This is a genomic window from Peptoniphilus phoceensis (assembly GCF_001517665.2).
GTDB classification, from domain to species: Bacteria; Bacillota; Clostridia; order Tissierellales; family Peptoniphilaceae; genus Peptoniphilus_A; species Peptoniphilus_A timonensis.
In genome coordinates this window covers 230,336-345,678 of record NZ_LN999809.1, presented here as the reverse complement: position 1 = coordinate 345,678, position 115,343 = coordinate 230,336, and the positions used below count along the sequence as shown (strand labels likewise).

Here is a 115,343-nt window from a genome sequence, read left to right as displayed (position 1 = left end):
TTTGCAAATTTTTTTATTATTTCATCTTTAGATAAATCTTCATAGTCATCAATCATTTCATATACAATTTTTTCTACAACATGTACTGATCCACTTGCTATATCGAGGACAATGTATTTATCATTTAAATAAAATTTGTGAATTCTTTCTTCCATCTTTTCTCCTTTACTTAACCCCTAACAAAATAAAAGCAAGGTTTCCCTTGCCTTAGTTTTCAGAATTTTCACATTTTTGATTTCCAACAGTACAGCTAGTTTTGCAAGCTGATTGACAAGATGTTTGACATTCGCCACATCCGCCTTTTTCATAAGTTTTTTTAAGGTTTTTTTGTGTAAGTGTTTTAATGTGTTTCATAATATCTCCTATTCTTCTTCACTGTCTTTTAAATCAGCGTTCTTTTTATAAGTACCATTAACTCCCCACTTCATTACTTCCATTTTTGTATTGTCAGTTGAAGTTTCGATAACTAAGTAGTCTTCCTTAACAAGGACAATTTTACCAATAATACCGCCAATTGTTATTATTTTATCTCCCACTTTTAAGTTTTCACGCATTTCGTTTATTTCATTTGCTTTTTTCTTTTGTGGTCTTATTAGGAAAAAATAAAAAATAACAAACATCAATATCAAAGGTATAAAATTTAACATTGCGTTTTGATTCATTATTAACCCCTTTCTTCTTTATAATTCATAATTATATTATACATTTAATCTCATAACTTAACAAGAATATTATTTAATGCCTTATTTATAACCATATTTTTTATAAAAATCATTTTTATATTCTAGGAAATAGTCGCCCTTTATTGACTCTCTTATATTTTCCATCATATCAATTAAAAAATAAAGATTGTGAATAGTTGCAAGTCTCATTCCAAGAATTTCATCAACATTAAATAAATGTCTCAAGTAAGCTTTAGAAAAGTTTCTACAAGTGTAACAATCACATTCATCATCTAATCTAGAAAAATCTTCCTTATATACTGCATTTTTTATTGGAATCCTGCCCTTGTGAGTGAGGACTGTGCCATTTCTAGCAATTCTTGTGGGAAGAACGCAGTCTGCCATGTCCACTCCTCTTTCCACAGCTTCAAATAAATAATCTGGACTACCAACACCCATTAAATATCTTGGTTTGTTTTCAGGCATAAAATCTGTTGTAAAGTCTAAAATTTCTGTCATTAAATCAACTGGCTCGCCAACAGAAAGCCCGCCAATAGAATAGCCCTTAAAGTCCATATCCACCATTTCTTTTGCAGAAATTTCTCTTAAATCTTTATACATTCCACCTTGAATGATTCCAAAAAGAGTTTGATTATCTACATTTTTGTGATGATCTTTACACCTTTTAGCCCATCTAAGAGTTCTTTTCATAGAATTTTCAATGTATTCATGACTTGCAGGATATGGTGCACATTCATCAAAGGCCATAATTATATCTGAGCCTAAAATATTTTGTATATCAATAGATTTTTCTGGTGATATAAACATTTTACTGCCATCAATATGACTTCTAAAATGAACTCCTTCTTCAGTTATCTTTCTGTTATCTGATAATGAAAAAACTTGAAATCCACCTGAGTCTGTTAAAATTGGCTTGTCCCAATTCATAAATTTGTGGAGTCCTCCAGCTTTTTCTATAATTTCAGTACCTGGTCTTAAAAATAAATGATAGGTGTTTGATAAAATTATTTGAGCACCAATTTTTTTTAACTCGTCTGGAGTCATAGTCTTAACTGTGGCCCTTGTTCCAACTGGCATAAAAATTGGAGTTTCAATTTCTCCATGATTTGTTGTTATCTTTCCAAGTCTTGCTTTTGAATCTTTAGATGTCTTTAATAGTTCAAATTTAAACATAAAACCTACCTTATAAACATGGCATCACCAAAGCTAAAGAATCTGTATCTTTCTTTAACTGCTTCTTCGTATGCCTTTAAAATAATCTCTCTACTTGAAAGTGAAGAAACAAGCATTAAAAGTGTTGACTCTGGCAAATGGAAGTTAGTTATCAAAGCGTCTATACACTTGAATTTGTAAGGTGGATAAATAAAGATATTTGTAAATCCACTCTTTTCACAAACTCTTCCATTTTCATCTGCTATAGATTCCACAGTTCTAACACTTGTTGTTCCAACTGCAATAACTCTACTTCCTCTCTCCTTAGCTGCATTTATTTTATCTGCAACTTCCTTTGTCATAACATAGAATTCTGAGTGCATTTCATGTTCATCAACATTCTCAACCTTAACTGGTCTAAAAGTCCCTAATCCAACATGAAGAGTAATATAACAAATTTCTACTCCCATATCACTTAACTCTTGAAGCAATTCTTTTGTAAAATGAAGACCTGCTGTTGGAGCTGCGGCTGATCCTTCTTCTCTTGCATAAACTGTTTGATATCTATTTTTATCTTCAAGTTTTTCAGTAATATAAGGTGGGAGTGGCATTTCTCCAAGTTCATCTAAGATTTCTTCAAAAATGCCTTCGTATTCAAACTTCAAAAATCTTGATCCATCGTCAGATATGTCTACAACTACTGCTGAAAGTTTGTCACTAAAAATTATTTTTGTTCCAAGTTTTGCTTTTTTACCAGGTTTGGATAAACATTCCCAGATGTCACCCTTGTGATTTAAAAGAAGAAACTCAATTTTTTCTTCTTTTCCTTCCCTATGTCCATAAATTCTTGCAGGCATTACCTTGGTGTCATTTAATACTAGCAAATCACCCTTTTTAAGATAATCTTTTATGTCATAAAAATGTTTGTGTTCCATTTCACCAGTTTTTTTATCTAAAACTAAAAGCCTTGAATGGTCCCTTTTTTTTTCAGGATGTTGTGCTATTAATTCCTTTGGTAAGTCGTAATAAAAATCTTTTGTTTTCATTTTTGCCTTTCTATTATTTTATTTTTTCAATATTTGTTCCTGGAAAATAAAAATCAATAATGTCCTTGTAATTATTTCCCTTTTTAGCCATTTCAACTGCACCATATTGGCTCATGCCAACACCATGTCCATATCCCTTTCCATTTACAGTAACTTTATTAGCTGCCACATTTACATCAAACAAAGTTGACTTTACAATAGTATTTCCTATTTTTTTTCTAAAATCATTGGCATTAACTTTTACATCGCCCTTTGATGTTGAAAAAATCAAGTTATTTACTCTCTTTGAATCTTTTAAATCAAGTTTAACATCTTTTATATCTGTTAAATTTAATTTCTTTAAATCACTAGCTTTTAATTCATATTTCCAAGGATGAGTTGAATATGGATCTTCTTTAGAGATAAGATAAGGAACACTGTTTCCACCCCAAGCTTCACTGGATGCTACAGTATAACCACCTGAAGATGCACAGAAAATAGTTTCTGCTACTTTTCCTTTGTACTTTATAACTTGACCTAAAGTAGATTCTACAGCTTCATTTGTGGATTTCTCCTCAACATCTTTTCCGTAATAAACTTGAGATCTAGTTGTGTCGTCTAAATTGTAGCCATTTTTTATAAATTTATTATAATTATTTATTGCAAATGATCTAGAACAAAGAGCTTGTGCCTTTAATGATTCCATTGGAAATTCTGGACTCATTTCTTTAGGTAGAACACCTTTTAAGTATTCGTCAATATTAATTCTATTTACAATATCTAATTTTTTGTTGTTAACTCTAAAAGATATAGATCCTCCATAAGATCTTTTAATTTTATCAACATATATTGGAGAATCAGAGGTAATTAAAAATGCTCCATCTTGTGGAAAATTTTGTAACTTAAAATTATTTCCTAATATATTAATTTTATTTTCATCAAAATTAATATTTATTTCTTTATTATTAGTATTGTTTATTATTTGATCATCTGAACTTATAATTCTAAAATTACTTTTTGATTTTAATTTTAGACTTTCTTTCGCAGATATAGATTTGCCGATTTTAATATCAATCATGTCATAATCTTCTTTTGCAAAGATATTAAGTGGTAGTAGTATCAAAAAAACAGCTAACAATATAATCTTTTTCATTTTAATCACCCTTATATTCTATACCAAAATGGTCATAAGCTCTCTTAGTGGCCATTCTTCCTCTAGGCGTCCTAATTATAAAGCCTATTTGCATTAAATATGGCTCGTAAACATCTTCTACTGTTCCCTTATCTTCCCCAATGGCTGCAGAAATTGCATCAATACCCACTGGTCTCCCCTCAAATTTTTCTATCATTGTGAGAATTATTCTTCTGTCTATATTATCAAGTCCATACTTATCTATTTCAAGAAGATTAAGTCCTTTTATGGCAACCTTAGTTGTAATTACTCCAGCTTCTTTTACCTCTGCATAGTCCCTAACTCTTTTTAAGAGCCTATTTGCAATTCTTGGAGTTCCTCTAGATCTTTTCGCTATCTCAAGTGCTCCTTCTTTTTCTATAGGCACATTTAAAATTTTCGCCGATCTCATAATAATTTCAACTAAAGACTCAGTATCATAAAGATCAAGCTTTAACATTACGCCAAATCTATCTCTTAATGGAGATGTTAACATTCCTGCTCTAGTGGTAGCTCCTATTAGTGTAAAAGGAGCGAGATCAAGTCTAATTGATCTAGCAGAAGGTCCCTTTCCTATTATTATATCCAGTGCATGGTCTTCCATAGCAGGATATAAAATTTCTTCAACTGATTTATTTAATCTGTGAATTTCATCAATGAAAAGAACATCGTCATTATTTAAATTTGTAAGAATACTAGCAAGGTCACCTTGTTTTTCAATTGCAGGCCCAGAAGTTACTTTTAAACTAACGCCCATTTCATTAGCTATTATTCCCGCAAGTGTCGTCTTCCCAAGTCCTGGTGGACCACTAAGCAAAGTATGATCAAGAGGCTCCGACCTATTTTTGGCAGCTTCAATAAATATTTTTAAATTTTCAACTACCTTATCTTGACCAATATATTCGTCTAACCACTTAGGTCTCAGGCTTATTTCCTTTGTATCACCATCGATAAGTTCTGGCTCTACTAATCTGTTTTTATCCATTTTATCAACCCATCAACTTCAAAGCTTCTCTTATTCTTTCAGATATATCTAGAGAAGGATCAATCTTTTCCAACGATTTTTTTGCATCATATACATTATAACCTAAGGAAATAAGAGCCTCAACTGCTGGATCATCCTTTTCTTCAAATACTGTTTCTTCTTTATTAACATGACTTAAATCAAGGTTTAATTTTTCAATTTTATCTTTCAGTTCAAGGATAATTCTTTGAGCTGTCTTTTTTCCTACTCCAGGCAATTTTGTAAGAGACTTCTCATCTTTTGAAACTATGTATTTAGCAATATTAGTTACATCATCACCATCCAATATTCCCATGGCAAGTTTTGGACCAATTCCAGATACTGTAGTCAAAAGATCAAAAGCATCTCTGGTTTCTGTATCTCTAAATCCATATAAAATTGTAGCATCTTCTCTAAGAACTAGCCTTATATTTATAAATACTTCTTCCTTTTCATAAAAAGTATGAAGCTCTCTCTCCACCATATTTACAATATATCCAATACCATTAGATTCTAGAACTAAATATCCCCTGTCAGTAGAATGTACTTTGCCTTTTAAAAATTCTATCATAATATCATCCTAAAACTTTCTTTAAATTTAATTGAACTTCCGTGAGTTATAGCAACTGCAAGTGCATCAGCCACATCGTCAGGTTTAGGTACTTTTTCTAAATTCAAAATAATTTTTACCATTTCTTGAATCTGACTTTTTGTTGCCCTTCCATAACCTACTATAGCTTGCTTAACTTGTAAAGGTGTATATTCATAAAGACCAGCGTGAGATTTTTTTGCAGCAAGAACTTCTACACCACGAGCCTGGGCAACAGTAATGGCAGTTTTAACATTTTTGTTAAAAAATAATTCTTCAAAAGCTATGTCATTGGGTTTATATTTTTCTATTAGTTCGTTCATTTCTGTGTATATGGAGTTTAACCTATCTGGAAGAGGAACTTTTGCCTCTGTGGTTATAGCTCCATAGTCTAAAACCTTATAAGAATTACCCTTAAGTTCTAAAAATCCATAACCAACTATTGCAATCCCTGGATCAATTCCCAATATTACCAATTTATCACCACTTTAAAAAGGATAGTGTAAAAACTATCCTTACTTGTATCTCTTTAAAACTCTATCATTAACTCCATCCCAAAAAGCATTCCTAAAAATTCTAAAACAATCTATGTAAAGAAATTTAGAAATTTTGTTGTCTAATGTTTCAATTTCAGAATCTGTTAAGTAGGAGTCTACTTCTTTAATTTGTACATCATCATCTTGACTTTTAAAAATAAGTTGAAGATCTAAGTGCTCATTTATGCTCTTAATCTTGTTGTTTAGAAGTTTTTTCCTAACATCAGTAAGAGTGTTTTTTATGAAAATTCTAATTTGCCTATCTTTTCTTATCTCTTTAAAAACTAACTTCTTGAAAGCTAAAACTTCTTCATTTTTAAATTCATATTGAAAAAGCTTTTTCCTATTATAAAGCTCATCAATAGTTAAGTATTTTAAGGTTATAATTTCAAGCATATTAATATGTTTTTTTGAATTAAAACCCAGTCTATATCCTTCTAAGTATAAGTAAAGCTCTAATCTATTTATATCATCATGAATAAGATTTGAAAGGTTCCTAGCTATAAGCTCAATACCCTCTTTTTGTTTATAAATTTTAACTATGTCTTTTCTAAGATTCTCAAGAGTTACATACCTTGGATATATATTTTCTATGGATTCATAAACATTGTAAAGATTAAGTAAAATATTTATACTATCCAAATCACCCTTGTATAAGAAGTTTGCTATTAAATATTTTTTTATATCTTTAAAGGAAAGGCTATTGTATGTTTTCTGATTTAATTTTTGTGCCAAGTCCATAAAAAAATCCTCCGTTAGTTCGTATAAAATAATTATACTACAAGTAACAGAGGATTGAAATCCAATTTGTAAATTTAATGTAATTATAATAATTTAATATTATTATAACAATCTTATTTTTTTGTCTTTACAGAAGCCTAAACTTTCTTCATCCCAAACACCAACTTGTACTTCTCCTATATGTTTTTTTTCTAAGAAGAACATACAAATTCTTGATTGACCAATTCCTCCACCAACTGTATATGGAAGTTCTGCATTTAATACATTTTTGTGGTAAGGAAGCTCAAGCCTATCAGTAGTATTTGCAAGTTCACATTGACTCTTTAAAGATTCTTCATCTACACGAATACCCATACTTGAAACTTCTAGAGAGTTCCCTAGGACTTCATCCCAGAATAAAATATCTCCATTTAAATTCCAATCATCATAGTCTGGACTTCTATGATCATGTGGTTCACCAGAATTTAAATTGTGTCCTATACCAATGATAAAGACAGCACCCTTTTCCTTACATATTAATTTTTCTCTTTCCTTAGAACTTTTACCTGGGTATTTATCTTCTAACTCTTGAGAAGTTATAAAAAAGATTTCTTCAGGAAGCTTATTTGATAGAATATAAGGATAAGTTTGATTAATGTATTCCTCAGTTCTTTTAAAAACTGAAAATATTTCTTTAACAATAAGTTTTAGATATTCAAGATTTCTATCTGATTTATTTATAATTTTTTCCCAGTCCCATTGGTCTACATAGGAAGAGTGAATTTCATCTAATTCTTCTTCAGCTCTTATTGCATTCATGTCTGCATAGATTCCTTCATACATATTAAAATTATATTCTTTAAGAGCATTTCTCTTCCATTTTGCAAGAGATTGAACAATTTCAACATTTATTCCATATTGTCTTAAATCGAAATCTACTGCTTTTTCCCCATTTAAGTTATCATTAAGTCCTGTTTCAGGTCTTACAAAAAGAGGAGCAGAAACCCTTTGTAAATTTAAAGTATTTGCCAAATCTCTTTGAAAGTAATCCTTAACTGACTTAATTGCAATTTGCGTTTCTCTAAGATCTAATTTAGTAGCATTAGAATTATTTCTCATTTTTCCTCCCTAACTATAAAAAACTTTCACCCATAGTGGGTGAAAGAATTTTTCTTTAAATAAATTGTAAATCAAATTCTCCATTGTATTGAAGACTTGATTCAATAACCAACATAGAAATATTTGTAGATAAGTTTAAAGCAAAGTTTAAATCATTATCAAAAGAGTGGTTTGACTTTTTATATTCATCAATAACATCAACTAAATAATTTTTTATTCTAGCTTCTAGCTTAGTATCAGAATCTTCTAAAAAGTTTATATCACCTGTATTAATTACACTTAAAAAATCACTTTCTAGATATTTATTTTCTCTAGCATATACTGCTAGGTCTTGTTCATATCTTACGTGTTTTCTCAAATTTTCTACAAAGGTCATTCTGTAAGCATGAGGATAGCAAACAAAATCACAAAGATAGTGCATTATTATGCCAAGCCTCTTACTCATATAGTTAATTAATAACTTGCTTTCATTTCCTTCAGAAAAAGAAAACCTTGAGAAGAAAATTAATTTTGTAATTTCCTTTGCAATGAAGTCTCCTGATTCGTCGAAATAATGTCTCTTCGTTTTGTAATAAGGAAGAACATCAGGAGCAACTGAGCCCCAAAGCATTTTTTCCGAATTTAGATTAACATTATATTTATCTTTTATTCTGTCGTGAACAATTTTTGCCACGATTTTGTGTGTATCTGGTAAAATTTTTAAACACATCCTATTAAATTAAAATTTTATATAATTAATTTTATACTTTAAAGTCAGAATTGTCAATTTTTAGTTAGTTTTATCCAATTCTTGAGATATTACATCCCAAATATTTGATGTTTCAAATCCTAATCTCCAGCTTCCAACTCCAGCTAAATTATATTTATTTACAAGAGAAACCTTTTTCTCAATAGAATTTGCATCTTCAATCCAGATTTTATATTGAGCTCCATTTTCTTCATATTCCACATAATTTTGTTGAGATTCTTTATCCCATATTGGCTTTAAGCTCTTAGCTGCAATTATCCTTGCAACTTCATCCATGGAAATTGTCTTTGAAGTTACTTTTCCACCAGCTTCTTTCCATAATCTTGTGTATAATGGAACTCCCAAAATCATTTTTCTATTTGGAATATTTCTAAATAAAACATTAACGCTTCCTTCTACCCATTTATATTGGGCCACTGAGCCTGCTTTATCAGATGAGCCCCAGTGTTGATCATATGCCATTACAACCATATAATCTGCTAATTCAGAAAGTGCCTTCCTATCATAAGGTTCTTTTGTAACATCTGATGAAATTTGTGGAGTAACATCAACTGTTAATATGAAATCTTCTCCTGCAGCTTCTCTAAATTCTCTTACAAAATCTGTTATATAATCTCTATCTTCAATTTTAGTATGTTCAAAGTCAATATTTATACCCTTCATTCCATACTTTCTACAAAGTTCAAGAGTTTTTTCAATTATTTTTTTACGACTTGCTTCATTTGACAGAGCTTTATGTGTAATATCAGGATCAAAGGAGTTGTCAAGATAAGCCCAAACTTCTATTCCAAAATCATTATATCTTTTAATATAATTTTGATTTCCTCTGTCAATCATATCTCCATTGCCATTTTTAATTGAAAACCAAGTTGGAATTATTACATCAAGTCCATAAATATCTTTTATTTGGTTTACCTTGTCATCAGAATGTTCTGCATAAGTGTAGTCCCAAGTTAAATTTATTGGACTATCCGAAATGTTTTTTGAAGATGATTTAAGACTTACTTTTTGGAAATTTTCATCTAAGTCATTCTTTAAAACATAACCTGCATAACCTTCAGGCATTCTTACTTTACAATATTTACCCTTTTCTTCGTAAACATAAAGTTCTTCACCAGCTGGAAGTTTTTTAATTATTGGACTTCTCTTAGATCCAGACTCTCTTAAAAGAGTTTCTGAATTTGTTTTAGTTAAATCATATTCTTTATTTCTATAATCTAATAAAAGGAGTCTAATGTCTTTGTTATATCTAAGACTAACATCATAATCATAGATAAAAGCTTCAATTGGCAACATAATTTTACTATTTTTTTCAATTACTGGAGCTCTTAAATCTATAGTTCCACTATTAAATTTAGCTTCATATTCATTTAACTTTAAAATCTTATCTGCATGATCATTATGAATTTCTACTTCTTCTGTTGACTTGTCATAGGAAATATCATCGTCAAGATATTTTTTTATGTAGTCAAGAGAAAGATAAATCATACCATCTTCTATGCAAAAATCTTCTTTGTCTATATCCTTATCTTCTGTCAAAAAATTAAATTCATCGTACTTAGTTGAAATTTTACTAGTTCCTCTATTTTCAACAAATAAAAAAGCACCTGCGGCTAGGACAACTAATAAAAATAAGCTCATAAAAAGTTTTTTCATTCTACATCACACCTTTATCAATTTATTTGCTCAAAATAAAAGATACTAAAAATAGGACATAAAGTCCCACTCTTAGTAATTAGTCTTTTCTTTAACTTTTGCAGCCTTACCTTGTCTATCTCTAAGATAGTTAAGTTTAGCACGTCTAACTCTACCTTTTCTTGTAACTACTAGTTCAGCAATTCTTGGAGAGTTAAGTAGGAAAGTTCTTTCTACTCCAATACCATAAGAAATTCTTCTTACTGTGAAAGTTTTTCTTGAACTTTTACCTTGAATTTTTATAACAGTTCCATCAAAAACTTGGATTCTTTGTCTTTCGCCTTCGATTATTCTGTAGTGAACACTAACATTATCCCCAACATTAATTTCAGGTAAATCATTTTTTAATTGTTCATCTTCAATAGCTTTAATATAATCCATTGTCTTTACCTCCTTCCAGTAAATCATTTAATATATCTTTTTCTTCATCATTTAAAATTTTATCTTTTAATAGATCTGGCCTTTTCTGTAAAGTGTTCTTTATAGATTCTCTTAGTCTATATTTTCTAATTTTTTCATGATCACCACTTAAAAGAATATCTGGAACTTCAAGTCCTCTAAACTCTCTTGGCCTAGTGTATTGTGGATGTTCCAAAAGCCCATTATAATGTGATTCATCTTCAAAAGACTCTTCACTAGCAAGTACACCATCAAGTAATCTTGATACTCCATCTATTATAACCATAGATGCCAATTCTCCACCAGTCAAAACATAATCTCCAATAGAAATTTCTTCATCTACATAATTTTCAATGACCCTATTGTCAATTCCTTCATAATGCCCGTTTAGAAGAATTAAGTGTTTTTCATCTTTAAGCTCTTTTAACTTCTCTTGTGTAAGCACCTTGCCTTGTGGAGACATATAGTAAACCTTAGAATTTTCTGTCTTTACAGATTCTATTGCCTCTACTATTGGTTTAATTTGCATTAGCATTCCAGGTCCGCCGCCATAAGGATAATCATCAACTTGTAGATATTTATTAATTGCAAAATCTCTTATATCTACAGTCTCAAGATCTAATTTTCCTTCACCGATTGCCCTTCCAACAATAGAAAAATCTCTAATATTATTTATGAATTCGGGAAATAATGTTAAAACACTTATTTTCACAAAATCATTCCTTCAATTAATTTTATAGTTATTGTTGAATCTATTTTTTTGATAAATTCTTTTACTCCAGGTATTTGATAAATCTCTTTATCTTTACTTTCAACTATAAAGATATCATTAGCAGGATATTCCAATATATCTTTTACAAGGCCAATAAAAACTCCATCAGTGTCGTAAACCTCTTTTCCAATTAAATCGGAAATATAGTATTGATCTTCTTTTAGTTCTAATCTGTCTTCATCTCTTATATAGATTTCACTGCCCTTTAAATAAAGGACATCATTAATATTTTCATAACCAGTAAAAGTCAAAAATACGAAATCATTAACTCTAACTTTTTTTATAAAAAATTCTTCTAAGTCATCACCGACGAAGACACTCTTTAGTTTAGAAAATCTATTTTTGTCGAAAGTATAGGGCTCAACTTTAACTTCACCCTTAATACCATGAGTATTTATAATTTTACCAATGCAAGTAATTGAATCTTTAATATTCTTCAATTTCCAAATTAACCTTTACATCTTCTTTTAGTGAAACAGCTTTTAAAATTGCCCTTATTGCTTTAGCAATTCTGCCTTGTTTGCCAATAACTTTTCCCATATCATTTGATGCAACTTTAAGAGTAATATCAATTGAATTATCATTCTTAGTCATTGCCACATCAACTGAAGAAGGATCGTCAACTAAAGATTTAGCAATATATTCAATTAATTCAACCATTTTGGTCCTCCAAACATACTGTTATTCAGTAGCTTCTGATTCACTTGCTTCTGCTGTATTATTAGAGTTTCTTTCAGCGCCATACACTGAGTTTTCTCTGAAAAGTCTGTCAACTGTATCAGTAGGTTTTGCACCATTTTTAATCCAATTGTTAGCTTTTTCTGCATCTACAACAACTTTCTTAGGAGTTGTAAGTGGGTTATAATAACCAATCTCCTCGATGAATTTTCCATCTCTAGGACTTCTAGAGTCTGCTACAACTATTCTATAAAAGGGTTTTTTCTTTGCACCCATTCTTCTAAGTCTAATTTTAACTGCCAAATTATTCACCTCCACAATAAAAATCATATATATTAAAATATATAAGCTAGTTTAAAAGGAAAAAGGTAATTTAAATTTTCTTTTTCCCATAGTCTTGGACATGTTTCCAAATTGCTTCATCATTTTTCTCATGTCCTTAAACTGTTTAATGAGTTTATTTACATCTGCTGGACTAGTTCCAGAACCTTTTGCAATTCTCTTCCTTCTGGAAGAATCTATAATCTCTGGCTTTTGTCTTTCTTTTTTTGTCATAGAAAGAATCATTGCCTCAACTTTAGCAAATTCATTTTCTGGTAAATTAATACCTTTTAGAGCTTTGTTGTCTATTCCAGGAATCATTCCTATAATATCTTCAAGTGGCCCCATGTTTTTCATTTGTTGCATTTGATCTAAGAAATCTTCAAATGTAAAAGTTGACTTTCTCAACTTTTCTTCAAGTTCCTTTGCCTTTTTATCATCAACTGCAGACTGTGCTTTTTCAATTAAGGAGAGCACATCCCCCATTCCAAGTATTCTTGAAGCCATTCTGTCTGGGTGAAAAACTTCTATGTTGTCCATTTTTTCGCCACTGGCAATAAATTTAATAGGAACATCAGTAACTGATCTAATTGAAAGGGCAGCACCACCTCTTGCATCACCATCAAGTTTTGTTAAAATTACACCAGTTAGCTTTAACATATCATCAAATGTATCAGCAACATTTACTGCATCTTGTCCTGTCATTGCATCAAGAACAAGAAGTACTTCTGATGGTTCTAAAGCTTCATGTATATCTTGAAGCTCTTTCATAAGTTTTTCATCTATGTGAAGTCTACCTGCAGTATCTATTATTACTACATCATTTCCATTTTTCTTGGCGTGTTCAAGAGCTGCCTTAGAAATATCTACTGGAGAAATTTTATCTCCCATAGTAAATACTGGCGTGTCAACTTGTTCTCCAACAACTTGAAGTTGTTTTATGGCTGCTGGTCTGTAAACGTCACATGCGACTAAAAGAGGTCTCTTCCCATCTTTTTTTAATTTATTGGCAAGTTTACCACTAGTAGTAGTTTTACCTGCACCTTGAAGACCACACATCATTATAACAGTTGGTTTCTTAGAAAAGTCAATTTTAACTTCACTTGTTCCCATTAAATTTGTGAGTTCTTCATTAACAATTTTAATAACTTGCTGGCCGGGAGTTAGAGATTCTAAAACTTCTTTTCCCAAAGCCCTTTCTTTTACTGTCTTAACAAAAGTCTTAACAACTTTAAAATTTACATCAGCTTCAAGAAGTGCAAGTTTTACTTCACGCATTGCTGCATCTATATCTTTTTCAGATAATTTACCTTTGCCTCTTAGGTTTTTCAAAGTATTTTGCAATTTATCGGATAAACTTTCGAATACCAAAAATCCACCTCCTAGTCAAAAAGTATTTCTCTAAGTTCTTTAAACTTCAAATTATTATTTTGATTTAAAGTCTCTTCTTCTATACTTTCTAAAATAGTTTCAATTTTTTCTCTTTTTATTTCTTTATTAGCTTCTTCTTTTTTTGAATTTTTTATTAGCTCAAGTTTTTCCTCAAACTCTTCCAAATTATTTTCTGCTCTTTTTAAATTATCAAATACTGCTTGCTTTGAAATATTAAGTTCAGATGATATCTCGTTTATAGTACAATCATAAACATAATACATATAAGCTGCCTTATTTTGCTTTTCAGTAAGAAGCTTTCCATAAAAATCAAGTAAGCTGTTCATCCTAAAAAATTTTTCATTCATTTTACCACCATTTTTCTAGAGAGGTCAACCTTTTTACTTGACCTATATAATTCTAACTAATAGTCCTTAGAATGTCAACATTTTTCTTTGATTTTTTTATATTTTTATGAATTTTTAATTTAAAAAAAGATAGACAGCAAGGTCTACCTTTATTTAAAGCTTATCCAAAAATTGTTTCTAGGAAACTATCTATATTAAAGTTTTGAAGATCATCAATTCCTTCTCCAACCCCAATAAGTTTAATAGGAATTCCAAGCTCTGATTGAAGTGCTATTACAACTCCACCCTTAGCAGTTCCATCAAGTTTTGTAAGAGCAATTCCTGTTATATCAGTTGCTTCTTTAAAAGTTTTTGCTTGACTTATTGCATTTTGTCCTGTTGTGGAATCTAAAACTAAGAGATTTTCTCTGTTCGCTTCTGGATATTTATTTGAAATAATTCTATTAATTTTTTCAAGTTCCTTCATTAAATTAGACTTATTGTGAAGTCTTCCTGCTGTATCAACTATTAATACATCAGTTTTTCTAGCCTTGGCAGCTTCTATAGCATCAAATACAACAGATGCTGGATCAGATCCTTCTGCGTGGCTAATTATATCTACATTAGCCCTATTTCCCCATTCTTTTAATTGATCAATTGCAGCAGCCCTAAAAGTATCTGCAGCACAAACTAATACAGACTTGCCTTCTCTTTTAAAACGAGAAGAAAGCTTTCCAATTGTGGTTGTCTTTCCAACTCCATTTACTCCAACTACAAGAACAATCGCTGGTGCTTCTGTATTAATTGGAGTATTTAATTCTGGATTCATTAATTTTTTTGCTTCTTCCATTAATATTGGCTTAACTTTTTGAGGATCATTTATTTTTTCTCTGATAATTGTTTCACGCAAATTATCAATTAATTTCATTGTTGTTTCCATACCAACATCTGCTGAAATTAAAATATCCTCCAAATCTTCTAGCATCTCGTCATCAATTTTGACGTAAGCTCCAAGGACAGTATTGATCTTTATGCCAACTTCTTTTCTTGTTTTGTCTAAACCATCTTTTAATCTTTGGAATAAAGAAGCCTTTTTTGGTTCTTCGGAAACTTTTTCTTCTTTCTTTTCTTCTTTATCTTCTAAAGCATCTTTTATGACTTCTTGGTCTTGAAATACTTCATTTGTATCTTCTTTTTCTTCAGAACTTTCAATTTCATCCTTTGAAAGATTTTCTTCTTTTGAAATTTCTTCTAGTTTTTCATGGATTTCTTCCTTGTCACTTTTTTCTTCCGAAGGAATTTCTTCTTTTATTTCTTCCTTATTTTCCATGGCGTCTTTTATGACTTCTTGGTCTTGAAATACTTCATTTGTATTTTCTTTTTCTTCAGAACTTTCAATTTCATCCTTTGAAAGATTTTCTTCTTTTGAAATTTCCTCTAGTTTTTCATGGATTTCTTCCTTGTCGCTAACTTCTTCTGAAGGAATTTCTTCTTTTAATTCCTCTTTATCAACTTCTTCATCTTTTTTCTTAAATTTATCTTTTAACCATTCAAACATTTTCTATCTCCTAATCCTTTAATTTTACAGAAAACAACTTACTAATTCCCTTCTCTTCCATTGTAACACCATACATAGTCTTTGCAATCTCCATTGTAAGTTTTCTGTGAGTAATTATTATAAACTGAATTCCCTCTAAGGTTAAAAGGTAATCAGCATATCTCTTAATGTTGGCATCATCAAGTGCAGCATCAATTTCATCTAAAATACAAAAAGATGCTGGTCTATATTTTAATAAGGCAAATAAAAGTGCCACAGCAGTGAGAGACCTCTCTCCACCTGATAAAAGTGAAAGAGATTGCAGTCTTTTCCCTGGAGGAGAAGCCTTAATCTCTATTCCAGACTCTAAAACATCTCCCTCAATGCTAATTTCAGCACGACCTCCATTAAATAGAATCTTAAAAATCTCAGTAAAGTTCGCAGAAATTTCTTCCATTGCTTCATTAAATAACTTTTTCATTTCATGATCAAGTTTAGTTAAGATAGATTTGATTTCTTCTTTAGAATTAATTAAGTCATCTCTTTGTGATGTATAAAAATCACATCTTTCTTTGACAACTTTATATTCCTCAATAGAAGAAATATTCACCTCTCCATAATCTCTAAGTTTTTTCTTTAAGCGTCTTAGAGTACTTTCCTTTAAATCGTGAAGTTCATCATCTATAAAATCATGATAATCTACAATATCATAATCTTCTTTTAATCTCTCAACTTCACTTGATATTTTATTTTTATTAAGATCAATTTTGATTTTTAACTTTTCCATTTCAGAACTTAGAATTAAGGACTCTTCCTTTAAATTGGATAAGCTATCTTTAGTTTCAAAATATTTTTTATTTTTTTTATCTAACTTTTCTTTAAAATCTCTAAGAGAATTATCTAAATTTGAAATAGAAATTTTTAAATCCTCTAAAGAATTTTTATTTTCTTCATTTGAAGATGTCTTTAAGCCAATGTTAGAGCCAGCTTCTTCTAAAATGTTTTTATTATTCGCAAGCTTTTCTTTAGTAGTATTTATCTCAGATAGAATTCTTTCCTTTTCTTTGGATAGATAAAGAATTTTTTCTCGGTTTTCTCTTTCAAGTAATTGAATTTCAATTTTTTCTGATTTGAAACCTTCTATTTCACTGGAAAGACTTTGAAGCTTGTCAGCACTGTTAAATTCTGTTATTAATTCTTCTAAAAGCTTATTTTTTTTGTCAACTTCTAGTTTGTTTTCTTCCAAACTTTTTTTATCAGATTTAATATTTTCTTCGAGTTCTTCCTTTTCTCTTAAATATTTATCTAAATACTCCTTATTTAAATTGTTGTCATTTTTATTTTTATAAAGATTGCCTTCAATTTCATTTATCTTTAAAGTATTGGAATTTCTCACTTCCAAATATTTCTCAGCAAAATTATTTAGTTTCTTAATTTCTTCTTCAATTTTTGATTTTTCTTCATTGAGTTCTGAAATTTCTTTATTTAACTTATTTAATCTATCGTTAAAATCATTAATTTCATTTTTTCTCAAGATAAAACTGCTGTTGTAGTTATTTAATGAACCACCAGTTATTGCCCCAGAAGGATTGAAAACTTCACCTTTTAAAGTTACAACTTTTAATCTATGCTTTTTTGAAATTCTAGAGGCATTTTTAAAATTATCTGCGATTATTACTCTACCTAGTAAATTGTAAAAAATCCCCCTGAAAACTTCATCAAACTTTATTAAATCACAGGCAAGTCCAATAAATCCATCTTCTTTAGAATTTATATTAACTTTATTTCCAGAAACTCTATCTAAAGGAAGAAAAGTTGCCCTTCCCATCTTATTTTTTTCTAGAATTTTAAGCATTTCTGAAGTATCTTTAGTCGAAGAAACAATGATATTTTGCGACATTGAACCAAGGGCAACAGAAATTGCTTTTTCAAAATCTTTTTCAACATAAAACTTTTCTGCAACAGGTCCATAAAGGGATTCTTTAAAAATATTATTTCTAGAAGAAAAATTCATAAAAGATTTAACTGTTCTATTATATCCTTCATAGTTAGACTCCATATTTTCAAGAATTTTTAACTTAGCTTTTATCTCATTAGCATCATTTTTTCTAGCAAGCAATTTATTTTCTTGATTTTTGTTTTCTTCTTCTAATTTCAAGAGATTTGATTTGGTCTTTTCAAAATCTTCATCTTCTTTTTTTAATTTTTCTTTTAAAAGATCAAGTTCTCTTGTTTCTTTATCAATAATTTCTAAAAATTGAAGCTGATTTTCCTTTAAGCTCTCTATACTTTTATCTAGACTATCTTTTCTATTATTTTTTTCTTTAATTATGTCTTTTAAAGTTTCATTTTTAAAATTTAAATTTTCAATTTCATTTCTTATCTTATTTTTATTTTCAAAATTTAAATTTCCAATTTCTTCAAGATTTCTAAAATCTTCTTCTAATTTTTTTATTAATTCTTCCTTGGATCTTAATTTTTCAAGAATTTCTTCTTTTTTAGAATTTAAAACATCTTCATCTTCTTTAATTTTTCCCAGAGAATTCTCACTATTAATTAGATTTTTATTTAGTTCTTCATTTTCAAAAGTAATTCTCTCAGAATCTTTTTTTAATGAATTTATTTTTTCTTCGTCTAAATTTATAGCTAAGTTTAATTTATCATAAGCCTCTTTTTTAATGTTTAAATTTTCAGCCGATAACTTTTCTTCTTCCTTTAAATTGGATATCTCACTTTCAAGTTCTTGCAATAAATTTGACAAATTATTTCTTTTTTCTAAAATATTTGCAGAATTTTTATTTAATTCTTCTAATTTTTCTTCTTGACTTAAAACTTCCTCTTCACGATTTTTCATATCCTTCAAAGAAAAATTTATGTCATATACTTTTAATTTTTGATAATCTTCTAAGTATGCCTCAGCTTTTTGTGCTTGAATTCTCAAATTCTTTTCTTGCACTTCTATTTCAGATAAAATATCTTCAATTCTTATTAAATTTTCTTCTGTCTTTAAAAGTTTATTGTTGGATTGTATTTTTTTATATTTGTATTTTGAAATCCCCGCAGCTTCCTCAAAAATATTTCTTCTATCTTCAGGTTTTGAACTTAGAACTGATTCGATTTTTCCTTGTCCAATTACAGAATATCCATCTTTTCCTATTCCAGTGTCCATGAATAGTTCTTTTATATCCTTGAGCCTACATTTTTTATTATTTATTAAAAACTCACTTTCAAGAGACCTGTACATTCTTCTAGTAACTGAAACTTCATTGTATGGAAGCTTTAAAGCCTTATCTGAATTGTCAAAGACTATTGTAACTTCAGCCATTCCCAGTGGTTTTTTTGAATCAGTCCCAGAAAATATAACATCTTCCATTTTATTTCCACGAAGATTTTTCACAGATGTTTCTCCCAGTACCCAGGTGATTGCATCAGTTATATTACTCTTACCACTGCCATTTGGACCGACTATAGCCGTTGTGGTTTTATCTAATTCAATTTTTGTTCTATTAGCAAAGGATTTAAAACCTTGCATAGTAACATTTTTTAAAAACATGGACTCACCTATAATACTTCCTAACATCTATAATTTCATCTCTATTAGCTATGATTTCTACTTCAAAATCTGACAAATCTTTTTGTCTAAGGCTTAATTTTTTTATTTTAAGTTCTTTAATCAATTCTTCCTTATTCTTTGAAGCCTGTCCACTAATATTTGAAATATTTTTTCCCTTGGCACGAAGAACAAGTTCATCAGCTAAATTATTTGATTCTTTAAAATAATTTATAAGTGCACTTTTAAAATAATAAGATTCAACTAATTGTCTATAAGCTGGATGAAAAGCACCTGCCACTACATCTTTATTAAAATTAATATTTTCAGTTGGCTGAAGACCAACTCTAATTACATTTATATTGTTTTTATAATAAACATTTAAAATATCTGCAACATATTTAAGGGAATCTTCCAATTCAAGAGCCTTATAACTCCCATTTTTTAAATTCTTATATAAAGCAGTTTCTTTTATTACAAGAGTCGGATAAATTCTCACACAATATGGCTTGAGCTTTACAAATTCTCTGGCTGTATAAAGTGATTTTTCTACATTATCTCCAGGAAGTCCAACCATTTGTTGTAGTCCAAGATTGAATCCATAATCCTTAATTAGTTTAGCAGATTCATAAACACATAAAGCATCGTGACCTCTATTTGATAATCTCAAAACTTCAGGATCAAGACTTTGTACTCCCAATTCAATTATATCAACACCATATTTTTTTAAATTGTCCAAAATGTCTTTATCTATTGCATCTGGTCTTGTTGATAGACGTATATATTGTACAAGCCCTTTTTTCTTAAAACTATAAGCAACTTTTAAAAATTCAGTTTGCTCTTCTATTGGTATAGCAGTAAAACTTCCTCCATAAAAGGCAACTTCAATATTATCTTTCCTCTTAAAATAAGAAAGATATTCCAAAATAGTTTTCTCAACATCACTATTTGAAATATCTGTAGACATTCCCGTTATTTTTCTTTGATTGCAAAAAACACAATCATTAGGACAGCCATAGTGAGGAATGAAAATTGGTATAATATTTCTCTTAGACATTCCCTCTCCTTTCAAAGGCATCCCTTGCAGCTTCTTGTTGGGACTCTTTTTTAGTCCTACCTTTTCCTTTTCCAACTAAGATATCATCTAAATACAATTCTGTGAAAAAAGTCTTGTCATTATCTGGACCTTCTTCTCTCACTAAAATATACTCAGATTTTTTCCCAGACTTTTGTACTTCTTCTTGAAACCTTGTCTTAAAATCTATATTAAAAAGTTTATATGCATCTTCTTTTAAAAAATCATCAAATAAATTTAAAACAATTCTTTTAGCAGTATCAAAATCCGAGTCTAAATAAATAGACCCAATCAAGGCTTCCAGAGCATCAGCAGAAGTAGACTCTCTCTTGCTTCCACCATTTTTCTTTTCACCCTTGCCAAAGCTTATATAATCTCCAAGCCCTAAGGTCTTTGAAATAAAAAACAAAACTTTTTCATTTACAGATTCTGCCCTCATTTTACTAAGAGAACCTTCATTATCCTTTGGAAAGCTCTTATAAAAATATTCTCCTATAACCAGTCCAAGTACAGCATCCCCAAGAAATTCAAGCCTTTCATTGCATTCATACTGTTTCATCTTATTTTCATTTACATAAGAACTGTGAGTCAGTGCCTTTTTTAAAAGATCTTTGTTTTTAAATTTATAATTTAATTTTTTTTCAAGATTTTCTAAATTGGAAAAGGTCATGGGTTTATTGATCCAAGTCTTCTACATAATCTATTACATCACCAATAGTCTTTAATCTTTCCAAATCTTCTTCAGAAACTTCTGTCTCAAATTCTTCTTCTATTGTCATGACAAGTTCTACAAGTTCAATAGAATCAGCATTTAAATCATCTTGAAAATTCATATCTTCTTTAAGTTCGTCTTTATCAATATTAAACTGTTCAGCAATAATTTGTAAAATTCTATCTTTCATTATTTTTCCACCTTATCTTTTATTTTATCTACAATATTAGATTCTACTATATCTATGGCATATTTTGCAGCATTTTTTATAGCCCTTCTATCTGAATTTCCATGAGCTTTAATAATATTTCCATCTATTCCTAGAAGAAGTGTACCTCCAACTTCTTTTGCATCTAAATTTTTAAATTTTTTCATTAAAAATTCTGTAAAAGCAGCTTTTGTTTTATCATCAAGATCAGAATTAGCTATTCCATAAAATACGTTTTTTGTCGCAAAATCAACAACACCTTCAATTGATTTTAATAATATATTTCCATCAAAACCGTCACAAACAAGAAGGTCCATATCATTATCCATTATATCCCTTGCTTCAATATTTCCAACAAAATTTAAGTCTGATTCTTTCAATTTTTGGTAAGCTTCTTTATAAAGAGAATTACCCTTTCCTTCTTCAGAACCAACATTTAAAAGTCCTATTTTAGGATTATCTATTTTATAATATTCCCTCAAAAATACATGACCAAGAGTTGCAAATTCAAGTAAAAGCTCTGGACTAGTATCCATATTTGCACCTGAATCTATAATCAAAGTATTTGATTTCATCCCTGGTATCAAAGTCGGAAGAACTCCTCTTTTTATTCCCTCAATTCTACCAACAATAAAGATTCCTCCACCTAAAAGAGCTCCAGTGCTTCCCGCAGAAATGAGAGCATCTGCTTTTTTTTCTTTTAAAAGAGTCATAGCCTTTACAATAGAAGAATCTTTTTTCCTTCTCAAGGCAAGAACAGGTTCTTCATTATTTTCTATGTTTTCTTTTGCATCTACTATTTCAATCTTATTTTCATTATAATCTAGGTCACTGAGATTTTCTTTTATAAAATCTTCTCTTCCCACTAATATAATTTCTTTGTCAAATTCATTAGAGGCATCAACAGCTCCCTTGATGATTTCTTCTTTATTGTCGCCACCATTTATATCAAATATTAATTTCATCTCGACCTCCATTAATAAATTTAATATTATATTAAAAATTTAAAAAAATCAACGTTTTGACTAGATAAAAAAACAATTCTTAATCTATAAAAAATAACTTATTTAATAAAATATCTTGTTAAAAATTCTAAAATAAAATATATGTAAAAACTCGCTCAAGTTTCCTCAAGCGAGTTTAATTAGAAATTAAAATTTATTTAAAATTATTTTTCGTCTTCTGCAAGAGTTAAATAACTTTCATATCTTTCTTTTGCATTTTCTTCAGCAACTTCGTAAAGTTTTTCCGCTCTTTCAGGGAATAACTTTTTAAGAGATGTATATCTTACTTCTCCGTCAAGGAAGTCTCTGAATGGTTTTGTAGGTTCTTTTGAATCTAAGATGAATGGATTCTTTCCTTCTTCTTTAAGTTCTGGGTTAAATCTGTATAGGTGCCAGTAACCTGTTTCTACAGCTTTCTTTTCTTCTTCGACTGAGAAGCCCATACCTACTCTAATACCATGGTTAATACATGGAGCATAAGCAATAATTAGTGATGGTCCATTATAAGCTTCTGCTTCTTTAATTGCTTTGTAAGCTTGGTTTTTATCAGCACCAAGAGCAATTTGTGCAACATATACATATCCGTAAGTTGTAGCCATTAGACCTAGGTCTTTCTTCTTAGTTAACTTACCTGCTGCTGCGAATTGTGCAATTGCTGCAGTTGGAGTTGCCTTAGAAGATTGTCCACCTGTATTTGAATAAACTTCAGTATCAAGTACTAGTACGTTTATATTTTCACCTGATGCAAGAACATGGTCAAGTCCACCGTATCCGATATCATATGCCCAGCCGTCTCCACCAATTATCCATTGACTCTTCTTGATTAGGAATCTTTCTAATCCTTGAAGGTCATCTATAATTGTATCAGCTTCTTCGTTTCCGAATTTTTTATCAAGAACTTTTAATACATTTGCACTTGCAGCCTTAGATGTTTTGTAATCGTTCATGCCGTCAATCCAAGCTTTAAATGCATCATTTGCTTCAGAATCAACATTAAGTTCTATGAAATCATTCATAAGATTCTTAATTCTATTTCTTGTTTGTTCTTGAGAAACAGCCATACCATAACCATATTCAGCATTATCTTCAAATAGTGAGTTTGCCCATGATGGTCCATTTCCACAATCATCTGTGCAATATGGCATAGATGGAGCTGATCCACCCCAGATTGATGTACAACCTGTAGCGTTAGCAATACTCATTCTATCTCCAAATAATTGTGTAACTAGTTTTACATATGGAGTTTCTCCACAACCAGCACATGCTCCTGAGAATTCAAGATATGGTGTTTGGAATTGAGTGTTCTTGAAGTTGTTAGGTTCAATATTTTCTTCTTTAGACTTAATATGTTGAGATGCATATTCCCAGTTAGCAGCTTGAACTTCAATTTCATTTTCAAATGGTGACATTACAAGAGCTTTTTCTTTAGCTGGACAAACTTGAGCACAGTTTCCACATCCAGTACAATCTAGAGGAGAAATTTGCATTCTGTATTCATAATCTTCAAGTCCTTTACCTCTAGCTTTAATTGTTTCAAAGCCTTCAGGTGCATTAGCCTTTTCTTCTTCATCAGGTAAGAAAGGTCTAATTACTGCGTGAGGACAAACTAAAGAACATTGATTACATTGGATACAGTTTTCACTCTTCCAGTGAGGTACATTTACAGCAATACCTCTCTTTTCGTAACGGCTTGTTCCAGATGGGAATGTACCATCAACCATGTCTACGAAAGTTGATACAGGAAGGTCGTTACCTTCTTGTCTGTTCATAGGAATTAGGATGTTGTTGATAAAATCAGGTGCTCCTTCGATGTTGAAGTCCTTAGTTGTATCAGCGTTTTTCCAAGAATCTTTAACTTCTACTTTGTTAAGTGCATCAATACCTTGATCTACTGCAGCGTAGTTCATGTTAACAATATCGTCGCCCTTAGCGCCGTAATCTTTTACAATTGCTTCTTTAAGAAGTTTTACAGCTTGATCAATTGGAAGTACTTGAGAAAGTTTAAAGAATGCAGCTTGCATTACCATGTTTGTTCTTCCACCAAGTCCAACTTCTGCAGCTATTTTTGTTGCATTAATTGTGTAGAATTCAATTTCATTATCAGCAATATATTTTTTCATATATCCTGGTAGGTGTTCGTCAAGTTCTTCTTCATTCCAAATTGTGTTTAGAAGGAACTTGCCACCCTTTTTAAGTCCTCTCAAAAGGTCATAAGAATATACATAGGATTGTTTAGAACATGAAATAAAATCTGTTTCTGTCAATAGGTAAGTTGATGTAATCTTGTTGTTACCAAATCTTAAGTGAGACATTGTAACCCCACCAGATTTTTTGGAGTCATAGTCAAAGTAACCTTGTGCATACATATCAGTGTTATCACCAATAATCTTTATTGCAGATTTGTTTGCACCAACAGTACCATCTGATCCGAATCCCCAGAACTTACATCTAATAGTTCCTTCAGGTTCTGTTGTGATTTCTTCTTTGATTTCAAGAGATTTATGTGTTACATCATCAAGGATACCAATTGTAAAGTCGTTCTTTGGTTGATCTTCTTTAAGATTATTAAATACAGCAAGGATATCTGTTGGGTTAGTGTCTTTTGAACCTAAACCATAGATTCCACCAACAATAAGTGGCTTCTTGTCTGATTCATAGAATGCATCTCTAACGTCAAGATATAGAGGTTGACCTGCAGCACCTTTTTCTTTAGTTCTATCAAGAACTGCAATTCTTTCAACAGTTTCTGGAATAGCTTCCATTAAGTGTTTAACTGAGAAAGGTCTGTAAAGGTGAACTTTAATAAGTCCAGTTTTTTCTCCCTTGGCATTTAAGTAGTCAACAACTTCTTCGATTGTTTCTGTTGAAGAACCCATTGCTACGATTATGTCAGTTGCATCTTCTGCACCGTAGTAGTTGAATAAGTGATATTCTCTTCCTGTTAATTTAGAAATTTCCTTCATATATTCTTCAGTAATATCAATGATATTAGTGTAGTAGTTATTTGAAGCTTCAATTTCTTGGAAGTATATATCAGGGTTTTGTGCAGTACCTCTAATTTGTGGTCCATTAGGGTTAAGAGCTCTTTGTTTAAAAGCTTTTACTGCTTCTTTGTCTACTAATTTTTCAAGGTCTTCGTAGTTAAGTACTTCAATTTTTTGAATTTCGTGTGATGTTCTGAATCCGTCAAAGAAGTGAACAAAAGGTACTCTTCCTTTAATTGCTGATAAGTGAGCAACACCAGCTAAATCCATGGATTCTTGAACTGAACCTGATGCTAACATAGCAAATCCAGATGCTCTAGATGCCATTACGTCTTGGTGATCTCCAAAAATTGAAAGTGCGTGTGAAGCTAATGCTCTAGCTGCAACGTGGAATACACCAGGAAGTAATTCCCCTGCTATCTTATACATGTTAGGTAACATAAGTAATAAACCTTGAGATGCTGTATATGTTGAAGTTAATGATCCAGCTTGCAGTGAACCGTGAACAGCTCCAGCAGCTCCTCCTTCTGATTGTAATTCCTTAACCAAAACTTCTTGTCCGAAGATATTTTTTCTTCCGTGAGAAGCCCAAGCATCAATGTGCTCAGCCATTGGTGAAGAAGGTGTTATTGGGTAAATACAAGCAACGTCTGAAAAGGCATAAGCCACGTGAGCGGCTGCTTCATTACCGTCCATTGTTTTAAATGTTTTAGACATATTTGCCTCCTAAATTATTATTAATAATATAAATATTAACTAACCATACTGTTTATATTATAGAACTTAATTTAATAAATTTCAATAATATTGTTAATAAAAGTCCTTAGAAGATTTGAATCAAGCGAATTGTGAAAGACCTTCCATAATATGGAATTTGTTTTTTCTCCTTTAATTCTAGAATACTATTTATAAAAATAAATAAACAAAATTTAAATAATAAATTATTTTTTATTATCTTATTTTCTATTCCTCATTAATCTATTGTTTAGTGCTTCTGCAGGATTGTAACCTAATTCTTTTTGTTTGTAATTTTTTGTTGCCACTTCAATAATAAGTGCTGTATGCCTTCCTGGTTTAACTGGAATATCAAACCTAACTACATCAATGCCCAAAATGTTTTGGTAATTGTTGTCTAGACCTAATCTCTCGTATTCCTTAGATTCATCCCAGTCTTCTAAATTAATTACAACTTCAATTTCCTTTTCTTCCATGACAAAGCCAACTCCAAACATTTTTTGGACATCTATTATGCCAACTCCCCTAATTTCCATAAAATATTTTGTAATTTCTGGAGATTTTCCTATTAATCTCTTATCTATATTTTTTATAATTACTGAGTCATCTGATATAAGCCTTGCACCGTTAGAAATAAGATCTAGGGCAGTTTCACTTTTTCCAATTCCACTTCTTCCAGTTATCAAAACTCCTATACCAGAAATATCCAAAAGAACTCCATGCATCCTCATGGTTGGTGCCAATGCTTCTTCTACAAGAGAAATTATTTTGCTAAAAACTTTAGATGTAGTATCTGGACTTCTTAGAATTGTCACATTATACTTTTCTGCAAGATCAATTGCTTGTGGGAAAATTTCACTATTTCTTGAGAAAATCACTGCAGGTATATCATACATAAATAATTTTTCTAATTTTTCATATCTCTCATTTTCGTCTAGTGAGTTTATAAAATGCCATTCCTGAGTTCCAATTAATTGTATTCTATCCTTTACAAATTTTGAATAATATCCATTTAATTGCAAGCCAGGTCTATTTATGTCACTGCTTTCTATTTCAATTTCATTGTAATTTTTTGCTGCATGGACAAGTTCAAAATTAAGCTCGTCCACAATATATTTTATTTTAACGCCCATTTTTTCCTCCCCTAAAGTGCTCATAAAGTGAATTAGCACTTGCTTCATTCATGGATTCAACTTCCATGAGTTCTTCGACACTGGCATTTTTTATCTTCTCTATGGATTTAAAATGTTTTAATAGATTTTCCTTTCTCTTAGGGCCAATTAATTTAATATCATCAAGTTCCGATTTAAACATAGTTTTAGTTCTCAAAGACCTGTGATAATTTATGGCAAATCTATGAGCTTCTTCTTGAATCTTATAAATCATCTTATAGGCTCTTGAATTTAAATCTACTTTATATTCTTCATTGTCATAAATTATTCCACGTGTTCTGTGAAAATCATCCTTTACTAATCCACAAATTTCTATATTTAAATTTAATTTATGAAGAATTTCCTTGGCTGCGTTGACTTGTCCCTTGCCACCATCCATCATGATTAAGTCAGGAAAATTTGAAAAAGAAGTATTCTTATCTGATTCTTTTTCTTCTACTCCTCTTTTAAATCTTCTCTCAATAACTTCTTTTAAACTAGAATAGTCATCAGGTCCAAGAACACTTTTTATCCTAAATTTTCTGTAGTCACTTTTTTTTGAATCACCATCTTCAAAAACCACCATTGATCCTACAGATTCAACTCCAGAAATATTTGAAATATCATAAGCTTCAATTCTTCTTGGAATATCATCAAGTCCAATTAAATCTTTTATGTCTTCAAGAGCTTTCATATTTGACTCGGCACGTTTTTTGAACTTGTCACCATATTTTTCTATCATATCTAGAGCATTTCTTTTTACCATTTTGACAAGTTCTTTTTTATTTCCCTTTATTGGAACAATAATACTTACCTTATTTCCTCTTTTTTCAGAAAGCCAATCTTCCAAAACCTTAAGATCCATTGGTTTTTCTTCCACAATAATTTCCTTAGGAATATAAGATGCCCCTATATAAAATTGTTTTATAAAAGATGAAAAAATTTCTTCGTAACTTTCGTTGTAATAATCTCTAATCATGTAGTGCTCACGACCAATGATTTTTCCATTCCTAAAAAAGAAAATTTGAATAAGAACTTCATCTATTCCCTTGGCAAGAGCAATAATATCTTTATCATCATTAGCTTCTGGATCACTAATTAGTTGTCTTTCCTTTAGGTATTCCAAATTTTTTATCCTGTCCCTAATGTCTGCTGCATTTTCATAATCAAGATTTCTCGAATAATCCATCATCTTTTTATTAAGCTTTTCAAGCAAATCACTATTTGAACTTGATAAAAAATTCAAAATCTCATCAACCATTACATTGTAGTCTTCATCTTTTACATTTCCTATGCAGGGTCCCATACACTTACCTATATAATAATTTAAACAAGGTCTATAGGGTTTTTCTTCTACATTTTCTAAATTTAAATTGCAAGTTCTAAGAGGATAGACCCTCTCAAAGGTCTCTATAGATCCATTGACAGCAAAGACATCAGGATAGGGTCCAAAATATTTTGCCCCATCTTTTGCAATCCTTCTTGTCTTCATAACTCTTGGAAATCTCTCATTTAGCTTAACTTTAATGTAAGGGTACTGCTTGTCATCACGAAGGAGAATATTATATTTTGGATGATTGTCTTTAATTAAATTCGATTCTAAAACTAGGGACTCAACTTCATTTTCTACTATTATATACTCGAAATCATGAATCTTTGACACCATGCTGGCGACTTTTTTGGAAGATTTACCATAAGATCCAAAATATTGTCTTACTCTTTTCCTAAGAGATTTAGCTTTTCCAACATAGATTATCTCGTCTAATTCATTTTTCATTATATAAACTCCTGGTTTATCAGGAAGCTTATCAAGCCTTTCTCTTAAATCTAACAATTTAAACCTCTCTTGTCGCTTCTTTTAAAGAATTTAAAATATCTCCATCTAAATGTGGACTTAATTTTTCAAAAACTTCTTTGTGGTAAGAATTTAAAACTTTTCTTTGTCTATCTGTCAGCAACCTTACATCAATTGCTTCTATTTCAAGGGGACAAAAAGAAATTGTCTTAAATTTATTAAAAATTGAATCTTCTGTTTCGCTGTCAAAGACAACTCTCATAATATTTTCAAGTCTTATGCCGTGCTTGTCTTCCTTATAAACTCCAGGTTCGTTGGAAACAATCATGCCCTCTTCCATCCTAACTGCAGGATCTCTTGGAGAAATTCTTTGCGGACCTTCGTGAACGGATAAGACAAAACCAATTCCATGGCCTGTTCCACATTTATAATCCAGTCTTTCTTGCCACAAGGCATATCTTGCAATGCCATCAAGAGCCAAATCATAAGTTCCCTTTAAAAATACAGCGTCCATTAAATCAATGTGACTCTTTAAAGTGAGAGTATAATCTCGAATTTCTTCCTCTGTTAGTTCTCCCATGGCAATGGTTCTAGTTATATCAGTAGTTCCAGAATAATATTGTCCGCCAGAATCCACTAAGTAAAATCCTTTTGGCTCAATTATGCTTTGATTATCCTCTCTTGCGTGATAATGCATCATGGCTGCGTTTTTACCATAGGCAGAAATCGTATCAAAGGAATTTGAAATATAAAGGGGATCTTCTGCACGCATACTATCAAGTTTCATGGCAGCTTCGTATTCTCCAATTTTATTTTTAGCATTTTCTTTTAACCAGCAGATGAACTTAAATAAAATTGCTCCATCCCTCACATAAGTTTCTTCAAGATTTTTTATCTCAACTTCATTTTTTATAGTCTTTAAATCTTCTGAGATATTTCTGCCAAAAATAATTTTATTATTTTCACAAAGTCCCCTATAAATCCTTTCATTTATTGATGAGGAATCAAGATATATTTTTTCATCTTTATAAGTTTTTAAATAAGAATAAAATTCTCTATAATCTTTTAATTCAACAATCTTTAGAAGTTCTTTTTCAATCTTTTTTGTCTTTTCCCTATCTGTAAATAAAATTACCTTGTCACTTTCAATTATCATAAAAGAAATTAAAACTGGTGTGTCCTTTATGTCCATGCCACGAATATTTAAGGTCCATGCAATATCCACAAGAGATGAAAGAACTGTCATATTAGCATTTTTCTTTTTTAGAATTTCTCTGATTTCAGCAATTTTTTCTTTAGCTGATTTACCTGAATATTTTATATCTAACAAGAAGGCATCATCAGATAGATAGTCATACCTATCTTCCCAAAGGTCTTTTATCAAATCTATATCAATAATTTTAATATTTTTATTTTCTAATTTTTTTGAAATAGATTTAAATTCTTGGTGAGAAAAATATTCTGCATTAAGACCGATGGTCATTCCATCTTCTATATTTTCTGCAATCCATTCATCATAGTTTAAAACTCCTGCTTGTCCTTGTTTTTTGAGTTCAAATCCAAAATCCTTAATTTCTTTTTCAGCTTGGATAAAATACCTGCCGTCTGTCCAGAGATAAGCATCTTGATTTGTTATAACAGCAGTCCCTTGTGAACCAGTAAAGCCAGTTACAAATTCCCTTTCCTTATAATAGTCTGGAAGATATTCTGACCCGTGAGGATCCTTTGATGGCACTAGATAAAAATCTATTTTATTTTCTTTCATTATATTTCTAATTTTATTTAAAATCACAATATCACATCCTAAGTCATATATTATCACAAGAGGAAATTAGGGCAAAGAAAAAAGTCCGGTCTCCCGAACTTTCTCCTTCTCTAATTTTGTTAAATTTTATCGTCAATTAAATTAATAAATTTTTCATTGCCCTTAATTGGCAAATAAATTTCATCTTTTTGAAATTTTAATTGAGCATATTGATTAGTAAAAATAGTTTTATTTTTTAAATCCACAATATCATTTATTTGATAAACTCTATTGTTAAAAATAATTTCATCATCCTTTATTACAATTCTGTTTATCATTAAATCAAGGAAAACAAAAGTAATTATTAATAAAAGACAACTTTTCAAAAAACTTTCATATGACATAAGTAGTTGCAATAATTCATGAGGAATATTTTCATTATTATTTTCTGCAAATTTTAGAACTATAGCTCTAATTTGTGGAAATAAAAATTTAAAAAAACTTATTTTATAGCCATCCCTTAAAACGTCAAATAGACAGCCCATAAATTTCATAGCAAAGTAAATCCATATTAAAAAGAATGACAATGAAAAAACCAAATAAAGCGGATTTAGATTGTTGTAAATTTTTTCTTGATTAAATTTTTTACTTCTCTTCTTTGCTCTGTAATATAAAAGTAAAATCATAAAGCAAATAAAAATAATAAATTCCATTACTTTTCCTCTTCATCAAAACTTCAGAATCACTAAAAATTGTATAATCTTTTCATGATTCCCTTACGCCATTAAATATGTAAAATTAAATTTGCTTAATACCTAATTTTTAATAATAGCTCATAAAAATTTTCAGTTTTAGTATATAAAAATATTTTCTGCTTGTAAAGTGTTAAAAAGTCCGGTGAAATAATTTTCAACCGAACTTTCTCCTCTTTATTAAATTATATTTTAAAATTCTATTTTTACTTTAAATAAGTCTCCGTCAATATCAATGTCAAAGCTTGCACCGTGTGCTCTCACAAAGGATGAAGCTATTGATAGTCCTAGACCTGATCCTGATGTTGTCCTTGATTTTTCTCCGCGAGTAAATCTTTCCATGAGTTCCTCTGCAGAAATGTTAAGTGGATACTTGGAAATATTTTTTATAGTTAGTTTTACCCCATCTTCGTCAATTAAATCAACATAAACTCTCGAATTTTCTAGGGCATACTTAGAAATATTTGAAAATAAGTTGTCTAAAACTCTTGAGAATTTTTGTCCATCAACGTTAAGCAATACTTTTTCTTCAGGAAGATTTGAAATTATTTCTAAATTCTTTTCTGCAATTTTGTCTTCCCACTCCCCTATTGACTGTTGAACAAGAGAATTAAAGTCGAGTTCTTGCTTGTTAAGCTCAATATTATTTGATGTCGCCTTTGAAACTTCAAATAAATCTTCGATTAAGACCCTTAACTTGTTGGATTTTTCATTTATTATTTTTGAATATTCCTTCACTTGTTCTTCAGAATTATCATCTTTTGATAAGAGGTCTGAATAATTAATTATAGATGTCAGTGGAGTCTTTAAGTCGTGGCTTACATTTGTAATGAGTTCTGTCTTTAATCTCTCAGACTTTACTGCATCTTCAATGGCAAGGTCTAAATTCTCTCCAATATTGTTAAAGTTGTCGACTATGCCATCATAAAGTCCACCCTTTTTTTCAATGTTCTTTTTATAATTTCCCTTGACAATTTCACTGGACTCTCTGGAAATCCTTGAAACTTCATTTATATTTTTCATCAATATATAATAAATGAATATGCCAAATAATATCATTGGAATCAACATTTTTTCAGGAGCATAGTAAGACATAGTTGAAAACACCATATTGAGTATTGCTAGCAATATGAAAATTCCAAAATAAACTAGGGTAAATTTAATTTTTGCATCTTTAATATTTTTATTTTCTTCATCTATATTTGAAAATTCTGAAATTGCAGCATTAAAAATTCTATAAATTAGAGAATTTTTGACAAGATAATTTTCTGTATTCTTGTTAAATATGCTCTTTAATAAAATTATAAAATAATTTACTGTAAGTGAAACAATCACAAGACCAAGAAGATACAAGAAATAGAAAATATACAAATTTCTGTAAATTTCATTCATACTTGATATTCCTGCAGCAGAAAATGCAAATATTATAAATAAAATAATCATAAGTTCTATTGGAAACTTGAAAACTTTTCTCAAGCTTTCACTGTAGTCAATTTTTTCCATATTCATAAATAATCCGAGAAGTAGAGATAATATTGCAGCGATTAATACGCTTACTCCAATTTGTACTTGGACTTGGTCTCTAAATACATCTCTTTCAATATCTTTAAAAACTTCATCGTCTAATGATGTGTAATAAGCAAACTTTAGATTTTTAACATTATTATTACTATTTAATTTACTAAAGTTTTCATTTAGAGCCGTCTTAAAAGACTTGTCAATAAAATTATAGCCACTATCCATAAGTCTTTTACTTTTTTGAATTTTGTCAATCACTATACTATCATCAATTACCGAACCAGTAATCAAAAAGTCATTATTTCCCATTTCAATTTCTAATGGATCAAATTCATTTTTTTCATATTCATTAGTTAAGTAAAAAGTTTTATATTCAGATTTTATTTCTGGTTGTTCTATCATCCAATCTTCTAAATAATTTTTTGGATTAAGACCTTTTTTTTTCAATTCATCTTTTTTCTTTTGAGCATCGATCATTCCTAAATCAGTTATAGCATTTCCGTTTTGATCAAAATATTTTAGTTTATAGGACTTTATAGCATAGTTAAATGCTTTATAACTACTATAAAAATCATCATTGTCATTTACTGACTGATTTAGAGTGTTATAAATCCTATTTTCTGTCATAATTCTTTTATAAGATGAATCTGGATTCTTAGAAAAGAAAAATGATCCTGCCAAAAGTGAAATAAGTGATATCCCTAAAATTATTAAAGCATAATAGCTAAGTTTGTAAGAATTTTTTTTCATTATTTTCGCCTCAAATCTTCAAATTTGTATCCAAGACCCCACTGGACTTTTAGGTACATTGGCTTCTTTGGATTTACTTCGATTTTTTCTCTTATTCGTCTAATGTGAACTGTAACAGTCTTTGCCTCCATGGCTGGTTCATTCCAGACACTTTCATAAATTTCTTCAATGGAAAAAACCCTGTTTGGATTCTTCATTAATAGTTCCAAAATTTTGAACTCAATGGAAGTAAGACTAACTGGCTCGTCTTCTACATAGACTATTTTTTCTGATAAATCTAACTTGATGCTGCCTATCTCAATAAAATTCCTGTCACTTTTTAAATCATAGGCGTAAAATCTCCTCAAATTGCTCTTTACACGTGCAATGAGTTCCATTGGATTGAAGGGCTTTTGAACATAATCATCAGCACCAATATTTAGTCCAAAAATTTTGTCTGTGTCCTCTGATTTTGCCGATAAGATAATTATTGGGACAAAGGAAATTTCTCGCAGTTTTATTATTGCTTCTTCTCCAGAAAGTTTTGGCATCATGAGGTCCATTATAATTAAGTCAATTTTTTCATTTTTAAAAATTTCTAGAGCTTCAAGTCCATCTTCAGCATAAAAAATATCAAAATTTTCATTTTTAAGATAAATTCCAATGGATTTTGCGATTTCCTTGTCATCCTCAGCAATTAAAATATTGTATTTATCCATTACATCCCTCCTTCTGTAATTATATTAACAAATAATAATTACAAAAATTCCTCTTAATTCTTACAAATTTCTTAAATTATAATTCTAAAATTTTTCTAGTATTAAAAACCTTGCAAAGTAAATTGCTATAAGCGATAAAATTATGCTAATTAAGGCGTAAAAAATTGAAAGTGTTAAATTCCCATTATTTTCTAAATTAAATATTTCAAAGGCAAAAGTTGAAAAAGTTGTAAAACCTCCGCAGAATCCAACCTTTAAAAATAAGACAAGTCTAGGATCCAATTTATTTTTCTCAGCGTAAAAGGCAATTAAAGCTAAGAAAAAAGCTCCCACTACATTAATTATAAGTGTGGCAAGGGGAAAATCTCCACCACTATTTATCTTGTTACTTAAAAAATATCTGAGACCAGAACCCAAGGCCCCACCTAGGGCTACAAATAAATACATTTTTTGCTCCTTTCTTTTATTGTATGACAAATGCTTATGTGCTAAAATCATTTTGTTATAATTATATTAAAAAAGGAGTTTATTGTGAAGGAATACAAAAGAAAGAAACTTGAATACGAAGTCGACGACAAGCCTGGATTTCTGAAATCATCTCTTCTTGGTTTTCAAAATATTCTAACTGCTTTTAGTGGAATTATTGCAGTGCCACTTAGTATTGCTGCAATTGCGGGCACAAATGTAGCCGAAACTTCTGTACTTATCTCTGCTGCTCTTCTTGCTTCTGGTATATGTTCTTTTATCCAAACAAGAGGAATTTTTAAAGGAAATGCTAAAGTTGGGATTGGTCTACCGACTATAATGGGAACAGATTTTGGATTTGTTCCACCAGCCAATGCAGTTATTAACACTATGGGTGGCGGTCTTGCTGCTTACTTTGGAGCAACAATATTAGGTGCACTTTTAGAATTAATTTTAAGCTTTTTTATTAAGCCACTACTTAAATTTTTCCCAGAAGTTGTTACAGGAACTGTCATAAGCTTAATAGGTATTACTATGATGCCAGTTGCCTTTGACTGGGTTGGCGGTGGATATGGTGCAGAAAATTATGGAGATCCACTCTATATTGGCATTGCCGTCTTTACTTTCCTACTTATAATTTTTATAAATCATTATGCTAGAGGATTTGCAACAACTGCTTCCGTCTTTATTGCCATGATTATATCCTATATAATCTGTATCCCTTTACATCTTGTTGATTTCTCACAAGTTGCTGCTGCTCCTTGGATTAAGATTCCAGAAATTTTTCCTTTTGGAATTAGATTTGATTTTAAATTTGTAATTCCTTTTATAGCAGGCTATTTAGTTACTATTATAGAAACTGTTGGAGTTATGAAAACACTGGGAGAAGTTTGTGAAGTTGATTTAAGTGATAGCGACATTGCTTCTGGTGTAAGAGCTGATGCAATTGGTTCAATGCTTTCTCCAATTTTTGGTTCAGGTGCAGCCCAAACTTTTAGTCAAAATGTTGGACTAATCCCACTTACAAAATGCGCATCAAAAAAAGTTGCAATTTATTCATCTTTTATCTTAATAATAATGAGCCTTTGTCCCAAGTTTGCAACTCTTGTTTCCATTATGCCTACTCCAATACTTGGTGGAGCTGGAATTTTAATGTTCGGAACAATTTTAGGTTCAGGTATGCAAGCTCTTTCTAGGGCAAAGTTTTCATCAAAGAATCTAATGATAATTGCTGGTGGAATTGGTGTTGGTATTGGAATAACTATGCGACCAGATATAGTTTCTAAGCTTCCAAGTGTACTTGCTGCCTTATTTTCTTCAGGTATTTCTGGTGGAACTATTGTAGCTGTTATTTTAAATATTTTGCTTGTAGAAAAAGAATATTAATTTTAAACTGCCTCTGGGCAGTTTTTTTATTTTATCAAATAGTACTCTATATTTATTTCCTGTGATATAATGAAAAAAGCAATTTAAAATAATATTCTTACTTAACTGAAAGGAAGATAAGATGAAAGATTTTTTGACAAGACCTGCTTGGATAGAAATAGATCTTGATAAATTTGAAAACAATATGAAAGAAATAAAAAAAATGATAGGTGAAAATACAGAAATCATGAGTGTTGTTAAAAGCGACTCTTATAGACTTGGTGCCATACCCCTATCTAAAATTTCTGTTGATTTAGGAATAAAATATTTTGCAGTAGCAACTTTAAGTGAAGCCTTAATTCTAAGAAAAGAATTCCCAGATATTAAAATTCTAGTCTTAGGTTACACTCCAGAAAATTTATTTGAAGATGCAATTAAAAATCATATAATTCTTACAATTTATTCTCTAGATGATTCAAAAGTTTTAAACGAAAAAGCTAAAGAATTAAATGAAAAAGCCCTAGTACATATAGCTATTGATTCTGGTATGTCAAGAATTGGATTTACCCCATGTGAAGAATCAAAAGATCAAATAAAGGAGATTTTTGATCTTAAAAATATTTATGTAGAAGGAATTTTTTCTCACTTTGCTGCTTGTGAATCCGATCCAGAATTTACAAAAAGACAGTTTGAAGTCTTTACTTCCTTTATAGATGAATTGAAGGATCTTGATTGCAATTTTAAATATAGACATATTGCAAATTCACTTGCTGTCTTATTCCATCCTGAATATAATCTAGACATGGTAAGACCTGGAATAATTCAGTATGGCTATACAGATAGCGACGACCACTTGCCAGAAGAATTTTCTTTAGAAGAAATTGTTTCAATAAAAGCACAAATTGCATCAATAAGAGAAGTTAAAAAAGGAGAAACAGTAGGTTACGAAAGATATCATAAGTGTGAGAAAGATACAAAAGTAGTGACTCTTCCCCTTGGTTATGCAGATGCCTTTCCAAGAATTCTATCAGAAAAAATAGAAGTTTTAATTAATGGCAAAAGATGTAAACAAATTGGTCTAATTTGCATGGACCAAATGATGGTTGATGCCACTGGTGTCGATTGTGAAGTTGGCGATGAAGTTGTTTTAATTGGAAAACAAGCTGATGAAGAAATAAAAATTCGTGATATTTGTTCCTACTCTTCAGACTGCGAAACATCTTTTATCACTCACTTCCATGGCAGACTTCCAAAATATTATTTTAAAGATAAAAAATTAGTCTACTCTAACGAGATGGACTAAACTGGCTATGATTTTCATAGCCTTTTTTATTATAAAAATTCATAAAAAAAGAGAGCCTAGGGCCCTCTTAGAATTTTAATTTTATAATTCAGTTATTTCTTCTGCTTCAACTTCTATTATTTCTTCATTTTCTTCAGCTTCTTGGTCTAATTTTTCTTTTACTGAATAATATTCTTTAAAAACTACATCTTCAATTTGTTTTCTTGCTTCTGCGCTAATAGGATGAGCAATATCTCTGTATTCACCATTTGGAAGTCTTCTGCTAGGCATTGCTAAAAATAATGATTCCTTTCCTTCTATTATTTTTATATCATGAAGAACAAATTCATTATCAAAAGTTACAGATACTATTGCTTTAAGTTTTCCCTCAGTTGGTAATTTACGAAGTCTTACATCAGTTATGTTCATAGAAGTATCATCCTCTCTTTCTTTACCATATTATAACATAACTAAGCTATATATTAAATATATTAATTAAATATTTTATCTGAATTTACTTAATTATGATCCTAAAAAATTTTCTCAGCTTAGAAAATATGTTATAATTAAAAAGAATTGGAGGAAGTAAATTGTTTGAAATTAATATAGATAAAAGTAATTATAAAAATATATTTTTTATAGGAATTGGTGGTATCAGTATGTCTGCCCTAGCTGAGTTAATGCTTTCAAAGGGCTATAACGTTTTTGGTAGCGACAGGAGTCCTTCTATTAATACAGAAAAACTAGAAAAAAATGGTGCAAAAATCTACTATGAACACAAAAAAGAACACATAGATGGAATGGACCTTGTTATTTTTACTGATGCAATTTCCTTTGACAACGAAGAATATGTAGAAGCAGTAAAGCAAAAAATTGACTTAGTTGATAGAGCTACTTTTCTTGGTGCAGTGATGAAAAATTATAAAAAATCCATTGCTGTTTCAGGTACTCACGGAAAGACATCAACAACATCAATGCTTACAGAAATTATAAAGGACTTAGATATTAACCCAACTATTATGCTTGGTGGACAATTAAAAGATATTGACGGCAACATAAGGATTGGCGATAATAAATTATTCTTGACAGAAGCTTGCGAATATAAGGCAAATATTTTAAAATATTTCCCTACAACTGAAATTATTTTAAATATTGATGAAGATCATTTAGATTATTTTGACAATATTGATCACATAATAAGAACTTTTAAATCATATATAGATAATCTTGACGAAAGCGACTATGTTATCTTAAATGTAGATGATGACAATATAAAAACTCTTTTACCTATTGAAAATTGCAATATCTTTAGTTTTGGAATAAAAAACCATGCAGATATGATGGCAAAAAATATTGAATTTAGTATGGACGGTTTTCCCACTTATGATCTTTATTTAAAGGGAGAAAAAATTGCTCATGTTGAGCTTTCTGTCCTTGGTAAACACAATATTCTAAATTCTCTTGCAGCAATTTCTGCTTCTTATGTAAATGGTATTTCTATTGAGGACTCCATCAAGGGATTAAAATGCTACAAGGGAGTTGAAAGAAGGCTTGAAGAAAAGGGATTTTATAAGGGAACAAAAGTTATGGATGATTATGCTCATCACCCTACTGAAATAAAATCTTCTATTCACGCTATTAAAAAAGCCTGCAAGGGAAAACTTTACACAGTTTTTCAACCTCATACTTTTACAAGAACTAAACTTCTTTTAGACGCTTTTGCAAATTCTTTTGACGAATCAGATGTAATTATAATTACTGATATTTATGCAGCTCGTGAAAAAGACTATGGAGATATTCATTCAAAAACTCTTAGAAATGCCATAGCTGAACACAGAGACAATGCTTTTTATATTTCAGGTTTCGAAGATATAGTAAAATTTGTCAAAGAAAATATTGGAAAAGACGATATCCTTGTTACTATGGGTGCAGGAGATGTTTATAAAATTGGTGAAATGCTTCTAAATGAAGATGTAAAATAATTTTTAATTTAATAATTCAAATACAATTGGAACTCTTGGGAGTTCCTTTTTTAATCATTAAAAAAGACCTCACTTAAGAGGTCTTTTACTTTACAAATCAATTTTTATTGTTAACTTCATTATTTTGTTTTTCTTGATTTTGATTTATTTGATTTGAATTTATTGTTTCTGACATATTATTGTTAGAATTTTTATTCTCTTCAACTTTATTTTTGTTTTCATTGTTATTTTGATTTGTAAGCTTATTAGATTTTGCATTTTCAACATTATTTTCTTGTAAATTATTTTTTGAATTTACATTTAGATTTTTTTCTTCCTTATTTTCTTTATTTTCAAAATAAGAAATTTCTATTTCCCTACTTTCATTTATATAATTTACATTCATATTTAAGTTTTCAGCAATAAATCTAATTGGAACATAAGTCCTATCGCCCTTAATGATAGCAGCTTGATCTATAGCTACATCTTTTCCATCAACATTTATTTTTTTAGAATCAATAGGAAGAACAATAGTCTTTCCAAAGCTATTTACGGTTACAATTCTATTATCCCCGTCCCAAGATACATCTCCACCAATGGCTTCCACAATAAATCTTAATGGCACAAGAGTTCTAGAATTACTAATAAATGGTTTTGCATCCATTTTTTTAGCTTGTCCATTGATTGTGTAATTTATATTATTAATTTTCATCTTTATGAGTTTTGTATTTTCATCATAAAGTGACAAAGTTGAAGTTTTGTCACCAATTTTTGCAATAATTTTAGGACTTTTTCCATAATCATTTACTTTAATATTAAAATTATTTGGATCTACACTAGCTTTTAAGTCTTCAAAGGAATAGTTAATAGCTCTTGGAGAAATTTTGATTTTTCTGCCATTATATTCACCACTTGCTTCAACTTTTAAATCCATTCCTCTTTTTATAAACTTACTTTTTGTAGATATGTTGAAATTTTTGTAGTTAGAAGGATCTGCTACATTTATTTCTTTGTTAAAACTTTCACCCTTATCTGTTTTTAGGTTAATATTAAACTTTCCAGGATTTAGTGAAAGATAAGTTTGTCCATTTAAAATATTAGACCCATTAGAAAGATCTGCTAAAGTATAAGTTCTATTTTTAATATCAATTGGGTTTAAAAATTCGTCCCAAGCTGATTTTAATTTTAAGGTAATTTGTTCACCGACAATTGTGTTTAATTCACTTTCAAATTTGCCGTCAACAATTATACCAGTGTTTTTTGTAGTATTAAAAACTCCCAGACCATTTACTACTCGTCTTTCGCCTGCATTCCTTTCAGGATTTGTTGCTCTAGTTCTTTTTATATCACCAAGATTTCTTATTGCCATGGCAGTTGATCCACCACCATCAAGATTCATAGCCTTATAAGAACCTAAATCAAGCATAAGTTGTGAAAGTTCATTTATTGTAAGACCTGCTGATCTATTAGTTCTTCCTTCAGATGTTACAATGTAGACAGTTTTTCCGTCTTGACTTATTCCAACTGCAGTCCTTGCTCTAACTCCACCAATTGAAGAAATATCTTTAGTGTAATTTTTCTTAGCTCCATTTTCTACTAGAAGAGCATGTCCACCAATCATCATCTTCCAATTTCTATTTGGTTCAATATTAGTAGTTATATCTAGCTTGTCGCCAACTTTTACATTGTCACGCATAAATCTTTCTGAGCCACCGCTGACTTGAAGAATTTTTTTACCCTTTGGAATTGTCTTATTAATGTTTTTTCTGTAGACAATTTCTTCAACAACATTATTTTCAGAAAGTAAGACTTCTCCTGCTGTTTTATCTCCTCTAGACTTAGAAGTCCAAAAAGAATCATACATTTGAATCTTTGACTCGTGAGAATATTCCTTTGATGGTTGATACCAATAGAAGGTTTTATTTAAGCCATCAATTGGGTAAGACTTTCCATTTGGAGCTGTCACTTTGCCAACAAACTTTGTCATATCAATAAAAGCTGTGTTATTATTATCAATTCCAAAAGACCAAATGTCAGTTAAAACTGCTGGGGATGATTTTATATCTCCATCAATAATTGATGCACCTAGTGGAACCCCTTGTAGCTGCATTGTAAAAAAATCACCATTTACTAGTGCAACTGCATTTGTTCTATCTGCCATTTGTGAAACTGTTGCCTTATTTGTATAAGTACCTCCACCAGCAACTGTATTTATTTTTATGTGGGGGTTATTCAAATCAACTTTAACAACATTTGCCTGTGCATTCTTTTTATTTCTTTTAACTTCGTATTTGTACCTCACAACTCCTGGAGCAATGGGTTCTGAAAATAGTAATTTATTTTCTGCAAACACATTGGAAGTTATAAAAATAAAAAATAAAATCAAGGCAAGACTTATTTTTTTCTTTTTCATTTCATCAACCTCACTTATTTAAAAAGTATAAATCATAATAATTTTTTTCTCAAAGCAATTCGCAATTTGTAACAAAAACTTAATTATATAGGGCATAAAAAAATATCCTGTAATCCAGGATATTTCTCATCTTATTTTCTTAAAATTTCTTCAAAAGTTTTTGTAAATTCTTTCATGTCTTCCATACTTGTGTCACCCATATGACCAACTCTAAAAGTTTTGCCAGCAAGTTCTCCATAGCCATTGGAGATTAAAAATCCCTTGTCGACAAAATCTTTACTTAATTCATCAAAATCTAGTCCTCTTGTATTTTTTACACAAGTAATTGTTGGTGACAGATAATTTTTATTTCCAAAAACTTCAAAATTTTCATTAGCCCAATCTTTAAAATAATCTGACATTTCTTTATGTCTTTTAAATCTATTATCAAGACCTTCTTCATTAATAATATAATCAAGTTGGTAGGCAGCTGATACCATATTTGAAATTGCTGGAGTTGATGGGTATTGATAGTCGTGTTCTTTAATAAAATTATATAAAAGTAACAAATCTAAATAGTGACCCCTATTTTCAACTGTCTTTGCCTTTTCAACAGCTTTTTGTGAAAAAGAAGCAAAGCTAAGTCCTGGCACAAGTCCAAGACATTTTTGTGATGATGTAATTGCAATATCAATTCCATACTTGTCTTGATCAATTGGAGTGCCACCAGCAGAACTAACTGTATCAATAGCCCAAACTATATTAGGATATTTTTTTATAACTTCTTCTAATTCAGATAAATTATTTAAAATTCCAGAAGATGTTTCGTTGTGAGTTATTCCCACAAAATCATATTCCTTTTTCTTTAAAGCTTCTTCTAACTTATTTGGGTCAGTAGCTTCTCCAGGATCTGACCTTAAAATATCTGTTTCGATTCCATTTTCAAGTCCTAGCCTTTGCCAAAGATCTCCAAAAGTACCTATTGAACAAATCAAAGCCCTATTCTTTGTGCAAGATCTAATGGCACCCTCCATAAGTCCAGTACCAGATGATGTTGAAAGAAGAATTTCTTCTTTTGTTCCAAATACTTTTTGCATATTTATTGTAATTGATTTTTGAATTTCTGATGCTTCCTTAGTTCTATGTCCTATGACTGGTTTTTCAAATTGTTTTAAAACTTCCTCACGCACGGACACAGGACCGGGTAAAAATAATTTCATTTTCCTTCCCCCTATCTATTAACAAATAATAATACAAATAAAAATGTCCGTCAAATAAATAAATTTGTGGCAACACTTATAATAATTTTGTTTGCTATTATTTAGGTTATATTGATACCACTTTCATATTATATTTAATCAAATAAATATAAAAAACTCTGTCCTAAGACAGAGCTTCTAAAATTTAATTTTTTAATTTTGCAAAAATCATTTTACCTGCAGAAGTTTGAAGAGCCGATGTTACAACTACATTGACCTTTTCTCCGATTAGGTCCTTTCCATTTTCAACAACAATCATTGTGCCGTCATCGAGATAAGCAAGTCCTTGATTGTGTTCCTTTCCTTCTCTTACAATTAATATATCCATTTCTTCACCAGGAAGGTAAAGTGGTTTAACTGCATTGGCAAGTTCGTTGATATTTAATACGTCTAAATTTTGGACTCTTGCCACCTTATTTAAATTAAAATCATTTGTCACAATTTTTCCATTTAAATCAATAGCAAGTTTTAGAAGTTTTGAATCTACTTCAGGAATTTCTTCTATTTTACCCTTGTAAATAATGACTTCTACATTTTTTAGTTCTTGAATTTCTGCAACTGTATCAAGTCCTCTTCTGCCACGATTTCTTTTTAAAGCATCTGCAGAATCAGCTATGTGTTGTAATTCTTCAAGAACAAAAACAGGAACAACAAGAGGGCCTTCAATAAACCCTGCCTTAACTATATCAAGTATTCTTCCATCAATAATGACAGAAGTATCCAATACTTTAGGAATGCCAGCATAATCAACTTTTACTTCTTTTGACTTTATACTTTTCTTTGTAGCCACAGAAGTAAGATCTCTAAATTTTTCTGAAATTGTATCCTTATTTGACATTCCAATACTAAGACCTAAGTAACCAAGCATTCCATATAGTAATATTGAAATTACAGAACCAACATAGGGGATTGGAATCTTGTAAATAGGTTGAGAAATTAAGAATGCTATTATAAGACCAAGTATAAGTCCCACAGCACCAAGTATTATTTCTGTAAAAGATTTTGTTTGGATTTGTTTTTCCCAAAAAGCCAATAAATCTTCTAAAGCTTTAAAAGCCTTGGGTGAAAATATAAAAAATATAAGTGCAAATAATAAAATAACTATAACAGAAATAACTGTTATAAATTTTTGACTTCCAATAGCTTTTACATATTCGATATCTGATAATACAGATACAAGAAAAATACCGACTAGTGCACCTATTAAGGTAAATAGCAACTTAAAAATTATGGATACAATTTTTCGGCTTTTGCTAATAAAAATCCCTCCTTATCCAAAAATGGCATCATCAATTAATTTTGTCACTTCTTCTACTTTTTTGTCAAAAACAAGAACCATCTCTGAAACTATAATTTGCTTTGCTTCAGTTAAAATTTTCCTTTCACCTGTCGACAAAGATTTTTCTCTATCTAGGTTTTCAAGACATCTAACAACATCCGCAATTTCTTTTAAGTCTCCAGATTTAATCTTGTCAAGATTGTATCTATACCTCCTATTCCAATTTTTAGGCATAGAAATTTCCACTTCAGAAGATAGGGCTTCCAAAACTTTTTTCATAGTTTCACCATCAGAAATGTTTCTAACACCTATCTCTTCTGCATTTTTAACAGGAACCATTACCTTCAAATCATTAATAGGTAATCTCATTATGTAGTATTTATGAACATTTCCAAGAATTTCTCTTTCTTCAATTGCCACAATTTCGCCTGCTCCATGCATAGGATATACAATCTTATCGCCAATATTAAACATATTTTACCTCCTATTGTCCCTATTATTAGTATAGCAGAGCTTTTTAGAAAAGTAAATATTTTAATATATCATAATTTTTTGCAATATGCAAAGACTTTTTTAAATTTTTATTAAATTTGTTATAATTATAAATTTCCTATGTGAAAATTAAAAATACTGTATGTGAAATTTTATTGAAGTAAATTATAAAATTATTAAATTATTTTAATTATTCTAACCAAAAAAATTAACTTTAAAAAATTTTACTTCAAAAATAAAAAAATGCCTCCTGAAAAAATCAGAAGACATTTTATATTATAATTATCTTTTGTTAGTTCTTCTCCAAATATTCATCTTTTCTGCTTCTTTAATTAAATCATCCCTAAATTCTGGTGCAGCAAGATTTATAATACCTTCTGCTCTTTGCCAAGTTGATTGACCCTTGCAGTTGTATTTACCATATTCTGTTACAATCCAGTGAGTGTTTGGTCTTGCAGCTGTTATTGCAGAGAAAGTTTCAAAGTTTGGAACAATTCTTGATTCTTCTTTACCTGTTTTCTTGTTCATAAACTTAGAAGATAAGCAGATAAATGATTTACCACCCTTAGATAAATAAGCTCCAAGAACGAAGTCAAGTTGTCCACCTGCTCCAGAGATATGTTTTGCTCCAGAAGATTCTGAACTTACTTGTCCAAATAAGTCTACGTTAACTGCATTGTTAATAGATACGAAGTTGTCTATTTGAGCAATTACTCTGGCATCATTAGTGTATGAAACTGGTGCAGCCATTGCATCAGCATTAAAGTTTAAATATTCATACATTTCTTTTGAACCTGCAGCAAATCCATAAGCTTGTCTAAATCTATCAATATTCTTTTTAGCTCCTGTAATTTTTCCTTTTTTAGCCATGTCAACAAAGGCATCAACATACATTTCTGTATGAACACCAAGGTCCTTTAAATCAGAATCTGCAATTAAAGATCCAACTGCATTTGGCATTCCACCAATTCCAAGTTGAAGTGTTGCGCCGTTAGGAATTTCTTCAACAATTAATTCTGCAACCTTTTTATCAACATCGCCAAAACTTCCCTTTGGAAGTGTTGCAATTTCAGGATTATCTCCTTCAATTATATAATCAACATCTTTGATATTTATTTCATGTTCAAATCCACCAAGACAAGTTGGCATATTTTCATTTATTTCTATAATAACTTTGTCAGCAACTTCAGTAACTGCTCTTAAATGAGATGCATTAAGTCCAAAGTTGAAGTTACCATGCTTATCCATTGGAGGAGTAACAATAACTGCTATATCAACTTTACAGTTTTCTCTGTACCATCTTGGAAGTTCAGAATATCTTAGTGGAGCGTAAAATCCTCCTGGTGTTTTGTTAATTCTTGATCTATCAGGTCCACCAGCGTGCCAAGAATTCCATACAACTTTTTCACCTTCAGGATCTTTTTTAAATACTTCTGGTTCCCAAAGAAGTACGCCGCCTCTCAAATAAATTTCATTTAATTCATCAAGTCTTTCAGCAAGTGCTTTGTCAAAAGCAACAGGTGTACTAGCAGCCCAAGCGTAGTCAATCCACATATTGTCTTTTACCATTTGTGCAGCTTCTTTTACTGAAATAAGTTTTTCCTTATATTCCTTAGAATAATCCATATTTCCTCCTTTAAAATTATAAATAATCCTTTAATAGTCTGTGAGACCTTAAAAATTTAATGTAATTTAAAAATTCTTCCATTATTTTTTTATATTTTTCATTATTTGTCTCTAAAACTATTTTATTTTTACCCCTTAAATCAAAAATATATGCAGCTTTTACTTTAACTTTGTATAAATTTTCATAAATTGCTGAATAAAGTATTAATTGATTTTCATAAGTTTCCTTTAGTTCTTCTATATTCATATCACTTGTCTTTATATCAACAATATAATATTCGCCATTTTTTTCAAGAACTTGATCAATGTAACCCTTTACAAGAAAACCATCTAAATCATAGTAAAATAAAAGCTCTTTATCTATTATAACCTTTTCTTCCATTTCTAGGTAGTTTAAAGCTAGTTTTCTTGCTATATTTAATTTTTCTAAATTAATTTCTTCTTCATAATATGAAAAAATATCCTTTAAAAGCTCATCAATATTTCTTTCACTTACATCATCTTTACTATATTTATAGGCAAATAAATGAATTATATTTCCAAGAGTTTTTGGATCAATAACTTGATTTTTCCCCTTGCCTTTTGTGTAATTATCAACTCCTAGAAAATATTTATAATAGAAATCTTTTGGACTTCTCTTGTAATTTATAAAATCTGTTACTGTATAGTATTCTCTAATCCTATTATCAAATTTAAAGTCTAAGTCAAGTGTCTTAAAGTTTTTATTTTTTGTAGATAATTTTTTTCTACTATTAGATAATTCATATTCTTTTAACTTTATTTCATCATTTAATAGTGAAAAATATGAAGAAGAATTTGCTTTTTCATAATTTCCAAATAAAATTAATTCTTTTTTTGCCCTAGTCATGGCAACATAAAGGACTCTTTTTTCCTCTTCTTCATCAATTTCTCTTGTTTTTTTTGAAATTTCCTTGTAGGAATAATTTGATAAATCTGAATTAATTCCAAGTCCAAGATCCTTATCTACAATAATTCTCTTGTTTGAAGTTAATTTTTTTGCCTTATCCATATGAGAAATTATAAGAGCATCAAATTCTAATCCCTTAGATTTGTGAATAGTAAGTAAATTCACTCCATCGCCAAGATCTTCAAAGGTCAAAGACTCAAGAAATTTTTCATAGCTTCTATAATCATTTGAAAATTTTTCTATAAATTCCTTTGATTTTTCTTTAAAAATATAGAGGTATTCCCAATCTTTTTCTTCCAAAGTTCCAAGATTATAAAAGTAATTCATTATCTCTTCTATAACTTCATCAAGCATAAGATATTTGGACTTATCTCTTAAATCAGATAAAAATCTTAAAAATTTATTTATATTTTTATTTGAGGACTCATAATTAAATAAGTCATTAGAGTTGTCAATTCCTGAGTTCAAAATTCCAATTATATCCTCAAATTTAAATTTTAATAACTTCGAATTAAATAGAGATAAAGTTTCCACAAACTCCTTGGGACTGTAAAGAACTACTAAAATATTTTTTGTTACTCTTAAAACTTCAATCTCCTCTAACTTTCTATCTCCTTTGTTAAAATTAATATTTCTAGCAGATAAAATTTCTCCAATTTCCTCTATTTGTGCATTGGATCTAGATAAGATTGCAATATCTTTTGAATCATATTTATTTAGAAGGTCCTTTACCAAGTCTGCAATTTCAAAATTTTCAGCTGAATTATATAAATAAACTCCTCCACCATTTTCTAAATTAAATTCCATTTCGTCATAGGGCTTAATTAAATTTTCAAAAGTTTTATTTATAAATTTAACAATTTCTCCATCGCTTCTATAATTTTTATTCATTACAAGAGATAGACCTCTATCTTCAACTCCACTAGCAAAGGAAAAATAAGAAGCCAAGTCTGTTCCTCTAAAGGCATAAATCGATTGTTTTGGATCTCCAACAATAAAAAGATTTGATGAGGAAAAAGCACTTATAATTTCATTTTGAATCTCATTTGTATCTTGATATTCATCAACTAAAATATAAGAGTATCTCTCTTGAAGTTCCTTTTGCACAAAAGGATTTTTTAATATTTTTTCTGAATAAGAAATTATGTCATTATAGTCCAGACTTTTGTTTATGCTTTTAAAATTTCTATAATTTTTATCAATTTCTTTTAATATTGTAATAATTACATTATAATAGTCCTTGTTTTCACATTCTAAATCTTTTTTTAGGTCTTGAATAATTTCCTTTATTCCATTGATTTTGTCAGTGTATTTTTTAGAAGTCCCAAGATTTTTTTCTATTTCATCTAGAGTTTCTAAATTATAAACTTCAATTTTTTTAAGATTTTCAATATTTTCATCATAAAAAGCAGAAAATTTCTTTCCATTAGCAGATCTATAATCTTCCAAAAGCAATAATAAATCCTTAAAAGTCACATTAGACTTAGAAAAATTTAAACTTTTTGAAAGAATATCTTGAAAATCCAAATTGTTATTTTTAAACTCACAATAAAGATTGAAAAAATTATTCTCTTCTTCAAAGGGACTGGACTTAAAATTTAGTAAATAAGACTTATATTTTTCGTCTTCTATTGTATTTAAAGCATCGTGAACAGCCCTTTTCAAAAAAATTTTAGAATCTTCTTCTTCCAAAATTTTAAAACCTGGATTAATCCCCAGTAAAAAAGAATAATTTTCAACAATTTCAAGAGCAAAGGAGTGGATAGTCATAATATTTAAAACTTTATCATCAAAATCAATATTGTTATCCACTAATTCTTTTGAAATTCTAGCAAGCATTTCTTGAGCAGCTTTTTTTGTAAAAGTAATCGCTAAAATTTCCCTTGGATTTATATTATTTTTTACAATATTAATAAATCTACTAGTAAGAACTCTGGTCTTTCCAGTTCCTGCTCCTGCCATTAGAGTCACATCTTTATCAATGGAATAAACTGCTCTTTTTTGAACCTCATTTAATTCCATAAATTCTCCAAAATTTACTTATTAAAAAGTGTTTTTGCTAAGTTCAAAATAAATTCGTTTTCAACTTTATAAAAGATTTCAGTTCCATTTCTATCACTATTTAATATTCCTGCACGTCTAAGTTTTCCCAAATGAGACGAAACTGTTGGCTGAGGAATGTGAAATTTTTCTTGAAGTGACCCAACATTTGAAGGACCATTTTCAATTAAATTTTTAATAATACTAAGTCTTACTGGATGAGCCATCACTTTCAAAATTTCGGCTGTGTTTTCTAAATTATTGATTTTCTTTTTCAATTTAAGCCTCCAAATATTTATAAATTTAAATTGATTATTAATATATATTATATACTTAGAATATTTAATATTTACACTTTTGTCAATACTTTTTGTATAATATTATTCATTAATATATTGTCATCATCATAGAGACCTACAATTTAAATTGTATTTATATTTAAATCCATTTTAAAAAAGAAAAAAATAAGGTCCAAGACCTTATTTGAAAATTTCTATATATTTTTTATAAATTTAATGACTTTTTTAAATTTTTAATTTGTATTTTCACAGCTTCTTCTGCAGGTCCACCGTAAACTTTTCTATTTTTTAAAGAATTTTCAATTTCAATAAAATCAAAAAGATCTTCTCCAAAAATCTCACTAAAATCTTTGTATTTTTCTAATGAAATATCTTCTAATTTTAAATTATTTTTCAAAGCATAATTTACAATTTGACCCACAAGGTCATAGGCTTCCCTGAAGGCAAGACCCTTTACAACTAGATAGTCTGCAAGATCTGTCGCATTTAAATAACCTAGTTCTGCCGACTCTCTCATCTTCTTTTTATTAAGTTCTAGACTTTCTATTATTGCACTCATAATTTTTAGACAAGATGAAGTTGTTTTTACTGAGTCAAAAAGCGCCTCCTTATCTTCTTGAAAGTCCTTGTTGTATGCAAGAGTTGTCCCTTTTAAAATTGTAAAAACTGTAAAGAGATCTCCAAAAGCTCTGCCACTTTTTCCCCTAACTAACTCTGCCATGTCTGGATTTTTCTTTTGAGGCATTATACTTGATCCTGTAGAAAATTTTCCTGAAAATTTAATAAAATTATACTCGCTGCTGGAAAAGTAAATTAACTCTTCACAGAGTCTTGACAAGTGAGTCATAATTAAGGAATTGTTAAATAAAATTTCAAGTACATAATCTCTATCAGAAACTGAATCCATAGAATTTTCTGTTGGCTTTTTAAATCCAAGTTTTTCACTAGTCATAAACCTATCTATATTAAAACTTGTCGTTGCAAGAGCACAAGAACCCAAAGGATTTTCATCAAGCCTTTCATTTGTATCATAAAGTCTTTCTAAATCTCTTTTTAACATCTGAGCATAGGATAAGATATAATGAGCAAAACTTGTAACTTGTGCATGTTGCATGTGAGTAAAAGCTGGCATAATTGTTTTTTTATTTTCTTCAGCAATTTCAATAATTACTTTAATGAGATTTAAGATATCTTCTTTAATTTCACCTAAAACTTTTTTGGAATAAAGTCTTAAATCCACAGCACACTGATCATTTCTAGATCTTGCAGTGTGGAGTTTTTTCCCCACATTTCCAACTCTTTTTGTAAGTTCATTTTCAACAAAAGAGTGAATATCTTCTTCATTTAAATTTATTTCTAACTCTTTATTTTTAATTTCTTGTAAAATATTTTTTAACTCATTAGAAATTATTTTACAATCCTCTTTACTTATAATTTCTTGTTTAGAGAGCATCTCAACATGTGCAAGAGAGCCTCTAATATCTTCTTCAAATAAAATTTTGTCAAAATCTATGGACTTGTTAAATTGATGAGTAAAATCCTCTAGCCCTTCTAAGTGAGATCCCCATAAATACATATTAAACTCCTTTATTTATCTTAGCATCAACTAGCGTTTGAAGAGAATAAAGATTGATAAAACCATCGGCGTCACTGTGAGAATATAAATCTTCTGCTCCATCTCCAAAGGAAGCTAAATCTTCATTGTATAGAGAATACTTTGACTCTACCCCTGCTGGAATAATATTTCCCTTATAAAGTTTTAACTTAACCTTTCCACTTACATTTTTTGTAATTTCATCTGCAAAAGCTAAAAGTCCCTTGATAGAATTTGAATACCACTTTCCATCGTAGACAAGATCTGCAAATTTTATAGAAAGATAATTCTTTAAGTGTGATGAATCCTTATCAAGAGTAATTGATTCTAAAATTTCTAATGCTTTATAAAGTATCGCTCCTGCTGGATTTTCATAAACTCCACGACTTTTCATTCCAACAAGACGATTTTCAACAATATCATCAATACCAATTCCATTTTCACCGCCAACTTTATTTAAATAGCTTAAAATTTCTGCAGGACTCATTGTTTTTCCATTAACAGCAATAGCTTCTGCTGCTTTAAATTCTATTTCAATGTCACAAACTTCATCTTTTGCCTTCATTGGAGAAACTGAAAGTTCCAAAATTTTATCAAAGTCAGGATAATTTTTTGGATCTTCTAAATCTAATCCTTCATGAGATAAGTGCATAATATTTAAATCTTTTGAATAATTTGTTTCTCTTGAAATCTTTAGCGGAATATTGTGTTCTTCTGCATAATCTATTTCTTCTTCACGAGATTTAATGTCCCAAATCCTCCAAGGTGCAATAATAGGCATATCAGGAGCAAAATGCTTTATTCCCATTTCAAAACGAATTTGATCATTTCCCTTTCCAGTACATCCATGACAAATTGCATCACAATTTTCTTTCTTTGCAATTTCCACTAAGGATTTTGCTATAAGAGGTCTTGCAGTGGCTGTTCCCAAGAGATAATTTTTTTCATATTTTGCTCCCATTTTAAGTGTTGGGAATACAAAATCTTTTACATATTCTTCTACAAGATCAACTATATAAATTTTCGAAGCTCCTGTTTTAATAGCTTTTTCTTCTAGACCTTCAAGTTCCTTTTCTTGGCCGACATTTCCAACTACTGCGATAACTTCACAATTGTAGTTTTCTTTTAACCATGGGATGATAATAGAAGTATCAAGACCACCTGAATATGCTAGAGCAATTTTTTTATAATTTGTATTTTTCATTTTTTTCCTCCAAATAAAATCTTATGTTAGGACAGCTTACTTTGAGACTCAAAAAAAAGTATAAAAAAATCGCCCCTATCAAGGGACGAAGAACGTGGTACCACCCAAATTTGTATATTTCTATACCTCAAAAACTATAACGCATAACCGGGCAAATCTAAATATCGAGATGCCAGTTCCAAGCTCCTATTTCAAATTATCCTCCCTATTTTCTCCCAGCAAACGAAAACTCTCTTCAAGTCTTGGATAATTTTACTTCGCTTTTCAAAACTTTTATTGTTTGATATCCTAACAAGTTAAATTTATTTTGTCAAGTAAAATTTTTAAAAATTCTTTATAAAATCTTTTTTACGAAATTCTATCTATATTATGTCAAAAATAAAAATTTTTTAAAAAATTGAATTTAATCTTTATCTAAAATAATTTTTAAAATATTTATAAAAAGACTTGACAAAAATAATTTATCATAGTAATGTATTGTGAAATCAATGAAGTGGACAAAAAGTATTCTCATAAACTTTTTAGAGAGCAGGGTTAGCTGAAAGCCTGTAAGTGGAAAGAATATAATAGAACCACAGAGATTCTGTAAGGAAATTAGTATTTACAGAGGTTAACTGCCTTAAAGTTTTGAGATATCTAAAAGATAATTAGAGTGGTACCGCGGACTTCGCCTCTTTCATAGAGGCGATTTTTTTTATTTTATGGAGGAAAAATTATGAAAAAAATAATAAGTATATCAAGTATAATTTTGGCTGTTCTTATAATTGGTCTTATAATATTTTTTAATAAGTCCAAGGAAAATTCTAATTCAAGAATTGATGAAATTAAAGAGTCTGGAAAAATTGTCATGGGTTGCAATGCAAATTATCCACCTTTTGAATTTCACAAAAATATAAATGGAAAAGATGAAATTCTTGGCTTTGATGTCTTTATAGGCAAAGAAATAGCAAAAGATCTTGGTGTTGAACTTGAAATTTCTGATATGGAATTTTCTTCAGTCCTCGCAAGTTTAGATACTGGTGTAATTGATCTTGCAATATCTGGAGTTTCTAAAACTTCTGAAAGAGAAAAATCCATGGCATTTTCTAAAGTTTATTATGAACCTAAAAATTATTTATTAGTTAATAAAAAAGACTTTGGAAAGTACACTCAAAAAGATTCATTAAAGGATCTTACAATTGGTGTTCAAACTGCAACTAGTCAGGAAGATATTGGAAAAAACTTGCAAATTAAAAAGCTTGTTTCACTTCCAAAAACTCCTGATTTAGTAGCTCAATTAGATGGTGGTCTTATTGATGGAATCATTGTAGAAAAATGTGTTGGAGACAATTATGAACTTTCTAACGAAAATTTAAAAATCGAAGATTCATTCTTCTTTGATGCTGACTTAGATGGCACAGCAATTGGGCTAAATAAAAATGATACAGAATTATTAGAAGCAGTTAACAAAACTTTAGATAGACTAGAAAAGGAAGGTAAGTTAGATAAATATTATGATGAAGCCCTAGAACTTTCTACTAAGTAGGTGACTTTATGGAAAATATTTATAAAATTGAAAATAAAAAATTTTCTAAAAATAATCTTATAAATGGCTTAGTCATTCTAGCCTTTTTAATATTTTTATTAATTTCTGGAAAATTGTTGTTTGGCTTTTTTGGAACAAGTGTAGAAATTTTTGCAAAGTATAGTTCATATTATTTTAAGGGGCTTTTGGTCACTTTATCACTTTCACTAATTTCTGTGGTCTTAGGTTCTATTTTTGGTTTATTTTTGTACCTTATGAAATCTTCTGAAATAAAAAGTCTAAAAGTTTTTTCAAGTGCATATCTAGAAATTGTGAGAGGAACTCCAATGCTTACTCAAGTATTTTTTATTTTCTTTGGTCTCGCAAGTATAATAGATTTTAAAAGTTTTGGACTCTCAATTTCATCTTTTGCCTATATAACAGGCGTCATAGCTGTTAGTTTAAATTCCGCTGCCTATGTTGCAGAAATTATAAGATCTGGTATAAATGCCATTGACAAGGGACAAATGGAAGCTGCAAGATCTCTTGGAATGAAAAAATCTTTGGCAATGGAAGAAGTGATTCTTCCCCAAGCCACAAAAAATATTTTGCCAGCTCTTGCCAACGAATTTATAGCAGTTATAAAAGAAACTTCAATTATTTCAACTATTGGAGTAACTGACATAATGTATAATGTAAATTTAGTGAGGGGTTCATCTTATAAAGCTCTAGAACCTCTTATAATAGGTTCTCTACTTTATTTTGCTATAACTTTTACTTTATCTAGGCTCTTAAAATTTGTGGAGGGAAAATATGATAAAAATTAAAAATTTACAAAAGTCCTTTGGCGATAAAGAAGTTTTAAAAGGAATAAATTTAGATATAGATGATTTAACTGTAACATCAATAATTGGTGCAAGTGGATCTGGAAAGTCAACCTTATTGAGGTCAATAAATTTACTAGAAAAAATAAATGGAGGAAATATTTATTTAGATGGTTATGAAATAAGCGGTGACAACCCAAATTTGGAAAAAATAAGATTGGAAATTGGAATGGTCTTTCAAAATTTTAATTTATTTCCAAATAAAACTGTTTTAGAAAATATAACTCTTGCACCTATTAAAGTAAAAGGTGAAGACGAAAAATCTGCAAAAGATTATGCTATATATCTTTTAAAGAGTATGGGACTTGAAGATAAAAAAGATTTTTATCCTTCTTCATTATCTGGTGGACAAAAACAAAGAGTCGCAATTGCCAGAGCTCTTGCAAATAAACCAAAAGTTCTCCTTTTTGATGAACCAACTTCAGCACTTGATCCTGAAATGGTAAAAGAAGTTTTAAATGTAATTAAATCTTTAAAGGACAAATTAACTATGATTATAGTTACTCACGAAATGGGTTTTGCTCGTGAAATTTCTGATACGATTGTCTTTATGAAAGACGGAATTGTAGAAGACTTGGGAAGTCCCGATTACATTTTCAATAAGACAAATAATTTAAATACAAAGAAATTTTTAGAAGCAGTTCTTTAATAAAATAATTTATTATATTTTTGTTAGAGAAAATATTATAAAAGTTTGCATAAAAATAAGGCTCTAGTTTCCTAGAACCTTATTTTTTATTTTCACATTTTTTCTATATTTATTTTTATATCGTGACCATTTAGATTTTCAATATCTGCATCATTTTCTATATTTTCAATTTCAAGAGCAAGAGTTTCTGATTTAATAAATTCTTTATCTGATTCAATAGCTTTTTCCACTTCTTCATCAGACTTGTAGCTTATCTTAATATTATCTAAAATATCTAAATCTTTTTTCTTTCTCAATTGTTGAATTTTTGATACAAATTCTCTAACATAACCTTCATTTAAAAGTTCTTCATTAAGTTCTGTGTCAAGAATTACAAATAAGTTGTTTTCCATTATTACATCAAAACCTTCTTTTGCAGAAATTTTAACTTCTACAAAATCTCTTTCAATTTCTGTTTCTTCACCAGATATTTCAAGATTAACTTTGCCTTCATCAAGTTTTGCTAGTAATTCTTTTGCATCAACTTCTCTTAACAATTTTCCAAAATCCTTAACTTTTGAGCCTAAAATACTTCCGCAAACTCTAAAGTTTGGTTTTAGTTCAAATTCCATATATTCTGAAAGGTCATTTTCAAATTGAACTTCTTTAACATTAAGTTCTTCTTTTATTAAGTCTGTTAGTTCTCCAATTATATCCTTATATTTTCCGTCAATGATAACTTTTGAAAGAGGTTGTCTTACTTTAATCTTAGCTTCTTCTCTTGAAGCTCTTCCTAAAGTTACAAGATCTCTTACAAGATCCATTTTTTCTTCAACTTTATCATTAATCATATTTTCATCATAAGTTGGATAATCGACTAAGTGAACTGATTCTTCATCAGTTAATGACTTAAATAATTCTTCTGCAGTAAATGGAACTATTGGAGCAATTAATTTTGTAACTCCAAGTAAAACTTCGTAAGTTGTCTTGTATACTGCAATTTTTGTGTTGTCTTTGTCTGTTTTCCAGAATCTTCTTCTGTTTCTTCTTATATACCAGTTAGAAATATCTTCTATGACAAAGTCTTGGATTTCCCTTACAACTTTTGTAAGTTCAAAAGCATCCATATCTTCTCTTACATTTTTTACAAGTCTATTGTATTTAGATAGTAACCATTTATCTATTTCTTCTAAATCGTCATAAGAAACTTTTCCTTCTCTTGGATCAATTTCGTCAGTATTGGCATAAAGACTGAAGAAATTATAAGTGTTTCTAAGTGATCTAAAGAATTTTGATTCAATTTCACGAAGACCATCTTCATCAAATTTTGTTGGTGTCCATGGTGGTGAAACATATAGTAAATACCATCTAACAACATCTGAGCCATATCTATCAAATAATTCAAATGGAGCAACAGTGTTTCCACGTGATTTTGACATCTTCTTACCTTCCTTATCAAGGATAAGATCATTGACAAGTACATTCTTATATGGACTCTTGCCAGTCATATAAGTTGAAATTGCAAGAAGTGAATAAAACCAACCTCTAGTTTGATCTATACCTTCAGAAATAAAATCTGCTGGGAACAGTTCATCAAAGTTATCTTTATTTTCAAATGGATAGTGCCATTGAGCAAAAGGCATAGCTCCTGAATCAAACCAAACATCAATTACATCTGATTCTCTAGTCATTTCCTTACCACATTTTGGACATTTTAGATGAATATCATCAACATAAGGTCTGTGAAGTTCAACATCTTCACTTACATCTTCTACTGCTTTATTTCTAAGATCTTCAATTGAACCAACAGATTCTGTATGACCACATTCACATCTCCAAATTGGTAGAGGTGTGCCCCAATATCTTGATCTTGAAATTGCCCAGTCATTTAAATTTTCTAGCCAATTTCCAAATCTTTTTTCTCCTACGAAATCTGGGAACCAGTTTACACCTTCGTTATTTTTAATTAATTTATCTTTAAACTTAGTCACTTCAATATACCATGATGGATGAGCATAATAAATTAGTGGAGTGTGACATCTCCAGCAGTGTGGATAATTGTGAAGCATCTTTTGTTTAGAGAATAAAAGATTATTATCAATTAGATAATGAAGAACATCGTGGTCAGCATCAATTACAAATTGACCCTTCCAAGGTGTATCTGTAAATTTTCCTTCTTCATCAACTGGTTTTAACATTGGAAGGTCATATCCCCTTGCTGTTTGATAGTCATCTTCACCAAAAGCTGGAGCAATGTGAACAATACCAGTACCGTCTTCTGTTGTTACATAGTCTGCACAAATTACAAAGAAAGCTTTTTTATCTGGTGTAAGGAATTTAAGAAGTTGTTCATATTCAGTGTATTCAAGATCTTTTCCAAGCATTTCTTCTAGAACTTCGTATTCATCATCTTTAAATACTTGTTTTGCAAGAGATTTTGCTACATAATAAATATTTCCGTCTGAGTGCTTAACTTTTATATATTCAACTTTAGGATTAACAGCTAGGGCAACATTTGATGGAAGTGTCCATGGAGTTGTTGTCCATGCCAAGAAATATTCGTCTTCCTTGTCCTTTAACTTAAATTTACAAGTTGCAGTTGTAGTCTTAATTTCTTCGTAACCTTGAGCTACTTCGTGAGATGCAAGTCCAGTTCCACATCTTGGACAATAAGGTACAATCTTGTGTCCTTCATAAATAAGACCTTCTTTAAACATCTTGTCAAGAATATGCCAAACAGATTCAATATAATTATTTTCAAGAGTAATATAAGGATGATCCAAGTCAATTAGATAACCCATTCTTCTTGTAAGGCTTCTCCATTCTCTTTCATATTCAAAAACAGATTCTCTACATTTTTTGTTAAAGGCCTCAACACCATAAGATTCAATGTCTTGTTTGTTGTGAAGGTCTAATTTCTTTTCTACTTCTATTTCTACTGGAAGACCATGTGTATCCCAACCTGCTTTTCTCTTTACCTTATATCCCAACATTGTATGGTATCTACAAGTTAAATCCTTTAAAGTTCTTGCCATAACATGGTGTATTCCTGGCTTTCCATTTGCAGTTGGAGGTCCTTCATAGAATATATAATTTTCTCCATCTTCTCTTGTTTCAACAGATTTGTGAAGAAGATCTATTTCATCCCAAAATTTTGAGATTCTCTCTTCTCTTTCACTTACACTGTCTTTAGATAATTCTTTAAACATTTTCATCTAAAACTCCTTATTCTTCCAATTTTTATATAAAAAAAGTCCCCTCTCAAAAGAGAAGGGACGAACTAACCGCGGTACCACCCTAATTATAGGAAACTATCACTTAAATATTTTAACGCAAAATACGCAAAGGCTTTTGACCTTTGAGCTCCAAGGTGATCTGTAAAATCTAAAAATACAGTTTCGCACCAAACAACTGCTCTCTTACTTTTTTAAAAATTACCGTCCTCTTCACAGCTTATATGAAGTTGTCGATTGTTTGACTCTTAAACATTTTAATAATATTTGATTGCATACCAGCAAGGGCAACGTGGAATTTACAATTTCTCGTATCCCCATCAGAATGCTTACTGCAAAATGAGTCTTCTTCTTGTAGACACCTATTAATTACAATAGGACCATCTACAGCTATAAGTATATCATACAAAGTGATTTCTTCCTTGGGTTTCTTTAAATAATAACCGCCCTTCGATCCTCTTTTCGCATCTGTAATACCAGCTAAATTTAATTTTCTCAAAATTCTAAGAGTAAATCTTTTAGTAACACCTTCGCTTTCAGCAATTTGCGGTGCTCCAACGACTTTGCCCTCATTTTTGGCTAGATAACTAACAATGCGAAATGCATAGTCTGTTTCTTGTGTTATTCTCATTTTATCACCTATTTCACATATTATATCATTTTTGTTTATTTTTTAAAATAGTCATCTTGTTTTTTTCTTAATTTAACAATTTCTGAATCTTCATTTAAAGATATGTCATCATAAGTAAGTAAAGATCCCTTCTTGATATCTCTTTTTGCAAAAGAACCCTCAGTTACAATTCCAATTGGCAGATGGTTTCCCTTTAATTGATCTTCTTTCTTTTCAAGACTTCCAAAAATCATTTCTCCACCAATAGAATCAAACTTTTCTCCCTTTTTTATGTCTCTTTTTGCAATAGATACTGTTTCTGCAAAGGGTTCTCCCATAGGAGCAATTGATTCATCTCTTAGGACAACTGCCTTAATAATAGAAATGACAGTTTCAATACTTGTCAAATGATAGGGTCTATAAATAGCGTAATTTGGACCTTCTCCCATTGAAAGATATTTCATTTCCTTATCTATTATTTCTGATTTTGGTCTAACTACTGCAAAAACACCTGGAGCAATTCCTGTTGCAAAATCAACAACGCCATAAGAAGTTAAAATTCCGCCATCTTCTTTTAATTTATAATCCTCTGCTATCTTTTTTGCTTCAGTATCAATAAAATGACATCCTCTTATATCAGGTACAAATCCAAGAGCATTGCAAACAGCATTTAGTTCAATCATAGTATTAGTTCCATCAACAAAAGAAGTTAACATTCTAGGATTAATGCCTTTTTTTTCAGCACTTTCTTTTAAGCTTTCTGGATTTGCATAATTATTTAATTCATTATTTTTTCCCTTGCCTAATACTAAGACTTCAAAACCACAATTTTTTGCAAATTCATAAATTTCTACAATAGCACCTGGCTCGTCTCCCTTAGTTCCAGAGTAAATAACTCCCTTTTCATCAGCCAAATGTTTTAGATAAGGTCCTACTGTTGCATCCATTTCTACATTTAGACTTACAATATCAACCTTATTATCAATGGCACAAAGAGAAAGTGCAGTTCCAGTTTCTGTATCTCCAGTACAATCAACTAGGCAGTCTACAAGTGATGCAGCAATTAAATTATTAGTAGTAGCTATATACTTTTTTTCTTTTAATAAATTTTTAGCCTCTTCAATATCATCAGTAAAGGCAAGATCATTTTTATTAATCTTAGCAGAATCAATAGCAGCCTCTAGTGTTTTTCTATTTCTTGAAGAAAATACTAGGGGATAAAAATTTTCATTTTGACTTAGTAAGGTGAAAAGTGAACTTCCCATAATTCCTGAGCCCACAATTCCAACAGAAATATTTCCATATTCCTTTAATTTTTTCTCTAAATAAAACATTCTTCCTCCAAATCTATTGCAATAAGTAATTATTAAATTTATTCGCAAAGATTATTTTAATCTGAAATTCTTTCTATTGCAAATTACTTTTTTCCCTAAGTATTTTTCCAAGCCTATAGGCACATGCAAAGGCAAAGTGAAGATTATATCCTCCGCAGTCTCCGTCAATATTTAAAGCTTCTCCAATAATGTAGAGATTTTTATATTTTTTGGACTGATAATCAGAACTATTTACTTCACTTAAATCAACTCCACCTCTAGTGACCTGTGCATTTTTAAAACCAGTATTACCTGTCACTCTAAAATGCGACTTTAACAATAAGCCTATAATTTTTTCAAAATCACTCATAGAAATCATATTCATAGCTGTGTTTTTATCTAAATTTAAAAAGTCGACTATATAATGAATGAATTTTTTGTCCACAATCCCCAATAAATATTCTTCGAGAGAAAAATCTGCAAACATATAGTATCTTCTGTAAAGCATTTCTATACTTTCATCATTTAAATTATTTATAAGAGGAACTTCTATTACGTTGTCATTGCTAATATTTACTGACAAATCTAAAATCGGCGGACCACTTATTCCATAATTTGTAAATAAAATTTCACCTTCTCTCTCATCAATAACTTTGTTATTTTTTAAAAGTCTTGCCTTTCCAATGACTTTTGTACCACTTAAATGTTTTAAATATTTTGAATCAAGCTTTAGCTGAGTGAGTGCAGCTTTTAAATCTGTGACTTTTATTCCCATTTTCTTTAAAATTTCAAAACTTACTCCATCAGATCCACTTGCTGGCATTGCTTTTCCTCCAAAAGCAATTATTACTACATCAGCTTCGTAATTTCCACTGTTTGTAAATAAAGTATAGGAGTTTTTATTCTTTTTGATCTCCTTAACTTCAGTATTTGTTCTAATGTCGATTCCCTTTTTTTCTAACCAATACATTAAAATATTTAATACTGAATTGGCTTTTAAGGTAATTGGATAAATTCTATTTCCATCACTTGTGGATTCAAGACCCAAAAGTTTAAAGTAATTAATTAAATCTTCATTATTAAAATCTTTTATAGTTTCTTTTACAAATTCAGGAGAAGAATAATTACTTTCTGACAAATTTAAATTAGTGTAGTTACACCTACCGTTGCCAGTTGCCAACAATTTTTTCCCAATCCTATCATTTTTTTCAAGAAGTATAATCTCGTTGTTTTCATTTTTTGCATTTATAGCAGTGCTTATTCCACTAGCACCTGCTCCAATTATTATTATTTTCATATTATCACACATAAATTATATCCTAAGTTCATATATTTTTACAAGATTTTGGCGAATTTGTGTGTTATAATATCAAGGAAATTTGGAGGGTATATGAAAAATAAAATTTATATAACTGGTCACAAAAATCCAGATACAGATAGTATATGTTCTGCCATTGCCCTTGCGGAGCTAAAAAATAAAATGGGCGAAGACGCTGAAGCAATTAGGCTTGGAAATTTAAACAAAGAAACAGAATTTGTCTTAGATTATTTTAAAGTTCCAAAGCCAAGAATTAAAAATTCTATAAAACCTCAAGTTCGTGATATTGAAATTGATGCAGCTTATTGTGTAAATCCTAGCCTTTCTATGGCATCAGCAATGGATTTAATCCAAAAAAATAATATCAATTCACTCCCCGTAGTTGACGATGACGACAACTTAATTGGAATAGTTAGTCTTTCAAATATTGCATCTACTTATATGGAAATTTGGGACGACTCAATTATTGGAAGAAGTAAAACAAGTTTTGAAAATATTTTAGATGTACTTAAAGGAAAAGTTCTACACCTACCAGAAAATCTAAGACCTCTTTCAGGAAAAATGGCTGTAAAAGCTATAAAAAATCAAGACTTGATAAATGAAGGCGACATAGTTATTGTTGGTGATGATATTAAAGACCAAGAGTCTGTCATTAAAAAAGGAATTTCTCTTTTAATTCTTACTATATCAAGTAAACTTGATGATGATTTAATGGAACTTGCAAGAGAAAATAATGTTGCTGTAATATCTACTGGTCTTTCAACTTTTATGGTCGCAAGAATTTTGCCACAAGCTGTTCCTGTAGAATATGTCATGACAAGAGATGACCTTGTAGTATTTCACAAGGACGATTTAATTGACGATGTCAGAGAAAAAATGGCACAATCAAGATTTAGATCCTATCCAGTGTTGGACAATAAAAATAAAGTAATTGGAAATATTTCAAGATATCATTTAATTTCAAATTTAAAGAAAAAAATAATATTAGTGGATCACAATGAAAGAAACCAATCCATTGACGACATAGAATGTGCAGAAATAATTCAAATTGTAGATCATCACAGAGTTGCAAATATATCAACATCTTCGCCAATATATTTTAGAAACGAACCTGTTGGATCTACTGCTACAATTATCTCAAAAATGTTTTTTGAAAATGGGATAAAACCATCAAGAGAAATAGCAGGACTCCTTTGTGCGGCAATTATTTCTGATACTCTTTTATTCAGATCTCCTACATCAACTGAAACTGATAAATATGTTTTAAATAAAATGAAAAAAATTGCAGCAATTGATGTTGATGATTTTGCAATGAAGATGTTTAGAGCAGGAACAAGTCTTGAAGGCAGAAAACCTGACGAGTTATTAAAATCTGATGTCAAAAACTTTTCCATTGAAGGTGTAAATGTAAGAGTTTGTCAAATTTTTACAATGGATCTTGAAAGCACAGTTTCTGTGGAAAAAGATTTAAAAGAAGCTATGGAAAATTTTGTGGCAACATCAGATGCAGAAACTTTTGTACTAATGATTACAGATATATTTAAGGAAGTTTCAGAAGTCATCTTGGCAGGATCCTTTAAAGAATCAATTGCAAGAAAATTTGGAAAAGATCTTGTTTCTGATAAATTCCTATCAGAAGGCTTACTTTCTAGAAAAAAACAACTTCTTCCAAAAATTTCTGCCGCAATATCTGAAGAACTTTCATAAAAAAATAAGAGCCTATCCAATTAACTGGGATAGACTCTTTTTTTATTATCTAATGGCAATGGTCCTTACCGCATCCACATGAATCATCTTTATCATGTGAATGACAGTCGCAATTATTTTCGTGATTGTGCTTATGATTATCTTCATTTTTATTTTCTTCACTATCTTTTTCTATATATACATTTACTTCTTTGATTCCATAAACTTTTTCAAGTTCTTCTGAAAATTTTACAACAGTTTTTTCGTCAAAACCGTAAATATAAACTTCACTTCCATAGTTTAAAATTTCTAGTTTTAAAATGCCATCATCATAAAGACTTATGCCCATAAAGTTAAGTGCCATTTCTCCAATAAGATTTTCTAAAATTGTTTTCTTAAAGTCTTCATCAATAATTCCTTGAAAAATATATTCATAACCATTTTCATCAGAATAGACAGCAAATTCATCGACTACCTTTTTTGACTTCTCATCATCTTTTAATAAAGTGATTTGATAAGAATCACACCTATTTAGATAAATCCTCAAAATATCTTTTATGTGACTTAGGTCTATGTTTTCATCTATAAAAACATCATTTTCAAAATTTATATAATACAAATTATCACTCCTATTTTGTTAAGAGATAAAATTCTACATAAGCATTTTCTATATTTTCATAATTTCCAAAATAAAGATTTGTGAAATAAATTTTCATGTTAGAATCTTCCATTGCAAGGTCTTCTAAATTGATTTCATTTTTTGTTTTCTTTAAAGTTTTTAATTTATCTCTTAGACCAATTAAATCAATAGTTTTTTGCAATCTATATTCTTCATTAATTTTCTTATAAATATTTATTTCTTTTTTATCTCTTTCAAACTTGTAATTACCAGAAATAGAAACATTATCTAGAGAATAGACAAAAATTATATTTTTATAACCTTCTATGTCCATATTAAATCCTAGTTCCCCTTCTTTATTGATATTATCTGTATAAGAATAACCAAGATAAGTCTTATCTTCAATTTTATTTGAGAAACCAAATACTCTAGTGAAATTTTCTTCACTTAGCTTAAAATCTTTTGGAAGATATTTTAGTTCTTCTATTCTATTTCTTTTGTCCATATAAGAAACAATATCTATTATTTGGTTTTTTACAGAACTCTCAACATTGACATCTGAATTAATAAATTGTCCTGCAATCATATTGTTTTCTTTTAAAAGTCTTTCAAACCTAGCATTTTGTGATCTAGTGCTAAGTTTTATTGCAGATGCAGGCCCAATTCCCGTAATTAGAATTATTATTGCCAAGAAAATTGGAATAGTAATGTTTGAATTATTTCTATAAAAAATATAATAAATTAAAGATAAAAATACCCAAAGTCCTGCAGCAATTACGATGTACCTATTTTCAGTTAGTCCATATTCACTTATTCTCAAGTAAATTGCAAAAAACATCATTGCAAGTAGAGGAAATAAACTTATTGGAAAAATAACTTTAAATTTATTAATAAAAGCTATTGAATCCACTCTAGACAAGAAAAATAAGTAAATTACAGCAAAACTTGAAAACCAAATCACTAAATTTACAATGAGATTATTAGGAATTTGCCAAAGAACTAATATCTTTATGAAATAAACCAAAAGTATTAGTGTATAAATAATCACAAGTGGTGTAATTATATAAACTAATAGAATTTTAAAAGCTTTTGGATACTTGTAGTCTGTAAAAGAATCTCTAACTTTTGGAAAATCTTGGAAAAAAGTTATCACGTTAAATAGGATAAAAGAAATAATTCCTATTCTAAGATAAACTATAGATCCAAAATTAAAGTTAAATAGAGAATTTATAGCAAAAACTATACTAGACATTCCCACAAAAACTATAAAACTATATATGTTTGAAATTATAAAAGCTTTCAAAATTTTTGCCACATAGACAACATAATCTTCATGATAATTAAACTTTGCAATAAAAGATGATGCTACAACTAAAGCTGCAATCAATGTAAAATAAATAAATCTATCATTGTAATTATTTAGTGGAGCTTTTTCGTCAAAAACAAGTTCATAAATGCCATATAGCATTGGCAAAGTAATTACATAAGAAATTATTTTTAATAAATTATTGTTCTTTAAATTTTTTAAATCATAAAAATTTCTGAGTCCTTCATTAAAAAGTTTTATAAAAGCGTATAGAAATATTGCGAATACAAAAACCAAACCATAAGAAATTAATCTATTGTTAAGAGCTTCGGAATAGCTATCGTGTGTCGCAAGAACCAAAAATATGCTTCCTAGTATTGCAGAAATTATTGTAAAGGGAAATCTTTTAAAAGTATCTTTTACACTTTTAAAATTAAGTATTTTTAAATTAACTTTTTTCATAACTACCTCCCTTTTTTAATAATATACTAATAACAAAGATTTTTAAAGATTTTGGTCAAAACCTTTGTCATTGTTTCCACTTTGACATATTTATTTTTTGTATACTATCTTTCCATCAGAAATTGTATATATGACTTCTCCCTTTAAATTTTTATCTTTAAAAGGTGTATTAGATGATTTTGATTTAAATTTATCTATTTTATAAATGCTATCAAGATCAATTATAGCAAGATCTGCCACTTCTCCTTCTTCTATTTTTCCTCCATCAAGACCATAAATTCTTGCAGGATTATAAGACATAAGCTCAATTAATTTCATAAGACTTATTTCTCCTGTCAATACTAAATTTTCATAACAAACTGAGAATGAGGTTTCGAGACCAATTATTCCTGAAGGCGCCTTAGTTATTTCTTTTTCTTTTTCTTCTTTTGTGTGGGGAGCGTGATCTGTTGCAATTATTTCTATTGTTCCTTCTTTTAAACCCTTTATAATTCTGAGTCTATCTTTTTCACTTCTAAGAGGCGGATTCATCTTTGCAAGACTACCATATTTTAAGACTGCAGAATCATTTAGTGCAATGTGATGAGGAGTAACTTCTGCATAAATATTTGCACCCATGGATTTCCCAAACTTAACTAAATCAACTCCAAGTCCTGTGGAAATATGTTGAATAGAAACTTTTGCTCCAGTATAAATTGCCATTGCAACATCTCTTGCTATGAAGGATGTTTCTGCAATATTAGGTGATCCAAAAATCCCTAAACTTTCTGAAACTTCTGAATGATTTATTCCATTTTGAGATATTAATTCTGGATCTTCTTCGTGAAAAGAAATTAGGGCACCTAGCTTTTTTGCCCTTTCCATAGCTTCAAGGATTAATTTTGAATTTCTGTTGGGAATACCGTCATCTGTAAAAGCCACAGCACCTCTTTTGAAATTTTCTTCCATATCTACAAGTTCTAAATCTCCAAAATTTTTTGTTAGAGCTGAAACTGTAAATACTTTTAGTGGTAAATTTCTTGCTTTTTTATAATGTTCTAAGATTTTTTCCTTTGAATCTATTTTGGGACTAGTGTTAGCCATTTGAATTACACTTGTAAAACCACCTGCTACTGCAGCTTGACTACCTGTCTCTAAATCTTCTTTTTGAGTTTGTCCTGGATCTCTAAAGTGTACGTGAACATCAATAAGTCCAGGGACTACAATTTTTCCCTTGGCATCGATTATTTCTTCTTGTGAGTCTGAGCTTTCTAAGTTTTTTCCTATTGCAAGAATTTTTCCATCTTTAATTTTTATATCTAAAACTTCATCTCTATTTGATTTTGGATCAATTAATCTTCCAGATTTTATTATCATAGCAACTCCTAATAATATAAATAAATTTTTATATCTTAAAAAAGACGAGGATTACCCTCGCCTTTAAAAATATTTTATTCTTCTTCTGCCTCTTCTTCGTCTTCATCATAGATGTCTAAATCGTCAAAGTCGAAGTCGTCATCATATAAGTCGAAGTCAATGTCGTCATTTTCGTAAACATAATCTTCAAGATCAGCAAGATCTTCTTCGATAATGTCTACATAATCTTCAATTTCTTCGCGAGATTCTCTCATTTCATCGATAACATCACTTAGAATATCTACAAGTTCTGAAATAATTTTTCCTTCGTTTGTAGTAGTGTCTAAGTCATAACCGTCACAAAGGCCTTGTAGGTAAGATATTCTTTTTAATAAATATTCCATATTTCCTCCAAATTAAACTCTAGACATATATTCGCCATCTCTAGTGTCAATTCTTATCATATCTCCTGTGTTAATGAAAAGTGGCACATTAAGAGTAAAGCCTGTTTCAACAGTAGCTGGTTTTGATCCACCACTAGATGTATCTCCCTTAACTCCTGGTTCAGTTTGTGTTACTTCTAATTCAACAAAGTTAGGAGGAGTTACCCTAAATGCCTTTCCTTTGTAAAAATTAATAGTTGCCATATCATTTTCTTTGATAAAGTTAAGAGCTTCTTCAACCATATCTTTTTCTAATGGAATTTGTTCATAAGATTCTTGGTCCATAAAATAATAAAGTTCACCATCAGAATATAGGTATTGCATTTCTTTATTTTCAATTACAACTTTTTCAAATTTTTCAGATGGGTTAAAAGTTGTATCCTTGATTCCACCTGTAAGTACTGATTTAATTTTACTTCTTACAAATGCTGCTCCCTTTCCAGGTTTAACGTGTTGGAAATCAATAACTTCCCAAACATCTCCGTCCCATTCAAATGTAAGTCCTTTTCTTAGTTCTCCTGCGTTGATCATATTTTCCTCCATTTTAAGTATTATCTTCTATTTCATTATAGTTAATTGCCATTGGCTGAAATTTTATGTATTCAGGCAACAAATAACCGTAGATCTCGAAGACTCGCTTAGAATATTCTACACTTATATTTGCTTTTTTATCATATAAGTTTATTAAATATCCATCTACTCCTAAATTATTTGAAATTTGTGCATTCTCTTTTAAAATAATTATACCAGATATTACATTATCATTAAACAAAACTTTATCATTTAATATGAAAATTTGATAATTACTTCCAGACTCAAAGCTAAGTGAGCCAGAATTTTGAACAATTATTTCTGTGGATTTTATTTTATAAACTTTATTTCGCTTTTTAATAAATGAATCTGTTTCTTCATCATATTCTTCAACTTCTTCAAGAATATAGGGATAAGCATATATAAAATCACCATCAAGTACAATAACTTTTGAACTTTTATTTATCCATGACTCATCTTCATAAGCTTTTCTTATTTTTTCAAGATAATTTGTAGAAACTTTTCCAGAATTTAAAATCCCATCCTTTTCTTCATAAATTTTATTAATGTATTTTGCTCTCATATTTGAGCTTGCAAGTGTGTTTTTATATTTAACATTTGCCTTTAAATCAACATAGTTAATCTCTTTTTTATCCTTATCCAAGTAATCTGATTTAGATAAACTCATACTCAAAACTTCTGTGTCCTTTGGAGAAGAATTTACGCTTAAATTTCTCTTTCTTGTATCGCTAAAAATAAAATTAGATAGTTCTTCTTCAAAGTCTTCTTCAGAGATTTTCATATTTAAAACTGATTCAGCTGCATAATTCGCTTGAATTCCATCTAATCTATTTCTACTTATATTTGTTGAATTAGAAATATAAGAATAGATAAAGTAAAAAAAGATTGCCAGAAGACTAATAAGAATAATTGTAAAAATGTATATATAACCCTTTTCTCTCTTATTCATAAAGCTTAATCCTCTTTGCAATCTTTGTAGAAATTTCATCTTCGTCCTTGTACTTTATTTTGATTCTAAAAAAATTTCCTTCGTCACTTATAGAAAAATCATCTATCTTGTCTATAATGGCATTTGCTCCCTTGTTCTTTATTTCTCCACTTGTAACAATAGAATCTTCTAATCTTGAAAATCTATATATTTCTTTATCTTTTAAAGCAAAACTTATGTAATTATAATTTTCCCCCAATCTCTCTACAAAGTATAAATTTCCATTTAAATTTACATAAAACTCACTAGAAGCAATTTCATCTTTTATGTATTCAAGAGCATAGGATACATCAGAATTTACATTTTCATTTAAGTAAGTTTTACTAAGAGTTTTTTGTGAAACTCCAAGAATTGATGTCAAAACCATTCCAATTATTAAAATCATGCCCATGGAAACCACTAATTCAATAAGTGAATAGCCCTTTTTTCGGCAAGTAAATTTCCATTTTAACTTCTTCATCTGAATTTCGCCTCTTTCCACTTACAATTAAATGATTTAAATTCCCTTGCTCCTCATTTTGAATATTAATTTTAAATTTATCATTTATATTATCATTTGAACTAAAATCAATTGACAGGTCCTCATTGTTATAAGACTCTCCAATAATTTCTTCCATTCTCGAGTTTACAGCATTTATAAGTTCTTCTCTTTCTCTAATATAGTTTTGGTTTTCCAAAAGACTTATAATATTTGGCAAAATAGTTGAAGCTACTAGGGCAAGAAGAGCTATTGAAAATAGTGCTTCCAACATGAGATGCCCCTTATTTTTATCTTTCATACTCACTTATATTCACCTTACCTGTAACTGGTTGGATGCTTATTCTAAATTTCTTTTTTCCCACAGAATATATAAGAGTTCCAGCTGAAGATTTGTCCCTTATATATGATGGCTTTCCCTTGCTTGTAAAGGTTATATTATTTAGATTTGATTCTTCTAATTTTACAAGTTGGTTAAATTTTACTTCCTTACTTTTTTCTCCAAATTTCATTGTATAAGAATTATCACTTATATCCATAGAAGTTCTAGTATTATTTATTTGAGCATAGTTTTTTAAAAATTTTATATCAAGGGCCATTGTCTTGATTTGTTCTCTTGCTTCAATTTTATCCTTGATATTAAAATTAATAGTTACAGTACTAAGAAGAATTAAAATTATAGCAATACTTAAAATCATCTCAATTAAGCTAAATCCCTTAAATCTCTTCATGAAAATCAACTTCCTTTATGAATAAAAATAAATCTTTATCATTTTCAGGAATAAAATAAATATAACTTGTATCGTATTGAAATAAATTAACTCTAAACCATTGACCTTCAAAAATATCTCCAGTGAAGGGCACTTTTTCTCCATAGCTATTTATTGTTCCAAATTCTTTGCATGCTTTGTAAGGAAAATAAAGGGACAAAGAAATTCCATCACAAGACCTATCAAGACCAAGTTTTATCATATCAGTGAGATTTTTTTCATGGACAAAAACTGAAGTCAAAGCTGAGTCCTTGTGATATTTTATATCTACTCCATCTTCTGTTATAAAACTATAATCTTCAAGATAATAATTCAAATTTTCATTTTCTTCGTCTAAATTTTTATAATCAAAATTATCTTTATCTTCTCTTTCTTTTAACAATAAATTCTTATTAGGCTTTGAAAGAAATTCTTCGTGTCCTTTAATTAGGTCTGAATCTTTATTTTTAGACAAGGACTTAGTTTTACTTTTATTAGAACTAATTTTTTTAATTTCTGTATTATTTATAGTTCCCTTGCTATTTTTTGTGACTTTTGTATTTTCAATCTTTACTATATTTTTCTTTTCTTCTTCCTTCTTTTTATTTATATCTTTCTTATTTTGATTTTCTACTTCAGCTTCTTCAAAATATGCCTTTTTTAAGTCGCTATAAAAAATAGCCCTTGATGGTTTTTCTGCCTTAAAATTATAAGTGTAAGTAGATTCATCCTTTCTTGTGAGATTAATATTTGAGTAGCCGTAATATTCTGTAAAGTTTTTTATATTATTTAAGTCCTTAGAATTTACTTTTCCTCTTATGTATAGACTTTCAAGATCAGATTGGGATTCTTTTGAAAAATTATTATCATCTAAATTATTTTCTTTAGATATCTTTTCTAGTTTTTCTGGAGAAAAATCTTCAAAACCTTTAAAATTATAATCCTCAACTTCCTCTTTAAAAGTATTATTTGAATCTAATTCTGAAATCTTTTGTAAGTCCTTTTTTATCAAGAAATTGTAAAATAAAAATTCTGTTAAAAGCAAAATTAAAAGACAGGATAAGATTTTTTCTCTCTTTGAAAATTTTCTATATCCAATTTTTTTGCAAAAAATATCAAATATATCCATTTAATTCTTCCTCAAGATAGACTGCAAGTTTTTTGTGAAGATTTGAATTTGGATGAATTCCATCAATTAAATCTTCTTCAATTGAATTTTCTTTGGCAAAATCAAAAAATGAAATTAGCTTATAATCGCCTTCATTTTCTTTTAAAATCTTGTCAAATTCCTCAATCTTATTATTAACTGAGGAAAAATTTATAAAAGTTTTATAAGCTTCATCTAAATTATAAATTGAAGTTTGGTAAGGTGAAATCACAAAAATTTCCCCCTTATTTTCTTTTAATTTTCTTACAATTTTATAAATATTATTTAAGACATAATCAAGAGATTTGCCATTAAAAAAATCATTTAAGCCAATACAAATAATATTTATATCATAGGCCATTAAATTATCTAATGAATACAATAATTCATCACTTGTAAGTCCATTAACTCCATAGTTGTCAATATCATAACCTTTTCCCGATAAATAATAAATTAAAGATTTTCCATCAACTAAATAACCTTCAAATATAGAATCCCCTAATGCACAAATCCTCATAAATCCTCCTACAAAATTCCTTCTTCTAGAAAGCTAAAGTACCTGTTATCTCCAATAATAATGTGATCTAAAATATCTATGCCAATAATTTTTGAGGCTTCTAAAAGATCTTTAGTAAGTTTTATATCCTCTCTCGATGGACTAGGGTCTCCAGTTGGATGATTATGTAATAAAATTATGCTGTGAGCATTATCTGAAATAGCTGTCCTAAAAACTTCCCTAGTGTGAACCAAAGTCATATCAAGGGTTCCTTTGGAAATCTCTCTTATAAAATTTATTTCTTTTTTCGTGTTTAAAGTCATTATTCTAAAATGTTCTTCTTCCAAAATACTCATTTGACTTAAAACATAATTTGCAGCTATAGATGGCGATGTGACTCTTATCTTTGATCCCGTACTTGAAACTGAAAGGCGAATCCCAAGTTGTACAGCTGCAATAATCATGGCAGCTTTCGCTTCTCCGATTCCCTCGACTTTCATCAAATCAGAAAAATTTGCATTTTTTAGAGAACTTAATCCATCAAGATCATTTTCTGACCTAAGACTTCTGAGAACTTTGGTAGCTGTGTCAATAGATGAATCACCCTTTTTATTCCCTGTTCTAATTATTAATGCCAAAAGTTCTGCATTCGATAAATAATTCGGACCAAATTTTATCAATTTTTCTTGAGGTCTCTCATCTTCTGGCATTTCCTTAATAGTGTATCTTTCAAAATCTCTTTCTTTCATAGCAAATCACCATTAAAAATAATAAAATTACCACAAATTAAAATTAAATAATCTAATTAAATCCCTATTTATTTTTCCAATTGGAAGTCCAACAATATTAAAGTAATCTCCCCTAATTTCTTCGACTAATAAAGATCCCTTGCCTTGAATCCCGTAAGCACCAGCCTTATCTTTATATTCTAAAGTATCTAAATATTTTTCAATTTCTAAATCACTTAATTTATAAAATTTTACTGAAGACTTTTCATAATTCACATATTTTATTTTTTCAGATAGTTTGAAAATAGCATATCCTGTGTATACATTGTGACTTCTACCACTTAGAGACTCTATCATTATTTTTGCATCTTCACGATTTTTAGGTTTCCCCAAAAGTTTTCCGTCAAATTCAACTAAGGTATCAGCAGACAAAACAATGGAATCCTCATTGTCTTTAGCAACTTCAATTCCCTTTTCAAAGGCAAGACCCATAACAGTTGTCCATGGTGAAAAGGAATCGTCCTTTATCTCATTTATTTCTTTAGTTATTATATCTAAGTCGATAAATTCTTCCAGAATTTCTCTCCTCCTAGGAGAATTTGATGCCAAAATTATTTTTTCCATTTAACCCCTCACTTTAGAAATATTTGTATTGTCAACTACATATATGGAAGTAAGCCCTACGAAAAAACCTGTAAAAATTCCTAAAATAACTAAGATTGGTAAATAGGCTAAAATTGCAGTGGTCTTCATTATAAAAGATGCGACTAAAACTTGTCCCAAATTGTGAAAAAAAGATCCAATTTCACTAATTCCTATTAACGACAAATACTTTTTCAAAAATTTGTGAGCAAGTATCATAGAAATAGAACTTAAAATTGCTCCTCCCATAGAAAAAAATAAACTTGAAATGGATCCCGTCACAAGTCCCAGTAAAATAGTTTTAAAAATTGCTACAAAAAATCCTTCTTTGTAACCAATTGAAACTATGCTAACTAGAACAACTATATTTGAGAGTCCTAGCCTTGCTCCAGGAATTGCTACTGGTAAAGGAATCATAGACTCAAATAATCCTAAAACTATGCCCATGGCACTCAAGAGGGATAAATAAATTAATTTTCTATTATTTCTCATTTTATAATCATATCCAAACTCTCATCATCAGGTGCATCGTCGATAATTTTTACCATTAATCTATTTGGTAGACAGATAATTGAGTCACCATTTAGGCTAATCTTTCCCATCTTCATGCAAATTTTATCTTTGCAGTCAGATTCAAACATCTGAACTTCACCATTTTCTATATGAACTACATTATTTCCATATTGACTATTAATTCTTATATCAGTATCTTTATTTAAACTTACTTCCTTAAAAATTTTTCCATCAACAGTTATGACAACTTTTTTAGAAGAATTTTTATGATCTTTTGGCAATTTATTGGTGAAAAAATAAATAAAAAAAGAAGTAAGAACAATTATAAAAATTACTAAAATATCAGCTTTTTTTATCTTATTCATAAATTCATTATAGCATACTTTTATTTACTAATTACTTAATTAAATAAATATTAAGTCTAAATTCTCAATTTAAAAATTTCTAAAATTTGAAAATCTCTTTTGAAAAATAAATTTTTTTTAAATAAGTGGTGTAAAATTGGTGTAAAAATTTTAGGAAAACATTGAATTTTTAATTTTTTTTTACAAAAACTCATTAATTTTTTATATTTTTAAAAATAAAAAAACTCTTGAAAAGCTCTAAATTATCACAAATTTGTGAAAATAAAACTTTACAAGAGTATTTAAAAAATCTTGGTGCTAAAGATGGGACTTGAACCCATACGACCTCGCGGCCGCCAGATTTTGAGTCTGGTGCGTCTGCCAATTCCGCCACTCTAGCATTTTAAATTAAAAAAGAAGTGCCAGGCACTTCTAAAATATTGTGGGGTGGATAGTGGGAATCGAACCCACGATCTTCAGGACCACAATCTGACGCCTTAACCAGCTAGGCCATACCCACCACGAACAATACATATATAATAGCAAATTAAAAATGTATTGTCAATATAATTTTACAATTTAGAAATTTTTTCCCTTAAATTTTTTAAGGCTCTGGCTCTGTGACTAATTTCATTTTTTTCTTCATGGGTCATTTCTGCAAAAGTTTTGTCAAATCCATCTGCAATAAAAATGCTGTCATAGCCAAAACCATTGTCGCCCTTTTCAACTTCAGAAATTTTTCCTGGGCAGACACCTTCTATAGGGATTATATTTTTATCTTCATCAATTAAAATAATTTGAGTTTTAAAATAAGCCGATCTGTCTTTTTCTCCACTTAAATTTTTTAATAATTTTTCTCTATTTTTTTTATCATCATGCTCTTTTGCATATCTAGCAGAATGAACTCCTGGTTCACCATTAAGGGCATTTACAAATAAGCCTGTATCATCTGCTAAAACAGCAAAATCTACTCTTTGTGCCATAGCATCTGCTTTTTTTAGAGCATTATCATATAGAGTTTCCCCATCTTCTACAACTTCAAAATCAAGTCCATCTATGTCGGACTTACCGTAAATTTCTACATCTAAATCTTCTAAAATTTCTCTGATTTCCCTAAGCTTATTTTTATTATCTGTAGATAAAACTATTTTTCTCATAAATTTTGCTCCAAAATTTCAAAATAATCAAATATTTCTCCAATTCCAGTTTTTGCACCTGCTAAAAATCCATTTAGTTCATCAATTGAAAAAGTTCCCTTTTCTCCAGTACCTTGGATTTCTATTAATTCAAATTTGTCGTTCATGACAACATTTAAATCTACATCTGCATTGGAATCTTCTTTAAAATCTAAGTCAACAAGACTTATTCCATTAACTTTACCAACACTAATTGCTGCTACCTTAGAAATAATTGGATCTTCCTCGAATTTTCCATTTTCCAAAGCTTTTTTTACTGCCAGTTTAAGTGCAATGTAAGCTCCCGTTATAGATGCTGTCCTCGTTCCACCATCTGCTGAAATAACGTCGCAATCAATCCAAATTGTTCTTTCTCCGATTTTGTCTAAATCAATACAGGATCTAAGTGCTCTTCCTATTAATCTAGAAATTTCGCTGCTTCTTCCGTCAAGCTTTCCCTTAGAAATATCTCTAATTTTTCTTGTTGGTGTTGAACCAGGAAGCATTGAATATTCACTTGAAAGCCATCCTTTATTTTTACCTCTAAGAAATCCTGGAACTTTATTTTCAATCATGGCAGAGCATATAACTCTTGTCTTTCCACATTCAATTAAAACTGATCCATCAGGATGATCAAGATAATTTGTACTTATTTTAATCGGTCTTGCTTCGTCATTTTGTCTATCTTCTCTCATAATTTCCCTTCTATTTTTCAACATAGCTTCCCATATAGTCTTCTATACCATTATAGAGTCCTTGGGCTAATTTATCAATGTAATCAGGGTCTTTAATCTTTTCCAAATCATCTTCATTTGATAAAAATCCTAGTTCAGCTAAAGCTGCAACATTTTTTGTTTTATTTAAAACTATTATAGCTGGTCTATTTTTTATGCCACGATTAACTGCTCCAGTTTCTTTTATAAGAGCTTTTTGTAGACAAGATGCAAAATCTTTTTGAACTGTGTCTTTTATTTTTACATTTTTTTCTGAAGCATATAAAACTTCTATTCCCTTTGCTTCGGAATTGTCTGAAGAATTAAAGTGTATAGATAAAAATAAGTGAGCATTGCCATCGTTTGAAACTGATGCCCTATCTAAAAGTTTTATATATTCATCTCTTGATCTAGTGATTACTGGATTAATTTCTGGGTTGTTATAAAGTTTATCCATTAATCTTTCAGCTACCATTAAATTTAAAGTTTTTTCATAAGTTTCACCATCAAGTGCTACTGCACCTGAATCTTTTCCACCGTGACCTGGGTCAATAATAATGTTCAATTTTCCATTCACTTCAATTTTATCTTTAATAACTCTTTTTTTCTTTTCATCTGACTTGTCAAGATCTGCTTCTTCAAAAATTTTATCCTTATTTCCATCTTTTATTTCATTTTTTATATTAGATGTTTCCTTTTTTTCTGCATTTGATTGGAAATAATTGCTATCAAAAATTGAATTTGAGCTTAGGCTTGTCTTTTTATTATTAGTTTTACTATTATTTTTAGTCTTCTTATTCTTTGAGTTTTTACTATCTTTTTCCTTATCTTCAATTATAGATTTACTCTTATTTGTGCTTATTTCTGCCCTAACTTTGTCATTATTCCAATCTACATTGTAACCAAAAGTTTCAGATATAAATCTCAAAGGAACCATAGTTTTTACTTCTTTTTTTGGACTTTTGTAAAGTGCAAGTTGTGGGGCTTGAGCATTGTCCAAATTAATTTTTTTGCCATTTACACTTACAACAGGACTGTTTATCTTCATATTTATAACGTCGCCGTTTAAAGTAATTTTTATAGACTTATCCTTAGCTTTCCACTTTACATCTGCTCCAAGCTTTTCTGTAATTTCACGAATTGGCACAAAAGTCCTACCCTGTTTTATGTAGGGAGAAAATTCTGTTTTTAGAGTTTTGTTATTTACAAGGACACCAGCTTCCTTTACCTTAAACTGAGTATTACCTATGCTTACATTGAATTCTTTAGCTGCAAATACTGGTGTAATCAGCAAAGACATAATTAATATCGAAATTTTAAAAAATTTTTTCATTTAATTCACCTAGATAAAGTTTATATATCTTTGTAACTATTGTCAATAATGTAACCGAATTGTAATAAATTCTACAATATCTTATAAAGCTCATCAGCTCCTGGATCAGACAAGATTAGTTCAGTGTCAGAGGATAAAATTGCAGCTTCATTTTTAGAATTAACTTCACCTATTTTTGTGACTTTTATTGATTTTTCTTTTGCTTCTTTTTGAAATTTCAAAAAATCTTCTTCATCAAAAATCATGAGCATACTTCCACTGGAAATTAATCTTCTTGGATCAATTTCATAAAAATTTGTAATTTTCTTTGTCACATCTAAAATTGGAATTAAATCTTCATAAATCCTGATTCCATAATTAATTGCACGAGAGGTTTCCCAAACTGCCCCCATAAGTCCTCCTTCTGTTATGTCGTGCATGTGTTTTACAGAATATTTTGAAGCTAATCTTGATTCTTTTAAAACAGAAATCTCCTTTGACAAGGACTTTGCAAAGTCAAGTTCTTCTTTAGTTAAAATTTCTGCAACTTCATCTTTTTCATTGGCTATTATGCTAGTTCCTTCAATTCCAATATATTTTGATATAGCTACAATATCTCCATTTTTTATGCTATCTATATTAGGTCTTTTATCTTTTTTAACTCTTCCTAAAACTGTTGTTGAAAGTAAAATTTTATTAACTGCATCAGTGACTTCAGTGTGTCCTCCAACAATATCTACATTTAATTCCCTTGCAGTCCTACTTGCATCTTCTACAATTGTTTTTAAATCCTCAATATTAGCTGTAGGTGGAATTAAAAGCGTCATTAGAACTCCAACAGGATCAGCACATTGACAGCTCACATCATTTACAGAAATATTTATAGCAAGAGATCCTAAATTTTTAGATGCACCTGTGATGGGATCAGTTGATGCTACTATTAAATCTGAACCAAAATCCATGACAGCATTGTCAAGACCAGTTCCTCCACTAACAAGAACTTCCTTTCTATTAAATTTTAAATTGTCAAAAATATATTTTTCAAGCACTTCTGTCTTTAATTTACCAATTTCCAAAATTAACACCTCTTGAGAATTTTACACTTATTTTATTTGCATTTCAAACTTGTTAAATCCATTTTCTTTGTAGAAATTTTTGTTAACTATATTAAAATCTTTAAAAACCTTGTTAAAATAAGCTTCATCTTTTACTATTCCTCTAACTGTCATTCTTCCCTTGTCAAAGTTATAAGAAGTAAATACTAAATTTTCATCCTCAAGTTTTTGAATTTCTGAAATTTTATCGATAAACTTTTTATTTTTTTCTTGAAACTTGTCACTGGCAAGGTCCTTGTTATCACTTTCCTCAAGATCAATCATCTTTACATTTTCACTTTTTTCTTCATACTCTCTTTTTAAATTATTGGAATAAATGAGATTAAAGGCAATTATTGCTAAAAGAGCAAAGGGCAAAAATATATTTATATAACTTTTTTTCTTAGCCTTTTTTGCAGCTTTATCTTCCTTTTTTAGTCCATCTATACTAAGGATATTCTCATCTAAAATCTCAAAATCTAAATCGCTATAGGCCTTTAAAGTATCCTTTATTGTCTTTGAATCACAGATATTCCCGAAAAGTTTTACACTTTCTCCTTTTGAAAATTTTTCCATTTGGCTAATATGTTTTATAAAATAATTTTTGTACTTAAATAAAAAATCTTCTTCGACCTTTTGCTCTTCTGGATCATATCTCAAATTTATGATATTTGAAGCATTTTGTTCTTCTAAATTATTATCTTCAATTAATTTTTCTATATTTTCATCATAAATTTTTTCATAAGAATTGACTAAGTTATCTTTTACAAAAATTTCTTTTATGTAGGAAGGTGCTATCTCAATAAATTTTCCATTTAAACTAAAACTCTGAGTTTCCGGATAAATTTCAAAATTATTTATATTTAATTTTTCAAATAAGTCCTTCAATTTTAAAATCATATCTTTGGGAACTAAATCTATAGATAGGTTAATGGAATCATTAGATTTTTTGTCTTTATAAAAGATTTCGTAATTATTTATATCAAAATCCCCATAATCCTCAAGTTCAAGTTCTAGAAAATTTTTTATATCAGATTCTTCAATTTCTGGAATTTTATAGTTAATGTGGATAAATTCACTAGAATCAAAAAAGATATACACCTTGTCCCTTTTATTTATTTCAGCTTTCTCAACAATTTTGCTGCATTTATAGAAAAAATGGTGGTAATCTAAAATCTTCCCATCCTTATAAATCCTATAAGCTATGGGAACAGTCTTAATTTCTTTTTCATTTCTTGTTTTTTCAATTAAATTTATAAAACCGTCATTAATTTTAATTATTATAATTTTTTCAAACATAAGTCAAGTCACCTGCAAATTAAAAAAATAATTATAGCTAAACTCATAAAAGGTCCAAAAGCAATAGAATCTTTAAAACTTTTTTTCTTGGATAAAATTAAAAATATGGAAATCACTGCTGCACTTATAAAAGAATCTCTAAATAAAATAAATGCTTCATACAAGTTTTCTGCAAAAAAACCCATTATAAAAGAATAATAGACATCTCCAAGTCCCATCATAGATGTGAAATAATAAATTGCGAAAAATATTAGACCCATGCCAAGGGAATATTTTAGAGAATTTAAAAATCCATAATGTAAAAAATATTTATAAACCAAACTTAAAAGAAAAATTATAAGAAGATCAACATTATAAATATAAGAAGTTTTGTAGTCAATAATTCCTATAAATACAGCAACAACAATTATCCCTATTATTATAAAAGTTTCAAAGGATACTTTATATTTCATAAAAATTATAAGGGATAATGTTGAAATAAAAAGCTCTATTAAAAATTTATCTTTTCCAATTTTTTCACCACAACTAGCACACTTTCCTCCCAAAAAAATATAGGAAAAAACTGGTATTAGTTCATAAAAAGATAAAGTCCTCTTGCAAGAATCACAATGACTTCTAGAAAATATAAAATCCTCTTTCTTCTCTCGCCTAGTGACAAAAACTTGGTAAAATGATCCAAGTGATCCAGCAAAAATAAATATGAGAAGAGAGAGGAATATTTTATAAAAATTAATCTTCATTTTCTAAAACTAACTTTTTATCAGAAACTTTTACTGGACCTGGTGTAACTGTTACATCTCCATTATCACTTGCTTCTACAGTAAATGAATCATAACCTTCTAGGTGCTTAGCAGGTTTTGGAATCTTTCCACCTTCTATGTAATCTTTTAGATTTTCAACATTAATTCCACTTTCTGGATTTGGATTATCTATTAGATACAAAATTCCCGCACTTTTTAAAACTTTTACATTGGCATTGTGAGCAGCAGCTTCTGCAGCTAGATTAGTTGAACTGTACTTCATAGCGGCAATCGAAATTAAAATTGCTATAATGGCTATGACTATTACTAATTCAATTAGGGTGAAGCCCTTTTTCTTCTTTTCTTTCATAATTACCTCCTAAAATTGATTTACCATATCAAAAATTGGAAGTGCAATAGATAGCACTATAAATCCAATTATCAATGCCATAATGATTATTAAAACTGGTCCAAGTATTCCAAGTAACTTTTTGTTTCTGCTATTTAATTCTTCTTCATAAAAATTGGACATTATTGAAAAAATTTCTTTTAAATTTGAAGATTCTTCTCCAACCCTAATCATAGAAATTAACACTTTTGAAAATACTTTTGTTTCATTAGCACTTTTATAAAAATATTCTCCAGCCTTTATTTCCTTTAAAATGTTTCTATATTTTTCTCTTAAAACTGTATTATTTTCCATTCTAGAAATTATCTCAAGACTTCTATCCACAGTTAAGCCAGATCCAAGAAGTAAATCCATATTAAAGGAAAAGTTTAAATCCTTTGTCATTCTGTAATACTTTGATTTAAGAAGCATGGAATGAAATCTCTTTGGATGCTTTTTGTTATAAAAATATGCAATCGCTATCACAAATATTATTCCCATAATTATGTACAAATAATTATTATAAATAAAATTCGAAAAAGCTATTAGCATTCTCGTTGGAGCTGGGAGTAAATTGTCATTGTAACTAAAAATTTGGCTAAAATTTGGAATTACATTTATAATCAAAAAATTTATTATAAAAATTGAACTTATAAGTAAAATCAAAGGATATGCCAATGCTTCATTTATTTTTGAATTAGTTTCTCTCTTTTTTATGTAGTAATCTGACAATTTGTGAAAAATTTTCCCAAGGCTAGAAGTATTTTCTCCGACATAAACCATATTTGTCACAAGACTTGGAAAAGCTCTTGAAGATTTCATAGAAGCAGACAAGGAATTCCCCATCCTTAGACTTTCTCTTATATCACTTAATATTTTGCCCTTTTCTTTTGAAAATTGTGATGCTAAAATTTCAAAGGCATTTTCTATGCTTATGCCAGAACTTATAAAAAGAGAAAGCTGTCTAAATAAAATGTAGAGATCTTCATTTTTAAACTTTTTCTTAATTTCAAAAGAATTAGACGACTCAATATTTTCTTCAATTTTTATTGGTCTAAGTCCTTTTCTTTTTAATTTGTCCTTAGCTTCATTGAAATTTTCAGCTTCAATGTTTCCAACTAATTTTTCACTGCCCTTAAAGGCCTTGTACTTGTAAATCATAATTCACCAACAGTATGGATGTTTTTGTAGTACTCTTCAAAAGTTGTTTCGCCTTTTTCTATTAAAGATAAGATCTCTGTTGATAAAGTTCTCATTCCCTTTTCAACAGCATATTCTTTAATTTTTTTAATGGATTCTCTTCTAGTAATCATATCTCTGATTTCGCTGTCGACTATCATAATTTCAAAAACTGCAATTCTACCAGAATATCCGGAGTTACATTTCTCACAAGATCTAGCCTTATAAACATATTCACTTTTTATAAGTGGATTTGTATTTTTTACTTTTTCTTTGCAGTGTGGACACAATTTTCTTATTAATCTTTGTGAAATTACTCCAATAAGTCCAGCTGAAATTAAGTATGGTTCTATTCCCATATCAACTAGCCTTCCAACTGATGCCGGAGAACTTTCGGTGTGAAGTGTGGATAAAACTAAATGACCTGTTATGGAAGATGAGATAGCAATATGCGCAGTGTCTTCATTTCTAATTTCACCAATCATAATTTTATCTGGATCCATTCTCAAAATTGCCTTTAAACCTTTTTCGAAAGTAAGTCCTGTATTTTGATTTACTTCAATTTGATTTATACCATCAATTTTATATTCTATTGGATCTTCAATAGTCATAATATTTATGTCTTCATCTTGAATTTTCCTAAGAAGTGTGTAAAGTGTAGATGTCTTTCCCGAAGAAGTTGGACCACAGCTTAAAATAAGTCCTGATGGTTGGGATATTAACTTCATGACCTTATCATAATTTTCTCCAAGGAGTCCAATTCCCTCTGGTGTATAAGAAATTCTCTGAATATCTAAAATTCTTAATACAATCTTTTCACCATTGCCTGTTGGTGTCGTTGCAACTCTTATGTCGATTTTTTCACCCATAAAATCAAAAGAAAATCGTCCATCTTGAGGCAATCTTTTTTCAGAAATATCAAGTTCAGATAAAATTTTTATCCTAGTTACAAGATGAGGATAAATTTTTTTAGGTAGATCTATAAGTTTATTTAAAGCTCCATCAACTCTTATCCTAACTATTATATTTTCAAATCTTGGTTCTATGTGAATGTCGCTGGCATTTTTCTCGATGCTTTCTTTTAAAATAAAATCTAGGACTCTCACAGCAGGAGAGTCTTCCTTTACATCATCTTCTAAAACAAGTATGTCCTCATATCTGTTATTTATAGAATCTAATAAAAAATCAGTATCATTATTTTTATAAATTTCATCTAAGAGAGTTTTTATTTTATCTTCACTTGCTTTTTCAAATAAAACTTCTCTTCCTAGCTTTTCTTTTAGGTTATATTTCAAAATCTCATCATCAATATGTAAAGAGTAGAAGACCACTAGGTCGCCTTCTTCTCTATAAGGAGCTATAAAATTCTTTCGGCAATAATTTTCTGCCAATATATTTTTAATTTCAAAAGAAAAATTATTCACTTTCCTCTCTCCTGTAGTCACAAGTAGAATTACTACATTTTATTGTCTTTTTATTTCTTGACTTCATCTCTGTCAAAATGCTTCCACATTTTGGACATTTTTCTTCAATTGGCTTATTCCATGATACAAATTCACATTTAGGATATTGATCGCATCCGTAAAAAATCCTTCCTTTTTTACTTCTCTTTACGACAATTTCACCTTTGCCACATTCTGGACACTTAACTCCAATTTTTTCCACAAGAGCTTTTGTGTTTCTACATTCAGGAAAACCTGGACATGCCAAGAATTTTCCATATCTACCCATTTTTATAACCATGTTTCTGCCACATTTTTCACAAATTTCATCAGTTACTGGATCTTCTATTTGAACTTTTTCTATGTTTTCATAAGCCTTATCTAGATCTTCTTTTAAGTCGCTATAAAATGCTCTAACAAGTTCCTTCCAGGCTTTTTTACCATCGGCAATTTCATCTAATTCAAATTCCATTTGAGCAGTGAATTTTTTATCTACTAGATTGTCAAAATTGTCAACTAATATTTCATTGACAGTTTGTCCCAATTCTGTTGGCACGAATTTTTTCTCTTCAAGTACGACATAATACCTGCTTTGAAGAGTAGAAATAGTTGGTGCATAAGTTGATGGTCTACCAACTCCCAAAGCTTCAAGCTCTTTTATTAGAGAAGCTTCATTGTATCTTGGAGGTGGATTTGTAAAGTGTTGTTCTTTTTTTATATCCTTTAATTTTAAAACTTGTCCCTCTTCAAGAGGAGGAAGTTCCTTTGCTTTTTCAAGACTATAATCATAAACTCTTAAAAAACCATCAAAATCTAAAGTTGATCCACTTACTCTAAAAATTTCTGCATTTGAAACAATATCAGCAGAAATTGTGTTGAAAATTGCATCTGCCATTAGTGAAGCGACAAATCTATTCCAAATCAAAGAATATAATTTAAATTGATCCTTTGAAAGTGAATCTTTAATAGAATAAGGTGTCTTATTTACATCAGTTGGTCTAATACATTCGTGAGCATCTTGTATGTTTTCAGTCTTTTTCTTTACAGCTGCTTTTTTCTTGCCAAGATAATTTTTTCCATAAGATTTTTCTATAAAATTAAGACAGGCATTTTGTGCCTCTTGAGAAATTCTAGTTGAGTCAGTTCTCATATAAGTTATAAGACCAACAGAACCTTCCTTTGGAAGTTTTACACCTTCATATAAACTTTGTGCTACCATCATAGTCTTTTTAGTAGAAAAATTAATTCTCCTAGAACTTTCTTGTTGCATTGTAGATGTTGTAAAAGGATTTGGTGATTTTCTAGCCCTCTTTCCTTTTTTTACTGAATCTACAGTAAAATTATCCTTATCTACTTTATTTATTACCTTATCAGCATCTTTTTCAGTTTTCAGTTCAACTTTTTTTGTCTTATTTTTTTCCTTTACACCATAATAATCTGCCAAGAGCTTTCTTCTTCCAGCTCTCAAATCAGCTTCTATAGTCCAATATTCTTCAGCAATAAAATTATTAATTTCATCTTCTCTATCACAAATTAATTTTAAGACAGCTGATTGAACACGACCTGCTGAAAGACCAGACTTTACTTTTTTCCATAAAAGAGGAGAAATTTTATAACCTGCAAGTCTATCTAGTTCACGCCTTGCTTGTTGTGCATCCACAAGATTCATATCAATAGTCCTTGGATTTTTAATTTCTCTTTTAACTGTATCCTTAGTTATCTCATTAAAAGTAACCCTATTTTTTTCATCTTCCTTCATTCCCAGAATATATGAAAGGTGCCAAGAAATAGCTTCTCCCTCCCTATCGGGGTCAGTTGCGAGAAAAATCTTATCTGCTTTTTTCGCTTCAGACTTAATTTCTTTTATTAGCGGTCCCTTGCCATATATATTCATATATTGTGGTTCAAAATCTTTTTCTATATCAATGCCAAGCTTAGACTTAGGTAGATCTCTGACATGACCTACAGAAGCAATTACATTGTAATTTTTCCCAAGCATTTTTTTTATTGTCTTTGCCTTAGTGGGCGACTCCACTATTACAAGATTTTTTACCAAAATATCATCTCCTTCTTCCCATAATTTATTTTAAAATTTGAAATTCATTCATAGAAATTTTTTCGATAATTCCTTTAAGTTCCAACTTAGTCAATATCTTATTTATATAAAATACCTCATTATTTAAATTTATGCAAATATCATTAGTGTTATTTATTCCCTTTTCTATGAGATTATAGACTGCCATTTCTTCAAGGTCCAGCTCAACTTTTTCTTCTTTATCATTTTTGGATAAAATCCCTGGATAACAATCTAAAATATCTTTTATTTCAACTAAAGGTATTGCTCCGTCACGAATTAATTTATTTGTACCAACAGAATAAATTGAAGTAATATTTCCTGGAACTGCAAAAACTTCTCGACCTTGTTCTGCAGCAAGCCTTGCAGTTATTAGACTTCCACTCTTGTCCTTTGCCTCTACAACTACAACAGTATCAGAAATCCCAGAAATAATTCTATTTCTCATGGGAAAAGTAAATTTGTTGGCACCTGTTCCAAGGGGAAACTCGCTTATAATAGCACCTTTTTGTGAAATTTCTTCATAAAGGGCCTTGTTTGACTTAGGATAAATAACATCAATTCCTGTACCTAAAACTGCTATGGTATTTAAATTATTTAAAAGTGCTCTTCTGTGAGATAAAGTGTCTATGCCATAAGCCATGCCACTTACAATACTAAAATCATAAAATCCCAAATCATCAATTATTTTATTTACTGCCATATTTCCATAAGATGAATGACTTCTAGCTCCAACAAAAGCAATTGGGTTGTAAGTTTTCAAATTTCCCTTTATATATAAAACTGAAGGTGGATCTTCAATATATCTAAGTCGTTCTGGATAAGTACCATCTAAAATTGTAACTATACTTACATCAAGGATTTCTATTCTCTCATTTATTTTCTCAACTATAGTTTCAAAATCTCTTGCCTTTTCTTGCAATCTAGAATTGCTTCTATTAGAAAGAACTTTTTCTTCAAGATAATCAACTTTATAAAAATCTTCAATAGGGATGTCTTTGTCCAATAAATAGTTTAAAACCTTTAAAGAGTTTTCACTAGAAAAATTTATTCCATTGAGAAAAATAAGTAATTCTTTTTCTGTCATCTAATCACCCCTAGTTGCCCCAAAACTTTTTATCCATTGTCCTGTATTGAATACTTTCTAAAATGTGATCTTCTTTTATATTTTCACTCTTATCCATATCAGCAACTGTTCTAGCAATTTTTAAAATTTTATTATAAGTTCTGGCACTCATTCCATATTTTTTAAAGGCAAGTTCCAATATTTTTTCAGAATTTTTATCAAGACAACAATATTTTTTTAATTTATTTTCTGGAATTTCAGAATTATATTTGAAACTCTCATCTTTAAATCTATCTTTTTGTATTTCTCTTACATATTTAACCCTATTTCTTATAATTTCAGATGATTCTCCTGACCTTTTTGAAGAAATATCTTTATAATTTACTTCAGGAACTTCAAGATGAATGTCTATTCTATCTAATAGAGGGTGTGAAATTTTTGAAAGATATCTTTGGATTTCATAAGGCGAGCAATTGCACTCGTGAGTTTTTGAATTGTGAAAACCGCATGGGCAGGGGTTCAATGCCACAAGGAGTTGGAAATCTGCTGGATACTTGACACTAGCATTGGCACGTGAAATTATTATGTCCTTTGATTCCATAGGTTGACGCAAGACTTCTAAAACAGACTTTGAAAATTCAGGAAGTTCATCTAAAAAAAGTACTCCCTTGTGTGCAAGAGAAATTTCACCAGGTTTTGGAATTTTTCCTCCTCCTATTAAAGAAACTGCTGAAGCTGTGTGATGCGGTGATCTAAAGGGTGGCTTTGTAATTAATGAATTGTCTTCTAACAATCCAGAAATGGAATAAATTTTTGTAACTTCTATAGCTTCTTCAAAATCAAGTTCTGGCAAAATAGTTGGAAATCTTTTTGCCGCCATTGTTTTTCCAGATCCAGGTGATCCTAAGATTAAAATATTTGACTTTGCTGATGCCGAAATTTCTAAAGCTCTTTTTAAATTTTCTTGTCCCTTTATATCTGAAAAATCCACTTCATAAGAAACCTTTTCCCTGATTAGACTTCCCATACATCTTTCAATTTGAATTTCTCCTTTTATAAAAGAAATAACTTCTTCTAAAGTCTTTACAGGATAAATTTCCACATCAGAAACTATGGCACATTCTTTCCTATTTTCATAAGGGACAATAAATTTTCTGTAGCCCTTTTCTCTCATGGAAATGACCATGGGAAGGGCGCCTTGAATTTTATTTATCTTTCCATCTAGAGCGAGTTCTCCCATGTAGACATAGGGTGAATAGTCCATCTCAAGGCTTTCATCACAACTAAGAAGACTAACTGCTATGGCAAGATCTAATTGAGTCCCATCTTTTCTCAAATTTGCAGGAGCTAAATTTATCGTAATTCTCTTTTTTGGGAAGTCGAATCCAGAATTTTTTATGGCAGATTTTACTCTTTCAGTTGATTCTTTTACAGCTGTATCTGCTAGTCCAACTAAAATAATTTTGGGCATTCCATTTGATAAGTCTACTTCAACATCTACTGGATATCCATTTAAACCAGTTAAGGTGCAGGTCTTGGTGCAAGAGTACATAATTCCTCCTTATCTATCTAAAGTTTATAATTTTATTCTTATTTATATTCCTATTTATATTCTATCAGAAAACCTTTACAAATTCTAAAGTAATTAAAAAAAGTCAGGCCTTCATACCTGACTTCATTTCATTTTAAAAATTATTTTTCAACTGTAACTATTACTTCCTTATCAACTCTTTTTGAAAGTTCTTGATAATGCTTAGTCATTTCCTTGTTGTTAAAGTCCACTTGAGCATCTCTTGGAACTCCTTCAGCAGTTTTAATTGTGCCCTTGGAATTTATAAGTTTGTAAAGACCGTCATACATAACATAATCGCCCTTTTTTTGCTCAAATTGTTCGTAATACTTAATACATCCTCCAAAAGTTTTATTACCTGATTGGACAATTTTTTTGTCTGATATAAAGTAACCCGGTCTCCAAGTTGACTTTTCAACTACAAGTTCCTTCATAAGATCATTTGGAATCTTAATTGTTACCTTTGGATTTCCAAAAGTGAAAGTAGTGTAGGCTTCCTTAATAGGAGCAGCTTTTGGTGTGCTTTCTTTTGTTTTTTCAACTGGCTTAGTTTTTTCTGTGCTATCTTCTACTTTGTTAATATTTTTCACATCAAATTTTGGGAAAATATTATTTGTTGGAAGGGCAAGTGATTCTTGGAAATTCTTTAGAGTCTCGTCGCTTCCCTTTAGGCTTGGATCAAGCTTCTTTAGACTTTTATCTGAGAATTCGTATCTAACTAGGACTTTACCATTTTCTTGGTAAAGGTTAAGGGCTGGAAAGATGGCTTTTTCTTTTTCTGTACCAATTGAACCAACAAGTCCACTCATTGTTCCCTTTTTATAAAGTCCCTTGTCATAAAAGTTTACAAGACCTTCTGCTGCTGACTCTTCAATAAAAATATTATTTTCAAAATTATCTTTTACATAAAGAGTAAAACCATACTTGGAAAAATCTAACTTTTTAAGATTTGAGTAGTCTATATTTCTTGTGTTAAGTCCATTTCCAATATAAACAGCACCATCATTAGGATTCCAGCTAATAGGTTTGTTGAGAGATTCTCCAACATAACGAATTGGAACATAGGTGCTGTCCTTGTAAAGAATTGGAGCCACGTCCATTGTCTTCTTAAGTCCATTGACTTCAAGATTTTTGCTTTTAACATTCATGCCAACTTCTTGACCATTTCCCTTGATTGTAATATTACGAGTAGTATGATCGTAAGTTACGTCAAAGCCCAAAGTTTCACTGACAAATCTTAAGGGCACATAGGTACGACTGTTTGATATAAATCCATAAAATTTTGAGTCACCCTTATAGGCAGTCTCACAATCTGCACCATCAATTACAAGTGGTGTGTCAAAGTCGTAGGCATAGACATTGGCACTTAAAGTTAGGACCAAGGCAAGCCCAAATAATAATTTTTTAAATCCTTTCATAAGTATCCTCCTTAACTTAAAATAAAATATCTATAATTAAAATTTTATCATATTAAAGAGAAATATATAAAAGATTTGGCAAAATAGATCTTTTAATTTCTTATTACAATTCTAAAAAAAATAAAAAACCTCTTCACTAGTTTACTAGCAAAGAGGCTTAAATTTCATCTTACTTTTATAAATTGATTAAATTACAAAATTTCCTTCTTTAAAGATTTGAACTTCTTCTCCATTTTCTTTTACTCCAACTATTTCAGTTGTAGCATCTCCTATCATAAAGTCCACATGAGTAAGAGAATCATTCATTCCACGATCTTTTAATTCTTCAAGTGAAAGTTTTTCCCCACCTTCAATACAAGTTGGATAGGATTTTCCTAATGCTAAGTGACAAGATGCATTTTCATCATAAAGTGTGTTATAGAAAAGAACTTTTCTCATAGAAATTGGAGTATTATAAGATACTAAGGCAACTTCACCTAATCTCTTTGAACCTTCATCTGTTTCTAAAATATTTTTTAAATATTCTTTTCCTGATTTTGCATCATAATCGACAACAAGACCATCTTTAAAAACTAAATAAAAATCTTCAATTAAATTTCCATTGTAATTTAGTGGCATTGTAGAATAAACTTTTCCATTTACTCCATCAAGTCTTGGAGCAGAAAAAACTTCTTCACTTGGCATATTTGCAATGAATTCTTCTCCATCACTATTTAAATCCCCTGCTCCTGCAAAGATATATCCCTTTGGAAGTCCAACTTCCAAGTCAGTTCCCTTTTCTGATTTATAAACTAACTTTTCAAATTTATTTTCATTTAAAAATTTGCTGTATCTGTTTAAATTATTTACATGATTTTCAAGAGCTTTTTCTGGATCTTCTTCAAAAAGTCTAACGGAGTTAAAAATTTCAAACCATAATTTTCTCACTGCCTCATCTTCTTCCAAGGAAGGAAAAACTTTTTTTGCCCATGAAGGGATGCTTGCTCCCACAACTATCCATGAAACATAATTTGCCATCATTTTAGCAGAAAAATCTCTCAAAGCTTTTGAAGATGCAAGATTTGATTTAAATAATTTTTCTGAATCAAGTCCCTTAAACACATCTGGATCTGATCCTGTAACTGAAAGGTATTTTGCCTTTTTTTCCATATAATAATTTTCTTTATCTACTTTATGCTTAGGAATATCAGTTAGTACTTCTACACTTTCATTTTCGTATTTAAGTTTTTGAATTAGTGGGTCCCTATAATCTACAACAACTTCACTTGCCCCTAATTCATAAGCTTTTTTTGTACAAGTTATGGCAAAATCTCTCGCTTCAATTGGACATCTCACAACTAACTTATCGTCTTTTTTTATTTTTAGACCAATTTTTAAAATCAGTTCAGCATATTTTTCTATATAATCTTCAACTTTAAAATCTTTAAAATCCATCTAATCATCCCTTCTATTTTAAAAAATATTTTTTACTTTAATAAAATTAATATACAACAAAAAGTTGGCAAATGCAAAAAGATACTACCCTATCTAGTAGTATCTTTTAATAAAATTTATAATTTATTTTTCATATTTTTTTGTCAAAAATTCTTTTGTAACTTGTGGGAATAAGGCGTAAGTCAATACATCTTCTTCTGTCTTTGCAAGATTTCCTATTTCTGTCTTGTAATTTTCAAGAGCTGGTGCTAAGTGATTTGCTGGTCTATCAGTTATAACTTCTGCATCCCCAATAATAGATTTTCTAAATGCATCATCTATTTCCACTGGACTCTTGCCGTATAAACCCTTTAAATAATCCTTGATTTCATTTGGAACCATCTTGTATCTCTTTCCAGTCATCACGTTAAAGGAAGCTTGAGTACCAACCATTTGGCTCATAGGAGTTACTAGTGGTGGATAACCCATGTCTTTTCTAACATTTGGAACTTCAGCAAGAACCTTGTCAAATAAATGATCTTGTTTAGCAGCAGAAAGTTGCGAACTAAGATTTGAAAGCATGCCACCAGGCACTTGGTATATTAATCCTTTTGGATCTACTGTTAGCATTTTAACTCTCATTGTTTTATCATTAAGATATTTATTTTTTACTTCTTGGAAGTATGGTGCAAGTTCACTTAAAATATCAAAATCTAAGTCTACATCATAACCTGCTTCTTTTAAAATTATTGCAAGAGTTTCAGTTGGTGGCTGACTAGTTCCTCCTGAAAATGGAGAAAGTGCTGTATCAATAATATCTGCTCCCTCTTCTATTCCCTTTAAATAAGTCATAGATCCACAACCTGTAGTTTCATGAGTGTGAAGTTCTATTGGAATATCAATTGCCTTTCTAAGAGATCTTACTAAATCTCTTGAAACTGGTGGAGTCAAAATTCCTGCCATGTCCTTTATAGCAATAGAGTCTGCACCCATTTCTTGAACTTTTTTTGCAAGGTCTGTGAAATAATCAATTGTATGAACTTCAGAAGTAGTATAACAAATTGCAACTTGTGCTTCTGCTCCAGCTTTTTTTGTTGCCTTTAGTGAAATTTCAATATTTCTAATGTCATTTAAAGCATCAAATATTCTAATAATATCAATTCCATTTTTAACAGAAAGCTCCACAAATTTTTCCACAACATCATCAGGATAGTTTTTATATCCCAAAAGATTTTGTCCTCTCAAAAGCATTTGTGTTTTTGTGTTTTTAAAATGAGATTTTATATTTCTAAGTCTTTCCCATGGATCTTCATCAAGATATCTTATGCAGGAGTCAAAAGTGGCTCCACCCCAGCATTCTATAGCTTTATATCCAACCTTATCTAGTTTATCCAAGGCAGGTTCCATATCCTTATATGTCATTCGTGTTGCCATAAGTGATTGATGAGCATCACGAAGAATTGTATCAACGAATTCTATTTTTTTCATAAATCCTCCTAGGTAAATTTTACTTTCAGATTAATTCTATTTAAATTAAGTATAACATATATACCCATAATATTTTCATAGATAAAGTGGTTTTTCGACAAATTATATTTGTTAGTATATAAAATTTTTCTTGCCAATATTTTGCTATCTCCTTTACAAATCAATCTTAATTTAGTATAATGCAATCGGCTTATAAATTATCGCGGCGAAAATTTATAGGAGTTTGATAAAAATGGCAAAAATGATGGATCCAAAGTTCAAGCAATCAAGAAGACTTGGACTAAATGTATGCGGTCACCCAAAGGCAATGAAAAAAGCTACAAGAGGTACTGCAAGAAGTGATAAAAAACTTACTGAATATGGTAAGCAACTTTTAGAAAAACAAAGATTAAGAGCATATTATGGTGTTCTTGAAAAACAATTTGTTAATCTATTCAAAGAAGCTCAAAGAGCTCAAGGACAAACAGGTCCTAACCTTGTAATATTCCTTGAAACAAGACTTGATTCTTTATGTTACAGAATGGGCTTCGCTTCTTCAATTAGACAAGCAAGACAAATGGTTACTCACGGTCACTTAACTGTAAATGGAAATAAAGTAAATATTCCTTCTTACAGATGTGAAGCTGGTGATGTAATTGCATTATCTGCTAAAGGAAAAAAAGTTGATTTATTCAAAGAAAACTACAACACTAATATCGTAGCTAACTTCCCTTACATTTCTAAGGATGAAGACTTTAAAGCAACTTTAGTAACTCTTCCAAATAGAGAAGATGTTCCAATAGAAATTGAAGACCAATTAATCGTTGAATTCTATTCAAAGAATATGTAATGAAAATGAAAAAGACCCTGCTTGGGTCTTTTTTTGGTGCATTTTTTTTATTAAATTTCATTTGAAATAGTATTTAAAATATTTAATTCTTCTTCCTCATAGCCTAACAAGAGAAGATTTTTATAGATTCTATCCATAAGTTCTAAAAATTTATCCTTATTTTTCTTGGCAAAAAATACAATAGTCACATTTAAATTATTCCCTTTCTTAGAATATGATTTGAATTTGTTTATTTTTAACTCTTCATTTAATTTTTTTAAAACATATTCATCTTTTGTATCTAAAAAAACATAGGACACTTTAAAAGGATTTATAACTTTTAATTCTAATACAAAATCATTCACAATAAATTGCCTCCCAAAATAAAAATTTATATTTAAATACTAAAAAAAGTCGTATGTTTTTCCCATGCGACTTTTCCTTTTTAATGACTGTTTTATTTTATAAATTGACTAAAGAATATTATCACAATTACAATAGGTGATATATATTTTATACTTACATTCATCCAAGTTCTAATAAAAGGACTTTTTATATTAGCTGCTTCTAAGACATTTTCCATTTTCCAAGCTCTTGCAGAGAATAGTGCTATTAATAGACATCCTATTACTAAGATATAATTACTTTCAATATTATCTAAAAATGCAAAGGCTGGATCATAGAAAATAGAAACTGCAGCAATGGCAATTATTATTACACTTGCAAGAATAAGAGCCTTAATTCTTTCTAGTTTAAATCTTTCCATAAATTGTCCAACAATTGCTTCTAATACTCCTACTGATGAAGTGAAAGCAGCAATGTAAAATCCAAAGTAAAATAATACTGAAAGCACTCTTCCAAAAGGAACAACATTAAAGGCAAGTGGAAGTGTTAAAAATGTAAGTCCCACTCCTTCTCCTGGTGTTAGTCCTGTTGCAAATACAATAGGAAGAATCATAAGTCCTGATAAAATACCTGCAAAAACAAGTGCAAGACAAATTACAGAAGAGTCTTTAAAAATATTTTCATCCTTTTCTTTGATATAAGAACCAAAAACCATGGAACCTAGCATTGCAAGACCCAAGGCAAAGAATGCCTGACCAAGACAAGTTATAACTGAATTTAGAGAAAATTTTGAAAGATCTGGTTTAAATAAGAAAGTAATACCTTCTTTTGCACCAGGTAATCTAAGTCCAAATATAATTATTACAATCATAATAACAAATAAAATTGGTATTAGAACTTTTGAAACTCTCTCAATTCCCTTTTGTACTCCAAGAATTATAACTGCATTGTTAAGTAAAAAGTTAACAAGGAAAAATAAAAATACAGTTCCTTTATTTGCATTAAAGGCATCAAAATAATTTTGAATTCCTTGACTATCTAGACCAACGAAATCGCCCATAAATGCACCTGCAATATATTTAATTATCCATGCATAAATAACTGAAGTATAACCAACAATAATAAGGGCTGCAATTGTGTGTAGGTAACCTGCTAGATACCATTTTGTATTTGGTTTTAAATTTTTATAGGCATCTATTGCTGCGTTACCCGTTGCATAACCTATGGTAACTTCACAAGTCATAAGAGGTATTCCTATAACTAAAATAATTAAAATGTATAAGAATATAAATATTGCTCCACCGTTTTCGCCAACTACGTAAGGAAATCTCCAAAGAGTTCCTATTCCAAGGGCAAGGCCAATGGCAACCATAATGAATCCTAGGATTGATGAAAATCCTTCATTTTGTTTTGACATACGCTCTCTCCTTTTTTATATACTAGAAATACTACCATAAAAATAAATTTTTTTAAATAGATAAAGGAAATTTTCCCCTTTAAAGCGAAAAATTTTTTTTGTTTTTCTACAATTTTATAAAATTTATTCTTTTTTGCTTTCGTGGTATAATCATTTTAGGTGATAATATGAAAAAAGATATCGAATATGTAAAACTAGTGACTTCAACAAATAAACTTATCTTTGATGAAATTTGTGCCTTCTTAGAAGACAATTCAATACCCTATTTTGTAAAAGATGAAGGTGACTACATGCGTCTTATATCAGGTTTTTCTCTATATGAAAAGGGAATTTATGTGTCTGAAAGTGACTTTGAAGAAGCAAATGAACTTCTAATTTATTTTATGAATGACAATGACACAAGTGGCGACTTATCCTTTGATTAATTTTTAAAAATAAATAATTTAAAAAGCTGAGAATTTTTTCCTCAGCTTATTTTTTTGTAATACTTCTATTAAATTTTCAATCAATAAATAAGATTTGATTTATTTATCTAAAAAGTTCACCAAGTCCTTAAAGACCTCTTCTCTATTATCTTCTCTAAAAATCTCGTGTTTCATATTTTTGTAAAGTTTTGAAGAAATATTTTTATATCCAACTTTTTTCAAGATATCAATGGAACTTTCAAAACCTTTTTCTCCACCAATAACTACATCGTCTTCTCCAGCAATTAATAAAATCTCAAGTTCCGGATTTCTAAACTTGTAATTATTTATTTTATTTAGTTCATTAACTCCTTCAAATACAGATAGATATCCTCTATTCTTAAAAACAGCTGGCATTGAAGGATCTTTTTCTGCATCTAAAATATTTTCTTTGCTGTAACTTATCCAGTCAAAATGTTTTTTCTCACCATTGTAAAGATTTTTTAATATGGCTAGGGTTCTTCTCTCTCCAAAGTAAAAATTTACGAAGTTTCCTACAAATATCGCAAGAGGAACTTCTGAAATATAATTAGGTGGACCTGATAGGGCAAGTTTTTTTATTAAATTATCTCCTTTTTCAAGATAAATTCTTCCAAACACAGTTCCAAGAGAATGACCAATTAAATAAACATCTTTTTCTTTGAATTTCTTTTTAAGTTCTCTCGTAATTGCTAGATTGTCATCGACAACTTTTTCTACACCATCAATATATCCAAGTGGGTACTTTTCACTTAGAGACCTTCCATGACCCCTATTATCAGAAATAAAACAAGAATATCCATTTTTATTTAGATAATCAATTAAATAAAAATACCTTTCCTTATGTTCAAGAGCTCCATGAATAATTTGAACTATTGCTTTAGAATTTTCTACAGGAAAATATCCTCCATCAAGAATAAAATCATCATAAGATTTTATTTTCACCTTTTGAAAATTTGGCAAAGTATGAAAATCTTTTTCATTTCCAAATTTACAATAATTTTCTTTAGTTTCACTAGTTTTAGTTAAAAATTCTAAATCACAATTTATTTCAACATTTTCATTTTGAAGAAGTTTATTAGATTTCCTATAATGAATTTGTGGAATTAATAAAATAATTATAATAAGTAAAATAATAAAATATAACATGATTCACCTCAAACTCATTATAACAAAGTCTTATCTTATTTTGTTGATATAATATTTTAAAAGCAATATATTTTCATAAAAAAGGAAGGACTTGCCCTTACAATTTATTTTACTTCAATTTCATAATTATAAATAATAAAAAAAGACCTGAGTGAAAAACCCAGGTCCAAAACTTAATTTATCCTCTTAATTCTTGTCTATTTTCGTTAAGCATCTTAATAATTTCTGAAAGATTAACTTGAGTATTTTCAAGTAATTCGTCTGCATAATCTCTTGCGCCTTCTCTAATTTGAGTTGACTCTTCTTTTGCAGATTTCAAAATTTCAGATGCTCTTTCATTTGCTTGTCTTACAAGTTCATTTTCATCAATAATTTTTTCAGAATGAGCTCTTGCTGCAGAAATAATTTTATCTGCTTCATCATGTGCTCCATTGATGATATCGTCCTTATCTTGTGCAATTCTTTGAGCTTCAGAAATCTCTCCAGGAATTTGTGCTTTTACTTCATTTACAATTTCCAAAAATTCATCTCTATCTACCATTACCTTGTTTGTAAGTGGTATTTGTGATGATGTTTCTACAAGATCTTCTAATTCTTCAACTAAATCAATTAAATTCATATCTTCCTCCTAAGTAATTTTTTCTTCATAGCTTCTCCTACAATAGGAGGCACGAATAAATCTGTATCTCCGTCAAAGGTTGCTACCTCTTTTGCAAGTGTTGAACTTACAAATAAATTTTCATTGGATGACAACAAAAATACAGTCTCAACACCGTACTTGTAATTTTTGTTTGCCATGGCAAGTGTATATTCACTGAAATAATCAGAAGCTGATCTAAGGCCCCTAACTATAACCTTGCAGTTTTTCTTTTTTGCATAGTCTACTAGAAGTCCATCAAAGGAATCAATTTCAATTCCTTCCATGCCATCTAAAACTTCATGGAGCAGTCTTTTCCTTTCTTCCACTGTGAAAAGTCCCTTTTTGGAAGTGTTGTCTAAAACAGCAACAACTATTTCTCCAAAAATATCTCTTGCTCTTTTTATAATGTCTAAATGACCATTGGTCACAGGGTCGAAGCTACCCGCATATATTGCTTTCATTTTCATCCCATCCACATATAGAAATTGAAGTATTTCCATATTTTTTATTTTTTAATTCTACAAAGCCTTCTCCAATTAAAAGTGGTTTATCAGTATTATACTCCACAATTAATTTTCCATCTTCTTTTAGAATTTTATATTCTTTTACTAGCTTAAAGGCTTTCTTATATAAATCACGTCTATCAAAGGGTGGATCCATATAAATGTAATCAAATTTTACATCTAAATTTTTCAAAGCTTGATTTAAGTGATCTTCTATAACAAAAGCCTGATCAGAGAATTTTGCTTTATCAAGATTTTTTTTGACACAAACTATAGCTTCCTTGGACTTATCAACAAAGTATGCTTTTTCAGCACCTCTAGATATAAATTCAATTCCATTGGCACCACTGCCACAAAATAAATCCAAAACTATATCTCCAAAAAAATTTTGACCAAGGATATTAAAAACCGATTCCTTAACCCGATCTTCTGTGGGTCTTGTGTCTAGTCCTTTAGGAGCTATTAATTTGAGCCCTCTTCTGTTTCCTGCAATTATTCTCATAAAGCCTCCAAATTAGTTTTATTTTACCATAAGAAAGGATATATTGAAAGATGTTAGTTCAAATCAGAGTAAAATTCAGCGATTTCTTTATTTAGATAAGAATATTTCTCCCCTTCTAAGTTTGGATCTTCTTCTAAAATATTTCTAACATCATCTGCTGCATATTTTAAAATAGTTTCATCTCTAAAAGGATCTGCAAGTCTTAAATTCGGCATTCCTGATTGTCTTGTTCCAAGAATATCTCCAAAACCTCTAAGTTCTAAATCCTTATTTGCAATATAAAAACCATCATTTGAATCTGTCATTATTTTCATTCTTTCCCATGAAATTTCACTTTTAGAAAGATTATACAAGATACAGTAGGACTGTTGATCTCCTCTTCCTACTCTTCCACGAAGTTGATGTAGAGTTGATAAACCAAATCTCTCTGCATTATAAATCATAATTACACTGGCATTTGGAACATTTACCCCAACTTCAACAACAGTTGTAGAAACCAAAAGATTTATTTTGTTCTCTGCAAAATCTTCCATGATCTTATTTTTTTCATCAGCCTTCATTTTTCCATGAAGAAGTCCAATATTAAATCCGCTAAAATACTCACTTAATTCTTCAAATACTTTTTCAACTGCCTGCAAGTTTTCATAATCTTGATTTTCTTCAATTAGTGAGCAGATTACATAGGCTTGTCTTCCTTTTTTTAGCTCCTTTTTTATAAAATCAAGGGCCTTATTAAGCATATTTTCATTTATGGCAACTGTCTTAATTGCTTTTCTTCCCTTAGGCATTGTCTTTATTACAGAAATATCTAAATCTGCATAAAGGACTAAACTCAAACTCCTTGGGATAGGTGTAGCTGACATAACAATTGTAGCTGCATCTTTATTTTTATTTTGAAGCATATTTCTTTGGACAACTCCAAAACGATGCTGCTCGTCAATAACATTTACTGCTAATTTTTTAAAAACCACATTTTCTTCTATTAGAGCATGAGTTCCAATTAAAATATCAATAGAACCCATTTCCAAATTATCTAAAATATCTCTCTTTGCAGCCTTTGTAGTTGAGCCAATTAAAAGTCCTATCTTTACTCCAAGAGGTTCTAAAAGTTCCACAAAGGATTCAAAATGTTGTTTGGCGAGGATTTCTGTTGGTGCCATTATAGATGATTGATATCCATTTAAATAGGAAAGATACATAAGAACAATTGCAATAATTGTCTTTCCACTTCCAACATCACCTTGAATGAGTCTATTTATAGCCTTTCCCTTTTTCATATCTTCAAAAATTTCATCTAAAACAGAACTTTGTCCTTCAGTGAGTTTAAAGGGAAGATTTTCTATAAATTCATAAATTTCATCTTTTATTTCAAATTTTATGGCATCTCGCCTTTCATTTTGTATTTTATTTTTTAAAATGGAAAGCTCAAACAAAAATAATTCTTCATAAATTAATCTTTGCCTTGCTTGTATGTAATTTTTTCTACTGCTTGGATAATGAATGCTTTTTATAGCTTCATTTTTACCAATGAAAGAGTATTTTTCTAAAATCTCTTTTGGCAAATTTTCTCTAAACAAGTTTTTGTCAATAACTTGATTAATAACTTTTTCAAAAACAAAATTATTCAAGCCTTCTGTTAATCCATAAATAGGAGAAATTTTGCCCAGTTTTTTTAATTTATCTATTCTTTCAATTTCAGGACTTGACAAGCTCACCCTGCCCCTAAAGTAATCAACTTTTCCATAAACTAGATAGCTATTTCCAATAATAATTTGAGAATTTAAATAATAGGCATTAAAAAAGGATAACTCTACCTGACCAGTTTCATCTTCAGCAAGAAAACTAGTTAAGCTAAGTCCCTTTCTTATCCTCCTATTTTGAAGTTTAGAAATAATTCTAACTTTAAAAGTACTTTTTTCTCCAATTTTTGCTTCTGAAAGTTTTATTATCTTTGAGGAATCTTCATATCTTCTTGGATAAAAATGTAAAAGATCATAGACAGTATAAATTCCAAGTTTGTGAAATAATTCTGCCCTCTTAGGTCCAATTTGTTTTAAAGTTTTTATAGAATCACTTAACTTCATATTTATCTCCTATTAGAAAAGCCCAAAGCAAAACTTCGGGCTCCTTTAATGATTTAAAATTTATTCTAGGGAAATGATGTAATAATAAATAGGTTGATCTCCTTCTATTACATCAATATCAATGTCTGGATATTTTTCTTCTAATGTTTCACGAACTTTTTCTGCATCTTCTTCTTTTACATCTTCTCCATAGAAAAGTGTTACAAGAGAAATATCATCATTCATTAATTTTTCAACAGTTTCAGTTACTACATCAAAAATAGTTTTACCGCTCGAAATAATATCTTTAGAAGCAATACCTATTATATCGTCCTTGTGAATTTCCTTTCCACCAATTGTTGTATCTCTAACTGCATATGTTACAGACGCATCAGTGACACTTTCTAAAGCTTCTATCATGTTTTCTTTGTTTTCTTCTTTTGTAGCTTCTTCGTTAAAGGCAAGCATAGCAGCTATACCTTGTGGAACAGATTTTGATGGAATTACAATTATTTCTCTATCAGAAATATCTCTTGCTTGTTCTGCAGATAAAATTATATTGCTGTTATTAGGGATAAGATAAATTACCTTTCCGCCAACTTTTTCTACACCCTTTAGAAGATCTTCTGTAGATGGATTCATAGTTTGTCCACCTGCAACAACATAATCAACACCTAGAGATTTAAAAGTTTCTGTCATTCCATCTCCCATGGAAACAGTAATAAAGGAATAATCTTTTTCTTCAATAGTTTCTTCCTCTTCTTCTCTTTTTTTAGCTTCAGCGACTTCACTGTCATCGAAAAGAACTTCTCTGTGTTGGTATCTCATATTGTCAATTTTAATATCTTGAAGAAGACCAAGTTCACAAGCGTGTTGAAGAACAATTCCTGGATCATTAGTATGAACGTGAACCTTTATTAAATGACTTCCGCCACCACCAACAACTAAAAGGCAATCGCCTAGTGGTGCAATTTTTTCTCTAAAAGAGTCAATATCTTCATAGTCAGTATTTATAATAAATTCAGTACAATAACCAAATTTTAATGAAGTATCTGCTTCAGTAAATTGCACTTCTTTTTGAGCTTTTTTCTTTAAAGTTTCGTCTTCACTTTGATCAGCTATATCTTCGCCCTTTAATACTTTAAGAGAACCTTCAAGTAAAACCACAAGACCCTTACCACCAGCATCAACTACACCAGCTTCTTTTAAAACTTTAAGTTGATTTGGAGTGTTATCAAGAGATTTATTTGCCTCAAGAATTACATCTTCCAAGAATTCAATAGGTTTTTCACTTTTTTTATAATGTCTAATGGCAAAATCAGCTGTTTCTCTACCAACTGTAAGAATAGTACCTTCAATTGGTTTCATGACAGCTTTATAAGTTGTTTCACTTGCTTTTTTAAAAGCATGAGCAATAGCAGCTGTGTCTGCTTCGTCAATTCCTTCAAGCCCCTCAGAAAATCCTCTTAAAAGTTGTGAAAGAATAACTCCACTGTTTCCCCTTGCTCCCATTAGAGCACCACGAGCAGCAGCTGCAGATACATCAGCTACAGTAAAATCCCCTTCTAAACTATCTATTTGTTTTAAGGCAGATTTTGATGTAAGGCTCATGTTAGTTCCTGTATCTCCATCTGGAACAGGAAACACATTAAGGGCGTTGACCTCCTCCTTCATGGATATTAGATAATTTACAGCCCCCTTAAAAATATCTTTTAATAAGGGACCATTAATTTTATTTATTTCCAAAATCTTACCTCCACTATTTAAGTCTAATACCTTCTACCAAGACTTCAATATTATCTACTTCAAGTCCTGTCAAATTCTCAACATTAAACTTAACTCTTTCTATAATATTTTCACCAACAGTAGAAATTTTTACTCCATATTCTAAAATAACATGAAGTTCAATATTAATTTCATTTTCGTTAGTGTTTACAACAATTCCCTTTGATAGATTTTCAAATCTTAAAAGTTCAAAAATTCCATCTGCGGCATTTTTTGATGCCATTCCAACAATTCCGTAGCTTTCCATGGCTGAAATACCAGCTATGTTTGCAAGTACGCTATCTTCTATTACAATATTTCCAAGTTCTCTATTTATAATTGCCGGCATGAGGGCACCTCCTTATCTAGTCCATTATAACAGAATTTACAATATATTAACAGAATTTCAAAATATCCTTTGTAAAAAATTAGAATTTAGTGTAAAATAAGTACATATTGAAAAAATTATTTGCACTTAGCAGCATTTTTTGATAAAATATTGTCTGCTTAATAACTAAAGGAGGTGCGTTATGGCTAAAAGATGTGATATATGTGGAAAAGAAAAATCATTCGGAAATAAAATTTCTTTCTCTCACTCTCGTTCTAACAGAAGCTGGTCTCCTAACATTAGAAGAGTTAAGGCTGTAGTTAATGGATCAACAAAAAGAATCAACGTATGTACTAGATGTTTAAGATCTGGTAAAGTCGAAAGAGCTATATAATTAAGGGTCTTAGATAAGATCCTTTTTTTATGTAGATTTTTACATAATAAAACAAATTGTGTCTAAAAAAGAAAACCCCTGAAAATTGTGCTGACTTCCAAAAGTTACTTTCTAAGTTCAACTTTATGGAATCACATCAAATTTTTAGGGGTAATTTTTTAGCTTAATTTTTCTAATAAAATTTTTCTTATATCCTTTATAAGATATAAGGATCCACACCAAAGAATCATATCGCCATCTTCTGCAAGAGCTAAAGTTTTTTCCACTGCTTCTTGTCGGTTTCTTATAGCATAAATTTCCTTATTTGAAAAACTTTTAAATTCCCTTTCAAGAGAATCTAAATCTGTAAATCTTTCATTATCTATTTCTGTCAAAACAATTTTATCAGCAATTTTTTCTATTTTTTTCAAAATATTTGAGTGATCCTTATCTTTTAAAAGACTAAATCCCAAAATTAAATTCTTATATTTAAATTTCTTTACACTTTTTTTTATTTTTTCTATTGAATCTAAATTGTGAGAACCATCTACAAGAACAAGTGGATTTCTTGATAAACATTCAGTCCTTCCAATATTTACTGCCTTTTTAAATCCAAGTTTTATCTTTTCTTCATCTAATTTATATTCTTCTTTTAAAGAGTCTAAGACCATAAGAACTAGAGAAGCATTTAGGGCTTGATGTTCTCCAATAAGAGAAATTTCTACATTTTTATGATTTCTAAAATCAAACTTATTGCCAAATTCATCTGAACTTATTAATCTAACTTCATCTAGGAAAAATTCATTAAAGCTTGAAGATTTTTCTTTAGATATTTTTTTAAGTTCTTGTCTTGCTTCTTCATTTTGAGGATAAGAAAATACAGTAGAATTTTCTTTTATAATTCCTCCCTTTTCACGAGCAATTTTTTCTAAAGTATCTCCCAAAATATTTGCATGATCTAGGGCAATATGGCAGAATACTGGAATAGATTTTTCCATTACATTTGTAGCATCAACTCTTCCACCCATTCCAACTTCCATTACTGCAAAATCTAATTTTTTTCTAGAAAAATAAATATAGGATATAGCTGTCAAAATCTCAAAACCACTGACAAAAATCTTCTTCTCGTCAAGTTCTTCTACTTTAGATCTAACCTCACTCGCTATATTGGCAAAATCTTCTTCAGAAATTTCTTTTCTATTTACTTCTATTTCTTCACGAATATTTGTTATATAGGGAGATGTAAATTTGCCAACAGAATAATTATTTTCAATAAGGGCATTTGCAATAAAACTTGCAACTGAACCCTTCCCATTAGTTCCTGTAATGTGAATTATTTTTAATTTATCTTGAGGTCTATCAAAAATATCTAATAGAGCCTTAATATTATCTGTAGTAAATTCTCCCAGAGGTATGTTTCTATTTTCAAGCCAAGAGACTGCATTTTTGTAATTCATATAAAACTTCCTTTCAATATAAGTGATATTATCAAAATTTTTATCCTTAATCAATATTTTATGTACCAAATTCTCTTCCAATGTGATAGAATAAGAAAAATATATTTATGGAGGTAGAAAAGATGAACAAAGAAATTCGGATGAAAGATTTATTTATTATCGGCTTCGCACTATTTGCAATGTTTTTTGGAGCTGGAAACCTAATCTTTCCCCCTTACTTAGGTTTATTGTCGGGGCACCAATGGTGGATTGGATTTTTAGGCTTTACAATTACAGACGCAGGTTTAGGCCTACTGGCAATTATTGCCCTATCCAAATACGATGGTAACTTAAATGTTTTAGCAACTAGGATCAATAAGACTTTTGCAATTATAATTTCAACAGCAATTATTTTATGTATTGGACCTTTCTTAGCTACACCAAGAACTGCAGCTACTACTTATGAAATAGCTATATTGCCAATTTTTGGTGAATCATTTAATAGATACTTATTTTCAGTAATTTTCTTCGTAATTGCTTGTTTATTGAGTATTAGACCAAGTAAGGTAGTCGATATTGTCGGCAAGTTCCTTACTCCATCACTTTTAATCTGTATGACAGTTTTAATTATCAAGGGTATTGTCAGTCCTATTGGAGAAATAGCAGACACAACAATGATTGACAATGTTCTAAAAAAAGGTATTACAGATGGATACCAAACAATGGATGCTATTGCAGGATGTATGTTCGCACTTGTTGTTATTAATGCAGTTAAAACTAGAAATTATTCTTCAAAGGCTCTTGAAATAAAGGCTACTATTATGTCAAGTGTCATAGCAGTAATTTTCTTAGCTTTAATTTATGGTGGTTTATTATATCTAGGAGCCCAAACTTCTGGACTAGGAGTTTATAATCAAGATACTGATTCCACTCTTCTTCTTGTTGACATAACAAATAGAGTTTTAGGTGGAGTAGGTGTTTATATCTTAGGTATTATAACTGCTCTTGCTTGTCTTACAACAGCAATTGGATTAATTTCTGCTACAGGTAACTTCTTTAACGACTTAACTTTTAACAAAATTTCCTACGAAAGAGTTGTTGTTATATGTTCAATAGTTTCATGTTTAATATCAATGCTTGGTGTTACACAAATCATAAAAATTTCTGCACCAATCCTTGAAATTATCTATCCATGTGCAATGACAATTGTCATTTTAGGACTATTTAACGAAAAAATTAAGGACGACTTAGTTTTTAAAGTTCCTCCAATTGTTTCACTTATATTTGGATTTTTATTTGTATTGCAAGGCAAAAATCTACTTGGTGGATTTGGAGATATTTTGACAAAACTTCCACTTACTGAATTTGGACTTGGATGGGTTGTTCCAATGCTTCTTAGTCTTGTTATTGCTATGATAATTTCAAGCGCACAAAATAAAAAAGTAGCTTAAAATAATTATTTTTAAATCACAAAAAACTCTTCTTACTGCAATTAGTAAAAAGAGTTTTTTTTATTGTCTCTTTTATTAAATTTTAAATATCAAATAATTTATTAAGCACTTCAGAAATATTTGACATTTTTATAACTTGAAGTTCCTTATAATTTTCTTCTTTTACACTAGAATATTTCGACACATAGGCCTTTTTAAAACCCATTCTTTCAGCTTCTCTTAGTCTTGTATCTAAACTTGGAACATTTTTTAATTCTCCTGTTAGACCAACATCAGCAATAAAAACGGAATTTGCTTCAACGGCTTGATTTAAGGTTGAAGAAACAATTGAAACCATAACTGATAAGTTTGATGCTTGTTCCTTAACTTTAATACCTCCAGTAGATTTTACAACAATATTTTTATCTAAAAAAGTTATTCCTGCTCGCTCTTCCAAAATGGAAACTAAGGTATTTAAATGTTCTCTTCTCACGGATTCAGAAATCCTTGAAGGATATGGCAAAAATGATTTTGATGCAAGGGCTTCTGTTTCAAGAATTATTGGTCTTGTTCCTTCTCTTATAACTGAAAGAGAAGATCCTGCAACTTGTTCTGAAATAGATCTTTTTGTCATAAAATATTCAGAAGGATTATCTATTGAAATCATTCCTCTTTCTGTCATTGAGAAAAAACCAATTTCTCCTGTTGAACCATACCTATTTTTTGTTGTCATAAGAGATCTCAAATCCTCTGAAGAATCTCCTTCAATTAGTAAAACTGTATCAACTAAATGTTCAAGACTTCTCACACCAGCAAGTTCATCTTGCTTAGTCATTTGACCTACTAAGAAAACCATACGAGGTTTTTCCAAATCCTTTGCAACTTCAGTCATCTTGTAAGCACACTCCATGGTTTGAGTTGGCGTTCCAGGTCTTTGAGAAAATTCATCAAGAGTAAAAGTTTGGATGGAATCAATAATTATAAGTTGAGGATCGATTTTTTCTATCTGATCCAAAACCGAATTAAGGGAAGTGACTGAGTAGACCCAAATATTATCTGATAATTTATTGAGAATTCTCTCAGCTCTCATCTTAATTTGAGTTTCAGATTCTTCTCCAGATGCGTAAAGTACTCTCATGCCTTTGTTTGCAATATCATTGGCAACTTGCATAAGAAGAGTTGACTTACCTGACCCAGGTTTTGCAGTTAAAATGCTAACAGAATCGCGAACGATTCCTCCGCCCATGACCCTGTTAAATTCTTCTATGCTTGTCTTAATTCTTTCATCGGAAGAAACTGCAACAGCTTTTAATTTTTGAGCATCTTTTTTTATTTTTTTACTTTTTGAAGGAGAACTACTAGAAGTATCCTCTTCTTTTTCTTCTAAAGTATTCCAAGAATTACAGTTTGGACATTTCCCAAAATATCCATGGGAAATGTATCCGCACTTATTACATTGATAGACTATTTTCTTTTTCATCTTTCGCCTTTTTTGTTTTCTTTACTTTTTTTATCTGAATCTTCTTGTACTTAACATCTACAGATATTTCGTCGCCCTCTTTTATTTTACCATCTAAAAATTCGTCAGCAATCTTGTCTTCAATTAATTTTGTAATGGTTCTTTGAAGAGGTCTAGCACCAAATACCTTGTCATATCCTTCATCAACTAGGAAATTAATAAGTTTATCGGTATAAGTTGCCTTTATTCCCATATCTAAAAGTCTAAGGCTTAAAATATCAAGCATATTTTTAACAATATCTTTAATTTCAGTTTTTTCAAGAGCCTTAAATATTACAACATCATCAACTCTATTCAAAAATTCTGGTCTAAATTTTTCTTTTAAAGAATCATTAATAATGCCCTTCATTTTTTCAAATTCACTTTTCTTTTCAGAATCCTCTGATGTTGAAAATCCAAGAACTGAATTTTTTGCAAGAAGATTTGCCCCTGCATTTGAAGTCATAATTATAACTGTGTCCTTGAAATTTACAGTCCTTCCCTTAGAATCAGTGAGTCTTCCTTCATCAAGAATTTGCAATAAAATATTAAAAATATCAGGATGAGATTTTTCTATTTCATCTAATAGAATTACTGAATAAGGATGAGTCCTAACTGCTTCAGTTAGTTCGCCACCTTCATCATATCCAACATATCCTGGAGGAGAACCCACAAGTCTTGAGACAGTGAACTTTTCCATATATTCAGACATGTCAAACCTAATCATATTTTCTTCTTTACCAAATAAGTTTTTAGCAAGACTCTTTGCAAGATAAGTCTTACCAACACCAGTTGGACCTACAAAAATAAAGGAACCTATTGGTTTATTTGGATCCTTTAGTCCAATTCTAGACCTCTTTATTGCCTTAGAAAGTGATTTAACGGCTTCATCTTGTCCCTTGACATCTTCTTTTAATTTTTCATCTAAATCTCTTAACTTTTCAGTTTCTTCTTCTGTCATTTCAGTCACAGGAACTTTTGACCATTCAGAAACTATATGAGCAATAAGTTCTGGACTTACTTCTTTTTTTGATTCCTTTTTCTTAAAGTCATCCCAGCTTTTTTTATATTCATCTTCAAGTTTCTTTTGTTCATCCCTAAGATTTGCTGCAAGTTCATAATCTTGATCCTTAACGGCTTGATTTTTCTTTTCTTCAATTTCTTCAAGCTCTAATTTATACTTTTCTTCAAAATCAGGAATCTTGTAAGATTCAATCTTTAACTTTGAACTTGCTTCATCAATTAAATCTATTGCCTTATCTGGCAAGAACCTGTCATTTAAATACCTGTCAGAATATTTGACTGCAGCTTCAATACTCTCATCTGGAATAAGGACATTGTGATGGTCTTCATAAATATTTTTAAGACCCTTTAAAATTTCTATTGAATCTTCAGTACTTGGTTCATCTACCATAATTGGCATTAGTCTTCTTTCAAAAGCAGAATCTTTTTCAATTTTTTGTCTATATTCAGAAATTGTTGTAGCTCCAATAATTTGAAGAACTGACTTTGTTAACATTGGCTTTAAAATATTTGAAGCATCAAGAGAACCTTCAGCTGAACCTGCACCAATTATAACGTGCATTTCATCTATAAATAAAATAATATTTTTATTTTTGCTTGCTTCATTAGTTACATTTTTAAGCCTTTCTTCAAAGTCTCCTCTATACTTTGCTCCAGCAATAAGCTGTGAAATGTCCAGAGTTAAAATGATTTTATCCTTCATAAGTTCTGGCACATTTCCTGCTACAATCTCTGCTGCAAGTCCTTCAGCAATGGCAGTCTTACCAACTCCAGGTTCTCCAATTAGGACAGGATTATTTTTTGTCCTACGAGATAGAACTTGAATTACTCTTTTTATTTCTTTTTCTCTTCCTATAACTGGATCAATTTTTCCTTCTTCTGCTTTTTTATTTAAATTAGTTGTATATTTGTCCAAGGCTTCAGAAGGAACTTCTCTTCCATCTTCATAATCTTCATAATCTTCCATATTATTTAAAATATCATTTTCAAGACTCATAATATCTATTCCAAGTCTTTTTAAAACTAAGATTGCAACACCTTGACCTTCTCTTAAAATTCCAAGTAAAAGATGTTCTGTAGAAACTGTGTTTTCTCCCATTTCTCTTGAAATCTCAAAGGCAAGTTCAAAAATTCTTTTTGTCCTTGGAGTGTAAGCAATGCTTGAAACGACAGGACCTTGTCCTTGACTTACAATATCAAGTGTAGTTTCCTTTGCTTTTTTATAATCTATACCGAGTTTTGAAAGGATATGAGCACCTGTATCTGTACCTTCTCTTAAAATCCCAAGAAGTATGTGTTCTGATCCTATATATGAATGTTTTTGTTCCCTTGCTTCTTGTTGAGCAAAGAGAATAGCTTTTTGTGATTTTTCACTAAATCTTCCAAACATACTCATTTGAAAACCTCCTTCATGAGAGCTCTCGATTTATTTGCCCTTAAAATATCTCTAGATTTAAGGTCAAGAATTGATCCTCTCTCAATTTGTAAATGTCCATTTCTAAGTTTCATAATCTCTTTATAAAAGTCAAATTCCCTATTTGCTTTTAAAATTGAAAGTTCAATTCCAAGATTAATCATGCTCATGGACTGCATCATCTCTTCTTCCGACAACAATCTTGCATTTGCAAGAAGTCCATAGGACCTATTAACCATATCTTCTAGGCTAATAATATTATCTAAATAAAGTTTTTTTCTATTTTCCAATTCAACATCAGCAATTTCATCAGTGATTAGTTTTAATTTTTCCACATAAGATTTTTCATCTTCAGTTAAAGTTGATTCAAAGGATAGGGTGTAAATACTTGCAAGAGCTTTTTTTGACTTGTCCCTATAAGAACCAAGAGTGTAACCAAGTCGAGATAGACCTCTTGCTATTTCATTTATGCCAAAATAATTTAAAGCTGGAAGATACATAAATGTTATTGGCTTAAATCCAGTTCCCGCATTAAAAACTCTTGAAGTTAAATAACCATAGTCTGGATTAAAGGCAAAATCTATTTTGTCTTCCAATTTTCCCTCTAAATCATAAATTTCTTCATAAAGTTCATCAAGCGACTTTGTTCTAGAAAATTTCGAAAGTTCTATGTGCTCACTTGAATTTAACAAAATATCTGGTTCATCTACTTTTTGATAGTAGCCAATGTTTTCCCTTTCAACAAATCTTTTGCCAAGTCTTCCTTCTTCTACAAATTTTAACTTTCTGAGGGAAGACATATTTTCAATATCAATCTTCTCATATCCAAGTTCTCTTATTATTGGATGAAGAAATTCCAAATTATCCTTTAACTCTTCATCTGTCATTGATTGGACAAATTTTTTGCTGTCAATGTTTCTATATAATTTAATCTTATTTCCCAAAATTATATTAGACATGGGCATCTTCCTTTAAAATTTTTATCTCATCTCTAATTTCTGCTGCCTTTTCATACTCTTCTAAGCTGACTGCAAGGTCTAGCTTTTCTTGTAAATCTTCAAGTTTTCTATTATAAACTATATAAGTTTCTGCATTTTTTGGAATTTTTCCCCTATATTTTAAATTTATATTTAAAGCTTTTAAATAAGACTTAATTTCACTGCCAAAAGAATCATAACATTTTGGACATCCTAAAATACCAGTGTTTTTTAGTTCTCTAAAACTTCTACCACAATATTCACATTTAATATCATCTTCGTCATCTTTATAAGAATTTGCAGTAAATTTAAAAATATTTTTTAGAGCATTTTCAAGTTGAGGAATTATATTTTGATAACCCTGAAACTCCTTTTTAAATTTTTCTTCTGCACAAACTTGGCATAAGTGAACTTCCTCTACCTCATCATTTTTTATCCTTGTATATGAAATTATAGATTCTCTTTCCTTACAATTGTCACACAACATATTCTTCCCTCCTAGCTGAAAATAACGAGAAGCATATTTTTTAATAAATCTGCCCTTATTTTATTTCTATTTTCGCATTGGCTAAGTGACCTGTCAGACAAACTCACTTTAATGAGTTCCATTTCCCTCTTAGTAACTTTTTTACGTCTTACAAGTTCTTTCAAAACATCGTCACAATTATTTTTTGTAATAGAATCACCTATAAAATTTAAAAAAGTATTGAGTGTATCTTCATCATCCTCCAACTTAACTTTGACTATTCTTATATAGCCTCCTCCGCCACGTCTTGACTCAACATAATAACCCTTAAAGGGTGTAAATCTAGTTGTCAAGACGTAATTAATTTGTGAAGGAGCACAATTAAATTGGTCTGAAATTTTTGATCTTTGTATCTCAAGAGCTCCACCAGATTCATAAATAAGTTCATTTAAAAATTCTTCGATGGAATTGGATAATTTTGCCATAGTATCATTCCTTTGACTATCTTTGTCTTTTAAATCAGAGTAAGTCTGACTATCTTTTACTATCTCTAGTTTAATATAAACTAGGTTTTTTGTAAAGTATTTAGTTTCGTATCCTTTTAAGCTTCTATATTTTTTTGTTATTTTTAAAGCATAATTACTTTTATTATTTTATTAAAAATTTAAGGAATTGTTTAATATAATTAATAAATTTTTCAAATGAAAATATCTGTTGGGATTTAACTCACCAACAGATATCTTAGAGATATTTAATTCTTTTTTTTACTTATTTATGACTTTTTCTCGTTCTAGTTCTAAAATAGAAAATGTTCCTTTTGGAATACCACTTTTAGAAGAGAAATCTAAATCTTTTTTTGAATTTTTTGTATCAGTAATAAGTATATAACTACTACGTTTTTTCGAACTAGAAATTCTCAAACTCATATCAGTAACTCTTACTGCTATACGTGCATCCTCATTATCTTCATTAGAAAATATTAATAAATAATCCGAATCTTTATTTGTTGTAAATTTAAAACCCTGTTCTTCCATAATCTTGTTACTTACTATAACTTCTTTTAGCTTATACTTATACACACTATCATAAGTTAAGTCCTTAATAATTTTTTCATAATTTGGTTTTTCATCACAAACATCAATATGAAAATCATAGTTTTCTTTTTTAGAATTAAAAAAAGAAAACCCACACATAATTGACACTAGAGTCAAAGATATTAAAATTAATACAATTTTTTTTGTCTTCATTTTTATCCCCTTTCTATAGGATATAATGTTACCTAACTAAATTATAAAACTATTCATGTTGCTTTTCAATATCTTTAATTGTTTTATAATAAAAAAGGTTGAACACTCTTACATGCCAACCCTTTTTTAATTTATTTTATTTATCAGTTTTTCTTTCTTCTATAATTTTTTCAGCAATATTTTGTGGAACTTCTTCGTATCTAACAAATTCCATGTTAAATGTTCCCCTACCTTGAGTAAGTGATCTAAGATCAATTAGGTAAGTGAAAAGTTCTGCTTGAGGTGCTTCTGCAATTAGAACTTGAGTACCATCATTTTGTTGGTCCATACCAAGGATTCTTCCACGTCTTTTGTTCATATCGCCCATTACATCTCCAAGATAAGATTCTGGAATTGTAACTTCAACCTTCATGATAGGTTCTAGAAGAACTGGACTTGCTTCTTGCATGCCCTTCTTGAAAGCAAGGTTAGCAGCAAGTTTAAAACTCATTTCATTAGAGTCAACATCATGGTAAGATCCATCATATAAAACTGCCTTAAAGTTTGTAACAGGATATCCTGCCAAAACTCCCTTTTCCTTAGATTCAATAATTCCCTTTTCAACTGCTGGGAAATAATTCTTAGGAACAGCTCCACCAAATACTTCTTCGTCGAATTCAAAGTCTTCTTCAGATGGTTCGAATCTAATCCAAACATCACCATATTGACCTGCTCCACCAGATTGTTTCTTGTGTTTACCTTGAACGCTTGAAGTCTTTCTAATTGTTTCTCTATAAGGAATTATGAAAGGAACTATTTCAACTTCAACACCGTAAGTATTCTTTAATTTTTCAAGGATTACATCTAGTTGAACCTTTCCTTGACCTCCAATAGTAAGTTGTTTAGTTTCAGCATTTCTTTCAATAGTAAATGTAGGATCTTCATCCCTAATTTTCTTTAGAGATTGAGAAAGTTTTTCTTCGTCTCCCTTAGTCTTTGGTTCTATTGCATAATATAGGACTGGAGTTGGGTGTTTTAATTTTTTGTATTCAACTACATGATCTTTGTCACAAAGAGTATCACCAGTAAGTGTATCCATTAATTTTGTAGTTGCGCCAATATCTCCTGCATAAATTTCTTCAACTTCTATTTGTTCTTTACCTCTCATCACGTAAAGACCGCCAAGTTTTTCACTTTTTTCTTTATTTACATTATATATAGGAGTGTTTTTATTTAATACGCCAGATATAACTTTAAAAATTGAAATTTTTCCTAAGAATGGGTCAGAAATTGTCTTAAATACAACAGCAGCAAAAGGATCTTTTGCAGAAACTTTTCTGTCTTCTCCATCTTTATATCTAAAACCTAAGTGTGCACGTTCGTCATCTGGTGCTGGCATATAATTTACAATTGTGTTAAGTAAAATATCTATACCAATTCCCTTTTCACCAGATCCAACAAGTAGTGGAACAGCGTCACCTTCAAGAAGAGCTGTTGTAACTCCTCTTAATAAATCTTCTCTTGTAAATTTTTCTCCAGAAAAATATTTTTCCATTAAAACTTCATCAGAACCTGCAACAACTTCTGCAATTTCTTCATACATTCTTTCAGTTGCCTTAACTTGGTCGTGATTAAGTTCAGTTTCTTGTGGTGCAGAATTTACATACTTATATCCTTTTTGGAAGATAACATCTGTTACACCAACAAAACTTTCTCCTTCACCAATAGGAACTGAGAAAGGTATAACTTTTTTACCAAAAGCAGCTTCAAGTTCATCCATTAATTTTCTGAAGTTTACATTTTCGCCATCTATTTTATTTATAAAGATAATTCTTGGAAGACCAATTTTTTCAGCGTATTTCCAAGTTCTTTCTGTTCCAACTTCTATACCCTTTGTAGCATCTATAACCATTATTGCAGCTTCACTTGCTCTTAAAGCACTGTGAGCTTCTCCAACAAAATCAAGAAATCCAGGAGTATCTATTATGTTTACTTTATAATTTCTCCATTCAACAGGAATGATTGATGTTGCAATTGATGTTCCTCTTTCTCTTTCTTCTTTTGAAAAGTCAGAGATAGTATTCTTGCTAGAAACATTTCCAAGTTTTTTTGTAGCTCCACTTTGGAATAACATAGCCTCTGTTAGGTTAGTTTTTCCGGAGCCAGAATGTCCCACGAGAGCAAGATTTCTTACCTTATCTGTTGTATAAACTTTCATTGTTTTCCTCCTAAATATATAAATTTTTTTGAAATCGTTTCGATGAATAAATTATAACACAAATTTTAGCATTTGAAAACTGTGTAAAATTATCTATTTAGGGTACTAAAATATTGAAAATATAATTTTATTAATAAATGAGTGATTTATATGAACTTTAATTTTTTAAAAAAAGAAAATATTCCTTACATAATAATTTTTTGTTTGCTCCTAATTATTGGTTACCAATATTATGATTCCAAC

Annotated in this window: 107 protein-coding genes, 2 tRNA genes and 3 other annotated features (2 of these 112 running past the window's edge); of the genes, 12 read left to right on the top strand and 97 right to left on the bottom strand. The window is 29.9% G+C overall.

The features are described 5' to 3' along the window. The 34 genes from scfB to crcB form a co-directional block, all read right to left on the bottom strand. Positions 1-155: the 5' end (the start) of a thioether cross-link-forming SCIFF peptide maturase gene (gene scfB, locus BN3657_RS05870; protein ID WP_062552151.1), read on the bottom strand. 1,198 nt of this gene lie to the left of the window's left edge; only the first 155 of its 1,353 coding nucleotides appear in the window; the start codon lies at positions 153-155; its stop codon lies beyond the left edge, outside the window. A gap of 52 nt (positions 156-207) precedes the next feature. After that, complete coding sequence (gene scfA / locus BN3657_RS05865) at positions 208-354, bottom strand: six-cysteine ranthipeptide SCIFF (RefSeq protein WP_005956826.1); 147 nt, start codon at positions 352-354, stop codon at positions 208-210. Between the two features lie 8 nt (positions 355-362). Continuing rightward, a complete protein-coding gene (gene yajC, locus BN3657_RS05860) occupies positions 363-662 on the bottom strand; it encodes a preprotein translocase subunit YajC (protein WP_019138159.1) in 300 nt (99 codons plus the stop codon). A gap of 81 nt (positions 663-743) precedes the next feature. Then, complete coding sequence (gene tgt, locus BN3657_RS05855) at positions 744-1,856, bottom strand: tRNA guanosine(34) transglycosylase Tgt (protein ID WP_062552150.1); 1,113 nt, start codon at positions 1,854-1,856, stop codon at positions 744-746. 5 nt (positions 1,857-1,861) lie between these two features. After that, complete coding sequence (queA, locus tag BN3657_RS05850) at positions 1,862-2,881, bottom strand: tRNA preQ1(34) S-adenosylmethionine ribosyltransferase-isomerase QueA (protein WP_062552149.1); 1,020 nt, start codon at positions 2,879-2,881, stop codon at positions 1,862-1,864. A gap of 13 nt (positions 2,882-2,894) precedes the next feature. After that, on the bottom strand, positions 2,895-4,013 hold the full coding sequence (locus BN3657_RS05845; protein ID WP_062552148.1) for a SpoIID/LytB domain-containing protein: 1,119 nt from the start codon (positions 4,011-4,013) through the stop codon (positions 2,895-2,897). Between the two features lies 1 nt (position 4,014). Continuing rightward, positions 4,015-5,016, bottom strand: coding sequence for a Holliday junction branch migration DNA helicase RuvB (gene ruvB / locus BN3657_RS05840; RefSeq protein ID WP_062552147.1), 1,002 nt, complete (start codon positions 5,014-5,016; stop codon positions 4,015-4,017). A 4-nt stretch (positions 5,017-5,020) separates the two neighbouring features. After that, entirely contained in the window at positions 5,021-5,605 is a 585-nt protein-coding gene (gene ruvA, locus BN3657_RS05835) for a Holliday junction branch migration protein RuvA (RefSeq protein ID WP_062552146.1), read from the bottom strand. Further along, positions 5,602-6,099 carry a crossover junction endodeoxyribonuclease RuvC gene (gene ruvC, locus BN3657_RS05830; RefSeq protein ID WP_062552145.1) on the bottom strand — a complete coding sequence of 166 codons (498 nt, stop codon included), beginning with the start codon at positions 6,097-6,099 and terminating at the stop codon, positions 5,602-5,604. The genes ruvA and ruvC overlap by 4 nt, the downstream gene beginning before the upstream one ends. 39 nt (positions 6,100-6,138) lie before the next feature. Continuing rightward, on the bottom strand, positions 6,139-6,900 hold the full coding sequence (locus tag BN3657_RS05825; RefSeq protein WP_062552144.1) for a hypothetical protein: 762 nt from the start codon (positions 6,898-6,900) through the stop codon (positions 6,139-6,141). 102 nt (positions 6,901-7,002) lie between these two features. Beyond that, the gene (gene asnA / locus BN3657_RS05820; RefSeq protein WP_062552143.1) at positions 7,003-7,998 is read right to left on the bottom strand and encodes an aspartate--ammonia ligase; all 996 of its coding nucleotides are present in this window, start codon (positions 7,996-7,998) and stop codon (positions 7,003-7,005) included. 55 nt (positions 7,999-8,053) lie between these two features. Further along, positions 8,054-8,671 (bottom strand): zinc dependent phospholipase C family protein, encoded by a 618-nt coding sequence (locus BN3657_RS05815; RefSeq protein ID WP_187363630.1) that lies wholly within the window; start codon positions 8,669-8,671, stop codon positions 8,054-8,056. A 96-nt stretch (positions 8,672-8,767) separates the two neighbouring features. Beyond that, the gene (locus tag BN3657_RS05810; RefSeq protein ID WP_062552141.1) at positions 8,768-10,402 is read right to left on the bottom strand and encodes a glycosyl hydrolase family 18 protein; all 1,635 of its coding nucleotides are present in this window, start codon (positions 10,400-10,402) and stop codon (positions 8,768-8,770) included. Positions 10,403-10,474: 72 nt separating this feature from the next. Beyond that, positions 10,475-10,822, bottom strand: coding sequence for a 50S ribosomal protein L19 (gene rplS, locus BN3657_RS05805; protein ID WP_062552140.1), 348 nt, complete (start codon positions 10,820-10,822; stop codon positions 10,475-10,477). Beyond that, a complete protein-coding gene (trmD, locus tag BN3657_RS05800; protein ID WP_019138148.1) occupies positions 10,809-11,552 on the bottom strand; it encodes a tRNA (guanosine(37)-N1)-methyltransferase TrmD in 744 nt (247 codons plus the stop codon). Before trmD ends, rplS begins: the two co-directional genes overlap by 14 nt. Beyond that, on the bottom strand, positions 11,549-12,052 hold the full coding sequence (gene rimM, locus BN3657_RS05795) for a ribosome maturation factor RimM (RefSeq protein WP_062552139.1): 504 nt from the start codon (positions 12,050-12,052) through the stop codon (positions 11,549-11,551). Before rimM ends, trmD begins: the two co-directional genes overlap by 4 nt. Further along, positions 12,039-12,272, bottom strand: coding sequence for a KH domain-containing protein (locus BN3657_RS05790; protein WP_005956767.1), 234 nt, complete (start codon positions 12,270-12,272; stop codon positions 12,039-12,041). Before BN3657_RS05790 ends, rimM begins: the two co-directional genes overlap by 14 nt. A gap of 21 nt (positions 12,273-12,293) precedes the next feature. Then, the gene (gene rpsP, locus BN3657_RS05785; RefSeq protein ID WP_019138146.1) at positions 12,294-12,593 is read right to left on the bottom strand and encodes a 30S ribosomal protein S16; all 300 of its coding nucleotides are present in this window, start codon (positions 12,591-12,593) and stop codon (positions 12,294-12,296) included. A gap of 51 nt (positions 12,594-12,644) precedes the next feature. After that, positions 12,645-13,982, bottom strand: coding sequence for a signal recognition particle protein (gene ffh / locus BN3657_RS05780; RefSeq protein ID WP_062552138.1), 1,338 nt, complete (start codon positions 13,980-13,982; stop codon positions 12,645-12,647). Positions 13,983-13,993: 11 nt separating this feature from the next. Then, a complete protein-coding gene (ylxM, locus tag BN3657_RS05775; protein WP_019138145.1) occupies positions 13,994-14,350 on the bottom strand; it encodes a YlxM family DNA-binding protein in 357 nt (118 codons plus the stop codon). Between the two features lie 160 nt (positions 14,351-14,510). Continuing rightward, positions 14,511-15,887 (bottom strand): signal recognition particle-docking protein FtsY, encoded by a 1,377-nt coding sequence (ftsY, locus tag BN3657_RS05770; protein WP_062552137.1) that lies wholly within the window; start codon positions 15,885-15,887, stop codon positions 14,511-14,513. Between the two features lie 10 nt (positions 15,888-15,897). Beyond that, positions 15,898-19,419: a chromosome segregation protein SMC gene (gene smc, locus BN3657_RS05765; protein ID WP_062552136.1), complete on the bottom strand. Its 3,522-nt coding sequence runs from the start codon at positions 19,417-19,419 to the stop codon at positions 15,898-15,900. 4 nt (positions 19,420-19,423) lie between these two features. Further along, entirely contained in the window at positions 19,424-20,473 is a 1,050-nt protein-coding gene (locus tag BN3657_RS05760) for an elongator complex protein 3 (protein ID WP_062552135.1), read from the bottom strand. Next, on the bottom strand, positions 20,466-21,161 hold the full coding sequence (gene rnc, locus BN3657_RS05755; RefSeq protein ID WP_062552134.1) for a ribonuclease III: 696 nt from the start codon (positions 21,159-21,161) through the stop codon (positions 20,466-20,468). Before rnc ends, BN3657_RS05760 begins: the two co-directional genes overlap by 8 nt. Positions 21,162-21,165: 4 nt before the next feature. Further along, positions 21,166-21,393, bottom strand: coding sequence for an acyl carrier protein (gene acpP, locus BN3657_RS05750; protein ID WP_019138136.1), 228 nt, complete (start codon positions 21,391-21,393; stop codon positions 21,166-21,168). After that, positions 21,393-22,376, bottom strand: a complete 984-nt coding sequence (plsX, locus tag BN3657_RS05745) for a phosphate acyltransferase PlsX (protein WP_062552133.1) — start codon at positions 22,374-22,376, stop codon at positions 21,393-21,395. Before plsX ends, acpP begins: the two co-directional genes overlap by 1 nt. 203 nt (positions 22,377-22,579) lie before the next feature. Beyond that, the gene (gene nifJ / locus BN3657_RS05740; RefSeq protein ID WP_062552132.1) at positions 22,580-26,116 is read right to left on the bottom strand and encodes a pyruvate:ferredoxin (flavodoxin) oxidoreductase; all 3,537 of its coding nucleotides are present in this window, start codon (positions 26,114-26,116) and stop codon (positions 22,580-22,582) included. 239 nt (positions 26,117-26,355) lie between these two features. Next, on the bottom strand, positions 26,356-27,267 hold the full coding sequence (hprK, locus tag BN3657_RS05735) for an HPr(Ser) kinase/phosphatase (protein ID WP_062552131.1): 912 nt from the start codon (positions 27,265-27,267) through the stop codon (positions 26,356-26,358). Further along, a complete protein-coding gene (gene uvrC, locus BN3657_RS05730; RefSeq protein ID WP_062552130.1) occupies positions 27,257-29,119 on the bottom strand; it encodes an excinuclease ABC subunit UvrC in 1,863 nt (620 codons plus the stop codon). Before uvrC ends, hprK begins: the two co-directional genes overlap by 11 nt. Before the next feature lies 1 nt (position 29,120). Then, on the bottom strand, positions 29,121-30,872 hold the full coding sequence (locus BN3657_RS05725; RefSeq protein ID WP_062552129.1) for an aminopeptidase P family protein: 1,752 nt from the start codon (positions 30,870-30,872) through the stop codon (positions 29,121-29,123). Positions 30,873-30,964: 92 nt separating this feature from the next. After that, entirely contained in the window at positions 30,965-31,537 is a 573-nt protein-coding gene (locus BN3657_RS05720) for a hypothetical protein (protein WP_062552128.1), read from the bottom strand. Between the two features lie 231 nt (positions 31,538-31,768). Next, a complete protein-coding gene (locus BN3657_RS05715) occupies positions 31,769-33,844 on the bottom strand; it encodes a sensor histidine kinase (RefSeq protein ID WP_062552127.1) in 2,076 nt (691 codons plus the stop codon). Further along, the gene (locus BN3657_RS05710; protein WP_062552126.1) at positions 33,844-34,542 is read right to left on the bottom strand and encodes a response regulator transcription factor; all 699 of its coding nucleotides are present in this window, start codon (positions 34,540-34,542) and stop codon (positions 33,844-33,846) included. Before BN3657_RS05710 ends, BN3657_RS05715 begins: the two co-directional genes overlap by 1 nt. Before the next feature lie 84 nt (positions 34,543-34,626). Further along, a complete protein-coding gene (gene crcB / locus BN3657_RS05705) occupies positions 34,627-34,989 on the bottom strand; it encodes a fluoride efflux transporter CrcB (RefSeq protein WP_062552125.1) in 363 nt (120 codons plus the stop codon). Between the two features lie 84 nt (positions 34,990-35,073). On the opposite strand from crcB, the gene BN3657_RS05700 reads away from it, so the two are divergent. Beyond that, positions 35,074-36,393 carry a uracil-xanthine permease family protein gene (locus BN3657_RS05700; RefSeq protein ID WP_062552124.1) on the top strand — a complete coding sequence of 440 codons (1,320 nt, stop codon included), beginning with the start codon at positions 35,074-35,076 and terminating at the stop codon, positions 36,391-36,393. Between the two features lie 121 nt (positions 36,394-36,514). Then, the gene (alr, locus tag BN3657_RS05695; protein WP_062552123.1) at positions 36,515-37,675 is read left to right on the top strand and encodes an alanine racemase; all 1,161 of its coding nucleotides are present in this window, start codon (positions 36,515-36,517) and stop codon (positions 37,673-37,675) included. A gap of 81 nt (positions 37,676-37,756) precedes the next feature. Here alr and spoVG read toward each other — a convergent pair whose 3' ends face one another. Continuing rightward, positions 37,757-38,083: a septation regulator SpoVG gene (gene spoVG / locus BN3657_RS05690; RefSeq protein WP_019138120.1), complete on the bottom strand. Its 327-nt coding sequence runs from the start codon at positions 38,081-38,083 to the stop codon at positions 37,757-37,759. A 161-nt stretch (positions 38,084-38,244) separates the two neighbouring features. On the opposite strand from spoVG, the gene murC reads away from it, so the two are divergent. Beyond that, positions 38,245-39,636, top strand: a complete 1,392-nt coding sequence (gene murC / locus BN3657_RS05685; protein WP_062552122.1) for a UDP-N-acetylmuramate--L-alanine ligase — start codon at positions 38,245-38,247, stop codon at positions 39,634-39,636. A gap of 97 nt (positions 39,637-39,733) precedes the next feature. Here murC and BN3657_RS05680 read toward each other — a convergent pair whose 3' ends face one another. From BN3657_RS05680 to BN3657_RS05640, 9 genes are all read right to left on the bottom strand, one after another. Continuing rightward, positions 39,734-42,028: a stalk domain-containing protein gene (locus tag BN3657_RS05680; protein WP_062552121.1), complete on the bottom strand. Its 2,295-nt coding sequence runs from the start codon at positions 42,026-42,028 to the stop codon at positions 39,734-39,736. A gap of 131 nt (positions 42,029-42,159) precedes the next feature. Beyond that, positions 42,160-43,227: a pyridoxal-phosphate-dependent aminotransferase family protein gene (locus BN3657_RS05675; RefSeq protein WP_062552120.1), complete on the bottom strand. Its 1,068-nt coding sequence runs from the start codon at positions 43,225-43,227 to the stop codon at positions 42,160-42,162. Between the two features lie 184 nt (positions 43,228-43,411). Next, positions 43,412-44,494, bottom strand: a complete 1,083-nt coding sequence (locus BN3657_RS05670) for a PIN/TRAM domain-containing protein (protein WP_407675504.1) — start codon at positions 44,492-44,494, stop codon at positions 43,412-43,414. Positions 44,495-44,536: 42 nt separating this feature from the next. After that, a complete protein-coding gene (locus BN3657_RS05665; RefSeq protein ID WP_062552118.1) occupies positions 44,537-45,019 on the bottom strand; it encodes a CarD family transcriptional regulator in 483 nt (160 codons plus the stop codon). A gap of 300 nt (positions 45,020-45,319) precedes the next feature. Then, positions 45,320-46,663 (bottom strand): butyryl-CoA:acetate CoA-transferase, encoded by a 1,344-nt coding sequence (locus tag BN3657_RS05660; protein WP_062552117.1) that lies wholly within the window; start codon positions 46,661-46,663, stop codon positions 45,320-45,322. A 16-nt stretch (positions 46,664-46,679) separates the two neighbouring features. Further along, positions 46,680-49,613, bottom strand: a complete 2,934-nt coding sequence (locus BN3657_RS05655) for a UvrD-helicase domain-containing protein (RefSeq protein ID WP_062552116.1) — start codon at positions 49,611-49,613, stop codon at positions 46,680-46,682. Between the two features lie 14 nt (positions 49,614-49,627). Continuing rightward, a complete protein-coding gene (locus tag BN3657_RS05650) occupies positions 49,628-49,909 on the bottom strand; it encodes an ArsR/SmtB family transcription factor (protein WP_019138113.1) in 282 nt (93 codons plus the stop codon). A gap of 226 nt (positions 49,910-50,135) precedes the next feature. Next, positions 50,136-51,506, bottom strand: a complete 1,371-nt coding sequence (argH, locus tag BN3657_RS05645) for an argininosuccinate lyase (RefSeq protein ID WP_062552115.1) — start codon at positions 51,504-51,506, stop codon at positions 50,136-50,138. A gap of 1 nt (position 51,507) precedes the next feature. Continuing rightward, the gene (locus tag BN3657_RS05640) at positions 51,508-52,728 is read right to left on the bottom strand and encodes an argininosuccinate synthase (RefSeq protein ID WP_062552114.1); all 1,221 of its coding nucleotides are present in this window, start codon (positions 52,726-52,728) and stop codon (positions 51,508-51,510) included. A gap of 78 nt (positions 52,729-52,806) precedes the next feature. After that, positions 52,807-53,005, bottom strand: a binding site (T-box leader). 202 nt (positions 53,006-53,207) lie between these two features. Then, positions 53,208-53,406 (top strand) — a binding site (T-box leader). A gap of 37 nt (positions 53,407-53,443) precedes the next feature. On the opposite strand from BN3657_RS05640, the gene BN3657_RS05635 reads away from it, so the two are divergent. Genes BN3657_RS05635 through BN3657_RS05625 form a run of 3 tightly spaced genes read left to right on the top strand, consistent with a single transcriptional unit; the run spans position 53,444 to position 55,765 of the window. Then, positions 53,444-54,253 carry a transporter substrate-binding domain-containing protein gene (locus BN3657_RS05635; protein ID WP_062552113.1) on the top strand — a complete coding sequence of 270 codons (810 nt, stop codon included), beginning with the start codon at positions 53,444-53,446 and terminating at the stop codon, positions 54,251-54,253. A gap of 8 nt (positions 54,254-54,261) precedes the next feature. Beyond that, positions 54,262-55,059, top strand: a complete 798-nt coding sequence (locus BN3657_RS05630; protein WP_062552112.1) for an amino acid ABC transporter permease — start codon at positions 54,262-54,264, stop codon at positions 55,057-55,059. Continuing rightward, positions 55,046-55,765, top strand: a complete 720-nt coding sequence (locus BN3657_RS05625; RefSeq protein WP_062552111.1) for an amino acid ABC transporter ATP-binding protein — start codon at positions 55,046-55,048, stop codon at positions 55,763-55,765. Before BN3657_RS05630 ends, BN3657_RS05625 begins: the two co-directional genes overlap by 14 nt. Before the next feature lie 92 nt (positions 55,766-55,857). On the opposite strand, the gene ileS is transcribed toward BN3657_RS05625, so the two are convergent. The 4 genes from ileS to BN3657_RS05605 all read right to left on the bottom strand — a co-directional run bounded on the left by ileS (position 55,858) and on the right by BN3657_RS05605 (position 62,197). After that, positions 55,858-58,959 carry an isoleucine--tRNA ligase gene (gene ileS, locus BN3657_RS05620; protein ID WP_062552110.1) on the bottom strand — a complete coding sequence of 1,034 codons (3,102 nt, stop codon included), beginning with the start codon at positions 58,957-58,959 and terminating at the stop codon, positions 55,858-55,860. Positions 58,960-59,012: 53 nt separating this feature from the next. Next, positions 59,013-59,203: a binding site (T-box leader), on the bottom strand. Further along, the gene (locus BN3657_RS05615; RefSeq protein ID WP_019138104.1) at positions 59,198-59,608 is read right to left on the bottom strand and encodes an RrF2 family transcriptional regulator; all 411 of its coding nucleotides are present in this window, start codon (positions 59,606-59,608) and stop codon (positions 59,198-59,200) included. It overlaps the preceding feature by 6 nt. A 35-nt stretch (positions 59,609-59,643) precedes the next feature. Further along, positions 59,644-60,921, bottom strand: a complete 1,278-nt coding sequence (locus BN3657_RS05610) for an NAD(P)H-dependent oxidoreductase (RefSeq protein WP_062552109.1) — start codon at positions 60,919-60,921, stop codon at positions 59,644-59,646. A 73-nt stretch (positions 60,922-60,994) separates the two neighbouring features. Continuing rightward, the gene (locus BN3657_RS05605) at positions 60,995-62,197 is read right to left on the bottom strand and encodes an aminoacetone oxidase family FAD-binding enzyme (RefSeq protein WP_062552558.1); all 1,203 of its coding nucleotides are present in this window, start codon (positions 62,195-62,197) and stop codon (positions 60,995-60,997) included. A gap of 93 nt (positions 62,198-62,290) precedes the next feature. Between BN3657_RS05605 and BN3657_RS05600 the strand changes: the two genes are divergently transcribed. Continuing rightward, positions 62,291-63,925: a putative manganese-dependent inorganic diphosphatase gene (locus BN3657_RS05600; protein WP_062552108.1), complete on the top strand. Its 1,635-nt coding sequence runs from the start codon at positions 62,291-62,293 to the stop codon at positions 63,923-63,925. A gap of 49 nt (positions 63,926-63,974) precedes the next feature. On the opposite strand, the gene BN3657_RS05595 is transcribed toward BN3657_RS05600, so the two are convergent. The 32 genes from BN3657_RS05595 to BN3657_RS05440 form a co-directional block, all read right to left on the bottom strand. After that, positions 63,975-64,523 carry a hypothetical protein gene (locus BN3657_RS05595; protein WP_062552107.1) on the bottom strand — a complete coding sequence of 183 codons (549 nt, stop codon included), beginning with the start codon at positions 64,521-64,523 and terminating at the stop codon, positions 63,975-63,977. Positions 64,524-64,533: 10 nt separating this feature from the next. Then, complete coding sequence (locus BN3657_RS05590) at positions 64,534-66,291, bottom strand: DUF4153 domain-containing protein (RefSeq protein WP_062552106.1); 1,758 nt, start codon at positions 66,289-66,291, stop codon at positions 64,534-64,536. A 90-nt stretch (positions 66,292-66,381) separates the two neighbouring features. Then, positions 66,382-67,647 carry a dihydroorotase gene (locus BN3657_RS05585; RefSeq protein WP_062552105.1) on the bottom strand — a complete coding sequence of 422 codons (1,266 nt, stop codon included), beginning with the start codon at positions 67,645-67,647 and terminating at the stop codon, positions 66,382-66,384. A 74-nt stretch (positions 67,648-67,721) separates the two neighbouring features. Next, the gene (locus BN3657_RS05580; RefSeq protein WP_019138096.1) at positions 67,722-68,030 is read right to left on the bottom strand and encodes a CD1247 N-terminal domain-containing protein; all 309 of its coding nucleotides are present in this window, start codon (positions 68,028-68,030) and stop codon (positions 67,722-67,724) included. Between the two features lie 12 nt (positions 68,031-68,042). Next, the gene (efp, locus tag BN3657_RS05575; RefSeq protein ID WP_062552104.1) at positions 68,043-68,600 is read right to left on the bottom strand and encodes an elongation factor P; all 558 of its coding nucleotides are present in this window, start codon (positions 68,598-68,600) and stop codon (positions 68,043-68,045) included. Between the two features lie 13 nt (positions 68,601-68,613). After that, positions 68,614-69,570, bottom strand: a complete 957-nt coding sequence (locus tag BN3657_RS05570; protein WP_062552103.1) for a hypothetical protein — start codon at positions 69,568-69,570, stop codon at positions 68,614-68,616. Continuing rightward, the gene (locus BN3657_RS05565; RefSeq protein ID WP_062552102.1) at positions 69,563-70,069 is read right to left on the bottom strand and encodes a type II secretion system protein; all 507 of its coding nucleotides are present in this window, start codon (positions 70,067-70,069) and stop codon (positions 69,563-69,565) included. The genes BN3657_RS05570 and BN3657_RS05565 overlap by 8 nt, the downstream gene beginning before the upstream one ends. Further along, entirely contained in the window at positions 70,014-70,388 is a 375-nt protein-coding gene (locus BN3657_RS05560; RefSeq protein WP_230204188.1) for a type II secretion system protein, read from the bottom strand. The genes BN3657_RS05565 and BN3657_RS05560 overlap by 56 nt, the downstream gene beginning before the upstream one ends. Next, complete coding sequence (locus BN3657_RS05555) at positions 70,378-70,818, bottom strand: prepilin-type N-terminal cleavage/methylation domain-containing protein (RefSeq protein WP_062552101.1); 441 nt, start codon at positions 70,816-70,818, stop codon at positions 70,378-70,380. The genes BN3657_RS05560 and BN3657_RS05555 overlap by 11 nt, the downstream gene beginning before the upstream one ends. Continuing rightward, positions 70,805-71,965 (bottom strand): hypothetical protein, encoded by a 1,161-nt coding sequence (locus BN3657_RS05550; RefSeq protein WP_062552100.1) that lies wholly within the window; start codon positions 71,963-71,965, stop codon positions 70,805-70,807. Before BN3657_RS05550 ends, BN3657_RS05555 begins: the two co-directional genes overlap by 14 nt. Further along, positions 71,952-72,500: an SGNH/GDSL hydrolase family protein gene (locus tag BN3657_RS05545; protein WP_062552099.1), complete on the bottom strand. Its 549-nt coding sequence runs from the start codon at positions 72,498-72,500 to the stop codon at positions 71,952-71,954. The genes BN3657_RS05550 and BN3657_RS05545 overlap by 14 nt, the downstream gene beginning before the upstream one ends. An 8-nt stretch (positions 72,501-72,508) precedes the next feature. Beyond that, on the bottom strand, positions 72,509-73,228 hold the full coding sequence (radC, locus tag BN3657_RS05540) for a RadC family protein (protein WP_062552098.1): 720 nt from the start codon (positions 73,226-73,228) through the stop codon (positions 72,509-72,511). Between the two features lie 27 nt (positions 73,229-73,255). Next, positions 73,256-73,831 (bottom strand): Maf family protein, encoded by a 576-nt coding sequence (locus BN3657_RS05535; RefSeq protein WP_062552097.1) that lies wholly within the window; start codon positions 73,829-73,831, stop codon positions 73,256-73,258. Further along, positions 73,832-74,341 (bottom strand): Gx transporter family protein, encoded by a 510-nt coding sequence (locus tag BN3657_RS05530; RefSeq protein WP_062552096.1) that lies wholly within the window; start codon positions 74,339-74,341, stop codon positions 73,832-73,834. It lies immediately after the preceding gene. Beyond that, positions 74,338-74,727 carry a NusG domain II-containing protein gene (locus tag BN3657_RS05525; protein ID WP_187363623.1) on the bottom strand — a complete coding sequence of 130 codons (390 nt, stop codon included), beginning with the start codon at positions 74,725-74,727 and terminating at the stop codon, positions 74,338-74,340. The genes BN3657_RS05530 and BN3657_RS05525 overlap by 4 nt, the downstream gene beginning before the upstream one ends. Before the next feature lie 292 nt (positions 74,728-75,019). Then, positions 75,020-75,106 (bottom strand) — tRNA-Leu (locus BN3657_RS05520). A gap of 43 nt (positions 75,107-75,149) precedes the next feature. Next, positions 75,150-75,226, bottom strand: a tRNA-His gene (locus BN3657_RS05515). A 52-nt stretch (positions 75,227-75,278) separates the two neighbouring features. Further along, positions 75,279-75,863, bottom strand: a complete 585-nt coding sequence (gene rdgB, locus BN3657_RS05510) for an RdgB/HAM1 family non-canonical purine NTP pyrophosphatase (RefSeq protein WP_062552095.1) — start codon at positions 75,861-75,863, stop codon at positions 75,279-75,281. Beyond that, positions 75,860-76,576 carry a ribonuclease PH gene (gene rph / locus BN3657_RS05505; RefSeq protein WP_062552555.1) on the bottom strand — a complete coding sequence of 239 codons (717 nt, stop codon included), beginning with the start codon at positions 76,574-76,576 and terminating at the stop codon, positions 75,860-75,862. Before rph ends, rdgB begins: the two co-directional genes overlap by 4 nt. A 10-nt stretch (positions 76,577-76,586) precedes the next feature. Further along, positions 76,587-77,927 carry an N-acetylmuramoyl-L-alanine amidase gene (locus BN3657_RS05500; protein WP_062552094.1) on the bottom strand — a complete coding sequence of 447 codons (1,341 nt, stop codon included), beginning with the start codon at positions 77,925-77,927 and terminating at the stop codon, positions 76,587-76,589. Between the two features lie 71 nt (positions 77,928-77,998). Further along, positions 77,999-78,991 (bottom strand): AIR synthase family protein, encoded by a 993-nt coding sequence (locus tag BN3657_RS05495; protein ID WP_230204187.1) that lies wholly within the window; start codon positions 78,989-78,991, stop codon positions 77,999-78,001. Positions 78,992-79,009: 18 nt separating this feature from the next. Continuing rightward, the gene (locus BN3657_RS05490) at positions 79,010-80,299 is read right to left on the bottom strand and encodes a type IV pilus biogenesis protein PilM (RefSeq protein ID WP_062552092.1); all 1,290 of its coding nucleotides are present in this window, start codon (positions 80,297-80,299) and stop codon (positions 79,010-79,012) included. An 8-nt stretch (positions 80,300-80,307) separates the two neighbouring features. After that, positions 80,308-81,039: a prepilin peptidase gene (locus tag BN3657_RS05485; protein WP_062552091.1), complete on the bottom strand. Its 732-nt coding sequence runs from the start codon at positions 81,037-81,039 to the stop codon at positions 80,308-80,310. Continuing rightward, positions 81,029-81,409 carry a prepilin-type N-terminal cleavage/methylation domain-containing protein gene (locus BN3657_RS05480; protein ID WP_062552090.1) on the bottom strand — a complete coding sequence of 127 codons (381 nt, stop codon included), beginning with the start codon at positions 81,407-81,409 and terminating at the stop codon, positions 81,029-81,031. Before BN3657_RS05480 ends, BN3657_RS05485 begins: the two co-directional genes overlap by 11 nt. A 9-nt stretch (positions 81,410-81,418) precedes the next feature. Next, positions 81,419-82,588 (bottom strand): type II secretion system F family protein, encoded by a 1,170-nt coding sequence (locus BN3657_RS05475; RefSeq protein WP_062552089.1) that lies wholly within the window; start codon positions 82,586-82,588, stop codon positions 81,419-81,421. Next, positions 82,585-84,030, bottom strand: coding sequence for a GspE/PulE family protein (locus BN3657_RS05470; RefSeq protein WP_062552088.1), 1,446 nt, complete (start codon positions 84,028-84,030; stop codon positions 82,585-82,587). Before BN3657_RS05470 ends, BN3657_RS05475 begins: the two co-directional genes overlap by 4 nt. Beyond that, positions 84,023-86,104, bottom strand: coding sequence for a type I DNA topoisomerase (gene topA / locus BN3657_RS05465; RefSeq protein ID WP_062552087.1), 2,082 nt, complete (start codon positions 86,102-86,104; stop codon positions 84,023-84,025). Before topA ends, BN3657_RS05470 begins: the two co-directional genes overlap by 8 nt. Positions 86,105-86,129: 25 nt before the next feature. Further along, entirely contained in the window at positions 86,130-87,209 is a 1,080-nt protein-coding gene (dprA, locus tag BN3657_RS05460) for a DNA-processing protein DprA (RefSeq protein WP_062552086.1), read from the bottom strand. 10 nt (positions 87,210-87,219) lie between these two features. Continuing rightward, entirely contained in the window at positions 87,220-88,740 is a 1,521-nt protein-coding gene (locus tag BN3657_RS05455) for a YifB family Mg chelatase-like AAA ATPase (RefSeq protein WP_062552085.1), read from the bottom strand. Positions 88,741-88,880: 140 nt separating this feature from the next. After that, the gene (locus BN3657_RS05450) at positions 88,881-90,176 is read right to left on the bottom strand and encodes a copper amine oxidase N-terminal domain-containing protein (protein ID WP_062552084.1); all 1,296 of its coding nucleotides are present in this window, start codon (positions 90,174-90,176) and stop codon (positions 88,881-88,883) included. Positions 90,177-90,362: 186 nt separating this feature from the next. Then, complete coding sequence (locus tag BN3657_RS05445) at positions 90,363-91,610, bottom strand: aminopeptidase (RefSeq protein ID WP_062552083.1); 1,248 nt, start codon at positions 91,608-91,610, stop codon at positions 90,363-90,365. Between the two features lie 123 nt (positions 91,611-91,733). Beyond that, a complete protein-coding gene (locus BN3657_RS05440; protein ID WP_062552082.1) occupies positions 91,734-93,077 on the bottom strand; it encodes an oxaloacetate decarboxylase subunit alpha in 1,344 nt (447 codons plus the stop codon). 232 nt (positions 93,078-93,309) lie between these two features. On the opposite strand from BN3657_RS05440, the gene rpsD reads away from it, so the two are divergent. Further along, entirely contained in the window at positions 93,310-93,906 is a 597-nt protein-coding gene (gene rpsD / locus BN3657_RS05435; RefSeq protein WP_019138062.1) for a 30S ribosomal protein S4, read from the top strand. Positions 93,907-93,956: 50 nt separating this feature from the next. Here rpsD and BN3657_RS05430 read toward each other — a convergent pair whose 3' ends face one another. Both BN3657_RS05430 and BN3657_RS05425 read right to left on the bottom strand, forming a co-directional pair. Further along, positions 93,957-94,250 (bottom strand): hypothetical protein, encoded by a 294-nt coding sequence (locus BN3657_RS05430; RefSeq protein WP_062552081.1) that lies wholly within the window; start codon positions 94,248-94,250, stop codon positions 93,957-93,959. A gap of 92 nt (positions 94,251-94,342) precedes the next feature. Then, complete coding sequence (locus BN3657_RS05425; RefSeq protein WP_019138061.1) at positions 94,343-95,647, bottom strand: sodium-dependent transporter; 1,305 nt, start codon at positions 95,645-95,647, stop codon at positions 94,343-94,345. A 167-nt stretch (positions 95,648-95,814) separates the two neighbouring features. Between BN3657_RS05425 and BN3657_RS05420 the strand changes: the two genes are divergently transcribed. Further along, positions 95,815-96,072, top strand: coding sequence for a putative signal transducing protein (locus BN3657_RS05420; protein WP_019138060.1), 258 nt, complete (start codon positions 95,815-95,817; stop codon positions 96,070-96,072). Positions 96,073-96,171: 99 nt separating this feature from the next. Here the strand turns inward: BN3657_RS05420 and BN3657_RS05415 are convergent, their stop codons facing one another. The 7 genes from BN3657_RS05415 to BN3657_RS05385 form a co-directional block, all read right to left on the bottom strand. Next, positions 96,172-97,239 carry an alpha/beta hydrolase gene (locus tag BN3657_RS05415; RefSeq protein WP_062552080.1) on the bottom strand — a complete coding sequence of 356 codons (1,068 nt, stop codon included), beginning with the start codon at positions 97,237-97,239 and terminating at the stop codon, positions 96,172-96,174. A gap of 178 nt (positions 97,240-97,417) precedes the next feature. Next, a complete protein-coding gene (locus tag BN3657_RS05410) occupies positions 97,418-97,858 on the bottom strand; it encodes an ATP synthase subunit B family protein (RefSeq protein WP_062552079.1) in 441 nt (146 codons plus the stop codon). Beyond that, the gene (coaD, locus tag BN3657_RS05405) at positions 97,855-98,340 is read right to left on the bottom strand and encodes a pantetheine-phosphate adenylyltransferase (protein ID WP_040542363.1); all 486 of its coding nucleotides are present in this window, start codon (positions 98,338-98,340) and stop codon (positions 97,855-97,857) included. The genes BN3657_RS05410 and coaD overlap by 4 nt, the downstream gene beginning before the upstream one ends. Next, complete coding sequence (rsmD, locus tag BN3657_RS05400) at positions 98,318-98,884, bottom strand: 16S rRNA (guanine(966)-N(2))-methyltransferase RsmD (protein ID WP_062552078.1); 567 nt, start codon at positions 98,882-98,884, stop codon at positions 98,318-98,320. Before rsmD ends, coaD begins: the two co-directional genes overlap by 23 nt. Positions 98,885-98,937: 53 nt before the next feature. After that, positions 98,938-100,968, bottom strand: a complete 2,031-nt coding sequence (recG, locus tag BN3657_RS05395; RefSeq protein WP_062552077.1) for an ATP-dependent DNA helicase RecG — start codon at positions 100,966-100,968, stop codon at positions 98,938-98,940. A gap of 60 nt (positions 100,969-101,028) precedes the next feature. Further along, positions 101,029-102,693: a DAK2 domain-containing protein gene (locus BN3657_RS05390; RefSeq protein WP_062552076.1), complete on the bottom strand. Its 1,665-nt coding sequence runs from the start codon at positions 102,691-102,693 to the stop codon at positions 101,029-101,031. Positions 102,694-102,706: 13 nt separating this feature from the next. Further along, the gene (locus BN3657_RS05385; protein ID WP_019138054.1) at positions 102,707-103,060 is read right to left on the bottom strand and encodes an Asp23/Gls24 family envelope stress response protein; all 354 of its coding nucleotides are present in this window, start codon (positions 103,058-103,060) and stop codon (positions 102,707-102,709) included. A gap of 181 nt (positions 103,061-103,241) precedes the next feature. Between BN3657_RS05385 and rpmB the strand changes: the two genes are divergently transcribed. Continuing rightward, a complete protein-coding gene (gene rpmB / locus BN3657_RS05380) occupies positions 103,242-103,433 on the top strand; it encodes a 50S ribosomal protein L28 (RefSeq protein ID WP_019138053.1) in 192 nt (63 codons plus the stop codon). Between the two features lie 158 nt (positions 103,434-103,591). Here rpmB and BN3657_RS05375 read toward each other — a convergent pair whose 3' ends face one another. Then, on the bottom strand, positions 103,592-104,869 hold the full coding sequence (locus BN3657_RS05375) for a bifunctional folylpolyglutamate synthase/dihydrofolate synthase (RefSeq protein WP_062552075.1): 1,278 nt from the start codon (positions 104,867-104,869) through the stop codon (positions 103,592-103,594). Between the two features lie 122 nt (positions 104,870-104,991). On the opposite strand from BN3657_RS05375, the gene brnQ reads away from it, so the two are divergent. Continuing rightward, complete coding sequence (gene brnQ, locus BN3657_RS05370) at positions 104,992-106,299, top strand: branched-chain amino acid transport system II carrier protein (RefSeq protein ID WP_062552074.1); 1,308 nt, start codon at positions 104,992-104,994, stop codon at positions 106,297-106,299. 82 nt (positions 106,300-106,381) lie between these two features. On the opposite strand, the gene radA is transcribed toward brnQ, so the two are convergent. The 7 genes from radA to fusA all read right to left on the bottom strand — a co-directional run bounded on the left by radA (position 106,382) and on the right by fusA (position 115,100). After that, positions 106,382-107,758, bottom strand: coding sequence for a DNA repair protein RadA (gene radA / locus BN3657_RS05365; RefSeq protein WP_062552073.1), 1,377 nt, complete (start codon positions 107,756-107,758; stop codon positions 106,382-106,384). Then, the gene (locus tag BN3657_RS05360; RefSeq protein WP_062552072.1) at positions 107,730-110,195 is read right to left on the bottom strand and encodes an ATP-dependent Clp protease ATP-binding subunit; all 2,466 of its coding nucleotides are present in this window, start codon (positions 110,193-110,195) and stop codon (positions 107,730-107,732) included. Before BN3657_RS05360 ends, radA begins: the two co-directional genes overlap by 29 nt. Next, positions 110,192-111,172, bottom strand: coding sequence for an ATP--guanido phosphotransferase (locus tag BN3657_RS05355; RefSeq protein WP_062552071.1), 981 nt, complete (start codon positions 111,170-111,172; stop codon positions 110,192-110,194). The genes BN3657_RS05360 and BN3657_RS05355 overlap by 4 nt, the downstream gene beginning before the upstream one ends. Next, complete coding sequence (locus tag BN3657_RS05350; RefSeq protein WP_019138048.1) at positions 111,165-111,677, bottom strand: UvrB/UvrC motif-containing protein; 513 nt, start codon at positions 111,675-111,677, stop codon at positions 111,165-111,167. The genes BN3657_RS05355 and BN3657_RS05350 overlap by 8 nt, the downstream gene beginning before the upstream one ends. An 11-nt stretch (positions 111,678-111,688) precedes the next feature. After that, a complete protein-coding gene (locus tag BN3657_RS05345; protein ID WP_062552070.1) occupies positions 111,689-112,141 on the bottom strand; it encodes a CtsR family transcriptional regulator in 453 nt (150 codons plus the stop codon). Between the two features lie 279 nt (positions 112,142-112,420). After that, positions 112,421-112,903 carry a hypothetical protein gene (locus BN3657_RS05340; protein ID WP_062552069.1) on the bottom strand — a complete coding sequence of 161 codons (483 nt, stop codon included), beginning with the start codon at positions 112,901-112,903 and terminating at the stop codon, positions 112,421-112,423. Positions 112,904-113,039: 136 nt separating this feature from the next. Continuing rightward, entirely contained in the window at positions 113,040-115,100 is a 2,061-nt protein-coding gene (gene fusA / locus BN3657_RS05335; protein ID WP_062552068.1) for an elongation factor G, read from the bottom strand. Positions 115,101-115,250: 150 nt separating this feature from the next. Here fusA and BN3657_RS05330 point away from each other — a divergent pair, with 150 nt between their 5' ends. Beyond that, positions 115,251-115,343, top strand: the 5' end (the start) of a protein-coding gene (locus BN3657_RS05330) for a ComEA family DNA-binding protein (protein WP_062552067.1). The gene runs 567 nt beyond the window's last position; the window shows 93 of its 660 coding nt (coding positions 1-93); its start codon is at positions 115,251-115,253; its stop codon lies beyond the right edge, outside the window.

Bases quoted from the DNA above. Each gene is read 5' to 3' on its own strand.
- scfA (WP_005956826.1), bottom strand. From the start codon at position 354: ATGAAACACATTAAAACACTTACACAAAAAAACCTTAAAAAAACTTAT.
- yajC (WP_019138159.1), bottom strand. From the start codon at position 662: ATGAATCAAAACGCAATGTTAAATTTTATACCTTTGATATTGATGTTT.
- tgt (WP_062552150.1), bottom strand. From the start codon at position 1,856: ATGTTTAAATTTGAACTATTAAAGACATCTAAAGATTCAAAAGCAAGA.
- queA (WP_062552149.1), bottom strand. From the start codon at position 2,881: ATGAAAACAAAAGATTTTTATTACGACTTACCAAAGGAATTAATAGCA.
- BN3657_RS05845 (WP_062552148.1), bottom strand. From the start codon at position 4,013: ATGAAAAAGATTATATTGTTAGCTGTTTTTTTGATACTACTACCACTT.
- ruvB (WP_062552147.1), bottom strand. From the start codon at position 5,016: ATGGATAAAAACAGATTAGTAGAGCCAGAACTTATCGATGGTGATACA.
- ruvA (WP_062552146.1), bottom strand. From the start codon at position 5,605: ATGATAGAATTTTTAAAAGGCAAAGTACATTCTACTGACAGGGGATAT.
- BN3657_RS05825 (WP_062552144.1), bottom strand. From the start codon at position 6,900: ATGGACTTGGCACAAAAATTAAATCAGAAAACATACAATAGCCTTTCC.
- asnA (WP_062552143.1), bottom strand. From the start codon at position 7,998: ATGAGAAATAATTCTAATGCTACTAAATTAGATCTTAGAGAAACGCAA.
- BN3657_RS05810 (WP_062552141.1), bottom strand. From the start codon at position 10,402: ATGAAAAAACTTTTTATGAGCTTATTTTTATTAGTTGTCCTAGCCGCA.
- rplS (WP_062552140.1), bottom strand. From the start codon at position 10,822: ATGGATTATATTAAAGCTATTGAAGATGAACAATTAAAAAATGATTTA.
- BN3657_RS05790 (WP_005956767.1), bottom strand. From the start codon at position 12,272: ATGGTTGAATTAATTGAATATATTGCTAAATCTTTAGTTGACGATCCT.
- ylxM (WP_019138145.1), bottom strand. From the start codon at position 14,350: ATGAATGAAAAATTTTTTAGGATGAACAGCTTACTTGATTTTTATGGA.
- ftsY (WP_062552137.1), bottom strand. From the start codon at position 15,887: ATGTTTGAATGGTTAAAAGATAAATTTAAGAAAAAAGATGAAGAAGTT.
- smc (WP_062552136.1), bottom strand. From the start codon at position 19,419: ATGTTTTTAAAAAATGTTACTATGCAAGGTTTTAAATCCTTTGCTAAT.
- BN3657_RS05760 (WP_062552135.1), bottom strand. From the start codon at position 20,473: ATGTCTAAGAGAAATATTATACCAATTTTCATTCCTCACTATGGCTGT.
- rnc (WP_062552134.1), bottom strand. From the start codon at position 21,161: ATGACCTTTTCCAATTTAGAAAATCTTGAAAAAAAATTAAATTATAAA.
- acpP (WP_019138136.1), bottom strand. From the start codon at position 21,393: ATGAAAGATAGAATTTTACAAATTATTGCTGAACAGTTTAATATTGAT.
- plsX (WP_062552133.1), bottom strand. From the start codon at position 22,376: ATGAAATTAATATTTGATATAAATGGTGGCGACAATAAAGAAGAAATC.
- nifJ (WP_062552132.1), bottom strand. From the start codon at position 26,116: ATGTCTAAAACATTTAAAACAATGGACGGTAATGAAGCAGCCGCTCAC.
- hprK (WP_062552131.1), bottom strand. From the start codon at position 27,267: ATGGGCGTTAAAATAAAATATATTGTGGACGAGCTTAATTTTGAACTT.
- BN3657_RS05720 (WP_062552128.1), bottom strand. From the start codon at position 31,537: ATGGAATTTATTATTTTTATTTGCTTTATGATTTTACTTTTATATTAC.
- BN3657_RS05715 (WP_062552127.1), bottom strand. From the start codon at position 33,844: ATGAAAAAAAATTCTTACAAACTTAGCTATTATGCTTTAATAATTTTA.
- BN3657_RS05710 (WP_062552126.1), bottom strand. From the start codon at position 34,542: ATGGATAAATACAATATTTTAATTGCTGAGGATGACAAGGAAATCGCA.
- crcB (WP_062552125.1), bottom strand. From the start codon at position 34,989: ATGTATTTATTTGTAGCCCTAGGTGGGGCCTTGGGTTCTGGTCTCAGA.
- alr (WP_062552123.1), top strand. From the start codon at position 36,515: ATGAAAGATTTTTTGACAAGACCTGCTTGGATAGAAATAGATCTTGAT.
- spoVG (WP_019138120.1), bottom strand. From the start codon at position 38,083: ATGAACATAACTGATGTAAGACTTCGTAAATTACCAACTGAGGGAAAA.
- BN3657_RS05680 (WP_062552121.1), bottom strand. From the start codon at position 42,028: ATGAAAAAGAAAAAAATAAGTCTTGCCTTGATTTTATTTTTTATTTTT.
- BN3657_RS05675 (WP_062552120.1), bottom strand. From the start codon at position 43,227: ATGAAATTATTTTTACCCGGTCCTGTGTCCGTGCGTGAGGAAGTTTTA.
- BN3657_RS05665 (WP_062552118.1), bottom strand. From the start codon at position 45,019: ATGTTTAATATTGGCGATAAGATTGTATATCCTATGCATGGAGCAGGC.
- BN3657_RS05660 (WP_062552117.1), bottom strand. From the start codon at position 46,663: ATGGATTATTCTAAGGAATATAAGGAAAAACTTATTTCAGTAAAAGAA.
- BN3657_RS05655 (WP_062552116.1), bottom strand. From the start codon at position 49,613: ATGGAATTAAATGAGGTTCAAAAAAGAGCAGTTTATTCCATTGATAAA.
- argH (WP_062552115.1), bottom strand. From the start codon at position 51,506: ATGTATTTATGGGGATCTCACTTAGAAGGGCTAGAGGATTTTACTCAT.
- BN3657_RS05640 (WP_062552114.1), bottom strand. From the start codon at position 52,728: ATGAAAAATACAAATTATAAAAAAATTGCTCTAGCATATTCAGGTGGT.
- BN3657_RS05635 (WP_062552113.1), top strand. From the start codon at position 53,444: ATGAAAAAAATAATAAGTATATCAAGTATAATTTTGGCTGTTCTTATA.
- BN3657_RS05630 (WP_062552112.1), top strand. From the start codon at position 54,262: ATGGAAAATATTTATAAAATTGAAAATAAAAAATTTTCTAAAAATAAT.
- BN3657_RS05625 (WP_062552111.1), top strand. From the start codon at position 55,046: ATGATAAAAATTAAAAATTTACAAAAGTCCTTTGGCGATAAAGAAGTT.
- ileS (WP_062552110.1), bottom strand. From the start codon at position 58,959: ATGAAAATGTTTAAAGAATTATCTAAAGACAGTGTAAGTGAAAGAGAA.
- BN3657_RS05615 (WP_019138104.1), bottom strand. From the start codon at position 59,608: ATGAGAATAACACAAGAAACAGACTATGCATTTCGCATTGTTAGTTAT.
- BN3657_RS05610 (WP_062552109.1), bottom strand. From the start codon at position 60,921: ATGTTTTATTTAGAGAAAAAATTAAAGGAATATGGAAATATTTCTGTT.
- BN3657_RS05605 (WP_062552558.1), bottom strand. From the start codon at position 62,197: ATGAAAATAATAATAATTGGAGCAGGTGCTAGTGGAATAAGCACTGCT.
- BN3657_RS05600 (WP_062552108.1), top strand. From the start codon at position 62,291: ATGAAAAATAAAATTTATATAACTGGTCACAAAAATCCAGATACAGAT.
- BN3657_RS05590 (WP_062552106.1), bottom strand. From the start codon at position 66,291: ATGAAAAAAGTTAATTTAAAAATACTTAATTTTAAAAGTGTAAAAGAT.
- BN3657_RS05585 (WP_062552105.1), bottom strand. From the start codon at position 67,647: ATGATAATAAAATCTGGAAGATTAATTGATCCAAAATCAAATAGAGAT.
- BN3657_RS05580 (WP_019138096.1), bottom strand. From the start codon at position 68,030: ATGGAATATTTATTAAAAAGAATATCTTACCTACAAGGCCTTTGTGAC.
- efp (WP_062552104.1), bottom strand. From the start codon at position 68,600: ATGATCAACGCAGGAGAACTAAGAAAAGGACTTACATTTGAATGGGAC.
- BN3657_RS05570 (WP_062552103.1), bottom strand. From the start codon at position 69,570: ATGAATAAGAGAGAAAAGGGTTATATATACATTTTTACAATTATTCTT.
- BN3657_RS05565 (WP_062552102.1), bottom strand. From the start codon at position 70,069: ATGAAGAAGTTAAAATGGAAATTTACTTGCCGAAAAAAGGGCTATTCA.
- BN3657_RS05560 (WP_230204188.1), bottom strand. From the start codon at position 70,388: ATGAAAGATAAAAATAAGGGGCATCTCATGTTGGAAGCACTATTTTCA.
- BN3657_RS05555 (WP_062552101.1), bottom strand. From the start codon at position 70,818: ATGAAGAGATTTAAGGGATTTAGCTTAATTGAGATGATTTTAAGTATT.
- BN3657_RS05550 (WP_062552100.1), bottom strand. From the start codon at position 71,965: ATGGATATATTTGATATTTTTTGCAAAAAAATTGGATATAGAAAATTT.
- BN3657_RS05545 (WP_062552099.1), bottom strand. From the start codon at position 72,500: ATGAGGATTTGTGCATTAGGGGATTCTATATTTGAAGGTTATTTAGTT.
- radC (WP_062552098.1), bottom strand. From the start codon at position 73,228: ATGAAAGAAAGAGATTTTGAAAGATACACTATTAAGGAAATGCCAGAA.
- BN3657_RS05535 (WP_062552097.1), bottom strand. From the start codon at position 73,831: ATGGAAAAAATAATTTTGGCATCAAATTCTCCTAGGAGGAGAGAAATT.
- BN3657_RS05530 (WP_062552096.1), bottom strand. From the start codon at position 74,341: ATGAGAAATAATAGAAAATTAATTTATTTATCCCTCTTGAGTGCCATG.
- BN3657_RS05525 (WP_187363623.1), bottom strand. From the start codon at position 74,727: ATGAATAAGATAAAAAAAGCTGATATTTTAGTAATTTTTATAATTGTT.
- rdgB (WP_062552095.1), bottom strand. From the start codon at position 75,863: ATGAGAAAAATAGTTTTATCTACAGATAATAAAAATAAGCTTAGGGAA.
- rph (WP_062552555.1), bottom strand. From the start codon at position 76,576: ATGAGAGAAGATAGACAAAATGACGAAGCAAGACCGATTAAAATAAGT.
- BN3657_RS05500 (WP_062552094.1), bottom strand. From the start codon at position 77,927: ATGAAAAAATTTTTTAAAATTTCGATATTAATTATGTCTTTGCTGATT.
- BN3657_RS05490 (WP_062552092.1), bottom strand. From the start codon at position 80,299: ATGTTTGAAAAAATTATAATAATTAAAATTAATGACGGTTTTATAAAT.
- BN3657_RS05485 (WP_062552091.1), bottom strand. From the start codon at position 81,039: ATGAAGATTAATTTTTATAAAATATTCCTCTCTCTTCTCATATTTATT.
- BN3657_RS05480 (WP_062552090.1), bottom strand. From the start codon at position 81,409: ATGAAAGAAAAGAAGAAAAAGGGCTTCACCCTAATTGAATTAGTAATA.
- BN3657_RS05475 (WP_062552089.1), bottom strand. From the start codon at position 82,588: ATGATTTACAAGTACAAGGCCTTTAAGGGCAGTGAAAAATTAGTTGGA.
- dprA (WP_062552086.1), bottom strand. From the start codon at position 87,209: ATGACAGAAAAAGAATTACTTATTTTTCTCAATGGAATAAATTTTTCT.
- BN3657_RS05455 (WP_062552085.1), bottom strand. From the start codon at position 88,740: ATGTACTCTTGCACCAAGACCTGCACCTTAACTGGTTTAAATGGATAT.
- BN3657_RS05450 (WP_062552084.1), bottom strand. From the start codon at position 90,176: ATGAAAGGATTTAAAAAATTATTATTTGGGCTTGCCTTGGTCCTAACT.
- BN3657_RS05445 (WP_062552083.1), bottom strand. From the start codon at position 91,610: ATGGATTTTAAAGATTTTAAAGTTGAAGATTATATAGAAAAATATGCT.
- BN3657_RS05440 (WP_062552082.1), bottom strand. From the start codon at position 93,077: ATGAAAAAAATAGAATTCGTTGATACAATTCTTCGTGATGCTCATCAA.
- rpsD (WP_019138062.1), top strand. From the start codon at position 93,310: ATGGCAAAAATGATGGATCCAAAGTTCAAGCAATCAAGAAGACTTGGA.
- BN3657_RS05425 (WP_019138061.1), bottom strand. From the start codon at position 95,647: ATGTCAAAACAAAATGAAGGATTTTCATCAATCCTAGGATTCATTATG.
- BN3657_RS05420 (WP_019138060.1), top strand. From the start codon at position 95,815: ATGAAAAAAGATATCGAATATGTAAAACTAGTGACTTCAACAAATAAA.
- BN3657_RS05415 (WP_062552080.1), bottom strand. From the start codon at position 97,239: ATGTTATATTTTATTATTTTACTTATTATAATTATTTTATTAATTCCA.
- BN3657_RS05410 (WP_062552079.1), bottom strand. From the start codon at position 97,858: ATGAATTTAATTGATTTAGTTGAAGAATTAGAAGATCTTGTAGAAACA.
- coaD (WP_040542363.1), bottom strand. From the start codon at position 98,340: ATGAAAGCAATATATGCGGGTAGCTTCGACCCTGTGACCAATGGTCAT.
- rsmD (WP_062552078.1), bottom strand. From the start codon at position 98,884: ATGAGAATAATTGCAGGAAACAGAAGAGGGCTCAAATTAATAGCTCCT.
- recG (WP_062552077.1), bottom strand. From the start codon at position 100,968: ATGAAGTTAAGTGATTCTATAAAAACTTTAAAACAAATTGGACCTAAG.
- BN3657_RS05385 (WP_019138054.1), bottom strand. From the start codon at position 103,060: ATGCCGGCAATTATAAATAGAGAACTTGGAAATATTGTAATAGAAGAT.
- rpmB (WP_019138053.1), top strand. From the start codon at position 103,242: ATGGCTAAAAGATGTGATATATGTGGAAAAGAAAAATCATTCGGAAAT.
- BN3657_RS05375 (WP_062552075.1), bottom strand. From the start codon at position 104,869: ATGAATTACAAAAATGCAGTCTCTTGGCTTGAAAATAGAAACATACCT.
- brnQ (WP_062552074.1), top strand. From the start codon at position 104,992: ATGAACAAAGAAATTCGGATGAAAGATTTATTTATTATCGGCTTCGCA.
- radA (WP_062552073.1), bottom strand. From the start codon at position 107,758: ATGAAAAAGAAAATAGTCTATCAATGTAATAAGTGCGGATACATTTCC.
- BN3657_RS05360 (WP_062552072.1), bottom strand. From the start codon at position 110,195: ATGAGTATGTTTGGAAGATTTAGTGAAAAATCACAAAAAGCTATTCTC.
- BN3657_RS05355 (WP_062552071.1), bottom strand. From the start codon at position 111,172: ATGTCTAATATAATTTTGGGAAATAAGATTAAATTATATAGAAACATT.
- BN3657_RS05350 (WP_019138048.1), bottom strand. From the start codon at position 111,677: ATGTTGTGTGACAATTGTAAGGAAAGAGAATCTATAATTTCATATACA.
- BN3657_RS05345 (WP_062552070.1), bottom strand. From the start codon at position 112,141: ATGGCAAAATTATCCAATTCCATCGAAGAATTTTTAAATGAACTTATT.
- BN3657_RS05340 (WP_062552069.1), bottom strand. From the start codon at position 112,903: ATGAAGACAAAAAAAATTGTATTAATTTTAATATCTTTGACTCTAGTG.
- fusA (WP_062552068.1), bottom strand. From the start codon at position 115,100: ATGAAAGTTTATACAACAGATAAGGTAAGAAATCTTGCTCTCGTGGGA.